At 74.3% G+C, this 86,524-nt stretch carries 76 protein-coding genes; 28 read left to right on the forward strand and 48 right to left on the reverse strand.

The window, feature by feature from the left end; genetic code table 11:
• Window positions 1-216 precede the first annotated feature (216 nt).
• A complete protein-coding gene (locus ACIRD3_RS14110) occupies window positions 217-381 on the forward strand; it encodes a hypothetical protein (protein ID WP_402215342.1) in 165 nt (54 codons plus the stop codon).
• 105 nt (window positions 382-486) lie between these two features.
• Window positions 487-825, forward strand: coding sequence for a hypothetical protein (locus tag ACIRD3_RS14115; RefSeq protein WP_402215345.1), 339 nt, complete (start codon window positions 487-489; stop codon window positions 823-825).
• A 5-nt stretch (window positions 826-830) separates the two neighbouring features.
• Here the strand turns inward: ACIRD3_RS14115 and ACIRD3_RS14120 are convergent, their stop codons facing one another.
• The 4 genes from ACIRD3_RS14120 to ACIRD3_RS14135 all read right to left on the reverse strand — a co-directional run bounded on the left by ACIRD3_RS14120 (window position 831) and on the right by ACIRD3_RS14135 (window position 2,698).
• A complete protein-coding gene (locus ACIRD3_RS14120; RefSeq protein ID WP_402215348.1) occupies window positions 831-1,730 on the reverse strand; it encodes a hypothetical protein in 900 nt (299 codons plus the stop codon).
• Between the two features lie 29 nt (window positions 1,731-1,759).
• Window positions 1,760-2,098, reverse strand: a complete 339-nt coding sequence (locus tag ACIRD3_RS14125) for a DUF427 domain-containing protein (RefSeq protein WP_402215351.1) — start codon at window positions 2,096-2,098, stop codon at window positions 1,760-1,762.
• Window positions 2,099-2,135: 37 nt separating this feature from the next.
• Window positions 2,136-2,372 (reverse strand): DUF6296 family protein, encoded by a 237-nt coding sequence (locus tag ACIRD3_RS14130; RefSeq protein ID WP_402215354.1) that lies wholly within the window; start codon window positions 2,370-2,372, stop codon window positions 2,136-2,138.
• 89 nt (window positions 2,373-2,461) lie between these two features.
• Window positions 2,462-2,698, reverse strand: a complete 237-nt coding sequence (locus ACIRD3_RS14135) for a DUF2277 domain-containing protein (protein ID WP_402215357.1) — start codon at window positions 2,696-2,698, stop codon at window positions 2,462-2,464.
• Between the two features lie 155 nt (window positions 2,699-2,853).
• Here ACIRD3_RS14135 and ACIRD3_RS14140 point away from each other — a divergent pair, with 155 nt between their 5' ends.
• Window positions 2,854-4,059: an MFS transporter gene (locus ACIRD3_RS14140; protein ID WP_402215360.1), complete on the forward strand. Its 1,206-nt coding sequence runs from the start codon at window positions 2,854-2,856 to the stop codon at window positions 4,057-4,059.
• 43 nt (window positions 4,060-4,102) lie between these two features.
• Here ACIRD3_RS14140 and ACIRD3_RS14145 read toward each other — a convergent pair whose 3' ends face one another.
• Window positions 4,103-4,639, reverse strand: a complete 537-nt coding sequence (locus ACIRD3_RS14145; RefSeq protein WP_402215363.1) for a gamma carbonic anhydrase family protein — start codon at window positions 4,637-4,639, stop codon at window positions 4,103-4,105.
• A 352-nt stretch (window positions 4,640-4,991) separates the two neighbouring features.
• Complete coding sequence (locus ACIRD3_RS14150; RefSeq protein WP_402215366.1) at window positions 4,992-5,558, reverse strand: DJ-1/PfpI family protein; 567 nt, start codon at window positions 5,556-5,558, stop codon at window positions 4,992-4,994.
• 258 nt (window positions 5,559-5,816) lie between these two features.
• Here ACIRD3_RS14150 and ACIRD3_RS14155 point away from each other — a divergent pair, with 258 nt between their 5' ends.
• Window positions 5,817-6,365, forward strand: coding sequence for an RBBP9/YdeN family alpha/beta hydrolase (locus tag ACIRD3_RS14155; protein ID WP_402215369.1), 549 nt, complete (start codon window positions 5,817-5,819; stop codon window positions 6,363-6,365).
• 18 nt (window positions 6,366-6,383) lie between these two features.
• Window positions 6,384-6,983: a hypothetical protein gene (locus tag ACIRD3_RS14160; protein WP_402215372.1), complete on the forward strand. Its 600-nt coding sequence runs from the start codon at window positions 6,384-6,386 to the stop codon at window positions 6,981-6,983.
• Window positions 6,984-7,081: 98 nt separating this feature from the next.
• Here ACIRD3_RS14160 and ACIRD3_RS14165 read toward each other — a convergent pair whose 3' ends face one another.
• From ACIRD3_RS14165 to map, 5 genes are all read right to left on the reverse strand, one after another.
• Entirely contained in the window at window positions 7,082-9,397 is a 2,316-nt protein-coding gene (locus ACIRD3_RS14165) for a transglycosylase domain-containing protein (protein WP_402215375.1), read from the reverse strand.
• Between the two features lie 178 nt (window positions 9,398-9,575).
• Complete coding sequence (locus tag ACIRD3_RS14170) at window positions 9,576-11,090, reverse strand: alpha/beta hydrolase (RefSeq protein ID WP_402215378.1); 1,515 nt, start codon at window positions 11,088-11,090, stop codon at window positions 9,576-9,578.
• Between the two features lie 202 nt (window positions 11,091-11,292).
• Complete coding sequence (locus tag ACIRD3_RS14175) at window positions 11,293-11,718, reverse strand: acyl-CoA thioesterase (RefSeq protein ID WP_402215381.1); 426 nt, start codon at window positions 11,716-11,718, stop codon at window positions 11,293-11,295.
• A 60-nt stretch (window positions 11,719-11,778) separates the two neighbouring features.
• On the reverse strand, window positions 11,779-12,474 hold the full coding sequence (locus tag ACIRD3_RS14180; RefSeq protein ID WP_402215384.1) for an HAD-IA family hydrolase: 696 nt from the start codon (window positions 12,472-12,474) through the stop codon (window positions 11,779-11,781).
• Between the two features lie 117 nt (window positions 12,475-12,591).
• A complete protein-coding gene (gene map, locus ACIRD3_RS14185; protein ID WP_402215387.1) occupies window positions 12,592-13,359 on the reverse strand; it encodes a type I methionyl aminopeptidase in 768 nt (255 codons plus the stop codon).
• 228 nt (window positions 13,360-13,587) lie between these two features.
• Between map and ACIRD3_RS14190 the strand changes: the two genes are divergently transcribed.
• Entirely contained in the window at window positions 13,588-14,091 is a 504-nt protein-coding gene (locus ACIRD3_RS14190; RefSeq protein ID WP_402215390.1) for a hypothetical protein, read from the forward strand.
• Between the two features lie 39 nt (window positions 14,092-14,130).
• Entirely contained in the window at window positions 14,131-14,409 is a 279-nt protein-coding gene (locus tag ACIRD3_RS14195; RefSeq protein ID WP_402215393.1) for a helix-turn-helix domain-containing protein, read from the forward strand.
• A gap of 83 nt (window positions 14,410-14,492) precedes the next feature.
• Here the strand turns inward: ACIRD3_RS14195 and ACIRD3_RS14200 are convergent, their stop codons facing one another.
• From ACIRD3_RS14200 to ACIRD3_RS14210, 3 genes are read right to left on the reverse strand one after another with little or no spacing between them, the layout of a single operon-like run.
• A complete protein-coding gene (locus ACIRD3_RS14200; protein ID WP_402215395.1) occupies window positions 14,493-15,884 on the reverse strand; it encodes an ABC transporter substrate-binding protein in 1,392 nt (463 codons plus the stop codon).
• 49 nt (window positions 15,885-15,933) lie between these two features.
• Entirely contained in the window at window positions 15,934-16,836 is a 903-nt protein-coding gene (locus tag ACIRD3_RS14205) for a carbohydrate ABC transporter permease (protein ID WP_402215398.1), read from the reverse strand.
• Complete coding sequence (locus ACIRD3_RS14210; RefSeq protein WP_402215400.1) at window positions 16,833-17,753, reverse strand: carbohydrate ABC transporter permease; 921 nt, start codon at window positions 17,751-17,753, stop codon at window positions 16,833-16,835. Before ACIRD3_RS14210 ends, ACIRD3_RS14205 begins: the two co-directional genes overlap by 4 nt.
• Before the next feature lie 205 nt (window positions 17,754-17,958).
• Here ACIRD3_RS14210 and ACIRD3_RS14215 point away from each other — a divergent pair, with 205 nt between their 5' ends.
• Window positions 17,959-18,645, forward strand: a complete 687-nt coding sequence (locus tag ACIRD3_RS14215) for an SMI1/KNR4 family protein (RefSeq protein ID WP_402215403.1) — start codon at window positions 17,959-17,961, stop codon at window positions 18,643-18,645.
• 82 nt (window positions 18,646-18,727) lie between these two features.
• Here the strand turns inward: ACIRD3_RS14215 and ACIRD3_RS14220 are convergent, their stop codons facing one another.
• The 3 genes from ACIRD3_RS14220 to ACIRD3_RS14230 all read right to left on the reverse strand — a co-directional run bounded on the left by ACIRD3_RS14220 (window position 18,728) and on the right by ACIRD3_RS14230 (window position 21,688).
• Complete coding sequence (locus tag ACIRD3_RS14220) at window positions 18,728-19,489, reverse strand: SDR family NAD(P)-dependent oxidoreductase (protein ID WP_402215406.1); 762 nt, start codon at window positions 19,487-19,489, stop codon at window positions 18,728-18,730.
• Window positions 19,486-21,006: an MFS transporter gene (locus ACIRD3_RS14225; RefSeq protein ID WP_402215410.1), complete on the reverse strand. Its 1,521-nt coding sequence runs from the start codon at window positions 21,004-21,006 to the stop codon at window positions 19,486-19,488. Before ACIRD3_RS14225 ends, ACIRD3_RS14220 begins: the two co-directional genes overlap by 4 nt.
• 100 nt (window positions 21,007-21,106) lie before the next feature.
• A complete protein-coding gene (locus ACIRD3_RS14230) occupies window positions 21,107-21,688 on the reverse strand; it encodes a TetR/AcrR family transcriptional regulator (protein WP_402215413.1) in 582 nt (193 codons plus the stop codon).
• 167 nt (window positions 21,689-21,855) lie between these two features.
• On the opposite strand from ACIRD3_RS14230, the gene ACIRD3_RS14235 reads away from it, so the two are divergent.
• Complete coding sequence (locus ACIRD3_RS14235; protein ID WP_402215416.1) at window positions 21,856-22,341, forward strand: DoxX family protein; 486 nt, start codon at window positions 21,856-21,858, stop codon at window positions 22,339-22,341.
• A 31-nt stretch (window positions 22,342-22,372) separates the two neighbouring features.
• Here the strand turns inward: ACIRD3_RS14235 and ACIRD3_RS14240 are convergent, their stop codons facing one another.
• Both ACIRD3_RS14240 and ACIRD3_RS14245 read right to left on the reverse strand, forming a co-directional pair.
• Window positions 22,373-22,687: an MTH1187 family thiamine-binding protein gene (locus ACIRD3_RS14240; RefSeq protein WP_402215419.1), complete on the reverse strand. Its 315-nt coding sequence runs from the start codon at window positions 22,685-22,687 to the stop codon at window positions 22,373-22,375.
• 68 nt (window positions 22,688-22,755) lie between these two features.
• Complete coding sequence (locus tag ACIRD3_RS14245) at window positions 22,756-24,246, reverse strand: SulP family inorganic anion transporter (protein WP_402215573.1); 1,491 nt, start codon at window positions 24,244-24,246, stop codon at window positions 22,756-22,758.
• A gap of 892 nt (window positions 24,247-25,138) precedes the next feature.
• On the opposite strand from ACIRD3_RS14245, the gene gcl reads away from it, so the two are divergent.
• A complete protein-coding gene (gene gcl / locus ACIRD3_RS14250; protein WP_402215421.1) occupies window positions 25,139-26,920 on the forward strand; it encodes a glyoxylate carboligase in 1,782 nt (593 codons plus the stop codon).
• A 173-nt stretch (window positions 26,921-27,093) separates the two neighbouring features.
• Window positions 27,094-27,582, forward strand: coding sequence for a glutathione peroxidase (locus ACIRD3_RS14255; protein ID WP_402215424.1), 489 nt, complete (start codon window positions 27,094-27,096; stop codon window positions 27,580-27,582).
• A 140-nt stretch (window positions 27,583-27,722) separates the two neighbouring features.
• On the opposite strand, the gene ACIRD3_RS14260 is transcribed toward ACIRD3_RS14255, so the two are convergent.
• Window positions 27,723-28,397: a LuxR C-terminal-related transcriptional regulator gene (locus ACIRD3_RS14260; protein WP_402215426.1), complete on the reverse strand. Its 675-nt coding sequence runs from the start codon at window positions 28,395-28,397 to the stop codon at window positions 27,723-27,725.
• Between the two features lie 126 nt (window positions 28,398-28,523).
• Between ACIRD3_RS14260 and ACIRD3_RS14265 the strand changes: the two genes are divergently transcribed.
• On the forward strand, window positions 28,524-31,877 hold the full coding sequence (locus tag ACIRD3_RS14265) for an AfsR/SARP family transcriptional regulator (protein WP_402215429.1): 3,354 nt from the start codon (window positions 28,524-28,526) through the stop codon (window positions 31,875-31,877).
• A 56-nt stretch (window positions 31,878-31,933) separates the two neighbouring features.
• Here the strand turns inward: ACIRD3_RS14265 and ACIRD3_RS14270 are convergent, their stop codons facing one another.
• The 7 genes from ACIRD3_RS14270 to ACIRD3_RS14300 form a co-directional block, all read right to left on the reverse strand.
• A complete protein-coding gene (locus ACIRD3_RS14270) occupies window positions 31,934-33,472 on the reverse strand; it encodes an aKG-HExxH-type peptide beta-hydroxylase (RefSeq protein WP_402215431.1) in 1,539 nt (512 codons plus the stop codon).
• Window positions 33,473-33,653: 181 nt separating this feature from the next.
• A complete protein-coding gene (locus ACIRD3_RS14275) occupies window positions 33,654-33,809 on the reverse strand; it encodes a hypothetical protein (protein WP_402215434.1) in 156 nt (51 codons plus the stop codon).
• Between the two features lie 145 nt (window positions 33,810-33,954).
• Window positions 33,955-37,062 carry a lantibiotic dehydratase gene (locus tag ACIRD3_RS14280; RefSeq protein WP_402215437.1) on the reverse strand — a complete coding sequence of 1,036 codons (3,108 nt, stop codon included), beginning with the start codon at window positions 37,060-37,062 and terminating at the stop codon, window positions 33,955-33,957.
• On the reverse strand, window positions 37,062-38,945 hold the full coding sequence (locus tag ACIRD3_RS14285; protein WP_402215440.1) for an ABC transporter ATP-binding protein: 1,884 nt from the start codon (window positions 38,943-38,945) through the stop codon (window positions 37,062-37,064). The genes ACIRD3_RS14280 and ACIRD3_RS14285 overlap by 1 nt, the downstream gene beginning before the upstream one ends.
• 121 nt (window positions 38,946-39,066) lie before the next feature.
• Entirely contained in the window at window positions 39,067-40,368 is a 1,302-nt protein-coding gene (locus ACIRD3_RS14290) for a lanthionine synthetase C family protein (protein ID WP_402215442.1), read from the reverse strand.
• A 135-nt stretch (window positions 40,369-40,503) separates the two neighbouring features.
• Entirely contained in the window at window positions 40,504-40,701 is a 198-nt protein-coding gene (locus tag ACIRD3_RS14295) for a hypothetical protein (RefSeq protein WP_402215445.1), read from the reverse strand.
• Between the two features lie 185 nt (window positions 40,702-40,886).
• Window positions 40,887-41,810, reverse strand: a complete 924-nt coding sequence (locus tag ACIRD3_RS14300; protein WP_402215448.1) for a LysR family transcriptional regulator — start codon at window positions 41,808-41,810, stop codon at window positions 40,887-40,889.
• Window positions 41,811-41,906: 96 nt separating this feature from the next.
• Between ACIRD3_RS14300 and ACIRD3_RS14305 the strand changes: the two genes are divergently transcribed.
• From ACIRD3_RS14305 to ACIRD3_RS14320, 4 genes are all read left to right on the forward strand, one after another.
• Window positions 41,907-42,611: a succinate dehydrogenase cytochrome b subunit gene (locus tag ACIRD3_RS14305; protein ID WP_402215451.1), complete on the forward strand. Its 705-nt coding sequence runs from the start codon at window positions 41,907-41,909 to the stop codon at window positions 42,609-42,611.
• 41 nt (window positions 42,612-42,652) lie between these two features.
• A complete protein-coding gene (locus ACIRD3_RS14310) occupies window positions 42,653-44,596 on the forward strand; it encodes a fumarate reductase/succinate dehydrogenase flavoprotein subunit (RefSeq protein WP_402215576.1) in 1,944 nt (647 codons plus the stop codon).
• Window positions 44,593-45,330: a succinate dehydrogenase/fumarate reductase iron-sulfur subunit gene (locus tag ACIRD3_RS14315; RefSeq protein WP_402215454.1), complete on the forward strand. Its 738-nt coding sequence runs from the start codon at window positions 44,593-44,595 to the stop codon at window positions 45,328-45,330. The genes ACIRD3_RS14310 and ACIRD3_RS14315 overlap by 4 nt, the downstream gene beginning before the upstream one ends.
• 352 nt (window positions 45,331-45,682) lie before the next feature.
• On the forward strand, window positions 45,683-45,997 hold the full coding sequence (locus tag ACIRD3_RS14320; protein WP_402215456.1) for a hypothetical protein: 315 nt from the start codon (window positions 45,683-45,685) through the stop codon (window positions 45,995-45,997).
• A gap of 26 nt (window positions 45,998-46,023) precedes the next feature.
• Here the strand turns inward: ACIRD3_RS14320 and ACIRD3_RS14325 are convergent, their stop codons facing one another.
• Window positions 46,024-46,962 carry a DUF2797 domain-containing protein gene (locus ACIRD3_RS14325; protein WP_402215459.1) on the reverse strand — a complete coding sequence of 313 codons (939 nt, stop codon included), beginning with the start codon at window positions 46,960-46,962 and terminating at the stop codon, window positions 46,024-46,026.
• A gap of 123 nt (window positions 46,963-47,085) precedes the next feature.
• Here ACIRD3_RS14325 and ACIRD3_RS14330 point away from each other — a divergent pair, with 123 nt between their 5' ends.
• The 4 genes from ACIRD3_RS14330 (at window position 47,086) to ACIRD3_RS14345 (ending at window position 53,789) form a co-directional block, all read left to right on the forward strand.
• A complete protein-coding gene (locus tag ACIRD3_RS14330; RefSeq protein WP_402215462.1) occupies window positions 47,086-47,742 on the forward strand; it encodes a maleylpyruvate isomerase N-terminal domain-containing protein in 657 nt (218 codons plus the stop codon).
• Between the two features lie 292 nt (window positions 47,743-48,034).
• Window positions 48,035-50,191 carry a restriction endonuclease gene (locus tag ACIRD3_RS14335; RefSeq protein WP_402215465.1) on the forward strand — a complete coding sequence of 719 codons (2,157 nt, stop codon included), beginning with the start codon at window positions 48,035-48,037 and terminating at the stop codon, window positions 50,189-50,191.
• Between the two features lie 175 nt (window positions 50,192-50,366).
• Window positions 50,367-51,137 carry an ABC transporter ATP-binding protein gene (locus ACIRD3_RS14340; protein WP_402215468.1) on the forward strand — a complete coding sequence of 257 codons (771 nt, stop codon included), beginning with the start codon at window positions 50,367-50,369 and terminating at the stop codon, window positions 51,135-51,137.
• An 87-nt stretch (window positions 51,138-51,224) separates the two neighbouring features.
• Entirely contained in the window at window positions 51,225-53,789 is a 2,565-nt protein-coding gene (locus tag ACIRD3_RS14345; RefSeq protein WP_402215471.1) for an ABC transporter permease, read from the forward strand.
• Between the two features lie 90 nt (window positions 53,790-53,879).
• Here the strand turns inward: ACIRD3_RS14345 and ACIRD3_RS14350 are convergent, their stop codons facing one another.
• The 5 genes from ACIRD3_RS14350 to ACIRD3_RS14370 all read right to left on the reverse strand — a co-directional run bounded on the left by ACIRD3_RS14350 (window position 53,880) and on the right by ACIRD3_RS14370 (window position 59,209).
• Window positions 53,880-54,539 carry a DUF4232 domain-containing protein gene (locus tag ACIRD3_RS14350; RefSeq protein WP_402215474.1) on the reverse strand — a complete coding sequence of 220 codons (660 nt, stop codon included), beginning with the start codon at window positions 54,537-54,539 and terminating at the stop codon, window positions 53,880-53,882.
• A gap of 192 nt (window positions 54,540-54,731) precedes the next feature.
• On the reverse strand, window positions 54,732-55,580 hold the full coding sequence (gene efeU, locus ACIRD3_RS14355) for an iron uptake transporter permease EfeU (RefSeq protein ID WP_402215477.1): 849 nt from the start codon (window positions 55,578-55,580) through the stop codon (window positions 54,732-54,734).
• Between the two features lie 52 nt (window positions 55,581-55,632).
• Entirely contained in the window at window positions 55,633-56,958 is a 1,326-nt protein-coding gene (efeB, locus tag ACIRD3_RS14360; RefSeq protein ID WP_402215480.1) for an iron uptake transporter deferrochelatase/peroxidase subunit, read from the reverse strand.
• Between the two features lie 156 nt (window positions 56,959-57,114).
• Window positions 57,115-58,263: an iron uptake system protein EfeO gene (efeO, locus tag ACIRD3_RS14365; protein WP_402215482.1), complete on the reverse strand. Its 1,149-nt coding sequence runs from the start codon at window positions 58,261-58,263 to the stop codon at window positions 57,115-57,117.
• 130 nt (window positions 58,264-58,393) lie between these two features.
• Window positions 58,394-59,209: an ABC transporter ATP-binding protein gene (locus ACIRD3_RS14370; protein ID WP_402215485.1), complete on the reverse strand. Its 816-nt coding sequence runs from the start codon at window positions 59,207-59,209 to the stop codon at window positions 58,394-58,396.
• 192 nt (window positions 59,210-59,401) lie between these two features.
• Between ACIRD3_RS14370 and ACIRD3_RS14375 the strand changes: the two genes are divergently transcribed.
• Window positions 59,402-61,501, forward strand: a complete 2,100-nt coding sequence (locus tag ACIRD3_RS14375; RefSeq protein ID WP_402215488.1) for an amino acid adenylation domain-containing protein — start codon at window positions 59,402-59,404, stop codon at window positions 61,499-61,501.
• 7 nt (window positions 61,502-61,508) lie between these two features.
• Here the strand turns inward: ACIRD3_RS14375 and ACIRD3_RS14380 are convergent, their stop codons facing one another.
• The gene (locus ACIRD3_RS14380; RefSeq protein ID WP_402215491.1) at window positions 61,509-62,837 is read right to left on the reverse strand and encodes a hypothetical protein; all 1,329 of its coding nucleotides are present in this window, start codon (window positions 62,835-62,837) and stop codon (window positions 61,509-61,511) included.
• Window positions 62,838-63,060: 223 nt separating this feature from the next.
• Here ACIRD3_RS14380 and ACIRD3_RS14385 point away from each other — a divergent pair, with 223 nt between their 5' ends.
• On the forward strand, window positions 63,061-64,653 hold the full coding sequence (locus ACIRD3_RS14385) for a M4 family metallopeptidase (protein WP_402215494.1): 1,593 nt from the start codon (window positions 63,061-63,063) through the stop codon (window positions 64,651-64,653).
• Window positions 64,654-64,667: 14 nt separating this feature from the next.
• On the opposite strand, the gene ACIRD3_RS14390 is transcribed toward ACIRD3_RS14385, so the two are convergent.
• The 5 genes from ACIRD3_RS14390 to ACIRD3_RS14410 form a co-directional block, all read right to left on the reverse strand.
• Window positions 64,668-65,531: a hypothetical protein gene (locus ACIRD3_RS14390; RefSeq protein ID WP_402215497.1), complete on the reverse strand. Its 864-nt coding sequence runs from the start codon at window positions 65,529-65,531 to the stop codon at window positions 64,668-64,670.
• 278 nt (window positions 65,532-65,809) lie between these two features.
• Window positions 65,810-66,778 (reverse strand): D-2-hydroxyacid dehydrogenase family protein, encoded by a 969-nt coding sequence (locus tag ACIRD3_RS14395; protein ID WP_402215500.1) that lies wholly within the window; start codon window positions 66,776-66,778, stop codon window positions 65,810-65,812.
• Between the two features lie 71 nt (window positions 66,779-66,849).
• Window positions 66,850-67,260: a hypothetical protein gene (locus tag ACIRD3_RS14400; protein ID WP_402215503.1), complete on the reverse strand. Its 411-nt coding sequence runs from the start codon at window positions 67,258-67,260 to the stop codon at window positions 66,850-66,852.
• 10 nt (window positions 67,261-67,270) lie between these two features.
• The gene (locus ACIRD3_RS14405; protein ID WP_402215506.1) at window positions 67,271-68,236 is read right to left on the reverse strand and encodes a glycerophosphodiester phosphodiesterase; all 966 of its coding nucleotides are present in this window, start codon (window positions 68,234-68,236) and stop codon (window positions 67,271-67,273) included.
• Window positions 68,237-68,322: 86 nt separating this feature from the next.
• The gene (locus tag ACIRD3_RS14410; RefSeq protein WP_402215509.1) at window positions 68,323-69,342 is read right to left on the reverse strand and encodes an ArsR family transcriptional regulator; all 1,020 of its coding nucleotides are present in this window, start codon (window positions 69,340-69,342) and stop codon (window positions 68,323-68,325) included.
• A gap of 48 nt (window positions 69,343-69,390) precedes the next feature.
• On the opposite strand from ACIRD3_RS14410, the gene ACIRD3_RS14415 reads away from it, so the two are divergent.
• The 4 genes from ACIRD3_RS14415 (at window position 69,391) to ACIRD3_RS14430 (ending at window position 72,900) form a co-directional block, all read left to right on the forward strand.
• Window positions 69,391-70,356 carry an aldo/keto reductase gene (locus tag ACIRD3_RS14415; RefSeq protein WP_402215513.1) on the forward strand — a complete coding sequence of 322 codons (966 nt, stop codon included), beginning with the start codon at window positions 69,391-69,393 and terminating at the stop codon, window positions 70,354-70,356.
• Window positions 70,357-70,447: 91 nt separating this feature from the next.
• A complete protein-coding gene (locus tag ACIRD3_RS14420) occupies window positions 70,448-71,071 on the forward strand; it encodes a histidine phosphatase family protein (RefSeq protein ID WP_402215516.1) in 624 nt (207 codons plus the stop codon).
• A gap of 76 nt (window positions 71,072-71,147) precedes the next feature.
• Entirely contained in the window at window positions 71,148-71,735 is a 588-nt protein-coding gene (locus ACIRD3_RS14425; RefSeq protein ID WP_402215519.1) for a TetR/AcrR family transcriptional regulator, read from the forward strand.
• Between the two features lie 109 nt (window positions 71,736-71,844).
• A complete protein-coding gene (locus ACIRD3_RS14430) occupies window positions 71,845-72,900 on the forward strand; it encodes an SDR family oxidoreductase (RefSeq protein WP_402215521.1) in 1,056 nt (351 codons plus the stop codon).
• Window positions 72,901-72,952: 52 nt separating this feature from the next.
• Here ACIRD3_RS14430 and ACIRD3_RS14435 read toward each other — a convergent pair whose 3' ends face one another.
• From ACIRD3_RS14435 to ACIRD3_RS14445, 3 genes are all read right to left on the reverse strand, one after another.
• On the reverse strand, window positions 72,953-73,108 hold the full coding sequence (locus ACIRD3_RS14435) for a hypothetical protein (protein ID WP_402215523.1): 156 nt from the start codon (window positions 73,106-73,108) through the stop codon (window positions 72,953-72,955).
• Between the two features lie 227 nt (window positions 73,109-73,335).
• Window positions 73,336-73,830, reverse strand: a complete 495-nt coding sequence (locus tag ACIRD3_RS14440; protein ID WP_402215525.1) for a hypothetical protein — start codon at window positions 73,828-73,830, stop codon at window positions 73,336-73,338.
• Window positions 73,831-73,872: 42 nt separating this feature from the next.
• Window positions 73,873-74,103, reverse strand: a complete 231-nt coding sequence (locus ACIRD3_RS14445) for a hypothetical protein (protein WP_355262023.1) — start codon at window positions 74,101-74,103, stop codon at window positions 73,873-73,875.
• A 127-nt stretch (window positions 74,104-74,230) separates the two neighbouring features.
• On the opposite strand from ACIRD3_RS14445, the gene ACIRD3_RS14450 reads away from it, so the two are divergent.
• Window positions 74,231-74,842, forward strand: coding sequence for a hypothetical protein (locus ACIRD3_RS14450; protein ID WP_402215528.1), 612 nt, complete (start codon window positions 74,231-74,233; stop codon window positions 74,840-74,842).
• Here ACIRD3_RS14450 and ACIRD3_RS14455 read toward each other — a convergent pair.
• From ACIRD3_RS14455 to ACIRD3_RS14480, 6 genes are all read right to left on the reverse strand, one after another.
• Complete coding sequence (locus tag ACIRD3_RS14455; protein ID WP_402215530.1) at window positions 74,833-77,073, reverse strand: acyltransferase family protein; 2,241 nt, start codon at window positions 77,071-77,073, stop codon at window positions 74,833-74,835. The genes ACIRD3_RS14450 and ACIRD3_RS14455 overlap by 10 nt on opposite strands.
• Window positions 77,074-77,204: 131 nt before the next feature.
• Window positions 77,205-78,941, reverse strand: coding sequence for a glycosyltransferase family 2 protein (locus ACIRD3_RS14460; RefSeq protein WP_402215532.1), 1,737 nt, complete (start codon window positions 78,939-78,941; stop codon window positions 77,205-77,207).
• A gap of 186 nt (window positions 78,942-79,127) precedes the next feature.
• Window positions 79,128-79,694 (reverse strand): GNAT family N-acetyltransferase, encoded by a 567-nt coding sequence (locus ACIRD3_RS14465; RefSeq protein ID WP_402215534.1) that lies wholly within the window; start codon window positions 79,692-79,694, stop codon window positions 79,128-79,130.
• Between the two features lie 221 nt (window positions 79,695-79,915).
• Window positions 79,916-80,935 (reverse strand): helix-turn-helix domain-containing protein, encoded by a 1,020-nt coding sequence (locus ACIRD3_RS14470; RefSeq protein WP_402215536.1) that lies wholly within the window; start codon window positions 80,933-80,935, stop codon window positions 79,916-79,918.
• An 86-nt stretch (window positions 80,936-81,021) separates the two neighbouring features.
• Complete coding sequence (locus ACIRD3_RS14475; RefSeq protein WP_402215538.1) at window positions 81,022-83,748, reverse strand: AAA family ATPase; 2,727 nt, start codon at window positions 83,746-83,748, stop codon at window positions 81,022-81,024.
• Window positions 83,749-84,104: 356 nt separating this feature from the next.
• Window positions 84,105-84,464, reverse strand: coding sequence for a hypothetical protein (locus ACIRD3_RS14480; protein WP_402215540.1), 360 nt, complete (start codon window positions 84,462-84,464; stop codon window positions 84,105-84,107).
• 372 nt (window positions 84,465-84,836) lie between these two features.
• On the opposite strand from ACIRD3_RS14480, the gene ACIRD3_RS14485 reads away from it, so the two are divergent.
• Complete coding sequence (locus tag ACIRD3_RS14485; protein ID WP_402215543.1) at window positions 84,837-86,432, forward strand: PP2C family protein-serine/threonine phosphatase; 1,596 nt, start codon at window positions 84,837-84,839, stop codon at window positions 86,430-86,432.
• Window positions 86,433-86,524: the final 92 nt, after the last annotated feature.

Below are 86,524 nucleotides of genomic sequence, written 5' to 3' on the forward strand. Positions count from 1 at the left end.
TCGGCCGGTCAGGATCCGGGCGCGACCCGGGCAGCACCCGGCCGAGAACGGTCCGGCCCCGGGCGCGAACGGTCCGGATCCGGCGCGGGACCGCGGTTCACCGACCATCCGGCTGGCCTCGGCGCCGGGGCGGAGGCAGGCTTGAAGGGCGAAGGAGCCACCCGGCCCAGCCGCGCGCCCGGCGCCCCCGGGCCGGCCGAGGAGACGGAGCCAGCCATGACCGACATGAGCGAGCGGTTCGAGGTGAGCACCGACCGCGACGAGGACGTCCGCGCCGCCGATCCCGAGGAGGGCATCACCTCGATGCAGAACCTGCACGCGCAGGACACCTCCCAGGCGGAGGGCGACCCGATGCTGGACGAACCGGGCCGACTCGACTGACCGTCCGCCGTACCGAACTCGACCGCCCGGTGCCGACCGGGCGGTCGCCGCGACCGCAGGTGTCGCTGCCCGGACGGCGGCCCACCGGCAGGGGAGGATAGGCGCATGACCGAACACGACCAAGGCAATCGGCAGGCCCGGCCGCCCGCGGACCCGCGCGCGTCGTGGGCGACCTGGACCACCCAATCGATCATCAGCGGCCCCGGCGGGGTGACCACCACGGAGGTCGGACCGATCTCCGGCGACCTCACCGTCCACACCACCTGGGTGGACGGCGAGGCCCGGCTGACCGTCCAGTACACCGGTGCGCTGGACTGGTACACGGTCTCCGGCAGTCCGGTGCCGGCGGCCGACGAGATCACCGCACGGGCGATCCACCAGGCGATGGTGAACGCCGTCAAGGCGGGCCGGGGCGCGGGCGCCCCACCGGCGCCGTCGGTGTAGCCGGGCTACGCCCCGCCGTCCTCCGGCGGTGTCCCGCCCTTCGCCACCACCTCTCCCTCGACCGCCGGCGCGGCCGCGCCCCAGTAGGCGCGGTCCGCCGGCCGGCGGGAGCGCAGGTCCGTGCGGACCTCGTCGGCGAGCCGGCGGGTGTCGCGGCGGTTCATGGTGGCGCCGATGCCCGCGCCGACCAGCAACGGGATCACCGTGGGCAGGTGGCGCAGCGTGCTGCGGGTGAGCCGTCGGCGCACCTGCTGGCGCACCTCGGCGCCGATCGCCAGCGCGGCGAAACCGGCCGGCCGGACCAGCAGCGTCGCGTCGACCCCGCGGCGGTTGGCCCATGCCCCGAGGTAGGCGCCCGCCCGCTGGGTGACGGTGCCCTCGGCCGGGACGCCGTAGACCTCGTGCAGCTCGGCGATCAGCTTGATCTCCACGGCCGCGACCGCGAGCGTCTCGGCCGCGATCTCCGCCGGCATCGCGGGCGGCACCGGCATCATCGCCGCCGCGCCGACGCCCGCGCCGAGCGCGCCGGAGGCCCGGACGGCGCCCGTCACCAGCCGGTCGGCCAGCTCCTCGGGGAACGCCGCGTCCGGGTGCTGGGCCCGCAGGGCGGCGAGGTCGCGGACCGGGATCCGCGGCGCGGCCCGCACCAGCTGCTCGGCGAGGGCCTTGCCGCCGAACGCGGCGCCGCGGGCCGCTCCCCGGGCGGCGGCCAGTCCGCCGTTGCCCAGGACGCGGGCGGTCCGCAGCACGATGGCCCGGCCGCGGCCGCGCTGCTCGGCCTCGTACGCGGCGGCCGGCCCCGTGCCGACGGGCTGCTCGGCCTCCTCGACCAGTTCGGCGAGCTGCTCGCCCAGGTTCGGCTCGTCGGGCGGCGCGGGGCGTTTGGGTCTGCGGAAGACTGCCATGGGGAGCAGGTACCCCCCTGGCCCGAAGGCTACGCGGTGCCCGCCGCCGATTCGGTGACCTCGGCCTCGTCGGCGGCCTCCGCCGACTCGGTGACCTCCACGCCGCGCCAGAACGCCACCCGGCCGCGCACGTGCTCGGCGGCGGGCTCCGGGTCGGCGTAGAACCAGGCGGCGTCGGGGTTGGTCCGGCCGTCCACCTCCAGGCTGTAGTAGCCGGCGGTGCCCTTCCAGCCGCACACCGTGGTGGTTCCGGACGGCCGCAGGTACTCGGTGCGGACCGACTCGACCGGGAAGTAGTGGTTGCCCTCGACGACGACGGTGTCGGTGCTCTCGGCGATCACGACACCCTGCCAACTCGCTGTGGTCATGCGGTGATTGTGCCGCACCGGCCGGGAGGGCCGGGCGTCAGGGCAGCGGGTGGGCGTGGACCGGGAGGTTCGGGGTCTGGTGGCCGCCGCTGGCGAGCATCCGGACCTCGCCGGTGTCGCTGATCTCGGCCCGGACGATGCCGCTCTCGTCCTCGTACACCGGGTGGCCGCCCGGGCCGGTCGCGCTGGTACGGGTGACCACGACGACGTCCTGCGGGGCCTGGGTGCCCGGGGTACCGGGAAAGGTGAGGGCATAACGCGTGGCGGGGTTCATCACCGGTTCTGCTCCTACTCCGTGTCGTCGCTGTCGTGTCCTCGCTGTCGGCGGACACCGTCGGAGGGCACCGTCGGCGGACAGCGGAGCTACCCGGCGGCCTCGGCGGCCCGGGGGTGCGATCCGCGGACCTCCAGCTCGCCGAGCAGCCGGGCGGTGGCCTCGGCGACCGCCTCCACGGCCCGGTCGAAGGCCTCCCGGTTGTGCGCCGCCGGGGCACGGAAGCCGGAGACCTTGCGGACGTACTGCAGCGCGGCGGCGCGGAAGTCGTCCTCGTCGGCGTCGGGCGTCACCGGGGGTCGCAGCGTCTTGATGTTGCGGCACATGCCCCCAGTCTCGCGCGCGCAGGCCGGACTGGCGACCCCCGTTCGTCACACGCGCCTCATGAGGGCGTCATACGGCCGGATTAGGATGCCGGACGAACGAATTCGTCCGCCGCGCGCTCCCCCGGGTTCGTCGGCATCACCCCGGAGTCACCCCCTTGCCTCTCGCGCTGCTCGCGCTGGCCGTCACCGCGTTCGCCATCGGCACCACCGAGTTCGCCGCCATGGGGCTGCTCCCCCAGGTCGCCGACAGCCTCCACGTGTCCATCCCGCAGGCCGGCTGGCTGATCTCCGCGTACGCGCTGGGGGTGGTGATCGGCGCGCCGCTGCTCACCGCGCTGGCCGCCGGACGGCCGCGCAAGCCGGTGCTGGTGGCGCTGGCCGCGCTGTTCGCCACCGGCAACCTGCTGTGCGCGCTGGCGCCGGACTTCTGGACCCTGGCCGTCGCGCGGCTGGTCACCGGACTGCCGCACGGGGCCTTCTTCGGGGCGGGCGCGGTGGCCGCGGCCGAACTGGTGGCGCCGGACCGGCGGGCCCGGGCGGTGGCCGTGATGTTCTCCGGGCTGACCGTCGCCAACATCGTCGGCGTCCCGGCCGCCACCCTGCTCGGCCAGCACCTGGGCTGGCGGGCGACCATGCTGGTGGTCGTGCTGATCGCGGCCGCCGGCACGCTCGCCATCGGCAGGCTGGTGCCCGCGCTGCCCTCCCCCGCGCAGTCCGGGCTCCGACACGAGCTGAGGGCCTTCCGCAGCGGACAGCTGTGGCTGGCGCTGGCCACCGTGGTGTTCGGCTGCGGCGGCTTCTTCGCCTGCTACAGCTACATCGCGCCGCTGCTCACCGAGGTCTCCGGGTACGCCACCGGCTCGGTGACGCTGGTGCTGGCGCTGTTCGGGGTGGGGATGACGATCGGCAACGTGCTCGGCGGTTACGCCGCCGACCGGGCGCTGCGGCCGACCGTCTGCGCGGCCTTCCTCCTGCTCGCCGCCGTCCTGGCACTGTTCGCGCTGACCGCGCACGCCCGCTGGTCGGCGGCCGTGACGGTGGTGCTGATCGGGCTGTTCGGGTTCGCGATCGTTCCGGCGGTGCAGACGCTGGTGATGCGGAAGGCGCGCAGTGCGCCGACGCTGGCCTCGGCGACGGTGCAGGGCGCCTTCAACCTGGCCAACGCCCAGGGCGCCTACCTCGGCGGGCTGGCGCTGGACGCGGGGTTCGGGTGGACCTCGCCGACACTGGTGGGCGCGGGCCTGGCGGCCTGCGGTGCGCTGATCGCGGTGCTCGCCTGGGCGGGCGACCGGCGGCGGCCCGCGGTCGCGGTCGCGGTCGCGGAGCCGGCCGCCGCCGATGTGGTGATGACCGGCGCCTGAGCGACCGGCGCCCAGCTGACCGGCGCCCCCGGGTGACCGGCGCCTAGGCTCCCGGGAGGGGCTCGATGTCGCGGTGGGCGCCGGCGAGGAGCTGGTAGCCCTCGCCGTTGGCCTTGATGCCCGTCCGCTCCTCCTCACCGAGCTCCCGGCGGACCTTGGCCGGGACGCCCGCGACCAGGGAGCCGGGCGGGACGACCATGCCCTGCGGGACCACCGCGCCGGCCGCGACCAGCGAGCCGGCGCCGATCCGGGCGCCGTTCAGCACCGTGGCGTTCATCCCCACCAGGACGTCGTCCTCGACCGTGCAGCCGTGCAGCACCGCGTTGTGGCCGACCGAGATCCGCTCGCCGACCACCAGCGGGAAGCCGGGGTCGGCGTGCAGGGTGCAGTTGTCCTGGATGTTGCTGCCCGCACCGACGCTGATGGACTCGGCGTCGCCGCGCAGCACCGCCCCGTACCAGACGCTCGCGCCCGCGCCGACGGTGACGTCCCCGATCACGACGGCGTTCGGCGCGACGAAGGCGCTCGGGTCGACGGCGGGCACCTTGCCCCCGACTGCGGCGATCAGCGGCTCTGCCATGTCTCGTCCTCCTGGTGACGGTCGGCCGTACGGTCGTACGACCCGCCGGTCAGCGTAGGGGGTCGGTCGGGAGGGCCGGCGGCCCGGTTCCGGTGGGGGCGCCGGTGGGCTGGGGACCCGCGCGCCACGCCGACTGGGCGGCTGCCGACGCGGCCCAACCGGGTGGCGAAGGCGGGCGCCTGGCACCCTGCCGGGTGCCGGGCCGGCCGTCGTCGCGTCGTGGGCCGGAGTCCGACCCGGAACGAACCCGGAGATCGTCCCGGGGCCCTACCCCGGGACGGCCCCCGGGCGGTACCCCGAGACCACGCGGAGTACCGCCCGGGCCCACCGACGGCGGTGCGGTGGCGGTGCGTCAGGTGACCGGGGCGTGCTTGCGCAGGACCTCGAGGAAGGCGCGCAGCCAGGCCGGGTGGTCGGGCCAGGCACGGGCGGAGACGACCAGGCCGTCCACCACGGCCTCGCCCTCGACGAACTCGGCGCCCGCGGCCTTGATGTCCGGGGCCAGCGCCGGGTAGGCGGAGGTGCGGCGGCCGTCCAGGACGCCGGCGGCGGCGGTGATCAGCGGGCCGTGGCAGATCTGGGCGACGGGCTTGTCGCCGGTGAAGAAGTGCTGCGCGATCCGCTGCACGTCCGGGTCGTTGCGCAGGTACTCGGGGGCGCGGCCGCCGGGGATGACCAGGGCCACGTAGTCGGCCGGGTCGACGTCGGCGAGGGCGAGGTCGGCGGGCCAGGTGTAGCCGGGCTTCTCGGTGTAGGTGTCGTAGCCCTCGACGAAGTCGTGCACCACGAACTGCAGGCGCTTCTTGGTCGGGGCCGCGATGTCGACCTGGTAGCCCTCCTCGCGCAGCCGCTGGTACGGGTAGAACACCTCCAGTGACTCGGCGGCGTCCCCGGTGACGAGCAGGATCTTCGGTGCCATCGTCGACATCCCTCCACATGATCGAACGTCAGGTCCCTGACGGACGAAGCGCGGTGGCGTCCGCCCCGGGCCCGGTCCAACCTCCCGCACCCGTCGCGCCCTTGGCAACAGGGCGCACCGGGCGCGCGGCGGCGCATCCGGAGGTGCGCGCGCTGGTTGCGAGGGGTGCGCGCCGGGTGGACCGCCCGGCTGCGGTGCCGGGCGGCCCGCGGCCTAGACTCCTGCTGCCCACGACCGACCGCCCTCCCGGAGGAGCCCATGCCGGACCGCACCACCTACCTCGTCCTGCCCGGTTACCAGAACTCGGGCCCCGAGCACTGGCAGAGCCGTTGGGAGGCCGCCGAGCCGGAGTCCTTCCGCCGGGTCCGGCAGGCGGACTGGGACCACCCGGACCGGGCGGACTGGGTGGCCCGGGTGGACGCGGCGGTGGCCGAGGCCGCGGCCGACGGCCCGGTGGTGCTGGTCGCCCACAGCCTGGGGTGCGTCACCGCGGCCCGCTGGGTGGCCGGCGCGTCCGCCGCGCGGACCGCCGCCGTCCGCGGCGCGCTGCTGGTCGCCCCGGCCGACGTCGACACCGCCGAGGTGCCGGAGTTGACGGGCTTCCGCCCGGTGGCGCTGGAGCCGTTCCCGTTCCCGACCGTGGTGGTCTCCTCCACCGACGACCCGTGGGTCTCCCCCGAGCGGGCCCGCGCCTTCGCCGCGGCCTGGGGCGCCCGGTACGTCGAGCCGGGCGCGTACGGGCACCTCAACTCCGAGTCCGGGCTCGGGGACTGGCCGGAGGGCCGGAAACTGCTCGCCGAGCTCTGACACCGTCAAGGGGGGACGATGGACAAGCGCACGTCCCGGACCAGGCGCGCCCTGGTCCGGTTGCTGGCGGTCTGCGGAGTGGCCGCCGTACTGCTGTACACCGAGGGGCAGTGGGAGAGCCGCTCGGGCGGCCGGATGCTGGTCGCCGACCTGCTCAACCGGCCCGAGCTGCTGCTCGGCGCGGCGCTGGCCGCGCTGATCGCGGCCGCCTGGCTGGGCGACCTGCGCGCCGCCGCCCTGCGGACGGCGACCCGGACGGTCACGGTGACCGCCGGGGTGGTGTTCCTGCTCGGCGTGCTGGCCGCGCACAAGGTCTCGGCGGCCGAGACCCGCAGCCGGGAGACCGCGCCGGCCGGGGCGGAGCGCTCGCTGGTGGTGGTGCACCGCTCGTACGCCGACGGGCCGGCCCCGGACGAGCGCTGGCAGGTGTTCCTGGAAGCCGGCGAGGGCTGGGAGGCGCGCCGCTGGTCGCTGGCCGACATCGGCGGGGGCCCGGACGACACCCGGCTGGTGGAGGCGAGCTGGACCGGCCGGTCCCAGATCACCGTGGTGACCGACTCCTACCGGCGGGTGTTCAACCTCGACCAGGACAGCGGCGAGCCGGTCGAGGCGCGGTAGGGGTCGCACGGTCGGTCACAGCATGCCGCCGCCGTCCGCCGACGCGCCGCGGCCCCGCCCGAGGCCGGGGACTCGGACGGGGCCTCGCGCAGGACCGGCTAACGGTCCTCGGGGTCGGACGGGGTGAACGGGCTGGACGGGGCCGACGGGGCGGAGCGGCCCTGGTCGGTGCCGCGCGGCTTCCCGGTGGTGCCCGGGCCGCCGGTGGCGGGGGCGCCGGTGCAGGTGACGGAGCTCGGCGAGCCGTTGGAGGTGGTGCAGTTGCCGTCGCGCTTGGGCGGGTCGGGGATGTAGACGGTGGTGAAGTCCTGCTCCGGCATGTCCCGGACCGCGTCGCTCATCGCCTTCTGCCAGATCGGCCCCGGACCGGTCGCGCCGAACACCTCGGCCTGGTACTTGCCGCCGATCCGGATGTTGCGCATCGGCACCTTGGTGCCCGGGCTGCCCAGCCAGACCGAGCCGGCCAGGTTGCCGGTGTAGCCGGTGAACCAGGCCGACTTCTTCTCGTCCGTGGTACCGGTCTTGCCCGCGATCCGGCGGCCGTCGTCCAGGCCGAGGTCCCGCGCGGTGCCGCCCTTCTCGGTCACCCCGAGCAGCACGCTGTTGATCACGTCGGCGGTGTCCTCGGACATCACCCGGCCGCACTGGGCCTGCGGCACCGGCACGTCCTTGCCGTCCACCGTGGTGATCCGGTTGATCGCCAGCGGCGCGCAGTAGCTGCCCCGGGCGGCGAAGGTCGCGTACACGTTGGCCATGGTCAGCGGGCTGACCTCCTGGGTTCCGAGGCCGAGCGCCGGCACCTCCTGCAGCGGCGAGCCGTCCGCCTTGCCGGCCACGCCGAGCTTGTTGGCCATCTGCTTGACGGCGCAGAGCCCGATCTCCTGCTCCATCTGCACGAAGTAGGTGTTGACCGAGAGCGCCATGGCCTGCTTGAGCTCGTACGGCCCCTTCTCGGACTCGGACTCGTTGGGGATCGTCCCCTCCTTCTTGCCCTTGCTGAGGTTCTTCCAGGTGCCGTCGCAGGTCTTCATCGTCGGCCAGTCCATCCGGTTCGGCGAGTCGTACCGCTGGGTCGACGACAGGCCGGCCTCCAGGGCGGCGGCGGCCACGATCGGCTTGAAGTTGGAGCCGGGCTGGAAGCCGATGCCCCCGCCCATCGCCGCGTCCACGTTGTAGTTGACGACGGTCTCGTTCTTCTCCTTCTCCAGGCCGTACGGGCGGGTCTGCGCCATCGCCAGGATCTTGCCGGTGCCCGGCTCGACCATCGTCATCGCGGCCGAGACCGGGTCGGTGACGAACACCTTGGTGGAGACGGCGTTCTGGGCGGCGGCCTGCTTGTCCGGGTCCAGCGTGGTGGAGATGTTCAGACCGCCGGTGTCCCACAGCTTCTTGCGCTCGGCCGCGCTCTTGCCGAACGCCGGGTCCTGCTTGACGACGTGGCGCACGTAGTCGCAGAAGAAGCCCATGCCGGCCTTGGCGGTGATGCAGCCGTTCTGCGGGTCCTTGTAGGCGAGGCCCAGCGGGGCGGCCTTCGCCTCCCTGGCCTGGTCGGCGGTGATGTGCTTGTTCTCCACCATCTTGTCGATGACGGTGTCCCGGCGCTTCTGGGCGGCCACCGGGTGCAGCTTCGGGTCGTACTGGGACGGGTTCTGCACCAGGCCGGCCAGCATCGCCGACTCGGGCAGGGTCAGGTCCTTGGCGTCCTTGCTGAAGTAGCGCTGAGCAGCGGCCTGGATGCCGTACGCCTGGTGGCCGTAGAAGGTGATGTTCAGGTAGTTGGTGAGGATCTGTTCCTTGGTCAGGTCCTCCTCCAGCTTGATGGCGTACCGGAGTTCCTGGATCTTGCGGCCGAGCGTCTTGCGCTGCGCCTCGCGGACCGCCTCCGGGTCGTCCCCGGCCTTCTCCACGTTGACGTTCTTCACGTACTGCTGGGTCAGGGTGGAGGCGCCCTGGACGGTGGCGCCGCTCTCGGCGTTCTTGGTGACGGCCCGCAGGACGCCCTTGAGGTCCACCGCGCCGTGCTCGTAGAACCGGGCGTCCTCGATGTCCACCTGCGCCTGGCGCATCAGCGGGGACATCTGGTCGGCGGTCAGCACGGTGCGGTCGCGCTCGTAGACCTTGGCGATCAACCCGCCCTTGGCGTCGAAGATCTGGGTGGCCTGGGTCAGCGGCGGGGTCTTGAAGTCGTCGGGGATGCTCTCGAAGCCCTCGGCGCCGCTCTTGGCCCCCAGCCCCACCGCGCCGGCCGCCGGGAGGATCAGGCCCGCCAGCAGCACGCCGCCGAGGGCGCTGGCGCCGAGGAACGTGGCCGCGTGGCCCAGGATTCCGAGCGGGGTCTCACGGCGCCTCGGGCGCGGCACCCACGTGTCGCCCGGGTTCGGGGCGGGTATGCGGCGGCGACTCTTCGGTGACATAGTTCGAACATTAAGGCCGTGCACGGCCCTTGTGGGACGGGTGTCGGCGAAGGATTGTCACAAAACCGCGACAGATTCGACTCATTCGCGAGGGCCGAACGGACGTGCACGCAGGGACAAGGGCCGTTCGTCCACGGCCCGTTGGCCCCACGTGCCACCCCACCGCACTGACCTGCGGTCACTGGGCGGGGCAGGACACGTCCTCGGCGGGGCGCCGGCCCGTCAGCAGGAAGTCCGTCACCGCCGCGTCGCCGCAGGCGTTCCCGTGGGCGACGTACACGTCGTGACCGCCGGAGTCCACCGTCACCATCCGGGCCCGGTCCCCGAACGCCGCCCGCAGCTTGAGCGCGCCCGCGTACGGGGTGGCGGGGTCGCGCAGGTTCTGGGCCAGCAGGACGTTCGCCGGGCCCCGGCCGGTCACCCGCACCGGCGGCTCGGCAGGCGCGAACGGCCAGAAGGCGCACGGCATCACGTTCACCGGCATGCCCGCGGTGAGCGGGTGGGTGGCGCGCTCGGCGGCCACGTCCTTGGCGTACGCGGCCGGGTCGGTGGGCCAACCGACGTCGTTGCACAGGGTGCCGACCGAGACGGCGATGGTGTTCTGCACGGACTGCACCGCCTGCTCGGGCAGCACCGCCGGGGCGGGCAGCGGACGGCGGCCGAGGCCGGCCAGCATCAGCCGGGCCAGGTCGGGGAACCGGGCGTCCGCGTACAGGCTCTGCAGCATGGTCTCGCGCAGCACGTTCCCGTTCAGCTCCGCCGGGTCGGCGCCGGGCCAGGGCAGCGGCGCCCGGTCCAGCCGGGCGGCGAGGTCGAGGAAGAGCGGCCGGACCTCCTCGGGAGTGTCCGCGACCCGGTCCGGGTTGCCGGGCGACGCGGCCCACTTCGCGAAGTCCGGGAAGCGGTCCTCGGCGCCCCGGCCGAAGGCGGCCAGCCAGCCGCGCCCCACCCGGGTCGGGTCCGGGTCGTCGTTGCTGTCCAGCACGATCCGGTCGGTCCGCTGCGGGAACAGGGTGGCGTAGACGGCGCCCGCGTAGGTGCCGTACGAGGTGCCCCAGGCGGAGAGCCGGCGCTCGCCGAGGGCCCGGCGGATGCTGTCGATGTCGCGCGCCTCGTTCGCGGTGGAGATGCTGCGCAGCACCGGACCGCCGTTGCGGGCGCAGGTCTCGGCGACCCGGCGCTCGTAGGCGACGTTCGCATCGATCGAGCCGTCCGCGGCGGGCCAGGGGCGCAGCTTGACCATCGCCAGGTCGGAGCGGTCGAGCTCGCAGCTGACCGGGGTGGAGCGGCCGACGCCGCGCGGGTCGAAGCCGACCAGGTCGAAGCGGTCCAGGACGGACTGCGGGAGGCGCTTGGCCGCGCTGCTGGGGACGTTCAGACCGGAACCGCCCGGGCCGCCCGGGATGGTCAGCAGGACGCCGTGGCGCCGGCCCGGCTGGGCGGCGGGGATGCGGGAGATCGCGAGGGTGATCCGCTCGCCCTGAGGGACCCGGTAGTCCAGCGGGACGGTGACGGTGGCGCACTGCTGGCGCGGGTCCGCCTGCCCCTGGCAGGCCGACCAGGTGAGACGGTCCTTGCCCGGGTTCGGGGCGCCGGCGGCGTCGGTATCGGCGACGGCGGGCAGGGCGGTCAGTGCGGTGACGGCGAGGGCGGCGGCCGCGGCGGCGGCGAGGGCGGTCGTGTTCTTCGGCATGCCCAAGAGTCTGCTGCGCCGGGGAACTTGATCCCATCCGGACAGCGGGCGGGTCCGGGGTGGGGAAATCCCCCGCCCGCCGGGTGGAGGCCGCAGCCGGGTGCGGCCTCCGGCGGTCGGGGTGTCAACGGTGGTGTCGGGTACGGCGCAAGGGCCGTGCCGGGCACGGCGGACGTGGCGTGCCCGGTACGGCGGCGGGGTGTCAGAGTCCGAGCAGGCCCGGATCGGCGGCGAGGGCGCGCAGCGGCTCGCGCGGATCGGCGACCAGCCGGCGCTCGGCCAGGTCGAGGATGCCGCCGACGCCGGTGACCTCGGCGGCCAGCACGCCGTCCTCGCGGATCAGCCGCTGCACCACCTGGAAGGTCTTGCCGTCCCGCCAGGTGAACGAGCAGCTGACGTCCACCGAGTCCCCCGCCCGCAGCTCCCGCAGGTACTTGACGGTGGTCTCCAGGACGACCGGGCCCACGCCCTTGGCCACCAGATCGGCCTGGCGGATCCCGGCCGCGTGCAGGTACTCCCAGCGGGCGTGCTCGGCGTACTGGAGGTACACCGACTGGTTGAGGTGGCCCTGGCTGTCGGTCTCGTACCCGCGGACGGTGATGCGGGTGGTGAAGTCCTGATCGGTCATGCCCGCACGCTACTCCTAGCGGCGGGGCGCCACCTCGTGTCCTGCGTCACCCCGGACACGTCAACCCGGCAGCACCGCCAGCAGCGGCGTCAGGGCGTCCGGGCGCTCGTCGACGGGCAGGTGCTCGACGGGGTGGAAGCGGCAGCCGAGCGCGGTCGCACCGCCGTCGCAGGTCCGGTCGTCACCGACCATCAGGACGTCGGCCGGGGCCAGGCCGAGCCGGGCGCAGGCGGTCTCGAAGATCGCCGGGTCCGGCTTCTGGGCGCCGACCTCGTAGGAGAGGACGTAGCTGTCGACCAGCTCGTCCAGGCCGTGGGCGCGGAAGACCGGCCGCGGGTCCCAGCCGATGTTGCTCACCACGGCCACCGGGACGCCCCGGCGGCGCAGCTCGCGCAGCACGGGGGCGGCGTCCGGGTAGGGGCGCCAACTCGTGGGCGCCGTGTGGGCGTCGTAGAGGGCGTCCACGTCGAGGGCGGCGGGCGGAGCGGCGGCGCGGGTCAGCGCGGTGTACGCGGAGCGGTGCAGCTCGGGGGTCAAGTCCCGGGTGCCCCAGGCCTGCTGGGCACCGGCCGGGATCCGGCGCGGCGGCACACCACCGGGCAGTGCGCCGAACTCCTCCAGCCGGCCGACCAGTTCGGCCTGCTCCCGGGGGGACAGGCCGAGGTCGGCGCCGGCGGCGAAGGCGGCCAGCCACTCGGCGGTGGAGACCACCCGGAAGAGGGTGCCGGAGAAATCGAACATCACGCCCTTGGTCATGGCCCCGAGCCTAGCCGTGAGTTCGTCCCGGCGCAGGGGCACTCAGCGGAGGGGCACTCGGCGCAACGGCGCTCACCGCAGAGGTACTCATCGCAGAGGTGTTCGGCGCAGCGGCGCTCAGCGCAGGGTGAGGATGCGCGGGCCGTCCTCGGTGATGGCGACGGTGTGCTCGATGTGGGCGGCGCGGGTGCCGTCGACGGTGCGCAGGGTCCAGCCGTCCGGGTCGGTGCTGTAGTCGTCCCGGCCGCCGGCGGTGAGCATCGGCTCGATGGCCAGGACCAGGCCCGGGCGCAGCGGGTAACCCCGGCCCGGGCGGCCGGTGTTGGAGACGTGCGGGTCCTCGTGCATCCGGCGGCCGATGCCGTGTCCGCCGAAGCCCTCCGGCGTGCCGTACCGCCCGGCGCGGACGACCCGGCCGATGGCGTGGGAGATGTCGCCGGTCCGGTTGCCGGCCAGGGCGGCGGCGATGCCGGCGTCCAGGGCGCGCTGGGTGGCGTCGATCAGGGCGGTGTCCTCGGGCCGGGCGGTGCCGACGGTGAAGCTCACGGCGGCGTCCCCGGCCCACCCGTCCAGCACGGCGCCGCAGTCGATGCTCACCAGGTCGCCGTCGCGCAGCCGGTAGCCGTCCGGGATGCCGTGCACGACGGCGTCGTTGACCGAGGCGCAGATGACGGCCGGGAAGGGGACGGGCGCGAAGGACGGCCGGTAGCCGAGGAACGGCGAGCTCGCCCCGGCGGCGTCCAGGACGCCCCGCGCCACCTCGTCCAGCTCGGCCAGGCGGACGCCGACCGCCGCCGTCTCCCGTACGGCGGCGAGTGCGTCCGCCACCACCCGCCCGGCCTCACGCATCGCGTCGAGGGCGGCGTCCGACTTGAGTTCGACCACGGTGCACCACTCCCCCGGGGACCACTCCCCATGGATCCAATTCTTATACCGGTATTTGTATCACGGTCGATGGGGGACGGACGCCACCAGGTCGCACGCGAAGGGGGGCGATGGCGGCGGCGGTCCACCGGCTGCGGACCGCTCACCAGGGAAGATGTGGCGCTCGGCGGTCCCGCGATCCGCTAGTGTTCGCGGCGCACTCAGATGATCTGACCATGAGGAATACACGTGACAACCCCGCCGACCGCTCCCGTCGACGCGACCCCGAACCCCGCCGAGAACCCGGCCGAGCACCCCGCAGCACCGCTCGCCCAGGAGGCCTGGGGTGCCGGGCAGCCCGTCCCGGCCGAGCCCTCGCGGTTCCGCAAGATCGCCCGCCGCGTCGGAGGACCGCTCCTCCTGGTCGCGCTGATCACCGGCGGTCTGGTCATCGCCGGGCAGGCCGGCAAGTCCGAGCCGGCGGCCGCCGAGGCCGGTAGCTGCGTGCACGACCTCGGCCACGGCTCCAAGCCGAAGATGGAGCTCGTGGACTGCACCAAGCCCAACGCCGACTTCAAGGTCACCAAGGTCGTCCACAGCGGCGACGCCAAGCACGCCTGCGACACGGAGCCGGAGGAGGTCTTCGGCTCGTACAGCGAGGAGCGCCGGAGCAGCATCGTCATCCTCTGCCTGGCCCTGAACCAGCAGCGGCCCGGCGGCCCGGCCAGCCTCCCCAGCTGGCCCGAGCAGTAGGCCGCGGCACGGCTGTAGCGGGGCCGTAGACTCTGCGGCATGGTGAGGACTCCGCTGACCCCGTGGGAGCGCGAGCGCGGCGAGCGCTTCGGGGCGCTGCTGCGGGAGGCGCGTGGCGAGCGCAGCATGGTCGAGGTGGCGGCGGTGGCCGGTGTGTCGGCGGAGACGCTGCGCAAGATCGAGACCGGACGGGCGCCCACGCCGTCCTTCTTCACCATCGCCGCGCTCGCCTTCGCGCTGGACCTGTCGCTGGACGAGCTGGCCGCCGCCTGCGCGCCGTCGGAGGACGGCGAGCAGGGCGAGGCGCTCTCGGCCTGACGCGGCCCGGCGCGACGCGCGACGGCCCGCCCGGTGCCTGCTGCACCGGGCGGGCCGTCCGCGCTCCTTCGGGGCCGGCCGGCTCAGCCGACCGAGCTGTTGTAGCTCTCGATCGCCGGCTGGAGCTCCTTGGCCGCGTCGGCGAGCGCCTGCTGGGCCGGCTTGCTGCCGGAGACGGTCTGCTCGATCGCCGTCTCCACGCCCTTGCGGGCCTGCGGCATCACGCCGAGCAGGCAGCCGGCGGTGGCCGGGGTGGGCTTGGTCGCCTTCAGCTGGTCGATCGCGGTCTGGAACTGCGGGTACTTGGCCACCCACTCCTTGTCCTTGGGGTCGTCCAGGGACTTCCTGTTGACCGGGAAGTAGCCGGTGCCGGTGTGCCAGGTGGCCTGCTGCTCGGGGGCCGTCACGAACTTCTCGAACTCCCAGGCGGCGCGCTTCTCGGCGTCCGAGTGGCCGGGGCCGCTGATCCACAGCGAGGCGCCGCCGATCACCGGACCGCCCTGGTCGCCGGCGGTGACCTTGGGGAAGGCCGCCGTACCGACGCCGAACTTCGCCGCCTCGGTGTAGCCGCGCAGCACACCGGTGGACTCCAGGTGCATCGCGACCGTACCGGCCTTGAAGGCGGCCTGGGCGTCGTCGGTGGTGCGGCCGGTGTTGGCCGCGTAGCCGCCCTTGACCAGGTCGGCCCACCACTGGACGATCCGGGCGCCCTGGGCGGAGTCGAACACGACCTTGCCGGCCTTGTTGCTGCGGCCGTTGTCGTTGTCGCAGTACATGGCACCGGACTCGGCCAGCAGCTGCTCGACGAACCAGCCGTAGATGGCGGCGCCGAAGCCGTAGCGGACGGTCTTGCCGTCGGCGTCCTTCTTGGTCAGCTTCTTCGCCAGCTCGCCCAGCTCGTCGAGGTCCTTGGGCGCCTGCGCGGGGTCGAGGCCGGCCTCCTTGAACGCGTCGGTGTTCAGGTAGAGCAGCGGCATCGAGGAGTTGAACGGCATCGACTGGAGCTTGCCGCCGACCGAGTAGTAGTTGCGGATGTTGGCGTCCAGGTCGTCCAGCGCGTAGCCGTCCTTGTCGGCGAAGGCCTGGGCGGGGATGGTCTGCTTGGAGTCGATCATGAACCGGGTGCCGATGTCGTAGACCTGCACCAGGGCGGGGGTCCCCTTCTGCTGCACCGCGGCCTTGTACTTGGTGACCAGCTCGTCGTACTTGCCCTGGAACTGCGCCTTGACCTCGATCTTGCCCTGGTGCGCGGCGTTGAACCGGTCGACCAGCCCGGTGAGCACCTCGGCGTTCTTGCCGGTCATCGAGTGCCAGAACTCGACGCCGGTGACGCCGGAGGCCTGGTCGAGCGCCTGGGCGCCCGGCGCGGCGGCGTCACCGGAGCCGCCGGAGCCGGAGTCACCGGAGGAGCTGCAGGCGGTCAGGGACAGGCCGGCCACCAGCAGGGCCGCGAGCGCGCGTGCACTCTTCTTCACGGGGGTTCTCTCTCTGGTCGGAGGGGACGGACGTGGACGGTACGGGCGGTCAGCGCACCGCGCCCGCGGTGAGGCCGCGGACGATGAAGCGCTGGCCGAAGACCACCAGGGCGAGGGTGGGCAGCAGGGAGAGCACGACGCCGGCCAGGATCAGCCCGGGGTCGGCCATTTCGGAGTCGCGCAGCGAGGTGAGACCGATCTGCAGGGTCTGCATGTTCGCCGTGCGGGTGATGATCAGCGGCCAGAAGTACTGGTTCCAGGCGGACAGGAAGACGTAGATCGACAGTGCCGCCAACGCCGGCTTGTTGAGCGGGACGACGATCCGCCACAGGAAGCGCCAGTGGCCGGCGCCGTCGATCCGGGCGGCGTCGCGCAGTTCGCCGGGCAGCTGGCGGAAGGCCTGGCGCAGCATGAAGGTGCCGAACCCGGAGGCGAGGAAGGGCAGCACCAGGCCGAAGTAGGTGTTGCCGAGTCCCCAGCCGGACAGCGTCAGGTAGTTGGGGATGATGATGGCCTCCCAGGGGACCATCAGCGTCGCCAGGAACACCCCGAACACCGCCGCCCGCGCCTTCAGCGGCAGGAAGACGAAGGCGTACGCGGCGAGGACCGAGGTGAACAGCTGGGCGAGGGTGATGGCGGTCGCCACGATCGCCGAGTTGGCGTACTGGCGGGCCAGCGGGATCGCGTCCACCGCGCCGGAGAAGTTCCGCCCGGTGACCGAGTGCGGCACCAGCGCGGGCGGGTAGGAGGACAGTTCGGACGGGCCCATGAAGGCACCGGCGACGGCGTAGTACACCGGGAAGGCCACGGTGACGACGGCGACGGCGAGCAGCAGGTGGACGGCGGCGCGGCCGAGCAGGTCGCGCGGGGCGCGCCCGGCGAGGGCGCCGGTGCGCGGGCGGGGCGCCTTCGACGCCTCGGGCGCCTCGGCTTCGGTGGCGATGCCGGTCATGCGTAGTGCACCTTCCGCTCCAGGACGCCGAACTGGACGGCCGTGCAGGCGAGGACGACCACGAGCAGCACCACGGCCTGGGCGCTCGCGGTGCCGAAGTCGCTGGAGCCGTAGGCGAAGGCCTTCTCGTAGACGGAGTAGACGAGGGTCCGGGTGGAGCCGTCCGGCCCGCCCTTGGTGAGGATGTGGATCTGGCCGAAGCTCTGCAGCGCGTGGACGGTGGAGACGACGGTCAGGAAGAACAGGTGGGGGCCGAGCATCGGGACGGTGATGGACCGGGCCAGCCGCAGGCCGGAGGCGCCGTCGATCCGGGCCGCCTCGACGACCTCGCCCGGGATCGAGCCGATGCCGGCCGAGAGCACCAGGACGTTGTAGCCGAGGTTCATCCAGACCGTGGTGACGGCCACCGAGACCAGGGCGTAGCGGGAGTCGGTCAGCCAGCCGATCGGGCCGAGGCCGACGTGCGAGAGCAGGCCGTTGAGCACGCCGCTGGCGGGGTTGAAGAACACCGCGAAGACCACCGAGGCACTGGCCACCGAGAAGGCGAAGGGCAGCGCGAAGGCGGAGCGCAGCAGCCGCACGCCCCGGATCCGGTTCTCCAGGAGCAGCACCAGCCCCAGCGCGCCGAGCACCCCGGGCACCACGGTGAGCAGCGTGAACAGCGCGGTGGTGACGAGGGTGCGGCGGAAGTCCGCCGAGGCCAGCAGGTCGGTGTAGTGCTTCGTCCCGACGTAGCGGGAGGGCGCGCCGAAGAGGTCGTTGGCGTGGCCGCTCAGGTAGACGGTCCGGCCCAGCGGGTAGCCGATGAAGAGGACGAAGACCACCAGGGAGGGCAGCAGGAAGGCCCAGGCGAGCCCGTGTTCGCCCCAGCGGCTTCGGCGGCCCGCCCGGGGCGCGGTGTGCGGTGCGGTCGGCATGCGGTGCGCGTCCGCCTTTCGTGATGTCGGTTCCGGCCGAAACCGTGTCCTGCCCACACGACGCGGCGGGAACCCCGCAGTGATCAACCGGTGTCCCCGGGATTACGCGTTCGCGTCAGATTCGGCCGGTCGTGCCGGGACGGGCTCCCGGCCCGGCCGTTGAGCGCTCCGGGGCGTTGTCGGAGGGGTGCCGTACGGTGCGCGGGTGGACGAAACGGAATTCGACATACGGGCCGCAATGGCCGAAAGTGAGCGTGACCGCGCGGGGTCCTGGGCACTCGTCGGAGGCTTCGCCGCGTACTGGGGCGAGCCGCTGGGGCCGGACGACGGCTTCCCCGCGGCCGAACTCGACGCCGCCGAGCGGCGACTGGGCCTGCGGCTGCCGGCGGCGCTGCGCGAGGCGTACCGGCTGTTCGGCCGGCGGGCGGACCTGACGAGCAACCACGACGTGCTGCTGACGCCGGACGAGCTGTTCGTGCTGGACGGCGCGCTGGTGTACCGCACGGAGAACCAGGGCTGCGCGCACTGGGGCGTGCTGCTCGGCGGGCTGGAGCAGGAGGACCCGCCGACGGTGATGCGGCTGGACCTCGCGGACAAGGCGCAGGAGTGCTGGGAGCCCTGGGAGGAGCGCTTCTCGACCGCGGCCGCGGTGATGGCGATGACGGAGAAGCTGCTGGAGGACCACGAGCTGACCGACTTCGTCGAGTCGGAGGACCGGCTGCCGGACGGCTTCGAGGAGTTGCCCGCGCTGGGCCGCGGCTGCCGCTGGTACCGGGGGCCGGAGGTGCTGGTCTCGGTGGTCGAGGACGCGTGGATGACGGCCCGGGCACGCACCCCGCAGGCGCTCGCGGCGCTCTACGAGGCGGTGCCCGGGGACTGGCTGGGCGAGTAGCGGCCCGAGCCGGGCCGGCCGGTGGGGCGGGATCGGGCGGTGGCGGGGTCAGGGGGGTGCGGCGGGCCGGCCGGTGGAGGGGTCAGGCGGTGGAGCCGCCGTCCAGCACGAGGTCGCTGCCGACGGTGTAGCCCGCCTCCTCCGAGGCCAGGTACAGCACCGCGGCGGCGATCTCCGTCACCGCGCCGGCCCGGCCGACCGGGACGTCGGACCGCATCCGCTCCGCCTTGGCCTCGGCGCTCTCGCCGGGCCGTCCCGACATCGGGGTGTCCACCGCGCCCGGGCTGACGGTGTTGATCCGCACCCCGTCGGCGATGTGGTCGAGGGCGGCGGCCCGGGTGATCGCGGTCACGGCGGCCTTGCTGGCGGCGTAGGCACCGAGGTTCGGGATCCGCTTGTGGACGCCGACGTTGGAGGAGACGTTGACGATCGCTCCGCCCCCGTGGGCCCGCATGTGGCCGATCTGGTGCTTCATGGCGAGCAGGGTGCCGGTGACGTTGATGTCGAACAGCCGCCGCCACTCGGCCTCGTCGATGTCGGCGACCGGACCGAGCGCGCCGAGCACCCCGGCGTTGTTGACGGCGACGTCCAGCCCGCCGAACCGCTCGACGGTCTCGCGGACCAACCGGGCGGCGTCCTCACCGCTCGCCACGTCGCCGGTCAGCGCGATCGCCTTCCCGCCGGCCTGCTCGATCAGCTCGACGGTCTCGGCGAGCGGGGCGGCGGTCCGGCCCGCGACGGCGACCCGGGCGCCCTCCCGGGCGAAGGCGAGCGCGATGGCCCGCCCGATGCCGCTGCCACCGCCGGTGACCAGGACGGACTTGTCGGCGAAACGCGTGGTCATGATGTGAACTCCTCGATCCGGTGGGTGCGTTCTGGTGCGGTGGTACTCGGGATCGGCGCGGTGCCGGTCATAGCAGCCGGCGCGGTGGTGGTCATGGGTGCCGGCGGGCCGCCGGCCCGCGGCAGGGTGGCGACCGCGACGGCGGTGAGCACCAGCCCGGTGGCGGCCGCCGCGAAGGCCGCGGCGTAGCCGCCGACGACGGTCGGGCGGGTGGCGGCGAGCGCCATCAGGGCGGCCAGTCCGGTGGTGGGGCCGAGTTCCATGGCGGTGTTGAACACTCCGGCGGCCAGACCGGTGCGCTCGGGCGCCACCCCGCCGGTGGCGAGGACGGCCGCACCGGCGAAGGCGGCGGCGGCTCCGGCGGGCAGCAGGAGCAGTCCGGGCAGCAGCCCGGTCGCGTACCCGCTGTCGGGCGCGAGCCCGGCGAGCAGGCCGAGTCCGGCGCCCGCCACGGCGAGGCCGCCCGCGGTGACCGGCACCGGCCCGTACCGGGAGGTCAGCGTTCCGGCCGCCCGACCGGCCAGGAGCAGGACGGCCGCGTACGGGAGGAAGGCGGCGGAGGTGGCGGCGGCGCTCCAGCCGCGCAGCTGCTGGAGGTAGAGCGAGAGCAGGACGAAGGTCAGCGCGGTGCCGGCGGCGGTGGCCATGACGGCGGCGAGGGCGGTGCCACGGCGCCGGTCGGCCAGGAAGCCGGGCGGCAGCAGCGGGTCGGCGGTGCGGCGTTCGGCGGCCGCGAAGGCGACCAGCAGAGCGGTCCCGGCGAGCAGCGGGCCGTACACCTCGGGGCTGGACCAGCCGCGTTCGGCGGAGCCGACCAGGGCGTAACTCAGGGCGCAGACACCGGCGGTGGCGAGGACCGCGCCGCGCAGGTCGAGCGCCGGTCGGCGCCCGGCGGATGCGGTGGACGCGGTGGACGCGGTGGGTCCGGTGGGTGGGGCGGGTGCGGCGGGGCCGTCGGCGGTGGGCAGCGCGCCGGAGCGGGCGAGGCCGGCCAGCGCGACCAGGACGGGCACCGCGAACAGCCAGCGCCAGGAGACCGCGGCGGCGACCGCGCCCGACACCACGCTGCCGACGGTCGCACCGAGCACCGAGAGACCGCCCCAGGTGGCCATCGCCCGCCGGTAGTCGGCCGGTCGGGGGTGCAGCACCCGGACCACCGCGACCGCCGCCGGGGCGGTGAGGGCCGCACCGGCGCCCTGGACGAAGCGGCTCGCCAGCAGCACCGCGTAGTCCGGCGCGAGGGCACACAGGACCGAGGCCGCGCCGAGCAGCGCCAGGCCCCAGCGGAGGACCGGGCGCCCGCCGTGACGGTCGGTCAGCCGTCCGCCGAGGAGCAACAGCGAGCTGAACGTGAGCCCGTAGGAGGCGCTCAGCAGCAGCACGCCGGACGGGCCGAGCCCGAATTCCCGGGCCACCAGCGGCAGCGGCACGGTGAGGATCGTGATCGTGGAGATGAGCACCGCCTGCACCACGCCGAGCAGTGCGAAGCCGGACCGCGACGACCGGGCCGTACGCATGGAACCCCCCCTTCTATAATGACCGTTCGATCCATAATGGCGACGGCACAGGGCACCCACCCACCCCACTGAGGAGCACCGGGCCACCCCGAACCGGGCGTCAGTCCAGCAGCACCAGCGCCTGCTCGGCCGCGTCCCGCACCCGGGCCGCGCCGTCGGCGGTCCTGCCCATCACCCGCATGCCCTGCATCAGCACCATCAGCATCCGCGCGAGGGCCCGGGGCTCCCGTCCGGCGGGCAGTTCGCCCTGCGCCTCGGCGCGGACCAGGGCGGCGGTCAGCACCGTCTCCAGGTGGCCGAGGCTGGCCCCCGCCCGGCGGGCCGCCGCCGGGTCGTGCGGGACCAGCTCGACCACGGTGTTGACGACGAAGCAGCCGCGCTTGAGCGGATCCTCGGCCGACTCCCCCGCGTACCGGCGCACCAGCGCGCGGACGGCCGGCAGCACCGGTCCGGGCTGGGAGAGTTCGGCGAGCAGCACCGGGTCGGTCTGCTCGGCGTAGCGCTCCAGCGCGCGGAGGTAGAGCTCGTGCTTGCTGCCGAAGGTCGCGTAGATGCTGGCCCGGGCGATGCCGAGCCCCTCGACCAGGTCGGCCATCGAGGTGGCCTCGTAGCCGCGCCGCCAGAACAGCTCCAGGGCCGCCTGCAGCACCGCGTCCGGGTCGAAGTCCTTCGTTCGCGCCATGACGGGAAGGCTAGCCTTTTCGAGATCGATCGGTCAAGAAAGGGACCTGATCGAGGAACTTGACACCTTGGGCCAACATTATGACAGAGCATTGACAATTCAACAAAAGCAAGCCTAGCCTTACCGCCCCGTATCTCCTTCCCCCCGTGCACAGGAGGCGTTCCGGCATGTCCGCACCCTTCCCCCAGGCCTCCCGCCAGGCCGCCAAGGCCGCCGAAGCCGCCCGCCCGCTGGTCCTGACGGCCTTTCGGATCGTCGTCGGCCTGCTCTTCGCCTGCCACGGCGCCGCCTCCCTGTTCGGCGTCCTCGGCGGCGCCAAGGGCGGCGGCACCGTCCCGCTCGGCCAGTGGCCCGGCTGGTACGCCGCGCTGATCCAGCTGGTCGGCGGCGCCCTGGTCCTGGTCGGCGCCGGCACCAGGACGGCCGCCCTGCTCTGCTCCGGCTCGATGGCCTACGCCTACTTCACCGTCCACCAGGAGCACGCGCTGCTGCCGTTGCAGAACGGGGGTGAGGCCTCGGTGATGTTCTGCTGGGCGTTCCTGGCCATCGCGGTGCTCGGCTCGGGGCCGTACGCACTGGACCGGCTGCTCGCCCACGGGCCGGCGACGGGGGCGACGGCCGAGCCCGCGGGCCGGCCGTCGTCCACGGTCTGAGGACCGCCCGCGGTTCCTCCCCCGGCCCCCGTCAGCCCCGCACCTGGCCCCCGTCCTCAGCCAGGTGCCGCTCGACCGAGGCGACCTTGGCGGTGAGGCCGTCGGTGACCCCGGCCCGGTCGTCGATCTTGATGACCGTGCTCACCCGGTTGCTGTGGGCCTTCACCGCCTCGATCGCCTCCTTGATCACCGGCATCACCTCGTCCCACTCCCCCTCGATACTGGTGAACATGGCGTCCGTCCGGTTCGGCAGCCCGCTCCTGCGGACCACCCGGACGGCGGCGGCCACCGCCTCCCCCACGTCCTCGCCGATCCCCAACGGGGTCACCGAAAATGCTGCGATCACGTTCCCACCTCTCCTGGTCGCGGCCCGGGCCGGGCCGCGACCAGGCTAGGGCGTGACCGGAGGGACCGTCAGGCCACCGACGGCAGCGGCGGGTCGACGGCCAGCGGGGCGGTGGAGCGGGCCCGGTGCTGGGCGGCCCAGGAGGCGAGGGCGACGGTGCAGGCGTGGTCCAGGTGGCGCAGCCCGGACCAGTCCAGCTCGACCGGGCGGTCGTCCGGCAGCCGTTCCAGGGCGTCCAGCAGCCGGGGCAACCGCAGGAAGGTGGCGTTGCCGCTCAGCCGGACCCGGTGCAGCGCCTGGCCGGTGGGCAGCACCAGCTCCTCCACCGCGATCTGCAGGTGCGAGGTCTGCCAGGCGGACTTGACCACCGCCAGGCCGACGCCGATCAGCACCCCCTCGAACAGGTCGGTGGCGATGATCGCGACCGCCGTCACCACCAGCACCACCGCCTCGCCCCGGTGGCCGCGGCAGAGTGCGGCGATCCGGCGCAGCGGCACCAGCTTGGCGCCGGCGTGCACCAGCACGGCGGCCAGCGCGGTGAGCGGGACGAGCCCGAGCGCGCCGGGCAGCAGCACGGTGAACAGCAGCAGCCAGCCGCCGTGCAGGACGCGGGAGGCCTTGGTGCGGGCACCGGCCTGCACGTTGGTGGCGCTGCGGACGATCACCGCGGTCATCGGCAGTGCGCCGAGCAGCCCGCAGACGGTGTTGCCGACGCCCTGGGCGGTGAGCTCGCGGTCGTAGTCGGTGCGCGGGCCGTGGTGCATCCGGTCGACGGCGGCGGCGCTGAACAGCGTCTCGGCGGAGGCGATCAGGGTGAAGGCGACGACCGTGCCGATCCCGGCGACGCCGGCCAGATCGCCCAGCGCGTCGCGGTCGGGCAGCCGGACGACGTCCAGCAGGCCCTCGACCCGGATCCGGGCCACCGGCAGGTCGGCGGCGGCGGTGACGGCGGCGGCCAGTCCGACGGCGGCCAGCGGCGCGGGCACGGCGCGGGCGGCCCGCTCCGGCAGGTACGTCCAGCCGACCAGCACCAGCAGCGTGCCGAGGCCGAGCGCGACCGCGCTCGGGTTGGCCGCGGCGCTCAGGGCGTCCCCCAGCAGGGCGGGCAGTCCGGCGATCTTCTCCGGTCCGGTGGCGGGGGCGCGGCGGTCGGCGAGGGCGTACAGCTGGCCGAAGACCAGGGTCAGCCCGATGCCGGCCAGCATGCCGTGCACCACCGAGGCGGACATGGCGCGGAACCAGCGGCCGAGCTTCAGCGCGCCCATCGCCAGCTGGAGCAGACCGGTGGCGAGCACCAGCAGACCGAGCGCGCCGACGCCGAACTCCCGGACGGCGTCGGCCACCAGGACGGTCAGCCCGGCGGCCGGACCGCTGACCTGGAGGCTGCTGCCGGGCAGGGCGCCGACCACCAGGCCGCCGACGATGCCGGTGACCAGTCCGAGTTCGGCCGGGACGCCGGAGGCGACGGCCACCCCGACGCAGAGCGGCAGGGCGACCAGGAACACCACCAGCGAGGCGGGCAGGTCCCGCCGCCAGGGCACGGCGCGCAGCGCGGCGATCGGGGGCCTGAGGCGGCCCGGCGGGGCGTTCTTCCGGGGGCGGCCCGGCGGGCTCTCGCTCCGGTGCGGCGGCCGGCTCACCCGGTCACCGCCGGGGGTCGGGCAGGGGTGCAGCAGCGCATGGGGACGTTCCTTCCGCGCGCCCGCCGCTGCGGGCACGCCGTTGCAGTACGGGAGGGGCCGTGAGCGGTGGGCGCCGTACGGGGCGACGGCCGGACCGGGGAGGGAGGCCGGGGAGGGGAGCTGGGCAGCGGAGCCGAGGAGGGTAGCTGGGCAGCGGAGCCGGAGAGGGGAGCGAGCAGGGCCGAGGGGCGGGAGAAGGGGGACGGGACGAGCGGAACGGGACCACGGGACAGCGGCGGCGACGGCGGTGCGGCCGCGGATCCGGGCGGACCGGCGGACGGCGGCGGGTGTCGGGTCGGTGCGGTCAGGGGTGCGTCCCCGGCTCGGGTGCGACTCACCGGGCGCGCTGGTCCTGGACGGGCCCGCCGGCGGAGTTCCCCCGCTCCCCACGGCGCTCCCGAACCCCCCTGCCGCGGCCTCAGTCGAACGTCACGGGCCCGGCGTGCCACCGACGGTACCCAGGGCGGCGGGGCGGGCCCACCTCGGACACCGTCCCTTCACCCGGGCTGCACACCGGCCGCGCTTTCCGGCGCGGAACGATCGCCTCCTCCCGTACACCCGCACGAGCTTCGCTCGTTCGTACGGGATCTCCCTGGCTGACCTGCCAATTCCACTCGGGCGCGGACTGACACATTCTGTTGAAGCCCCCCTTGACGCCCTGACGAGGCCCGCCCTACCTTGTTTCCACATACAGAAACCGTTCTTCCGTATGGTGGAATTCAGGAGATGAGCCCTCCGAGCCACTGCGGGCCGACGCAGGAGAGACCCGATGCCTCGTATGACAGCCGCCCGCGCGGCCGTGGAGATCCTCAAGCTCGAAGGCGCTGAGGTCGCGTTCGGCGTGCCGGGCGCAGCCATCAACCCGTTCTACGCCGCCCTCAAGGCCTCCGGCGGGATCAAGCACACGCTGGCCCGGCACGTCGAGGGCGCCTCGCACATGGCCGAGGGCTACACCCGCGCCAAGGCCGGCAACATCGGGGTCTGCATCGGCACCTCCGGTCCGGCCGGCACCGACATGATCACCGGCCTCTACTCGGCGATCGCCGACTCCATCCCGATCCTGTGCATCACCGGCCAGGCGCCCGTCGCCCGGCTGCACAAGGAGGACTTCCAGGCCGTCGACATCGCCTCGATCGCCAAGCCGGTCACCAAGGCCGCGACCACCGTCCTGGAGGCCGCACAGGTCCCCGGCGTGTTCCAGCAGGCCTTCCACCTGATGCGCTCCGGCCGTCCGGGGCCGGTCCTGATCGACCTGCCGATCGACGTCCAGCTGACCGAGATCGACTTCGACCCGGAGGCCTACCAGCCGCTCCCGGTCTACAAGCCGGCCGCCAACCGGATCCAGGTCGAGAAGGCCATCGCGCTGCTCCAGGAGTCGGAGCGCCCGCTGATCGTGGCCGGCGGCGGCGTCATCAACGCCGACGCGTCCGCGCTGCTGCTGGAGTTCGCCGAGCTCACCGGCGTCCCGGTGATCCCGACCCTGATGGGCTGGGGCATCGTCCCGGACGACCACGAGCTGAACGCCGGCATGGTCGGCCTGCAGACCTCGCACCGCTACGGCAACGAGAACTTCCTCGCCTCCGACTTCGTCCTCGGCATCGGCAACCGCTGGGCCAACCGCCACACCGGCGGCCTGGACGTCTACACGGCGGGCCGGAAGTTCGTCCACGTCGACGTCGAGCCCACCCAGATCGGCAAGATCTTCGCCCCGGACCTCGGCATCGCCTCCGACGCCAAGGCCGCGCTGGAGCTCTTCGTCCAGGTCGCCCAGGAGCTCAAGGCCGCCGGGCAGCTCAAGGACCGCAGCGCGTGGGCCGCCTCCACCCAGGAGCGCAAGGCCACCCTGCAGCGCCGCACCCACTTCGACAACGTGCCGCTCAAGCCGCAGCGCGTCTACGAGGAGATGAACCGGGCGTTCGGGCCGGAGACCCGCTACGTCACCACCATCGGCCTCTCCCAGATCGCCGGCGCGCAGATGCTGCACGTCTACAAGCCGCGGCACTGGATCAACTGCGGCCAGGCCGGCCCGCTCGGCTGGACCATCCCGGCCGCGCTGGGCGTCGCCACCGCCGACCCCGAGGGCCAGGTCGTCGCGCTCTCCGGCGACTACGACTTCCAGTTCATGATCGAGGAGCTGGCGGTCGGCGCCCAGCACCGGATCCCGTACGTCCACGTGCTGGTCAACAACTCCTACCTGGGCCTGATCCGTCAGGCGCAGCGCAACTTCGACATCGACTTCCAGGTCAAGCTGGAGTTCGAGAACCTCAACTCGCCGGAGCTGGGCGTCTACGGCGTGGACCACGTCAAGGTCGCCGAGGGCCTGGGCTGCAAGGCCATCCGGGTCACCCGGCCCGAGGACCTGCTGCCCGCCTTCGAGGAGGCCAAGAAGCTGGCCGCCGAGTTCCGCGTCCCGGTCGTGGTCGAGGCGATCCTGGAGCGGGTCACCAACATCTCGATGAGCGGCAACGACATCGACAAGGTCAACGAGTTCGAGGAACTCGCCACCCTGCCCGAGCACGCGCCGACGGCCGTCAAGCCGCTCGCGCTCTGACGACGGCGCGCCGCCGGTAGCACCCCGACCCGGCGCGAGGAGGCGTACGAGCCGCTCCGTACGCCCCCTCGCGCCCGGAACACCGGCGGCGTCCGCGCGGTTGACCCGTCCGGGGCCGCTACCGTGTGCCCGGGCAGAAACCCGCTGCCGACCTGCCGAAAGGACCACCACCCGTGAGCCTGTACGACATCCCGCTGCGCACCCTCGCCGGCGAGCCCACCTCGCTGGCCGACCACAAGGGCAAGGCGCTGCTGATCGTCAACGTCGCCTCCAAGTGCGGCCTGACCCCGCAGTACGCCGGCCTGGAGCGCCTGCAGGAGCGCTACGCCGGGCGCGGCTTCACAGTGCTGGGCTTCCCCTGCAACCAGTTCGCCGGGCAGGAGCCGGGCAGCGCCGAGGAGATCCAGACCTTCTGCTCCACCACCTACGGCGTCTCCTTCCCCCTGTTCGAGAAGATCGACGTCAACGGCGACGACCGGCACCCGCTCTACCAGCAGCTGACCCAGGTCGCCGACTCCGAGGGCCAGGCCGGGGACGTCTCCTGGAACTTCGAGAAGTTCCTGATCTCCCCGGACGGCACCGTCGCCGCCCGCATCCGCCCGCGCGTGGAGCCGGAGTCGGAGGAGCTGGTCGCCGCCCTGGAGGCGATCCTCCCGGCCTGACGCCGACGCCGCACGCCGTCCCGGCGACCGGGAGGAGACCGGGAAAGCCCGGCGACCACGAAGGCCCGGAGCGCACCCCGCGCTCCGGGCCTTCGCGCCTCTTCTCCGGGGAGGGCGCCGCCGTTTCCGACCCGCTGTCGTCACTGCAGGAGGCCACGGGCGGGCGCGAACCCCGCGGTGCGGGCCGCCACGATGGCCTCGCCCCGGCTGCCCGCCCCCAGTTTGGTCAGCACCGCCGAGACGTAGTTGCGCACCGTCTTGTCCGAGAGGACCAGCTCCCTGGCGATCCGCCGGTTGTCCAGGCCCCGGGCGACGAGCCGGAGCACCTCGTGCTCACGGGCCGTCAGGGCGGCGAAGGCGGCCCCGCCCGGCACCTCGGACACCGGGGCCAGCAGCGCGGGGAGCTGCCCGCCGACGCCGGGGCCGAGCACCACCCCGCCGGCGCCGACCAGCCGCACGGCGTCCAGGACCACGGCCGGCTCCAGGTCCTTCGGCAGGAACCCCCGGGCGCCGGCCGACAGCGCCGCCAGCGCCAGCCCGCCGTCCGCCCGCCGGGCCGACCGGGTCGCCACCACACCGACCGCGGGGAAGCCGCGCGCCAGGGAGCGGACGGCGGCGAGCCCGGCCTCCGCCGGTCCGTCGAGGTCCAGCAGCACGACGTCCGCTCCGCTCTCCCCGATCCGTTCCAGGCAGGTCGCCTCGTCCGGGGCCTCGCCCACCAGACACACCGCGCCGTCCGTCAGCACCGCGCCGATGCCGATCCGGATGAGCGGGTTCGCCTCGACGAGGAACACCCGGACCGGCTCAGTCGGCATCGGCGTCACTGGTTGCCCCCTGGGTTCGAACGGCGTGGTGACCTAGCATGATCGCCACGCGCTATCGCGCGGCTAGCGCCGACGGCGGAGGAGGGGGCCCGGCGGGGCACCGTGGGGGGAGAACCGTTGGAGTTCCGGCTGCTCGGACCGGAGGAAGTGCTGTGCGGGGACCAGGCCGTCGCGATCTCGGCGGCCAAGCACCGGGCCGTACTGAGCCTGCTCCTCCTGCGCTCCGGCCGGGTTGTCTCGACCGAGGACCTGATCGACGGGCTGTGGGGGGCCGAGCCCCCGAAGACCGCCCGGACCACGCTGCACAACTACATCCGGCGGTTGCGGGGGATCCTGGGCGACCGCGGGGCCGATCTCCTGCGCACAAGGCCCGGCGGCTACTCGCTGGGGCTGGAGTCCCACCGGCTCGACGTCCACGAGTTCGAGGAGCTGGTCCGGCGGGCCGACGGCGCGCAGACCGCCGGGGACCTCCCGGCCGCCTCCGAGCTGCTGCGCCGGGCCCTGCGGCTCTGGCGCGGCCGTGCCCTGGAGGGGACGGCCTCCCGGTACCTCGCCGAGGTGGAGGCGCCCCGGCTCGACGAGGCCCGGCGTTCGGCCTTCGAGGCACTGATGGACGTCGACCTCCGGCTGGGCCGTCACGCCGCCCTGCTGGGCGAGATGCGCCGGGAACTCGAACGGGAGCCGCTCCGGGAGCGGCTGCGGGCCCAGTACATGCTCGCGCTCTACCGGGCCGACCGGCGCGCCGACGCCCTCGACGCCTACCGGGAGGGGCGGCGCCTGCTCGTCCGGGAGCTCGGGCTGGAACCGGGGCCGGAGCTCGCGGAGACCGAACGCGCGATCCTCGCGGACAGCCCCGGCCTCCGGTCCCCCGCGGCAGCCGGGGCGACCGCGGTGACCACTGCGGCCCCGCCCGGGAACGGTGCGCCTGCGGAGTCCGTCGTACGGACCCCCGTCCCCTGGCAACTCCCGGCGGACAACCAGCACTTCACCGGCCGCCTGGACCAGCTGCGGGTGCTGGAGGAGTGGGCCGACGAGCAGGGCGCCGCCGCGCCGATGGTCATCACCGCCGACGGGCGCGGCGGCGTCGGCAAGACCGCGCTGGCGGTGCGCTGGGGGCACGCGGCCCGGGTGCGGTTCCCGGACGGCCAGCTGTACATCGACCTCCGGGGGTACTCAACCTGCCGACCTGTCGCTCCCCTGGAAGCCCTCACCGCCTTCCTCTACGCCCTGGGTGTCCCCTGCGACCGCATCCCCGGCCGCCTCGACCGCGCGGTGGGCCTCTACCGCACGCTGGTCGCCGGAAAGCGCATCCTCATCGTGCTCGACAACGCCCGGAACGTCGCCCAGGTGCGGGACCTGCTCCCCGGCACCCCCGGCTCGAACGTCGTGGTGACCAGCCGGGACGTCCTGGCCGGTCTGGTGATCCGGGACAACGCCCGTCACCTCCGGGTGGACGCGCTCTCCCCGGCGGAGGCCGCGACGTTGCTGGAACGGCTGGTCGGGGCCTCCCTGGTCGCGGCCGAACCCGAGGCCGCCGCGGAGCTCGCCCGGCTGTGCGGCCATCTGCCCCTCGCACTGGGGGTCGCCGCCGTCAACGTGCTCGCGGCCGGCGGGGAGCAGCCGGTGGCCGACTACGTGGCCCGGCTGCGGTCTGCGGACCGGCGGCTGTGCGCGCTCAGCGTGCCCGAGGACGAAGCCAGCGACCTCCAGGCGGTCTTCGCGGTGTCGTACCTGTCGCTGTCGCGCGAGGAACGGACGCTCTTCCGCCGGCTCAGCCTGGTGCCCGGGCCGACGGCCACCACGGGCGCGGCCGCCGCCCTGCTCGGCCTGCCGCCCGCCCGGACCGCGCAGGTCCTCAAGCGCCTGGTCGCCGCACACCTGGTCGGCCGGCCGGACTACGACGCGTTCCAACTCCACGACCTGCTCCGGCTGCACGCCGAGGAGCGCGCCGCAGCGGAGGACAGCGCCGGGGAACGGGCGGCCGCGCTCCGCCGGCTGTACGACTACTACCTGACGGGCGTGCACGCCGGCGCCCGGCTGCTCTACCCGGAGAAGCTCCGCGTGTTCGCTCCCGGCGGTGCCATGGGCGAGGCTACGGGCGGAGCGGTGAGCGAGGCCGCGGGCGGTGCGGGCGAGACTGCGGCGGTGGGCGGCGCGGTGGGGATGTCCGACCGCCAGGCCGCCCTGGACTGGTTCCGGCGGGAGCGCACCAACCTGGCCCTCGCCGTCCAGCGCGCCGCCGGGCTCGGTCTGCACGCCGCTGCCTGGAAGCTCTGCGACGGCCTGCGGGGCTACTTTGCGCTCGTCCGCACCGCCCCGGACTGGATCGCGGTCTCGGAGGCGGCGATCCAGGCGGCCCAGTCCTCCGGCGAGGTGGTCGGCGCCGCGGCCGCCCGGCTGAGCCTCGGCGACGCCCACCGCAGCCTCGGCCAGTACGGGAGCGCGGTGCGGCACTACGGCACGGTGCTGGAGTTCGCCGAGTTCGCCGGGTGGCGGGCGGGGAAGGCCGAAGCGCTCGTCGGCCTGGGCCTGGTCGACGTCCTGACCGGCCGTCCGCGCGACGCCGCCCGGCGCTACGAGGAAGCGCTGGCACTCGTGCCGGGCGATCCGCAGTGGGTCGCGCTCCGGCTGAACGCCGAAGGCGCCATGGCCCTGCTCCGCCAGGAGCTCGGCGACCTGCGGGCGGCGGAGCGGCACGGGCGCGCGGCCCTCGGGCTGAGCCGACGGCTCGACTCGCGCGGCGCCGAGGGGGTCGCCCAGGCGACCCTGGGACAGCTCCTCGCCCTCCTGGGCCGCTCCGAGGAAGCGCTCGACCGACTCACGGACGCCCTGGCGATCCACCGGGAGGTCGGCGACCGGGGCAGCGAGGCGCAGACCCTGCGCGGCCTGGCCGACTGGCACCGCGACCGGGACGACCCCGGGACGGCCCTGGACCTGGCCACGGCCGCCGTCGCCCTGGCCGACGAGATCGGCGAAACCCGTCCGGCCGCGGCGGCCCTGGTGACCGCGGGTTCCGCGCACGCCCGCCGAGGGGACCCGACCGCCGCCGAACGAGCCTACGACCGGGCGCACGACCTCGCCGAACTGGCCGGGGACCGGCACGCGGAGACCGAGGTCCTGGTCGGCCGGGCCGAGCTGTGCCTCCTGAGCGGACACCTGGCCGATGCCGACGAGCACGGCCGGTCCGCCCTCGCCCGGGCGCGCGCCGAGGGCTACCGGATCCTCGAGGGGCAGGCGCTGACCCTCCTCGGCCGGGCCGCCCTCACCGACGGCCGTCCCGACGACGCGGCCGGGCTCGCCGCCGAGGCCGCTGCGGTCCTGGCGGAGACCGGACACCGGAGCGGCCTGGACGACGCGCGGGGGCTGCTCTCCCGCGCCCGCCGACAGACCTCGGCCGGTCGGGGCCGCGACCAGGACCAGGAGCGGGACCGGGGCCGAGGGGACGGCACCGCTGGACCGGCGCCCGGGTGAGCCCTGCGGCCCGTCGGCCTCCGCTCCCGGCCCCGACCCACGGCGGCCGGGGACGCTCAGACGCGGGCCGAGCCGCAACCCGTGTCCGGGGTCTCCGGGGCCGTCACCCCGGAGACCAGTCCCGCCGACACCAGCAGGTCGAGCGACCTGCTGGTGGTCCGGCGGGCGGCCTCCGCCCCCGGCGCCCCCCGGAGCGCACGGCGGTACCCCTCGGCGAGCTCGGTCTGCGTCAGCCCCTCACACAGGGCGTAGACGGTCCAGGTGTGCGCGTCGAGCCAGTGGAAGCGGGCCCGGTCCGGCACCAGCACCAGGAGCTGCTGCTGGTCGGGCAGTTCCCGGGCCAGCACGGGTTCGGTGCGGACGAACACGCCCGTGGGCAGCGGTGGTTCGCCGGACGGCTGCGCGGAGCCAACCGCCTCGCCGGACGGCTGCGCGGCGGCCGGCCCGGTCACCCGGACCAGGGAGCGCACACCGGGCTCGCAGTGCGCGACGGCCTCGAGCAGCCAGTGGACGAACCGGCGGCCCTCCGGGGTCACCTGGCCGTGAGCGGCGCCGAGGGCCTGCTCCGCGAGGTAGGCCAGCCGCTCCAGTACGGTTCGGTGCGTGCCGGCGGCGGCGGCCGGGCTCCCCGGCGTCACCTCGTCGACGACCTCGCCGGCCGGCGGGGGACCGTACCGGGCGACCAGGTCAGGAGCCACCGTGCGGGCCGCGGCCTGGAAGACGGCCATGTGTGCGTAGAAGTGCAGCGCGACCAGCACCCTGATGAAGGTCCAGGAGGACTGCCGCCACGGGATCGGCACCTTCGCCGTGCCGTCCTCGACCAGCGAGCAGGATCGCAGCACGTCGAACAGCTTGAGGTGGGCACCCTCGTGCAGCAGCGTCTCGGCTGTCGTCCAGGGGTCGCGGAGGCGGCCGGGGGACATCAGGATCGCGGACGGCAGCGGGTCGCCGCCCGACAACGACTGCAGCGGACCGTCGGCCGACTCCCCCTCGCTGAACCCGACCAGCGACACGTGCCGCAGCACGCTCGTGCCGATCCGCGGGAGCAGTGCGGTGAGCAGCGCGCCGCCCTGCCGCAGCGCCTCGACCATCTCCGTGGTCGCGTCGAGGACGTCGCTGCCGGTGTCGGGCTCGAAGCTGTTGTGGCACAGCTCCCGCAGCCGGTCGGCGAGGGCCGGCAGGGGGGCCGGCTCCCGGAGCCGGGTCCACACCCAGCCCATGCCGGCCCCGGGCCAGGGCCTGGCCCAGGGCGACATCAGGCTCTCGCAGGGCCCGGTGCCGTCGGGCAGCGGCCAAGCCCCCTGGGCCAGGTGGAAGCCGAGCGCGCTCGTGGCGAACACTCCGCTCTCCAGACAGGCCACGTCGTCCTCGAAGGCGTTGCGCAGCACCGGGTCGGCCAAGGCGGGGAGGAGCCGGTCGTCCGGTTGCCGCGCGAGCTCGTCCAGGACGCCGACGTGCCGGGCGTCGCGGGCGCCCAGCAGCACCAGCCCGAGCCGGTACCGGGCGATGTTCCTGGCTTCGATGGCGGTGGAGTCCCCGAAGAGACCGTCCCGCGTCAGTACGTCCTCCGCCGCGCGGGGGGAGACCTTGGCCACGGTGCTGCCTTTCTGTTCCGTTCCTGGGTTGCGCGCCGGGCGTCCGGCCCGGGGCACGACGGTGGGGCCCCTCCACACACCCCCGTTTCGGGACGCCCCACCGCCGTACGACTGCTCAGCCGGCTGCGGTCGGACGGTCAGGATCGGACCGTCCGGGTACGGCCGCCGGGGTGAGCGGCCGCTACGCGGCCTGGTCGGCCTTCGCGTACGTCGGCACCGCCTGGTACGCCGGGATCCAGGCGCGCTCGGCGGCGGAGTCGGTCATGACGCGCGGCGTCTCGTCCTCGGCGAGGGTCAGGACGGCGAACTGCGGCAGTCGGATTTCCTGCACGGGCATGGTGTGTGCTCCTTCTTTCGTGGTGATTCGTGCGTCCGGAGCGGTGCTCCGGAGTCCCTGGGGGCGGGCGCCACCGATGGGCGTGAGGGCGGTCCGCGCGGGGGAGGGCCGGGCGAAGGTCGGGGAGGCCGTCAGCTCGTCGCGCTCACGCGCCGCCTCGACGCCGCCCGGCCGAATGAACGGCCGAGCGAAGCAGGAAGTAGGACCTGTCCTCCGCACGCCGGTCGACTCCGAGCAGCCTGTTGGCGTGCATGTGCAGCGTGCTGGGGAGTTCCCGGCCGGTGAGGGGGCAGGAGCTCCGGGAGCGCTCGAGGTGACGGCCGTACGCCGCCGCGGCGGCTTCCCTGGCGTGCCAGCTCGTCAGCAGTTCGCGCCCGTGGGGCGTTCCCTCGTCGGGGAGCAGCCGCTCCGGGGCGCAGATCGCCGGAAGCAGGGCCTTCTCCTCCCGCGAGAGCCGACTGACCGACCTGGCCGGCAGGGACTGGAGGGCCCACTCCTCCCAGTCCTGCTCCGCTCCGCCGCTGCCCCAGGCGCGCAGGATGCTCGCCATGTTCATCGCGGCGAGCACCTCCCGGGGAAGGGCTGTCAGGCTACCCAGCCGCAACTGGGCCATCGTGCACCGGCTGTCCGCGGCGAACAGTTCCTCGGCGAGACGCAGTGCCTTGGCACCGCCGTATCGGGCCTCCTCGGGCACGTAGGTGTCGAGCGTCATGCCTCTGATCGATCGCGACCGGAGCGCCGCCTCGGACCAGCGCCCGAGCGCGGGCAGCACGACGGTGTTCAGCTCACGGGCGGCTCCGTGCAGGCGCAGGCGGATGTGGGGTTCGGGGTCGCGGTAACGGATGAAGAACCACTGGTCGAGTCGGTCCCCCACCTCGTCGAGGAGGCTCCGGAGGTCACCGGTCAGCAGCGAGTCGTGCACCTCTTCGAGGGCGTAGAGCTTCGCGTACAGCCAGTTCCCGCCGGGAAGGTGCAGGGCCGGCTCGGGCTCGCGCACCGCGGGGTCACCGACCGGCAGTGACACCGTTGCCTGCCTGGCGCTCCCCCGCAGCGGGAGAGTCACTTCACAGGCGTGGCCGCCGAGCCAACCGGTGCCGTCGCGGAGGTCGGCCAGGGATTCGAAGACGACGGCCTGGGGGCTGCGGTCCAGCTCCCGCCGGAGGATCCGGCGGTGCAGGTCGGCGGTCAGGTCGAGGGCGAGACGACGGTCGCCCACCGCGATGTGGATGCTGTCGGGCACCCGGCACTCCTCCCGCCACCTCGCGAGCCGCGCGCACCATTCGGGCCACGGCACCGGGGCTTCCAAGAGGTCCGCCGGCGGACGCCAGCGAGCCGGCGCGAGGATCGTCCTGCCGCGTCGGATCCGCGGCAGGTAGGGAAGCGTCTTCAGCCGTCGTCCCCAGTCCCAGGAACGGAACTGCTGCTGCCCGCTCGCGCCGATCTCCGCGAGGAACCTCACCACGTTCGGTGCCCTCCCCGAGAGGTGCAGCACGTGGGGGACGACCGGGACCACCTCCCTGCCGTCGCTCGCACGCACCAGGACCAGGCGGTCCGACGTCGCTCCGACGGCCAGGCCCCGTGGATCGATCACGCCGGTGTCCTCGCCCTCCGCGATCACTCCCACCGGAATGACGTGCTCGAGGAGGCGCGGTACCGAACTCACGTTGAGGGAGCGTGGCTCGCTCGGCTGGAAGAAGACCTGGGCGTGCAGCGCGCCCTCCGCCCCGGACTGCGTGACGAGAGCCCGGAGGTCGGCTTCCGCGTGCAACTGGTGCGCGAACCTCCCCGTCATCGCGCCGGCCCGGTTCGACCCGGAGAAGGGGGACAGCGCGAGGAGGTAGTCACCGGAATCGAGCGCGGCCTCGTTCCTGGCGATCACCTCGAAGCAGAGGTCCAGGGAGTCCGTGGGGTCCGGAGTGTCCGGATGGGCGAGCCGTTCGACGTCGTCATCGGTGAGCACCACCTCTCCCGCGCCCTTGCGCAGCGCGGCCTGCATCAGCGCGCCGAGGTACAGCTCGCGGGAGCTCTCGAGGTCCGCCGCACCGGTGGGCGTCGATTCGAGGAGCGGATCGCTCAGGTGCCGGGACGAGGGAGGGGACCGGTAGCCGGCGGGCGCGTCGAGACCGGCGTGGGGGTCGAGGAGCGTCAGGAGGGGGATGGTCCGGTCGGTGCCGTACCGGTCGATGAATGCCCGGTGGTACTCCCGCAGGTGTTCGGGCCCGGCGGAGGGCGTGGCCAGTGCGCGGAGGAGTCCGGCCGCCGCCTCGGCCTCCTCCCGCACCGAGCCGGGCAGCGTGATGCGGGCGTCGACGGTCAGGTGCACCGCGATCGCGGGCTCCTGGGACGGGCTGGCGGCCCGCATGGCCTCCCGCGCCGACCGCCACTGCGCCGCGCCATCCCCGATCGGCTTCGCCTCGTAGTCGGACAGGGCGCGGTCCAGTTCGCGGAGCCGGTCGGACACCGGTGACCGTTCCGCAACGAGCGTGTTCTGCACGGGCCTGACGTCGCAGACGAGGAAGTCCTGCCGGACCAGGGTGAGCAGGAAGCTCTCGGTCCGGGCCGCCGTCAGCTGCGGAAAGCGGCGGACGACCTCCGCAGTCAGCTCGGCGAAGCCCAGCGGGGCGTTCGCCAGGGCGGCCACCTGGTCGATCAACGGGGTCGCGCGGAGGGTGACCTCGCGGCGACGCCCGTGGTTCTTCTCGAACTCCGTCCGCGAACCGCTCGCCACCCACGGGAGGACGATGCGCTCCCCGCGCCGGAAGCAGAGGTTGTTGAACTGCACCCGCATGTTCCGGTACACCTCGGGAACGCCGATGTTCTCGTCCGTGTACGCCCACAGCCACGCCCGGTCCGCCGACACCGCCTTCGCGTGGGCCTGCCCGAGCGTCACCTGCGCCCGGTCCCCGAAGCCGCTGCGGAGGACCCCCGCCAGCAGGCCGAACGGCGTGGGCCGCGTCGCGGATCGCAGCACGTATCCCGTCGCCGCGTGGACGGCCCGCTCAAGGCGCTTCGGAGGCAGCGGAGTCCCGGCCCGCACCCGGTCGAGCAGCTCGGCGAGGGGCGGACTCGACACTTCGATCGCTTCCCGTAGCCACGGATCGTCGGCGATCCCCCGGAGGTAGTCGCTCAGTTGACGCTCCCGGACCACGGGATCGTCGGCGAGCGGGATGCGGGTCGCCTCGGCCCGAGCGGTGGGCAGCAGCGCCACCCGGACCGTGGCCCAGTCGGCCGCCACGTACTTCTTGCCCTGCATCAGGCGTGCTCCTCTGCGGTTTCGGTGATGGGTCCTCCCGAGGCGAAGGCCGTGGCCTGGAGCTCGTAGAGGTCGTGGTATCGGCCGCCTGCGGCGATCAGTTCCTCGTGTGTGCCGGCTTCCACGACCCGGCCCCGGTGGAGGAGGAAGATCCGGTCCGCCCGGCGCACCCCGGAGAGGCGGTGCGTGATCAGGACGGTCGTGCGGTCGGCGGTCAGTCCGTGGAGCGTCTCGAAGACGTGTCGCTCCGCCCGGGCGTCCATGGCCGCGCTGGGCTCGTCGCAGATCAGCAGGGGGGCGTCACGGTAGAAGCCACGCGCCACCGAGAAGCGCTGCCACTCGCCTCCCGACAGGTCCACGCCCTTGCGGAACTCCTTGCTGAGGAGGGTCTCGTAGCCCTCCGGCAACCGGGAGACGACCTCGGCGGCGGCGGACCGGACGGCCGCCGCGTTCCGTGCCGCGTGGGACGGATCCTCACGGTCGGTCCTGCCGATCGTGATGTTCTCCCCCGCTGTGAAGGGCCAGCGCGTCGGGGTCTGCATGACGAAGGAGACCTGCCGGTAGATGCTCAGTTCGTCCAGCGTCGACAGGTCGACACCGTCCCAGCGCACGGACCCGTGCTGGGGCAGGTAGAGGCCCGCGATGAGCTTGGCCAACGTCGTCTTTCCCGAACCGTTCTCCCCCACGAGCGCGATCACCTGTCCGCGTTCGATGGTGAGCGAGACGTCGGACACCGCCGGCACCGACTGCCCGGGGTAGGTGAACGTCACGCCGTCGAGGGAGATCGTCGAGAAGTCCGCCGGGGCCTGTGGGACGTGCTCCGGTCGGCGACGCCCGACCGCGTCACGGATGAAGTCGGCGTAGTCCCGGACGTAGAGTCCCTGTTCGCACAGACGACCGGCCGCCTGTGCGATCCGCCCCATCGCGCCCTGGCCGTTGCGGATGGCGACGGCCGCTCCGCCGGCGGCGGCCACGGGCGTCACCCCCGTGCAGAACAGGACGCCCAGAGCCGCGTAGCTCAGCCCCATCGCCGCGGCGGTCAGGCTCCGGCCCAGAGCGGTGGCCCTGACCTCGGCCCTGTTCACCCGGACCTCCTCCGTGCGCAGGAGGTCCGACAGTCGTCGCCGTTCCCCGAGCAGCAGGTCGTGCGCCGTACAGGCGCGTACCTCGGCGGCCGCGTCCCGGTCGGCCAGCAGACGAGCGAGGGAGAACATCCGGCGGTGGAGGGCGCTGAACCGGTTCAGGCTCTGGTGCATCACCCGCCCGGTCCGCAGGGTCGCCCAAGCGGTGGGCAGGGCCGACAGGACGAGCAGGGGCAGCAGGACCGGGTGCAGGACGGACAGCACCCCCGCCACCGCCAGCAGCGTCAGGACCGCTCGGAGGATCTCGAGGAGCCGGTCCAGTGCGATGCCGACGTGGTTCACGCCGTGATTGCGAGCCCGGGACATGGCGTCGTGGAACGAAGGATCGTCGAAGGCACTGAGATCCGTGTGGACCGTCACCTGGTACAAGCGGTCCTCGGCGACCCGCTTCACCGATGGCTTGAGCACCGCCTGGAACCAGTCGGCTCCGATCTGGGCGGCACGCCCGGCGGCCAACAACCCGAGGTAGCGGAGGACCACCGGCCATGCCTCCGTCGGTGCGACGTCGTTCCGGACCAGGGCGAGGAGGCCGGCCAGCATCCCGGTCAGCGAGAGCAGGGCGCCGGCGGCGAGGACCGCCGCCGCGACCTCGAGGACGAGCACGAGGACGAGCAGGGCCCCGCCGGCCTCCCGGCTCAGGGAGAGGAGGAAGCGCACCGCCGCCGGAACCGTACGGACCAGGCCCTTGAGGTCCGGCGTCCCCCGGCCGGAACCGCTCAGGTCCCAGTAGACGTCAACCATCGCGTCGTCCGCCGGTGCGGTTGCCGTCGGGACCGGCCTCACCGCCGTCCTCCTGAAGGCGTTCCAGGACATGGGCCTCTTTCTTTCCGGGATCTCGAAGGGGCGGGCCGCGGGGGCCCGGTCATGCGAGGAGGAGAGCCCGGTCCCATCCGCTCCTCGGGAGCGCGTCGGACGTGCGGGCGTGCAACGCCAGTGCAACACCGGCGGCGCCCTGGAGGAACCCGGGGAAGTCCAGATCGCGCTCGTGGCCGAGCTGCCTGACCCGGTAGCCGAACGCCGACCGGTCGTCCGCGGCCGCCAGCACCTCCTGGGTCAGCGCGTCGACCTCGGCCCCGATCCGGTCGTCCCCGAGGGAGCGGTTCATGACCGCGGCCGTGTGCAGCAGCCCCGCGGATCCGTGACACAACCCCACCTCCGGCAGGTTGCGGTGCAGCCGAAGCCGCTCGAACGAGGCACGCAGGGTGCGGGCTGCCGCCTCGACCCAGCGCGGCTCGCCCATCACCTCCCCGGCGGTCTGGAGCGCCCGGGCGATCCCGGGCGACCCGTAGCACCACGAAGGCCGGGGAGGCGGCGGCTCCACATCCCCCGAGAGGTACTCGGCGCGCGTTCGGGTGGCGGGCCAGAGCGGCCCCGCCCGGTCGTCACGGCTCTGCGCGAGGAGCCATTCGGCCATGCCCTCGATGGCCTCGTCCTGCCCCGCCACCGCGGCCCCTTGTCGCCGGGCCAGGGACAGGACGGACAGCAGGCCCGATACCCCGTGGGCCATCCCGAAGTTGAGGTGTCCCCCACCGTCGGGACGGAAGTCCGGCGCGTGCCGCATCCACCAGCCCGGAAGCTCCGTGCCCCCGTCGAGGACAGGTGCGCCGAGACCCACCAGGTGGTCCAGGCACCGCTCGAGCGTGGCCCTGCGGTCGACCCCGGGAATCAGCAGGTACCGGGCGATGCCCGCGACCCCGGAAATCACGTCGCTCGCCCGGAAGGTCGTCCCGGCACGCTGCCCCGGTGCCCGCGCGGCCTCGGCGGCGATGACCTCTCGCACGTACGTCTCGATGAGGTCGTCCAAGCGCCTGAGGACGTCGGTGTACCCGGAGGAACGGACGTCGGGAGCGCAGCGGATCGAGAAGGCCACCGCAGTGAGACCGTCGTGCAGGCCCTGCGGACGGCCCGGGGTCAGATCCTCCAGCGCACGCCGGAGATACCGGTGCATCGGCCCGCGCCAGACGCCGTCCAGGTGGCCCAGCTCCGCGAAGAGCAGGGCGATGCCCGGGCTTCCGTTGCCGAGGGAGAGCGGCATCCACTTGTCGCGGACGAGTCCGTGCTCCATGGCCACGGAGGCCCCGCCGCGGACCGTCGTCCGGATCACCTTCTCGGGGTCCGCCAGGGCCCGGGCCACGGCGCCGACCCTGGACTCGATCCGTTCCACTGCGATCCACCACCTTCACGTCGCCGGCCCCGCGCCCCTCGCGCGACCTCACCTCGGCTGCCCGCTCGCGGGGAAGCGCGGCGGCGCCGACGCGGACGCGCCGACGGTCGCCGCGATCCCGCGGTTCGGCGGAGGTCAGCAACCGGTGTGCGTGCGGGCGCTGATACAGCACATGTCCGACGTCTCGGTCGTCGCGCCGCAGTGGTACTCCTCGGAGTTCATCATCGGCGCGAGGTTCCCGTGGTCGTGCCCAACGGCCGAGACCATCAGGGTCTCGAAGTCCAGGCTGAGAAGCTCGGCGATCCTGTCGTCCTGAAGCGTTGCGCTCGTCATGTTCGACTCCTCCTGACTGCTGCCGGGCGACCGCACGGGCCGACCGGTACCCGGGTCTTCCGGGCTCGCCACATCGTCGGCCGCGGCGGGTCCCGGCCACCAGGGACGGCTGTCCCGACGGTGTCCCGGGACAACGACGGCGGAGCGGGCGCGGGGCGCCGGGCGGCGTGGCCGGCAGCCTCGGCTCAGGAGAGCAACAGCCGGGTGCCGGGCGGGAGTTCACCGTCCCTGGCGGCCTCCTCCAGGTGGGCCAGCAGGGTGCCGCGCAGGGCCTCGGCGGCGCGGGTGAGGGGCACCTCGTGGCCGTGGGCGACGGCGATGGTGCGGCCCAGGCCGGGGCCGGCGAAGGGGGTGACGGCGAGGCCGGAGCGGGCCGCGACCATGCCGGGGACGACGGCCGGGCCGATGCCCGCCCGGACGAAGCCCAGCACCGCGTCCATCTCGCCGCCCTCCACCGCGAACTCCGGCTCGAAGCCGGCCGCCCGGCAGGCCGCCAGGGTCGCCTCGCGCACGTCGTAGCCCTCCCGGAACATGACCAGCGGGCGTCCCCTGAGCTCCGTCACCCGGGCCTTGCGCCGGGCCCGCCGCTCGGCGGAGACCAGCACCAGCTCCTCGTGCAGCAGCTCGGTGACGGCGAGGGCGGGCGCCTGCTCCCCGCTCGGCGGGGTGATGATCAGCGCGAGGTCCAGCTCCCCGGCGGCCAGTGAGCGGACGAGGTCCCGCGAGCCGCCCTCGCGGACCACCAGCGCCACCCCCGGGTAGCGGTCCCGGAACACCCGCAGGACGTCCGGCACCAGGCTGGTGCACAGGCTCGGCGGCGCCCCCAGCCGGACCCGGCCGCGGCGCAGCTGCACCGTCTCCTGGACGGCCAGCCGGGCGCTCTCGGTGTCCGCCAGGATGCGCCGGGCCAGCGGCAGCAGGGCGTCCCCGGCGTCGGTCAGGGCGATGTTGCCCCGGGTGCGGTGGAACAGCTCGGCCCCCAACTCCCGCTCCAGCGAACGGATCTGTTGCGAGAGGGACGGCTGGGCCACGTGCGCGGCCTCGGCCGCCCGGGTGAAGTGGCGGGTCTCGGCGACGGCCAGGAAGTAGCGGAGTTGCTGGAGCTGCACCCGCCCAGGATAGGCCGCGTCGATAGCTGGTGCCTATCGCCACGAGGCGCATCATGTCTTGGACGCACCCTGGGGGCCGTCCCTACCGTTGCAGTCATGACAACCGCGACTCGGACGGGCCGGCATCCGTCCACCCTGGCGACGCTGTGGCGGTCGACCGTCGGCAAGAAGGCGGTCATGGCCGTCACCGGACTGGTCATGCTGCTGTACCTGGTCGCGCACATGCTCGGCAACCTCAAGGTGTTCTTCGGCCCGGACGACATCAACGGCTACGCGGCCTGGCTGCGCACCATCGGGCAGCCGTTCCTCGGCCACGAGTGGTTCCTGTGGATCGCCCGGGTCGGCCTGGTGGCGGCCGTCGTGCTGCACGGCGTCTCGGCGTACCAGCTCAGCCGCCGCGACCTCGCCGCCCGCCCCAGCAAGTACGCGCACAAGCGCCGTCGGGCGAGCTACGCGACGCGGACCATGCGCTGGGGCGGGGTGATCCTCGGGCTGTTCATCGTCTGGCACATCCTCGACCTGACCACGCTGACCGTGAACCCGGTCGCCGAGCACGGCCACGTCTACCAGAACGTCGTGGGCACCTTCGGCCGCTGGTACAGCGACGTGTTCTACATCCTCGCGGTGGTGGCCCTCGGCTTCCACATCCGGCACGGCTTCTGGAGCGCCGCCCAGACCCTCGGCGCCAACAACGCCCGCCGCGACAAGGCGCTCAAGCTGACGGCCAACACCTTGGCTTTGGTGCTGACCGTCGGCTTCCTGTCCGTCCCCGTGGCCGTGATGACCGGAGTCGTGAAATGAGCAGTGGTGACATGAGCCGTGGTGACATGAGCCGTGGTGACATGAGCTACCTGGACTACTCCCTCGGCGCGCCGATCGCCGACACCAAGGCCCCCGCCGGGCCGATCGAACAGCGCTGGGACCAGCGGCGCTTCGACGCCAAGCTGGTCAACCCGGCGAACCGGCGCAAGCACACCGTGATCGTGGTCGGCACCGGCCTGGCCGGCGGCGCGGCCGGCGCCACCCTGGCCGAACAGGGCTACCACGTGGTCCAGTTCTGCTTCCAGGACTCCCCCCGGCGCGCCCACTCGATCGCCGCCCAGGGCGGCATCAACGCGGCCAAGAACTACCGCAACGACGGCGACTCGGTACGCCGGCTGTTCTACGACACCGTCAAGGGCGGCGACTTCCGCGCCCGCGAGTCCAACGTCCACCGGCTCGCCCAGGTGTCGGTGGAGATCATCGACCAGTGCGTGGCCCAGGGCGTCCCGTTCGCCCGGGAGTACGGCGGCCTGCTGGACACCCGCTCCTTCGGCGGCGTGCAGGTCTCCCGCACCTTCTACGCCCGCGGCCAGACCGGCCAGCAGCTGCTGCTCGGCGCCTACCAGGCGCTCTCCCGGCAGATCGCCGCCGGGAACGTGGAGCTGCACCCGCGCACCGAGATGCTGGACCTGCTGGTGGTCGACGGCCGGGCCCGCGGCATCGTCGCCCGCGACCTGGTCACCGGCGAGATCCGCTCGTACACCGCGGACGCCGTCGTCCTCGCCAGCGGCGGCTACGGCAACGTCTTCTACCTCTCCACCAACGCCAAGAACTCCAACGCCACCGCCGTCTGGCGGGCCCACCGCCGCGGTGCCTACTTCGCCAACCCGTGCTTCACCCAGATCCACCCGACCTGCATCCCGCGCTCGGGCGACCACCAGTCCAAGCTCACCCTGATGAGCGAGTCGCTGCGCAACGACGGCCGGATCTGGGTGCCCAAGGCCCAGGGCGACACCCGGCCGCCGGCCGAGATCCCCGAGGAGGAGCGGGACTACTACCTGGAGCGGATCTACCCGTCGTTCGGGAACCTGGTGCCCCGCGACATCGCCTCCCGGGCCGCCAAGAACGTCTGCGACGAGGGCCGCGGCGTCGGCCCCGGCGGCCAGGGCGTGTACCTGGACTTCGCCGACGCGATCCGCCGCCTCGGCCGGGACGCCGTCGAGGCCAAGTACGGCAACCTCTTCGAGATGTACGAGCGGATCACCGCCGAGGACCCGTACCGGGTGCCGATGCGGATCTACCCGGCGATCCACTACACCATGGGCGGACTGTGGGTCGACTACGACCTGCAGACCACCGTGCCCGGCCTGTTCGCGATCGGGGAGGCCAACTTCTCCGACCACGGCGCCAACCGGCTCGGCGCCAGCGCGCTGATGCAGGGCCTCGCCGACGGCTACTTCGTGCTGCCGCCCACCCTCAACGACTACCTGGCCCGCAACCCGCTGCCCGCCGTGCCCGCCGACCACCCGGTGCTCGCCGAGACCGAGGCCGAGGTCGAGGACCGGCTCAACCTGATCCTCGCCGTGGACGGCGACCGGACCCCGGACTCCTTCCACCGCGAACTCGGCGAACTCCTCTGGGACGAGTGCGGCATGGCCCGCGACGAGGCCGGCCTGAAGCGGGCGCTGCGGCGGATCCCCGAGCTGCGCGCGGAGTTCTGGCGCCGGATCAAGGTGCCCGGCACCGGGCAGGAGCTCAACCAGTCGCTGGAGAAGGCCAACCGGCTCGTCGACTACTTCGAGCTGGCCGAGCTGATGTGCCTGGACGCCCTGCACCGCGCCGAGTCCTGCGGCGGCCACTTCCGCACCGAGAGCCAGACCCCCGACGGCGAGGCCGCCCGGCGCGACGAGGAGTACACCTACGCCGCCGCCTGGGAGTTCACCGGCACCGGCGCGGCGCCCGTCCTCCACCGCGAGGTGCTCGACTTCGAGTACGTCCACCCCACCCAGCGGAGCTACGCATGAACCTCACCCTGCGCATCTGGCGCCAGGCGGGCCCGGACGCACCCGGGTCGATGACCACCTACCAGGTCAGCGGCATCAGCCCGGACATGTCCTTCCTGGAGATGCTGGACACCCTCAACGAGGAGCTGATCACCCGCGGCGACCAGCCGGTCGCCTTCGACCACGACTGCCGCGAGGGGATCTGCGGCGCCTGCGGCATGGTCATCAACGGCCAGGCGCACGGCCCCGAGCGGACCACCACCTGCCAGCTGCACATGCGGCACTTCCGGGACGGCGACACCATCGACGTCGAGCCCTGGCGGGCGGCCGCCTTCCCGGTGGTCAAGGACCTGGTGGTGGACCGCTCGGCCTTCGACCGGATCATCGGTTCCGGCGGCTACATCACCGCCCCCACCGGCAGCGCCCCCGACGCGCACGCCACGCCCGTCCCCAAGGACGCCGCCGACACCGCCTTCGAGCACGCCGAGTGCATCGGCTGCGGCGCCTGCGTGGCGGCCTGCCCCAACGGCTCGGCGATGCTCTTCACCTCCGCCAAGGTCGTCCACCTCAACGTGCTCCCGCAGGGCGCGCCGGAACGGGCCTCCCGGGTACGGAACATGGTCGCGGCGATGGACGCCGAGGGCTTCGGCGGCTGCACCAACACCGGTGAGTGCGCCACCGCCTGCCCCAAGGGCATCCCGCTGCCCAGCATCGCGGCGATGAACCGGGAGTTCCTGCGGGCCGCCCGCGGCTGACGCTCCCCCTCGTTCGGTCGGGTCCGCCGGCCGTCGGCCCCTCGCCGTGGTGCTCACGCGAGGGGCCGCCGTCGTCCCCCGGGGCGTGCGGGGGCGATTCGCGCTCCCCGTAAGGGTGGTGGATCGTCATGACCGGTGCTCCCCGGCGGGAAATCGCGCTACGGTGGTGCTCCGCTACGGAGGGACGGCATATGCCCGAGGTTCAGTCCTGTTCCGGCTGCGGCGGGTCCGGGGGGACCCAGAAGACCGAGGCAACGGTCGAACTGGACGAGGAAGGAAGCATGGTGCCCAGGATCCACACGTTCTGGTCGCCCTGCGGTCGGTGCCACGGATCCGGGACGGTGATCGTCGGATGAGGTTGGTCTTCGAGTGCGTCGAGTGCGGTGGGCACTACCTGCCGCCGGAGAGCATGCGGTACCCGGACGGGCCGGCCTCGCCGGTCTGGTGCACCGGCTGCCAGCGCGCCCAGCACGCGGCCGGGGTCCGGGAGGACCCGCTGCTCGCCCGCGTCGCCCTGGCCGCCGCCCGGGCCGCGCTCGCCCGGCGGTCCGCCGACGCCGCCGCCGACGCCGAGCGGGGCGCCCGCTCCGACGTCCGCCCGTCCCGGCCCCCGCTGTCCCGCCGCGCCCGCTCGGGCCCGGGCGGGGTGCGCAGCAAGCTGAGCTGACCGGCGGGGCCCGCCCCGCCCGGACGTCAGAACAGCGCCTCCTGGGTGTCCGGCTCGGCCGGGCGGACGCGCTCCTGCAGGGCCAGCCCCTCCGAGGGGCGGCCGGCCACGGGGGTCAGCGTCCAGCCGGTGAGCCGCCGGGTGTCCAGCAGCAGCGGGCCGGAGCCGTCCGCCTGGTCGAGGAACAGGTGCTTGCCGATCGGCGGCCGCAGCCGGCCCGCGATCACGGCGCCGTCGGCCAGCCCGGCGACCTCCCGGTAGGACTCCGGGGCGCCGGCGGCCAGGCCGTAGCGTTCGACGTGGTCCACCACCGGGCGGTCGGCGAGCAGCTCCACGGCGTGGCCGTCCAGCAGCCGGTGCGCCCGGGCCCGCGCCTCGTCGAGCACCGCACGGCGGTACGGGGCGTCGCCGTGCGACCACCAGTGCTCGGCCTTCAGCCGGGACTTGTACCGCTCGCGGGCCAGGCCGGAGGCGGCGACGGTGAGTTCGGCGCGGCGCACGGCGGGCAGTCCGCCGCGGGCGGTGAACGCGTAGGCCAGCGCGCCCTGTTCGAGGAGCCGGCTGTCACCGCGCTGCTCGGCGGTCAGGCCGACCTTCAGCAGGCCCTCGCCGAACCAGGCGAGGTAGAGCAGGTAGGTGCGGCCGTCGTCGAGGATCTGGTCCCGCGCGAGGGCGAGGCCCCGGTCCACGCTCTGGCAGGCCGGGCACTGCGTCGCGCCGCCGTCCGGATCGATCACCGCGTGGTGCGGGCAGGGCGTGCGTTCCGTCGCCCCGACCAGCCAGGCCCCGGTGCAGCGCCGGGGCCCGCCGAGCAGCCAGCCGACCTCCGCGCCGGGCTCCACGACGCGCTCGTGCACCCGGGCGCCACGGACGGCGCCGAGCACGGCGCGGCCGTCCTGCCAGCTCAGACCGGTGGAGACCCAGCCGCCGGGCCGGTCCGGCTGCTGCGGTGCGGGGATCGTCACGGGCATCCCTCCCTGTGGCTACGCGACCAGTCGAGGCTACCCGGCACCACCGACAACGGTCGTCCGAGGCGGACCGGACCGTTCCCCGGCGGACCGGACCCGGGCGTTGCTAGCGTCCCAGGAATGATCGATTCGCCCGACTCACCCACCGCGGACGACCTCGCCGTCGCCCTCCGGCTCGCCCTCGACACCCTGCGCGGCGCCCCGGCGGATGCCGACCGGTCACGCCCGGCCGGCACACTCGACTGGAGCTGCCGGGAGACCGCCGAGCACCTCGCCGACGACCTCCTCGCGTACGCCGCCCAGCTCGGCCCCGCCCTGCTGGGCCCCGCGCGGCCGCCGCGTGACCGGTACGTCCCCTTCGTGGCGACCCGCCGCGCGCCCGGTGCCCCGAACAACTTCGTCCGCGCCGACCCGGACAGCGGGGTCGACGGGCTGCTCGAGGTCCTGGAGGCCTCCGGCGGGCTGATGGTCGCCGTGGCCCGGGTCACCCCGCCGGAGGCCCGCGCCTACCACCCGTGGGGGCTCGCCGACCCGAGTGGTTTCGTGGCCATGAGCCTGGTCGAGACCCTGATCCACCTCCACGACCTCACCGTCGGCCTCGGCCTCCCGTGGACCCCGCCCGCCGACCTCTGCGAGCGCACCCTCGCCCGGCTCTTCCCCGACGTGCCGGTCACCGACGCCCCTTGGCCGACCCTCCTCTGGGCCACCGGCCGGACCGCGCTGCCCGACCGCCCCCGGCGCACCGACTGGCGCTGGAACGCCGACCCGAGGCGGTGAGGCCCCGGACGGTCGTTCGTGGGCGTCCGCGGCCCCCAGGCCGCCGACCGGGCTGCCGGGCCCACGGACGGGGCCGGCGGGCGCCACCGAGAGCTCGCGGCCCGCGCGCGCCCGGCCGCACCGTCGGGGCCCGCCCGACGGAGCATCAGCGGGCCGCCGTGGGCCCGCAGGTCACGGGCGCGTGGCCCGGTCGGGTGCCCACGTTCTATTGTGGCGGGCGCGGTCGGCGGTGCGGCCGGGAGGCGATGTCGCGCGGCCGGGGTCGGCGCGAGGTGAATGGGGTGGACGGACGGTGTCGGGGCGGCGGAACAGCGGGGTGCTGGCGGTCTGGGCGGAGGCGCAGCGGCAGCAGCAGCGCCGGGAGGAGGCCCGGTGGCGCGCCGAGGCGGCGGAGGAGCGCCGACGGGAGCGGGAGCAGCGCGAGGCGCAGCGGGCGGCCGCCCGGAACGAGCGGGACGCGCAGCGCGCGTACCAGCAGTCGCGGGAGGCGGAGGCGGCCCGGCGGACGGCCGAACTGGACGCCCGGGTCGAGGAGTTGACGTCGTTGCTGACCGCCGGGCTGGCCGCTCCGGCGTTCGGTCCGCAGGCGCTGCTGGCGCCGAGCGTGGTGCCGCCGTTCGATCCGGGGCCGCTGGGCGTGCCGGTGGAGATGCCGGACCAGGCCTCCAGCGCCTACTTCGTGCCGCCGCCGGATCCGGTGCAGGCCCGCAACCCGGGTGTGCGGCGCCAGTACGAGCAGTACCTGGCGCAGGCCCGGGCCCGGTTCGAGCAGGACTGGTACGCCGCGCAGGCCCGGGAGGCGGACCGGCAGCAGCGGCTGGCCGGGTACCACCGGGAGTACCTGGCCTGGGCGGAGGGGTTCCGCCGGCAGGACGAGGAGCGCGGCGCCCGGACGGAGGAGTTGCTGCGGCGGCTGCGGGCGGGTGAGCCGGAGGCGGTGCAGGAGTACTTCACGGCGGGCCTGTACGCCTCGGCGGCCTGGCCGGAGGGCTTCCCGCACCGGCTGGTGGCGGCCTTCGACGCGGCCGGCCGTCAGCTGGTGGTGAACTGGGAGCTGCCGGGGCCGGACGTGGTGCCGGCCGCCGCCCGGGTGCGGTACGTGAAGTCGGACGACCGGGAGGCCGAGGTGGCCCGCCCGGCGACGGAGCGCAAGGCGCTGTACCGGCGGATCCTGGCGCAGTCGGCGCTGCGGGTGGTGGCGGAGCTGTACCGGGCGGACCGGGACGGGCTGCTGGACTCGGTGGTGCTGAACGGCTTCGTGCTGGGCATCGACCCGGCGACCGGCCGGGAGGCCGAGCGCTTCGTGTCCACGCTGACCGCGACCCGGGCCGGGTTCGCCGGGCTGGCGCTGGACCGGGTGGACCCGCTGGAGTGCTTCCAGGGCCTGGGCGGCCGGCTGTCGGCGCGCCCGGAGCGGCTGGACGAGGTGCGGCCGGACCGGCGGCCGGAGACGGTCGGCGGGAGCCTGGCCGGGCACGGCGGCGAGGACGAGCCGGACCTCTTCGCGATGGATCCGCTGGACTTCGAGGACCTGATCGCCGAGCTGTTCCGGCTGCGCGGTTTCCGGGTGATGACCACGGCCCGCAGCGGCGACGTCGGAGTCGACGTGGTCGCCGAGGACCTGGACCCGGTGACCGGCGGCAAGATCGTGATCCAGGCCAAGCGCTACAAGAAGACCGTCCCGCCGACGGCCGTGCGCGACCTGGAGTCCACCGTCCGCCACCACGGCGCGATCAAGGGCATCCTGGTGACCACCGCGGGCTTCGGCCGCGGCTCGTACAGCTACATCGAGGGCAAGCCGCTGACCCTGGTGAGCGGCCCGGAGCTGGTCGAGCTGCTGGCCGAGCAGGGCCTGCGCGGCCGGCTCGGCGGCGGCGGTCCGGCTGCCGCGGGCGGCGCCGCCCCCGCCGGAGGGGAGGCCGGGCCCGCCGAACGTGAGACCGCCCTCACGGTGAGCTGGCAGAGCCGGACGGCCGGCGGGGACGCGGTGGAGCTGGACGTCACCGCCTTCCTGTGCGCCGGCGGCCGGGTGCTGAGCGACGAGCACTTCGTGTTCTTCAACAGCCCGCAGGACCCGGACGGCGCGGTGCGGCTGCACCCCACCCGTTCGGTGCCGGGCGAGCCGGTCCGGGCGGCCCGGCTGACCCTGGACCTGCACCGGCTGCCGGCCGCGGTCGAGGAGGTGGTGGTCGCGGTCTCGACCGAGGAGGAGGAGCACCCGGCCCTGCCGCTCGGCTACGTGCACGGGCTGGCGGTCGCCGCCGCGTACGGGCCGGGCGCGGCCGGTCCGGCCGACTGGGCGGGCAGCACGGGCGGGGTGCCGGACAGCGCGATGCTGCTGGGCGCCTTCCGACGGGCGGGCGGGGCCTGGGAGTTCAGCCCCTCCGGCCGGGGGGTGAGGAACGGTCTGGCCGGTTTGGCGGCGGCCTTCGGCGTGGCGGTGGAGTAGCCCGCGGACCGTGATCCCTCAGGGGTCGGGGTCATACCTGAGGAGGAGAGGCTCCCCGCCGCACCACCGGGTCGGCGGGGGCCGACCGTCCGCTCGGCATACACCTCGCGGAAGAACGCCTTGGGAGGATGGACTGGAGTCAGATTTTCCGTTTATTCCGTCCCCAGGAGTCCACGTGACGTTCCCCGCAACCGCCGTCCGCACCGGCCGGACGGCCGCCCGCGCCACCGGCCTGAACAAGGTCTACGGGGAGGGCGAGACCCGCGTGGTCGCCCTCGACGACGTCAGCGTGGCCTTCCCGCAGGGCGAGTTCACCGCGATCATGGGCCCCTCCGGCTCCGGCAAGTCCACCCTCATGCACTGCATGGCCGGCCTCGACACCGTCACCTCCGGCTCCTCCACCATCGGCGACACCGAACTCGTCGGCCTCAAGGACAAGCAGCTCACCCAACTGCGCCGCGACCACATCGGCTTCGTCTTCCAGGCCTTCAACCTGCTGCCGACCCTGACCGCCCTGGAGAACATCACCCTCCCGATGGACATCGCCGGCCGCAAGGTCGACCAGGCCTGGCTCGACCGCGTCGTCGACACCGTCGGCCTCTCCGGCCGCCTCAACCACCGCCCCTCCCAGCTCTCCGGCGGCCAGCAGCAGCGCGTCGCCTGCGCCCGCGCCCTCGCCGGCAAGCCCGACATCATCTTCGCCGACGAGCCCACCGGCAACCTCGACTCCCGCTCCGGCGCCGAGATCCTCTCCTTCCTGCGCAACTCCGTGCGCGAACTCGGCCAGACCGTCGTCATGGTCACCCACGACCCCGTCGCCGCCGCCTACGCCGACCGCGTCGTCTTCCTCGCCGACGGCCGCATCGTCGACGAACTCCACCACCCCACCGCCGACACCGTCCTGGACCGCATGCGCCGCTTCGACGCCAAGGGCCGCACCAGCTGACACCACGCCAGCCCGGGCCCGCCGGCCCGCCCGCGCCCGACCCACGAAGCCACCCGTCCCCGAGTACCCCAGGACTGACAACCCCTCATGTTCCGCACCGCTTTGCGCAACGTGCTGGCGCACAAGGGCCGACTGCTGATGACGACGCTCGCCGTCATGCTCGGCACCGCCTTCGTCGCCGGCACCCTGGTCTTCTCCGACACCCTCGGCAACGCGCTCAGGACCCAGAACTCCAAGAGCTACACCGACATCGCCGTCACCGTCAGCGACCGCGAGGCCGGCCTGCGCGGTTACGACCACGGCGGCCGGGCCACCACCGGCCCCACCCTCACCGAGGACTCCCGCGCCAAGGTCGCCGCGCTGCCCGGCGTCGCCGACGCCCGCGGCGTGGTGAGCGGCTTCGCCGGCATCGCCGACAAGAAGGGCGCGCTGATCGGCAACGGCTTCTCCACCACCGGCACCAACTACGTGCCGGGCGCCGACGGCACCGACCCGCGCTACCCGCTGGTCGCGGGCCGCGGCCCGAAGAACGCCACCGAGATCGCCCTCGACGCCAAGACCGCCGACAAGGGCGGCTACAAGGTCGGCGACACCGTCCGGGTCGCCGTCAACGGCCCGGTCATGGAGCTCAAGCTCACCGGCACCCTGCACACCAACGACCCGCGGGTCACGGCCGGCGGCTCGCTCGCCGCCTTCGACACCGCCACCGCCCAGCAGCTCTACCTGAGCCCGGGCCGCTTCGCCGAACTCGACGTCAAGGCCAAGCCGGGCACCGACGACACCGCGCTGCTCGCCGCCGTCAAGCAGGCCGTCCCGCAGGGCGACAACATCGAGGCCCGGACCGGCCGCGAGCTCGCCGCCCAGCAGGACCGGATGATCAAGCAGGGCACCAAGTTCCTGAGCACCTTCCTGATGGCCTTCGCCGGCATCGCCCTGTTCGTCGGCATCTTCATCATCGCCAACACCTTCACCATGCTGGTCGCCCAGCGCACCAAGGAACTGGCCCTGCTGCGCGCCGTCGGCGCGACCCGCCGCCAGATCACCCGCTCGGTGCTGATCGAGGCGTTCCTGGTCGGCCTCACCGCGTCGGTGGCCGGTCTGCTGGCCGGCATCGGGATCGCCGTCGGACTCAAGTCCTTCCTCAACGGCCCGATGGAGGCCAACCTGCCGGACGGCCCGCTGATCATCGCCCCGAGCACGGTGATCGCCGCGATCGCGGTCGGCGTGCTGGTGACGGTCCTGGCCGCCTGGCTGCCCGCCCGCCGCGCCTCCCGGATCGCCCCGGTGGCGGCGATGAGCTCGGCCGAGCAGCCCGCCACCCAGAAGAGCCTGGTGATCCGCAACACCATCGGCCTGCTGTTCTCCCTGGCCGGTGCGGCCGCGCTGGCCGCGGGCGTGAGCGGCAAGGAGGTCAAGCTGGTCGGCCTCGGCGCGGGCGCGCTGCTGATCGGCGTGTTCGTCCTCACCCCGCTGCTGTCCCGGCCGCTGATCGCGCTGTTCGCCCCGCTGCTGCGCGCGCTGTACGGCACCGCGGGCAAGCTGGCCAAGGAGAACGCGATCCGCAACCCGCGCCGCACCGCCGCCACGGCCTCGGCGCTCACCATCGGCGTCACCCTGATCACCTCGCTGACCGTGATCGGCGCCTCGGTGAACAAGGCCGTGGACGACGCGGCCGCGAACGACCTCAAGGCCGACTACGCGGTCACCATGGAGAACTACTCCATGCTCTCCCCCGAGGTCTCCACGCAGATCGCCAAGGCTCCCGGCGTCGCCGCGACGAGCGTGGTGCGCAGCGTCCCGGTGGAGACTGGCGCGGACGGCTCGGACAACGAGTGGCTGACGGCCGTCGACGCCACCACCATCGACCGGCTGGTCACCGTCAAGGTCAAGGAGGGCAGCGCGGACGCCCTCAAGCAGGGCAAGCTGATGGTGAACGCGGGCACCTCCGGGCAGAGCCGCTACCGGGTCGGCGAGACCCTCGCCGTCACCTACCCGGACGGCAGCAAGGGCGCGCTGACCGTCGGCGCCGTCATCGAGCCCAACTCGGTGCTGGCCGGGATCGTCGCCCCCGACGCCGTCGTCGGCGCGCACGCCCTCCCCGGCGCCGGGCTGGACAAGGTCCTGGTCAAGGGCGCGAACGGCCCGACCGGGGAGCTGAAGCAGGCGGTGCGCGACGCGACCGGCGGCAACCCGCTGATCGCCGTCAAGGGCGAGAAGGACATCAAGGCGGAGAACCGCCAGCTGCTGACCGGGATCCTGAACATGATGTACGGGCTGCTCGGCATGTCCGTGGTCATCGCGGTGCTCGGCGTCGTCAACACCATGGCGATGTCGGTGTTCGAGCGCCGCCGGGAGATCGGCATGCTGCGGGCGATCGGCCTGGACCGGCTCGGCATCCGGCGAATGGTCCGCCTGGAGTCCCTGCTGATCGCGCTGTTCGGCGGGCTGGTCGGGATCGGCCTCGGCATCCTGGTCGCGTGGGCCGGGGTCCGTACGCTGGCGGACGACGTCAAGGGCATCACCACCGTGGTGCCGCCGGTCCAGGTCGGCACCTTCCTGCTCGCGGCCGCGGTGATCGGCCTGCTGGCCGCCCTGTGGCCCGCCTTCAAGGCGGCGAGGCTGGACATCCTGGGCGCCATCAAGAGCGAGTAGCCCGGAGCGCGACGCCAGGAGCCCCCGGGGGCGGTCCGTTCGGACCGGCCCCGGGGGCTCCTTCGCGTCACGGCCCCGGGGGCTTTCGCGTCACGGCCCGGCGAACACCACGCCCTGGTTGGAGGGTTGCAGGCTGCCCGTGGTCAGGCCCTGGGCGGAGACGGGCAGTTGCAGGACCGGCTTGCCGTCGAGGCCGAGCACCTCGGCGGTCAGCTGCTTGGTCTCGTCCGGCGGGGTGAGCCGCAGGCCGCCGATCACGTGGCAGCTCGGGTCGGCCTTGTCGCAGGAGCTCCACTTGAGGCCGGAGAAGGCGGTCGTCCCCGGCTTGAGGGTGATCACCGTCGGCGCCCCGGGGTGCGGCTCCCGCTTGACGGGCAGGGGGTCCGCGCCGTTGTCGGGCCGCAGTCCGCCGTAGCCCGGGTAGCCGAACAGGGTGCAGGTCCGGCTGCCCTTGTTGGTGAGCGTCACCATGGCCGAACCGGCCTCCTGGAGCTGCACGGTGGCCTTGAGTTCGTCGGCCGCGCACCGCGCGCCGGCCGACTGCGACACCAGCGGCCCGGTCGGTGTCGCCCCGGGCACGGCGGCCTTGCCGCTGCTCGTCGGCTGCGCGGACACCGCCCCGGTGACGGTCACCGTCGGCGCCGGCTGCGCGCCCGTCCCGGCGCCGTCGTCGCACGCGGTCAGCAGCACGGCAGCGGCGAGCACCGCCACGGTTGCGGCGGCGAGCCCGGCAGGCCTGCGAACGGTCATGTTCCCCCCACGGGTGGTCGATCGGGATGTTCACCCCCCACCACGACACCCACGGCCGGACCGGTTGCGGCTGTGACGCACTCATGACGAAACGACGGAACGACGAAACGACGGAATGACGGAATGACGGAATGACGACACCGCCCCGTCCGGCGGGGCCGGGCGGGGCGGTGTCGGGGGAGTGTCCGCCGGTCAGGCGGCCGGGGTGGCGGTGGCGGGCTGGGCGGGCGTGGTCTTGCCGCCGCCGCCGAGGAGGTTGAAGAAGAACGCCAGGGTGGGGACCAGGTAGAGCAGCCAGACCACCAGCTGCAGCACCGTCGGGTCGGGCTGGAAGTTGAAGACGCCCTTCAGCAGGGTGCCGTACCAGCTGTCCTTGGGGATGGTGCTGGAGATGTCGAAGGCCGTGCTGTGCAGGCCCGGCAGCCAGCCGGCCTCCTGCAGGTCGTGCACGCCGTAGGCGAGCACACCGGCCGCGACCACGACCAGCATCGCGCCGGTCCAGGTGAAGAACCTGGCCAGGTTGATCTTCAGCGCGCCGCGGTAGAACAGCCAGCCGAGCACCACCGAGGTGAGCAGGCCGAGCGCCGCGCCGATCAGCGGGTTCCAGCCGTCGCCGGTGGCCTGCACGGCCGACCAGATGAACAGCGCCGTCTCCAGGCCCTCGCGGCCGACGGCCAGGAAGGAGGTGACCACCAGGGCCGCGGTGCCCATCGCGAGCGCCGCGTCCAGCTTGCCGTGCAGCTCGGTCTTCAGGTGCCGCGCGGTGCGCCGCATCCAGAAGACCATCCAGGTCACCAGGCCGACCGAGATGATCGACAGCGAGCCGCCGAGCGCCTCCTGGGCCTCGAAGGTGAGCTGCGAGGAGCCGAACTGCAGGACCGCGCCGAAGGCCATCGACAGCACCACGGCCGCGCCGACGCCGAGCCAGACCGGCGGCAGCTTGTCCTTGCGGTCGGTCTTGACCAGGTAGGCGATCAGGATGCAGACGACCAGGCTGGCTTCGAGGCCTTCGCGCAGGCCGATCAGGTAGTTGCCGAACACGCGGCCTCCTGGGGGTGAAGAGGGTGGTACGGACGGGGGTGGGTCAGGGGCCTCAGCCGAACAGGGCCTGGCCCCACCACTCCCCCGGCTTGCGCACGCCCGCCGGGCAGGCGAAGTGGGCGGAGCCGACGTGCTGGATGTACTCGTTGAGCTTGTCGCTCGCCGCCAGGCGGGTCTGCAGCGGCACGAAGGCCTTGCGGGTGTCGCGCTGGTAGGCGAGGAAGAACAGGCCGGCGTCCAGGCGGCCGAGGCCGTCGGTGCCGTCGGTGAAGGAGAAGCCGCGGCGCAGGATCATCAGGCCGCTGTTGGCGTCCGGGTGGGCGAGCGCGACGTGCGAGTCCGCGGGCATCGCCTTGAGGTCGGGCGCGTCGTGCTCCTTGGCCTTGCCGTACGGGGCGCCCTCGCCCTTGGTGCGGCCGAAGACGTCCTCCTGCTCCTTGAGCGAGGTGCGGTCCCAGGTCTCGATGTGCATCCGGATCCGCCGGGCGACCAGGTAGGAGCCCCCGGTCATCCACTCGGGGCCGTCACCGGGGGCGGCCCAGACGTGGTCGGCGAGCTTCGCGGTGTCGGTGCCCGCGATGTTGTGGGTGCCGTCCTTGAAGCCCATCAGGTTGCGCGGGGTCTGCGCGTCCGGCGTGGTGGAGGAGGTCTTGCCGAAGCCGAGCTGGGACCAGCGGATGTTGACGGTGCCCATGCCGATGCGGGCCAGGTTGCGGATCGCGTGCACGGCGACCTGCGGGTCGTCGGCGCAGGCCTGGACGCAGATGTCGCCGCCGCTGCGGGTGGGGTCGAGCTTGTCGCCCTTGAAGCCCGGCAGGTCGATCAGGGCGTCGGGGCGCTTGGCCTTCAGGCCGAAGCGGTCCACACCGTCCTTCTCGAACAGGGTCGGGCCGAAGCCGATGGTGAGGGTCAGCCGGGAGGCGGGCAGGCCGAGGGCCTCGCCGGTGTCGTCCGGCGGGGCCTCGGGCAGGCCGGTGGCGGCGCCGGTGCCGACCTCGCGGCCGCCGGTCATCGCGGCGGCGGCCTTGGTCCACTCCTTGAGCAGCTTGACCAGGGACTCGCGGGTGGCCTTCTCGGAGACGTCGAAGGCGGCGAAGTGCAGCCGGTCCTGGACGGGGGTGGCGATGCCGGCCTGGTGGTCGCCGTAGAACGGCACCTCGGCACCGGCCGGGACGGCGGCGGCCGCGGGGGCCGGGTCGTCCTGCCGGGTGGCGGCGGCCACCGAGCCGACGGCGGCGGCGCCGAGCGCGACACCCGCACCGGCCCAGCCGATGACGGCGCGGCGGCTGACCGCGCCCTTGCTGCTCGCGGCGGCGTCGGTGGCGGTGGCGTCGGCGGTGGCCGGCGTCCCGTTCTGCTGCTCGTTCTCGGCGTCCATCGGCGGGCGGGCCCTTCTCGGTACTGAAATGCTCTGCTGGCTGAACTGCTCGGGTGCTCAACTGCGGTGGTGCTGAGCGGCTGTGCGCCGACCCACGGATGCCGCGGCGGCCGGTCGGGCCGCCGCGGCGTCGGTGGAGCGGGTGGTGCGGGTCGGTTACTTGGCGACCACGGCGGCGGCCAGCTTCGACAGCGGCTCGCCCAGCGAGTTGACCGCGTCGGAGAAGGTCTTGCGCTCGGCCTCGGTGACCTTGTCGTAGGAGGTGAAGGTGCCGTCGGCCTGCTTGTACTTGGCGAGCAGGGCGTTGATGGCGGCGAACTCGGAGTCCAGCGTCTTGGCCAGGTCCGCGTCCTTCTCGGAGGCGACCGGCTTCAGCAGCTCGTAGGCCTTCTGCGCACCCTCGACGTTGGCCTGGAAGTCGGCCAGGTCGGTGTGGCTGTAGCGGTCCTCCTCACCGGTGATCTTGTTGGTGGCGACCTCGTCCAGCAGCTCCTTGGCGCCGTTGGCCATGCTGGTCGCGGTGATCTCGGCGGACGGGATCTTCGCCTGCCAGTCCTTGAGGTCGGCCACCAGCTGGTCGGCGAGCTTCTTCTCGTCGTCGCCGATCCTGGCGTCGGCCCAGAGCGACTTCTCCAGCTTGTGCCAGCCGGTCCACTGCTGGCCAGCCTCGACCTTGTCCTCGCGGGTGTCGGTCTTGGGGTCGACGTCGCCGAAGCTCTCGGCGACCGGCTCGGTGCGCTCCCAGCCGGTGCGCGAGGGCGCGTACAGCGACTTGGCCTTCTCCAGGTCGCCGGCCTTGATCGCGTCGGCGAACGCCTGGACGGCCGGGATGGTGGCGTCGGCCTGCTGCTGGGCGTACGTGCGGTAGGCGTCGACGGCGCCGGCCAGGCGCGGGTCGGCGGGCGCGGCGCTGCCGCCCTCGCCGGTCACGGTGATCTTCTGGCGGATGCCGTCGCCGACCATGCCGGGCTTGCAGGCGATCTCGTACGAGCCCGCCTTGATCTCGGCGTTGATGCTGGCCTTGGTGCCGGGGCCGATGTTCTCGCGCTCGGTGACGATCTTGTCGCCGGCGCCGTAGACGTAGACCTCGGTGGTCTTGGAGCCCTTGTTGCTGATGTCCAGCACGACGTGACCGGCCGGGAAGGTGGTCTTCGAGACCTCGCACGCGGTGTCGGTCGCGTTCACCTTCACGGCGTCGGAGGACGCCGCCTTGTCGTCCTTCTTGGAGGAGCAGCCGGCCAGGGTTGCGGTCGTCACGGCGAGGGTGAGCAGCGCGACTGCGGTGGAACGGCGACGGGCGGACATGCGGGCTCCAACGGAAAAGGGCATGAGGGTGCCGTGGTTCTGCGGGGGTCGGCGGGGGCGGACCCCCGTCGTTAGCTAAGGCATACCTTACGTATGGATGTCCCAGCGTCTACACCCACCCCCTGAACCGTTACCTTCCCGGTGCCCGTCGGGCGGCGGCCCGGGCCGTCCACCGGCCCTCGTGGCGGCTGATCCGGATCGGGTGGCCGAAGGTCTCGCTGATCAGTTCGGTGGTCATCACCTCCGCCACCGGCCCGGCCGCCACGCACGCGCCCCCGCGCAGCAGCAGGGCGTGGGTGGTGCTCTCCGGCAGCTCCTCCAGGTGGTGGGTGACCAGCACGCTGGCCAGGTCCGGGTGCTGGTGGCGCAGCAGGTCCAGGCTGTCCAGCAGCAGTTCGCGGGCGGTCAGGTCCAGCCCGGTGGCGGGCTCGTCGAGCAGCAGCAGGCGGGGGCTGGGCATCAGGGCGCGGGCGATCAGGGCCCGGCCGCGCTCGCCCTGGGAGAGGGTGGTCCACGGGGCCTCGGCCATCGCGCCCATGCCGAGCGTCTCGATCAGCAGCTCGGCCCGCTCCAGCACCTCCGGGGCGGGCTTGCGGTGCAGCTCGGGCTCGATGGTGTTGGCGTAGCCGGTGAGCACCACCTCGCGCACGGTCAGCGGCGAGCGCAGCGGATGGCGCGGGTTGACGTGGCCGAGGTGGGCGCGCAGCTCGCGGATGTCGACCCGGCCGAGCCGGCGGCCGAGCACGTCCACCTCGCCGCGGGTGGGGTGGGAGACCGCGCCGAGCAGGGCGAGCAGGGTGGACTTGCCCGCCCCGTTGGGGCCGAGCAGCGCCCAGTGCTCGCCGGGCTGGATCTCCAGGCTGATCCCGCGCAGCAGGTACCGGCCGTCACGCACCACGTCCACGTCCTGGGTGCGCAGCAGCGGGCCGTCGAAGGGCTTGCTCATGGGGTGGGTCTCCGATCGCGGCACCGGACGGGCCCGGTGCCGTCCGTCCGCGTGCAGACTACAACCGTTCGCCGCGGCGGGGCCGGGCCGTCCGAAGGGTGGACCCGCCACAACCCTGTTGCCCGAAGGGAGTTGGGAGGAGGATCGTGCCTCCGAGGGGACGAGGGGACGAGAGGACGAGGGGGAGGCGGGATGGGCGTGGACACCGAGCGGGCCCGGACCCTGCACGGGCTGGTCGAGCAGCAGGCGCGCCGGGCGCCGGCGGCGGTGGCCGTGCGCTGCGGCGGGCGCGAGCTGACGTACGGGGAGCTGGACGGGCGCGCCCGGCGCCTGGCCGCCGTACTGGCGGAGCGCGGCCTGGCACCGGGCGGCCGGGCGGCGGTGGCGCTGGGCCGGGGCACCGAGGTGTACGTGGCGCTGCTGGCGGTGCTGAAGGCGGGCGCGGCGTACGTGCCGCTGGAGCCGAGCGCGCCGGACGCGCTGCTGCGGCACGTCCTGGCCGACGCGGCGCCGGACGTGGTGGTGACCGAGGAGGTGCACCGGGTGCGCCTGGTGGACGCGAGCGGGGCGCCGCTGGTCTGCGTCGACGGCGTCGAACCGGACGGCGGAGGCGATCCGTTCGAGCCGCCCGAGGTCGCGCCCGAGGACCTCGCCTGCGTCTTCTACACCTCCGGCTCCACCGGCCCGCCCAACGGCGCGCTGGTCGAGCACCGCAACCTGCTCGCCGCGTACGAGGGCTGGCGGGAGGTGTACGGGCTGACCGCCGAGGACCGGATCCTGCAGACGGCGAGCCTGGAGTTCGACGTCTTCACCGCCGACTGGGTCCGCGCGCTGTGCTCCGGCGCCACCCTGGTGGTCACCCCGTTCAACCTCACCCTGGACCGCACCGCCGACCTGGGCGCGCTGCCCGCCCTGGTGGCCGCCGAGCGGATCACCGTGCTGGAGCTGAACGTGCGCACCGCGCGCCGGCTCACCGCCCTCCTGGAGCGGACCGGCGGCGGCCTGCCCGGGGTGCGGCTGCTCACCGTGGGCGCCGAGAAGTGGTACCTGGACGAGCAGTTGGGCCTGCAGCGGCTGCTCGGCGAGCACGCCCGGGTGCTGAACGTGTACGGCCTGGCCGAGGCCACCGTGGACAGCACCTACTTCGACGTGCGGGGCGCGGCCGCCGCCGACGGCGCCGAGCGGGTCTCGCTGGTCGGCCGCCCCTTCCCCGGCACCCGGGTGTACGTGCTCGGCCCGGACGGCACCCCCACCGGGGCCGGCTCGGCCGGGGAGATCGCGATCGCCGGCCCCGGTCTGGTCCGCGGCTACCTCGACCGGCCCGAGGAGACCGGGCGCCGCTTCGTCCGGGCGGACTTCGACCCGGACGGGCGGGTGCTGCTGACCGGGGACATCGGGCGGCTGCGGCCGGACGGCGTGCTGGAGTTCGTCGGCCGGGCCGCGAACGCGCTCGGGCCGGTCCCGCAGGCCCGCAAGGGGTCGGTGGTCTCCCGGGTGGCGGCGGCGGCCCGCGTCGAGGGCGTGCTGCGCGCGCACCCGGCGGTGCGGGAGGCCGCCGTGGTGGAGGTGGACGTGCGGCCGGGGCAGCGCCGGCTGGTCGGCTACGCGGTGACGGTGCCGCAGGGCGAGGGCGCGGACGGCTGGTCGCTCTCGCAGTACCTGACCGCGGAGCTGCCGGCCGGGCAGGTGCCCGCGGCGGTCGTCCCGGTGCCGGAGCTGCCGCGCACCCGGGCGGGCAAGCTGGACCGCGCGGCCCTGCCGCTGCCCGCTCCGCCGGAGCACACCGCCCCGCGCTCGGCCAAGGCGGGCGGCCGCGCCCGGGGCAAGGGCGGCGGCAAGGCCGGGGGCGGAGCCGGGGCGGAAAACCCCACGGGCTGCTTCGCCGTGCTGTGCGTCGTGATCGGGGCCTTCTTCGCCTGGGTGACCACCGACGACTTCTTCCCGGGCTCCACGGACGTCTCCGCCGTGCCGTCCGGCTACGCCACCGTCTTCGAATTCCTCTACCTCTGCGAGAACCTGGCCTTCGGCGCCGGGATGGCCTTCCTCTTCTCCGGCCTTCCGGTGGTGCTGCGCCAGGGCCGTTCGTTCCGGCTCTCGCTGCTCACCTACCTGGCGGTGTTCTGGCTGCTCGCCTCCTGGTGGCCGCAGGACAACCTGTACCGGCTCACCGGCGCGACCGACTGGCCGCGGGAGACGGCGCTGGTGCTGGTCTTCAACGTCCCGCTGATGCTCGCGGCCGTCGTGGTGGTCACGTTCCTGCTGCGCAAGCCGCGGCCGGGGAGCAAGGGCTGACCGGCGCTCACCTGAGTGCCTCGAACATCCGGGCCAGTCCGTGGTTGGCCGCGGTGACCAGGGCCTCGGCCGCGTCCAGCGCCTCGGCGTCCGGGCCGGCCAGGGCGAGGCCGACGGTGGGCTCCGGCTCGTGGCCCGCCGTCGGGATCAGCGGCAGCAGGGTGACGCCGAGTCGGGCGCAGCGCGGCCGCAGCCGTTCCAGGTGGTCGTGCAGGGCCGCCGGGGCGAGCCGGGCGCCGAGCGGCATCCCGTCCAGGGTGCGCACCAGGTGGCCGGGGCCGCGCACCTCGTCGAGCCGGGCGGCCAGCGCGAAGGCGACGGCCGGGCCGGTGAGCCGCAGGTTGATCTCGGTGGGGGCGAGCCGGCGCTCCCGGTCGGTGACGAAGTCGACGTCGTACCAGCCGCGGTAGCCGTCGGCGGCGAGCCGCTCCCCCACCGCCAGGGTGAACCGGCGGGCGGTGGCGGCGGCGCCCTGCGGCACCGCGCCGGGGCCGACGGTGACGCCCTGGTAGCGGGTGCCGGCCACCTCCATGGCGCCCGCGCCGACCGGGTGGACGGTGCCGTCCGGGCCGACCACCGCGTCGAACGTGAGGTCGCGCAGCCGGGCGCCCGGGCCCGGGTCGACGTACTCCTCCAGCAGCAACGCGCCCTCGGCCGGCAGGACTTCGGTCGCCACCAGGCGCCGCAGCAGGGCCCGGCCGCCGCCCGCGGCGAACAGCTCGGCGGGCTCGACCACGACGGTGCCGTAGCCGCCGACGCCGTACGGGCTCTTCAGCACGGTGGTCATGCCCCGGGCGGCGCGGGCGGTCAGCTGACGAGCGGCCCGTCGCCGGTTCTCCGGGCGCTCCTGGCGCGGCGGGCGGATGCCGGGGTGCGCGGGGGCGAGGGCGGTGAACAGGTCGTGCGCGGCGGCCTTGGACTCGTAGTGGCGGACGGCGGCCAGCTCGGGCCCTTCGCCCTGGGCGGCCGTCCGGCCCCAACCGATCACCGGGCGGCCGGAGTCGGCGATCCGCGCCGCCAGCGCGGGGCGGGCGGCGAGCGCCTCGGCCACCGTCCGGTCCGGTGCGACGCCGCTGTGCACCTCGACCGGCCCCCAGGCCAACTCCCGGGCCAGCCAGTCGGTCCACTCCGGGGCGACCTCGGCGGGCAGCACCAGCACCGCCGGTTCGGGGCTGTAGCCGACGGCCAGGCAGGCGTAGTGGTGCGCGTGCCGCAGGCGCCGCAGCCGCTGCGCGCCGTCCGTGGAGGCGGCGAGGAACTGCGCGTTGAAGTCCGCGACGTCGCCCACGTGGACCGCCGCCCGCCCGCCGGTCCAGGCCCCCACCCATCCGTCCATGGGGCGGAAGCCTAGGGCGCGCCCGTCCCAGTGCCAACACTCCGTACGCGTAGTCGATCGTCACGACCGCACTGTGGAGCGCTTGTTAACTTTCGATCATTTTTGATCGACAAAGGACACAACTTGGCAAAGTTATGACCTTCCCTCTAGCTGCACCTGACTGACCGCCGTCAATCTCTGACGCAGCTCCTTTCCCTGCAGCTCACCCCCACTGGAGTTCCGAGTGACCCCCACGTCCTCCTTCCGCCGTGCCCGCGTGGCCGGAGCCATCGCGGTCGTCGCCGCCCTCGCCGGCGCGACCGTCCCCGCCGCCACGGCCGCCGCCGCGGCCGACCCGCGCGCGGCCGCGATATCCCAGGCCCGCGCCAACGTGGCCCACAACGCCGCGGTGTTCGGCTTCGGCTCCGGCCAGGACCTGGTGCTCAAGGACGTCGTGCTCGACGCCGACGGCACCTCGCACGTCCGCTTCGACCGCACCTTCCAGGGCCTGCCGGTGGTCGGCGGTGACCTGGTCGTCCACCAGGACGCCAAGGGCCGGCTGAAGGACACCACCCGCGCGGCCGCCCACGAAGCCGCCGTGAAGTCGACCGTCCCCAAGGTGCCCGCGCAGTCCGGCGCCGCCGACGCGCTCTCCGCCGCCCCGGGCGTCCGGGACGCCGTCAGCACCCCCGAGCTGGTCGTCTGGGCCGCCGACGGCACCCCCCGCCTCGCCTGGCGCACCACCGTCGAGGGCTCCGGCCCGCACGGCGAGCCGGCCGGCAAGGTCGTGGTCACCGACGCCACCACCGGGGAGCAGATCGAGTCCTACGACGCCGAGCACCAGGCCTCCGGCACCGGCAACTCCGAGTACACCGGCACGATCACCATCGACACCACCCCGGTCAGCGGCGGCTACACCCTGACCGACCCGGTCCGCGGCCACGTCACCAAGGACGCCCACAACCTCTCGTCGAGCTCGGTCAAGGCCACCTCCGGCACCGCCTTCACCAGCCCCACCAACGTCTGGGGCGACGGGAAGAAGTTCTCCGCCGACCGCTCCACCGCGGCCGTCGACGCCCACGCCAACACCGCCTGGACGTACGACTACTACAAGAACACCTTCGGCCGGAACGGCATCAAGAACGACGGCAAGGGCGCCACCGTCTTCGTCCACGTCGGCACCAACTGGGACAACGCCCAGTGGTCCGACAGCTGCTTCTGCATGATGACCGGCGACGGCGACGGCTCGCACGACCCGGAGCAGGTCGACCTCGACACCATGGGCCACGAGATGACCCACGGCGTCACCAGCGCCACCGCCAACCTGCGCTACAGCGGCGAGTCCGGCGGCCTCAACGAGTCCACCAGCGACATCTTCGGCACCATGGTCGAGTGGTACGCCAACAACAAGGTGGACACCCCCGACTACCTGTTCAGCGACCAGTCCACCCCGCCGTGGCTGCGCCGCTTCGACAAGCCCTCGCTGGACGGCTCCTCGGCGGACTGCTGGAGCAGCTCGGTCGGCAAGCTGAACGTGCACTACTCCTCGGGCGTCGGCAACCACTTCTTCTACCTGGCCAGCGAGGGCAGCGGCAGCAAGACCATCAACGGCTTCACCTACAACAGCCCCACCTGCAACGGCTCCACGGTGACCGGCATCGGCAACCAGAAGGTCGCCAAGATCTGGTACCGCGCGCTGACCGTCTACATGACCTCCACCACCAACTACAAGGGCGCCCGCGCCGCCTCGCTGAACGCGGCCAAGGACCTCTACGGCCTGAACAGCACCGAGTACAACGCCGTCGCCGCGGCCTGGAGCGGCGTCAACGTCAGCTGACCTACGGCGTACCGCTAGTGGTCGAACCCGACGTGGCAGTGGTCGTGGTGGGTGTCGTCGGTGAAGAACTGCCTGCCGGCGCCCGGGATCGCCACCGGACCGCCCACGTTGTACGACCCGGCGGCGGCCGCGTCCCGCATGAAGGACGCGATCAGCTGCCGGGGCGTCGCCGGATCCACCACGGCCATGCCGTCGATCCGCCACACGTCGAAGGCCCGGCCCGGCGGATGGTCGCTGGGCCGGGTCGTCCCGAAGACGTCCAGCGGGTGGCCGGTCCGCACCACGCTCACCGACAGCGTGTACGGGCCGGCCAGCCGCAGCATCGCCTCCAGCGCGCTGTCGTGGACGGTGCCGCTGCGCAGGTCGGCCGCCGCCTCGGGCGGCAGCTCGATCCTCGGCTCGGCCAGCACCCGGGCCACCGCCGGGGGCGGTGCGGCGGCGGCCGGACCCGCGACCCCGGGGTGCAGCGCGGTGACGGTCCAGCGCGGCTCGGCCCGGCTCAGCCGGACGTCCACGGTGGTGCCGCCCTCCGCCACCGAGCCGTCCGCGCCCCTGGTCCACTGCCGGCAGACCACCAGCACGCTCGCCGAGTCGTCGAGGATCCCGCCGTACTGGGCGACGATCACCTCCAGGCTCGCCTCCGGCGCCGCCGGGGCCAGCGGGCCGGCCTGGTCGGCCAGCGCGGGCGGCAGCCCGAGCGCCGCCACCCGCGCCCGGGCCGCCTCCACGCCCTGCCCGCCGGGCGGCCAGGCACCCAGCGCCGCGACCAGCTCGACGGCGCGGCGCTTGACGTCGGGCTGGACCTCCGACGGGCCGGGCTGCCACAGCGGCGGCCGGGGCAGCGGGGCGGGGGACACGGTGGGCGTCGCGGTGGGCATCGCGGTCGGTGTGGGTAGCGGCGTCGGCGCCCCGCTCGGCGCTCCGGTCGGTGCGGCGGCCGAACCCGACCCCGCCGCCCGCGGTCCGTCCCCGCTGCCGCACCCCGCCGCGCCCAGCAGCAGCGCCGCCGCGCCCGCCCGCAGCACCCCTCGCCGGTCCGGTCCCGGCCGCACGTCTCCGCTCGTCCGGCGGTCAGTCCGGCGGTCAGTCCTGTGGTCAGCCATACGGTCAGCCATGCGGTCAGTATGCGACCCGGGCGCGGCCGGTGGCGCCGGTGTCAGCCCAGTCGGCGGATCGGTTCGCCGGCCAGGAAGGCCGCGATGTCCTCCACCGCCTCGCCGTAGTAGCGCCGGTAGTTGTCCTGGGTGACGTAGCCGAGGTGCGGGGTGGCGAGCAGCCGGGGCGCGGTGCGCATCGGGTGGTCGGCGGGCAGCGGCTCGAGGTCGAAGACGTCCACGGCGGCCCCCGCGATCCGGCCGCCGGTGAGCGCGGCGAGCAGCGCGCCCTGGTCGACGACCGCCGCCCGGGAGGTGTTGACCAGGTAGGCCTCGGGCTTCATCAGGGCGAGTTCGGTGGCGCCGATGAGCCCCCGGGTGCCCGGGTTGGACGCGAGGTGGATCGAGACGTAGTCGCTCTCGCCGAGCAGTTCCTCCATGGTCGCGGCCCGGCGCACGCCCGCCGCGGCGGCCCGTTCGTCGGTCAGGTTCCGGCTCCAGGCGACCACGTCCATGCCGAAGGCCGTCCCGACCCCGGCGACCAGGCTGCCGATCCTGCCGAGCCCGAGCAGCCCGAGCACCCGGCCGTGCAGGTCGGCGCCGACGGTGCTCTGCCAGGGCCCGCCCTGGCGCAGCGCGGTGTTCTCCTGAACGAGGCCGCGGGCGAGCCCGAGCAGCAGCGCCCAGGTCAGTTCGACCGGTGGGGTGGAGGAGCTGGCCGTCCCGCAGACCGTCACCCCGTGCGCCTCGGCGGCGGCGTGGTCGATCACCGAGTTGCGCATGCCGGAGGCGACCAGCAGCCGGAGCTTCGGGAGTCGGGCGAACAGCGAGGCGGGGAAGGGCACCCGCTCGCGCAGGGTGACCACGATGTCGAAGTCGGCGAGCGCGGCGGCGAGTTCCTCCTCCGAGCCGAAGTGCTCGCGGAAGGCCGTCACGGCGACCCGGTCGGTCACCGGGGACCAGTCGGCGAGGCTGGTGGCGACGCCCTGGTAGTCGTCCAGGACGGCGCAGCGAAGGAGCGGGATCGTCATACCCGCACTCTCCCAGAAGCGCCCGCCCGCCCGGCGCGCCGGGTCCGGCCGCACGCCTCTCGGCCGTGGTCCTACGCCGGGCCCGCGGGGAGCGGCGGCTCCGGGGGCCGCAGGCCGTAGCCCTGGTCGGTCCGCACGATCCAGGAGGGCTCGCCGAGCTTCCACCTCAGGACGGTCATCGGGTACGTCAGCTCGTGGGGGTGGAGCGACGCGCCGTAGGCCCGCCCCATGATCGAGTGCGGCTCGTGCACGCCCTCGCCCAGATCGATCAGGGCGCGCAGCAGTCTGACGTCGGAGCGGGTCAGCCGGGCCCCGCGGCCGTCCAGGGTGACGACCCGGGTGTCCAGGTCGATGACGAGGCGCCCGTCGAAGGCGGTCAGCGTGCCCTGTGGCTCCGGCAGCCGGCCGAAGTGCCGCAGGACCCACTCCTGCGCGGCGCGGTCGTCGAGCGGCCGGGTGTGCGTCGCGTTCTCCTGCTCCACACCGGGCAGCCTAACGGGCGACGCCGGAGGCGGACCATGCCGTGTACCAACCGGCCAGCTCCGCCGGGCGGTTGGTGATGATCCCGTCCACACCCGCCGCCGCGAGGGCCTGCCAGCGGGCGGGCTGGTCGACGGTCCAGACGTTGACGGCCACCCCGGCGGCGTGCAGGTCCTGGAGCACCCCGGGGCGGGTGGCGAGCGCGTCGTCCGAGGGGTTGTAGGCGGCCAGGCCGAGGTCGCGGGCGGTGGCGACCGGGTCGGGGTCCAGGGTGGCGCGGAGCAGTCCGAGCGGGAGTTCGGGGGCGAGTTCGCGGGTCAGGCGCAAGGCGTCCACCTCGAAGCTCTGGACGAAGACCCGGTCGGTCATGCCGTGTTCCCGCACCTCCCGGACGATCCGGGCGACCTGGTCGCGGGTGTGCGGCCCCTTGACCTCCAGCAGCAGCCTGCCGCCGCGGGTGCGCAGGTCCTCCAGCTGGGCGGCGAGGGTCGGCAGCCGGGTGCCGGCGTACGCGGGGGCGAACCAGGAGCCGGCGTCCAGCGCGTCCAGCTGGGCGGCGGTCAGGTCGCGGATCCGGCCGGTGCCGTTGGTGGTGCGGTCCACGGTGTCGTCGTGCAGCACGTACGGGACGCCGTCCCGGCTGGGCTGGACGTCGTCCTCGATCCACTCGGCACCGGCCCGACGGGCCACCTCGTCGGAGACCAGGGTGTTCTCGGGGGCGGCGGAGGAGGCGCCGCGGTGGGCGTAGACGGTCGGCGGCGCACCGGCCGCGCGCAACCGGGGGGCGCCGGCGGGGACGCCCGTGGCCGGGCCGTCGGGGGCGGGGGCGTCGGCGGCCGGGGTGACCGGCCGTACGGGGCCCCCGGTGAGCGCGACGGTGCCGACGGCGGCCCCGAGCAGGGCGGCGACGAGGGCGGTCCGGGGGCGTCGGGGCTGCCGGGGGTGTCCGGGGTCCTTGGGGTGCCGATGGGGTGCCATGTCCAGCACGCTACGGGCGTCCGGCCCGGTCGGCCGGACGACACCGACATCCGGGCTGACATTGCGACGGTCGGATGAGCGCACGATCACCCGTCGCCCAGTGGTGCGAGCAGCGCCTCCGCCGAGGCCGTCCGCGCGTACAGCACCGACCGCCCCGCCCGGTGGGCGCTGACCAGCCGGGCGTCCCGCAGGGCCGTCAGGTACTGCGACACCGCCGACGGGGACAGGCCGGTGCGCCGGGCGAGCTCGGTCGTGGAGGCGGGGGACGCCAGCTCCGTCAGCAGCCGGGCGCGGGAGCGGCCGAGGACGGCGGCCAGGGCCTCGGTGCCGGCGGGCGGGGCGCTCGACCACAGGGTGCCGATGCCGCGCGCCGGGTAGGCGAGCTGCAGCGGGTCCGGCGGGGCGAGGCGGGTGTAGAGCGCCGGTCCGGTGAAGGCGGAGGGCACCAGCAGCAGGCCCGCCCCGGCCGGCCGGCCCGGCAGCGGGCGGGTGCGGTGGCGCAGCCGCAGGGTGTCCTCCGTCCAGCGGAGTTCGGCGTGCAGGTCGTTGAGCACCCGCGCCGCGCCGTGCTCGGCGGCCTGCCGGGCCCGGTGCAGCACGTCCGCGTCCAGGACGGCGCGGATCCGCGCCCAGTACGGGGCGAGCGCGAGCTCCCAGTACGCCTCGACCGCCTCGGTGAGCCGCCCCAGCCCGGCCGCCGGGTCGCCGTGCAGGGCGCGCAGCCGGGGGCCGAGCCCGTCGCCCTCGCGGCCGAGCCGGTCGAGGTCGCGGCGGACCCGCTCCTGCGGGGTGGCCCGGATCGCGGCCAGCTCCTCCGCCAGGCTCGGGGCGGGCCCGGTGGGGGCCGGGTTGAGGAAGTCCGGCACGTACCCGGCGGGCCGGACCAGCTCGGCGAGCAGCGCGTACGCCGGTCCGAGCGGGGCCAGCCGGGACCGTACCTGCTCCGCCCACGGCCGGTGGACGGGGTGGGCGAGCCCCGAGCGCAGCAGCCGCAGGCTCGGCCCGACCTCCCACATCGGGCAGACCGCGAAGCGCATCCGCGCCAGGTCGCCGGCCGTGAAGGACAGTTCGGCCGACAGGACCCCCACCCCCGTGGATTCACACATGGTCGAATCGTTGGCGGTCAGGCTAGTGCATTGGCGATCATGACCGGTATGACTGCGAACACCGGTGCGAACACCGCTTCCGCCGCCCCTGCCCCCGCCACCGTGACCGCCGCGGCCGCCGGCACCTGGACCCTCGGCGACCGCCCCGTCCACCGCATCGGCTTCGGCACCATGCGGCTGCCCCAGACCGGCCCGGCCCTCGTCCCGCACGCCGTGCCGCGCGACCGCGAGCAGGCCCTGCGGGTGCTGCGCCGCGCGCTCGAACTCGGCGTCAACCACTTCGACACCGCCGCCTTCTACTTCTCCGCGCTGCGCTCCGCCAACGAGCTGCTCAACCGGGCGCTCGCGCCCTACGGCGACGACCTGGTGATCGCCACCAAGGTCGGCCCGGCCCGCGGCATCGACGGACACTGGGCGGAGCACGCCCGCACTCCCGAGCGGCTGCGCGCCCAGGTCGAGCAGAACCTGCGCCAGCTCGGCCGCGACCACCTCGACCTGGTCAACCTGCGCGTGGTCGGCACCGACTCCGTCGCCGAACGCTTCGGCGCCCTGGCCGAGTTGAGGCAGGCCGGGCTGATCCGCCGGCTCGGCCTGTCCAACGTCCACCCGGAGCAGCTCGCCGAGGCGCGCGCCATCGCCCCCGTCGTCTGCGTGCAGAACCCGTACGGCATCGGCGCCTCGGCCGCGCAGGACGAGCTGCTGCGGCTCTGCGGCGAGCAGGGCATCGCCTTCGTCCCCTTCTACGCGATCGCCGGCGCCGGGCGCGAGGGCGGCACGGGCGAGACGGGCGGCACCGAGCCCGCCCAGGTCCGGGCGGTGGCCGAGGCGCGCGGGGTGAGCACCGCCCAGGTGCGCCTGGCCTGGACGCTGCACCGCGGCCCGCACGTCCTGGCCATCCCGGGCACCGGTGACGTCGCGCACCTGGAGGACAACATCGCCGCCGGGGCGCTGCGGCTGTCGGCCGAGGAGCTGGCCCTGCTCGACGAGGCCCACCTGGCGGCCCGGGCCGGCTGAGCCGGAACCGCGGGGAGGCGGCCGGGCGTCGCTCCCGGAAGGCCGGTCGCCGACCGGTCACGCCAGTCGACCACCGAGGAGACCCCGGAGCATGACCGACCTCGCCACCCGCTACCTCTACCTGGCCCGGCACGGGGAGGCCGCGCCCGACGGCACCGGACTCAGCGAGGCCGGCCGCCGGCAGGCCGTCCTGCTGGGCCGGCGGCTGGCCGACCGGCCGATCGCGGCGCTGCACCACGGCCCGCTCCCCCGGGCCGCGCAGACCGCGCGGCTGGTCGCGGAGCGGCTCGACGGCGTGGCGCCGGTGGAGTGCGAGGAGGCCGGGGACTACGTCCCGTACGTCCCGGCGCGGGACGAACTCCCGCCGGACAGCGCGGAGTTCCTGCTGGACTTCCTCGCCCAGGCCACCCCGGAGGAGTGCGCGGCCGGCGCGGTGCTGGCACCGCGGGCGGTCGAGCGGTTCACCGGGCCGGTGCCGGGCGGCGAGGACCGGCACGAGCTGGTCGTCACCCACGCCTTCCTGATCGGCTGGCTGCTGCGGCACGCGTTGGACGCCCCGGCCTGGCGCTGGCTGGGCCTCAACGCCGCCAACGCGGGCCTGACGGTGCTGCGGTACGCGCCGGGCCGGCCGCCGGCCGTCCTGCTGGTCAACGACCAGGGCCACCTGCCCGCGGAGCTGCGCTGGACCGGCTACCCGCCCGACCGGCACTGCTGATCCCGCGGTCCCGCGATCTGACCACCCGTCGACCGGCCGTCGACAGGAATATGCAGACCGGTCTACTATCGGCCGCATGGGAGTCAAGGGCGAGGAGACCCGGGCCCGGCTGATCGCCGGCACCAGGGAACTGATCGAGGCACAGGGCTACTTCGGCACCGGCCTCAACCGGATCGTGGCCGCCACCGGCGCCCCGCGCGGCTCGCTCTACTTCCACTTCCCCGGCGGCAAGGACCAGTTGGTGACGGCCGCGCTCACCGAGGCCGGCCAGGAGGTCGAGGCGCTGCTCACCGCACCGCCCGGCGAGGGCGGGGACGCCGACACCGCCGCTCTCGCCGAGCGGCTCGTCGAGGCCTTCGCCGAACGCCTGGAGCGGTCCGATTACACCAGCGGCTGCCCGATCGCGACCGTCGCCCTGGAGACCGCGGGCACCAACGAGGCACTGAGGACCGTCTGCGCCGAGGTGTACGCGAGCTGGCAGCGGGTCCTGAGCACCCGCCTGGAGGCCGAGGGCTTCGGACCGGCCGAGGCCGACACCGCCGCCGGCCAGACCCTCGCCCTGCTGGAGGGCGCGGTCCTGCTCGCCTCCGTCCGCCGCAGCCGCGAACCGCTGGACCACGCCCGGTACGCCGTCCGGCGGTTGCTCGGCAAGCCCGGCGAGTAGCCGAGCACGCGCGCGCCGCCCATCGCGCGGCGCGCGCTCTCTCGTCCCCGAAAAATATGCAGACCGGTCTACTGATTCCCGAGTCCTTCCCATCCTCCTGGAGCGCAGCATGACGACCGCCCCGCCGCCCCGCACGCTCGTCCTCGGCGCCACCGGCTTCCTCGGCCGCTGGCTGGTCCTCGAACTCCTCACCCGCGGCGAGCCGGTGGCCGCCACCGTCCGCGACACCGGCCGCGCCGACGCCCTCCGCCGCTGGCTGCGCGAGCACGACGCCGACGACACCGTCCTCACCACCGTCACCGGCGACCTCACCCGGCCCGGCCTCGGCCTCTCCCCCGAGGACGACGCCCGACTCGCCGAGGTGCGCGACGTCCACAACCTCGCCGCCCGCTACGACTTCGGCCTCACCCGGGCCCAGGCCGAACCCCCCAACGTCCACGGCGCCCTGCACGCGCTGCACTGGTCCGCCACCCGCCCCCGGCTGCGCCGCCTGGTGCACCTCTCCGGCTACCGCGTCGGCCGCGACCCCGACCCGCGGTACCCGCTCGACGAAGCCGCCACCGCCGCGCTCTACACCCGCCTCGGCGCGTACGAGGCCTCCAAGCAGCTCGGCGACGCCGCCGTCCGGGTCACCGCACCGCGACTGGGGGTACCGCTCACCGCCGTCAACCCGAGCAGCGTCATCGGCCACTCCCGGACCGGCGAGGCCGGCCAGTACCTCGGCCTGGCCCAGCTGGTCCGCCGACTCCACCGCGGCCGGCTCCCCCTGCTGCCCGGCAGTCGGCGCACCTTCCTGCCCGTGGTCACCGTGGACCACCTGGCCCGCTTCCTGGCCGCCGTCCCCGAGCACGACCGCGGCCCGCTGCTGGCCCACACCGTCCTCGACCCGGCGACGCCCCACCTCCCGGACCTGATCGCCCTGCTCGCCGCCCACCTCGGCGTCCGACCACCCCGGGGCCTGGTCCCCGTCCGCCTGGTCCGCCGCCTCCCCCGCGCCCTCACCGGCGCCGACCCGGAGACCCTCACCTTCCTCTCCGAGGACCGCTACGACACCACCTCCGCCGACCGCCTCGCCACCGCGGCCGGCCTCACCCACCCACCGCTCACCCCCGCGCTGACCCGCTGGGCCACCCGCCTGGCCGAAGAGGACTTCGGCACCCGGTGACCCCCGGCACGGGAAGTCGGCCACGCCGACTTCCCGAGCACGGCACCGCCGCTCAGCGGCCCGACACACCCGCCCGGGAGGCGCGGACCGCGGCGATGACGAGCGCGGTCACGATCGCCCCCAGGAACAGCGTCCCCGCGGGCCACAGCGGATCGCCCTCGACCAGCGCGGTCACGAAGACGCGGAAACCGGAAAGGATGATCTTCATGCGCGCACCGTAGCGCCCACCGCCTCGAAGCGGAACACCGAGTTCCGATAGCGGGAGTCCCACCGTCCTCGCGATGGGGGCTCAGCGGTCAGACGTCGTCGTCGAACCGGGCCGCAGGCTGCTCGAGACCTTCGGCCCACGGCGCCCCGCCGTCCGGAGCCCGCCCAGGACGGTGAGGTGCTCGGCCGACTCCCCGCAGCCCGCGGTGCCGGCGGGGCGGCCGTCGCTCATTCCGCCTCCCGGACGATCACGGCGTCACCGGCGGCGGCCGCGCCGGCGAAGAAGTCCCGCAGCTCGCGCAGGTCGTTGACGACCAGGGCGGCCACCGCTTCGGACCAGGGCGCGGGGTAGCCGAGGTGCGCCACGGTACGAGCGAGGACGCCGTCCTGCTGGCGGACGAGTTCGCCGAGCGCCGAGTCGCGCAGGAAGGCTGAGGCCGCCGCGACCTGCTCGGGGCTCAGCACCGGCATCTCGGTGCCCGGTTCGCGCCGCCCGCCGCCGTAGACGGGGAGCCGGGCGGCCGGGTCGGGGTGCAGGCCGTTCTCGGTGAGGGCGAGTTCCATCAGCGCGGCGGTGCGCCGGACTCCCAGGGCGAGCCCGGCGGCGGCCAGCCGGTCGTAGCGGACGTCGCGGTCGCGGGGAACGAGTTCGCCGAGCTCCTCCGGCGAGCAGGTGTCCACGGCCCGACCCGGTAGGCGGCGCCAGAAGTGATCCACACTCACCCGCTCAGCCTAACGAAGTCAGGCCTGGCGCGGAGCGCCGGATCAGGCCTCGCCGGGGTGCCAGGCGGGCCATTCCCAGGGGCGGTCGGCCCAGTGGACGCGCTGCGGGTCGCGCGGGTCGAGGTCGGGGAAGAGCTGGTGGACGCGCGGTTCGAACTCCTCCGGCGCGAGCGGCTCCCAGCCGTGGCCCTCGAAGTGGACGAGGCGGTAGCGGCTGTCGGTCCGGAACTCGGCCACCTCGACCAGGGGCGCGGACGTGCTGTTGGTCTCCATGACCCCCAGCATGTGGCGCGGCGGCAATCAACGCCCGTCCAGACCCCTCTTCCGGGTCATGTCCCCGCGTCGGCGCGCTCGTTGAGCACGGGAAGGTACGAAGGGGGGCCGCTGGAAGGACGAGCAGATGACTGGGCAGCCCACCGGAGGGCAGTGGCAGTGGCCGCAGGACGCGTGGCAGCCCCCTCCGGTCCCCGTGGCGGCGCCTCCTCCGGCGCCCGTTCCCGTCCCGCGGCGGCGCCGCTCGCGCGGGGTGTGGGTGGCCGCGGTGGTGGGGACGGGCGCCCTGCTGGCCTCCGCCCTGGTGACGTGCGGGCCCGGGTCGGGCGACGACCTGCGGGTGACGGCCCTGCCGGGGGCCTCGCCGTCCGGCTCGGACCCGGCCTCGCGGCCGCTGCCGGTCTCCCCGCCGCCCGCGACGCCGGCGCCCTCGCCGCTCCCGGCGCCCGTCCCGGCCCCCGCCCCGGGCCAGGTGAGCACGGCGGCGACGGCGACGGCCGACCCCGGCGCCGCGGCCGCCCAGCACGCCTCGGCGAGCCCGCACCCGAAGCCCGGCCACAGCCCGCGCGCCACGGCCCCGGCCCGCGGGGGCGCGGGCGCGCCCGCCCCGGCGGGTCCGGGGGCGGGCGCGCCGGTGCCGAACTCCGGCCCGGGCACCCTCTGCGACCAGGCCGAACGCGTCGGCCGCTGGCCGGCCGGCTCGGAGCAGGCCCGGCTCTGCCGCAGCGTCTACGGCTGAACGCTCGGGACCGCCGGCCCCGGCAGGCCTGCCGGGGCCGGCGGGACGGCCGGGGCCGGCGGGACGGCCGGGCCTGCGGGAGCCCCCAGCAGCCCCTTGTCCAGCCGCGGTGCCAGCACCCGGGCCAGCGTGTCCGTGATGTGCCCGGTGTCCCGGTACAGCACCACGCCCTCCAGCACCGCCGGGCAGGAGGGCCCGCTGCCGGGGCAGAGCAGCGCGCCGAGGTCGAGGGTCCGGACGCCGTACCGGGCGGCGAGCCCGCCGTCCAGCAGTGGGTCGGGCTCGAAGGCGGTGTCCCGCGGGAAGAAGCAGGCGTCCGAACGCCCGTCGGAGGCGGCCAGGCAGGTCGGGATGTCCTTGCCGGGCATCGGGGTGTCGCCGAGGTAGGCGAGCGGGGCGCCGAGCGCGGTGAGGCGGTCGAGGGTGCGGGTCCAGCCCTCGGTGCGTTGCTCCGGGCTGCCGTAGCGGTTGAGGCCGGCCATCAGGACGAGGCGCGGCTTGGGGCCGGAGGTGAGCCGGGTGAGGGTGTTCTCGCGCCAGCGGTCGCACTCCTCGAAGGTGCGGCCCAGCACGGTGTTGCGCACGGTCAGGGTGGCCAGCGGGCAGCCGGGCTTGACCAGCACCTCCAGCGCCCAGTGCCGCTGCTCGGCCATGGTGAGGGCGGCGGAGATCCACTGTCCGGCGTGCGAGTCGCCGAGCAGCACGATCCGGTCGGGGCTGTTCTCGTCGCCGAAGAGGCAGCGCGGGCTGCTGTCGGCGTTGAGCGGGATCTCGCAGCCCTTGCCGGGCGGGAAGTCCTCCCGGGCGCGGGCCGGTGAGGGGGTGAGGGCCGGCACCCGGGTGCCGGGGGCGAGCAGACCGGGTCCGTCGGCGGCCCCGGCGGGTGCGGCGGTGGGTCCGGTGGAGGTGTCGCCGAGGGCCCGTACGGTGCCGCCGCCGAGGGTGAGCGCGGCGATCAGCGGGATGACCAGGGCGCTCGCGCCCACGGCGAGCCCGCGCCGGGGGGCGGGGCTGCTGCCGTACCGCAGCGGCTGCTCGACCAGGCGCAGGGTGAGCCAGGCGGGCAGCGCGGCGGCCAGGGTCAGCGCGGCCAGGGTGGGCCAGGGCAGCGCGCCGTAGCGGGCCTGGGCGATGGTCAGCACCGGCCAGTGCCAGAGGTACCAGGCGTACGAGAGGCGCCCGGCGGCGCGCAGCGGGCGGATGGCGAGCAGGCGTCCGGCGTCGACGGCGCGCAGCGGGCCGGGGCCGTGTCCGGCGAGCAGGACGGCGGCGGTGCCGAGGACGGGCAGCAGCGCGGCGGAGCCGGGGAAGGGCGTGGTGCGGTCGTACAGCACGGTCGGTACGGCGACGGCCGCCAGGCCGAGCCAGCCGAGCAGCCGCAGCGACCACCGCACCGGGCGCCGTTCGGTGCGCGTGGCGAGCGTGCCCCCGAGCAGGGCCGCGCAGGCGCCGGCCGCGAACTCCCAGAGCCGGCTGCCGGTGGAGAAATAGGCGAGCGGCGCCGAGGTCTGCGTCCAGCGCAGGCACAGCGCCAGCGAGGCGCCGCCGATGCCGACCGTGGCGAGGGTGATCGCGAGGGTGCGGCGCCGGCCGTGCAGGTAGCGGGCGAGGCCGAGCAGCAGGACGCCCCAGAGCAGGTAGAACTGGTTCTCCACGCCCAGCGACCAGAAGTGCTGCAGGGGGCTGGGGTCGCGTTCGGCCGCCAGGTAGTCCGTCTGTCGACCGACGAAGCGCCAGTTGGCGAACTGGCCGGCGGCGGCGATCAGATCACGGGCGAGGTCGGTGCCGCGCAGCGGGTCGAGCAGCGCGCCGCCGGCCGCGGCGGTGGCGACCAGGACGGTGGCGGCGGCGGGCAGGATCCGCCGTGCCCGGCGGGCGGCGAAGTCCCACAGGCCGAGCGGCCGGCCGGTCAGCAGGCCGGTGATCAGGAAGCCGGAGACCACGAAGAAGACGTCGACGCCGACGTAGCCGCCGGTCAGTCCGGGGACGGCGGCGTGGAAGGCGAGCACGGACAGCACGGCGACGCCGCGCAGGCCCTCGATGTCGGGCCGGAAGGCGGCACGGGGGCGGGCCGGCCCGCGCTCGGCGAGGACGGCGCCCTTCGCAGCGGGCTCCCGCCCGACCCGGACGGCCTCGGGCAGCAACTCGGCGGGGCCGGAGGCGGTCGAGGACGGGGTGGACGGAGTGGACAGTGTGGACGGTGCGGACGACGGTGGGACGGCCGTTGGCACGGCGGCGCTCCTTGGCAGGGCTGGCAGCGGTGGTCGGGCCCGCCGGGCCGATGGGGCGGCCGGGCGGAGTCCGCGCCGGTGGGGCGACGCGCGAAAGAACTCAGTTGTTCAGTGGGGCAGTTGACGTAACGTCAGAAGATCAGCGGATCGGCCCAGCCGGACGCCAGCAGCCCGCAGAGCAGCAGCACGGCGGTGACGGCGACGGCCTCGGCACGCCCGAACCCGAGGTCGGAGCGGCTCCGTACGGGCGCGGCGACCTCGCCGAGGGTGGCGCCCTTGCCACCGTCGGCGCCGTTCAGCAGCGGCCACAGGGCCCTGATCAGCGGGATCATGGTGTACGCGGTGAGGCCGAGCAGCGCGGCGAGCGCCCAGTACGGCCGCCAGCCGTGCAGCAGCGCGGCCCGGACCAGCCCGGCGGCGCCCGCCAGGACGACGAACCCGAGCCAGCCGACCCCGATCCGGGCGACCGCGCGGGCGAGCGAACTGCCGCCCGACACGGCGCCGGTGGGCACCCAGTCGGCGGAGCGGCGGCGCAGCGCGTGCGCGATGGCGACCACGTGGCAGAGCCCGCCGAGGAGTTGGACCCGGGTGACCTCGAAGCGCCAGCGGGTGCGGGACATCGCGGGCAGCAGCACCAGGGCGACCCAGATCGGCGGCAGGAAGGGGAGCACCTGCCAGGGCTGGATCTCCTCGGGCCGGAAGAACAGCATGATCAGGGCGGGCAACGGCACGGCGAAGACGTTCACCGCGCTGGTGAGGTAGCCGAGGATGCCGTTCCAGAAGCAGAGCCGGGCGGACGTGGAGAGGGGCCCGCGGCGGAAGTCCGGGTCGCGGACGAGGGCCAGGGAGCCGAGGCACCAGCGGTACTGCTGGCTGATGAAGGCGGGCAGGCCGGTGGGCGACATGCCCTTGGCGACCAGCGCGGGCACGTAGCGGGTGGCCCAGCCGGCTCGGGCGAGGGCGAGGCCGGTGTAGAGGTCCTCGCTGTGGTCGATCTCGGCGAAGCCGCCGATCCGCTGCAGTGCGGCACGGCGGTAGAGGGCGTTGGTGCCGCAGCAGACGGTGCCGTCCTGCGCGTCCCTGGAGGGCTGGATCCAGCGGTAGAAGATCTCCTGGGTGGCCCCCGCGGCGCGTTCGAGCCAGGACATGTCCGCGTCCGTGTCGAAGCACTGCGGGCTCTGCACGATGCCGACGCCGGGGTTGTCGAGGTAGGGCACCAGGTGGTGCAGGAAGTCGGGGCGGGGGCAGAAGTCGGCGTCCAGGACGGCGATGATCTCCCCGGCGCCCTCGGCCAGGCCGTGGTTGAGGTTGCCGGCCTTCTTGAAGCGGCCCCGGTCGGGGCGGGCGCGGTACTGGAAGCCGTAGGACTCGGCGAGTTCGCGCACCTCGGGGCGGTCGGCGTCGTCGAGGACCAGGACGGTCAGCTCGCCGGGCCAGCGGACGGCCGCGGTGTGGCGGTAGGCGTTGTCGAGGACGGCCAGCGGTTCGCCGGCGGTGGGCAGCAGCAGGTCCACGCTCGGGGGGCGGGCGGGCTGCCAGGCGCGCAGCAGCAGGTCGTGCGAGTCTCGGGTGAAGCGGCGGGCTCGCTGGCCGTCGGTGAGCGAGAGCAGCCAGGTGGCCGCGTTGAGCACGGTGAGCACCAGGAACGGCCAGAGCAGCGGCTTGCTGAGGGCGAACAGGCCGAGCGTGGCGGTGGCTCCCGCGTAGGAGAGGGTGGCGCAGAGCAGCACCCAGCGGCGCTGCGGGCCGAAGTACCAGTAGAGCTCCTCGTCGTCGGGCGGGCCGGGCAGGCGCGGGTCGGGGTCCGCGGGTGTCCGGCGCGGACCGGCGTCGGGTGCGGGCATGGCGGTGCCATGGAGTACGGGCATGCGGAAGTGGCCCCCCTGGGCATCGGACGGTACGTGGCCGTTCGCGCCCAGCCTCTCACATTGGCCTAGACCAATCATGAACGAGGTATGACATCTCCGCATCGCCCCAGCTCACCGACTTGACGCCGCATCACCTGCCGGATCAGGTCGAGCGGCCCTGCACCGCACCCCGAGCCGCGCCCGCGATCAGACGGCCTTCAGCTCCTTGACCAGGTGCTCGAACCGCAGGTCCGGCCGCAGCGGAATGCCGAAGCGCTCGTCGCCGTACGGGAAGGGACTGAACTCGCCGGTGCGGCGGAAGCCGCGCCGCTCGTACCAGGCGATCAGCTCGGCGCGCTGCTCGATCACCGTCATCTCCATCGCCCCGACGCCCCACTCCTCGCCGGCCAGCCGCTCGGCCTCGGCCAGCACGGCCCGGCCGACCCCGCCGCCCTGCAGACCGGGGCGCACCGAGAACATGCCGAAGTACGCCCGCTCGCCGCGCCGCTCCAGCTGGCAGCAGGCCAGCAGCTCGCCGTCCCGCTCGGCCAGCAGCACCAGGCCCTCCGGGTGGCCGACGGCCTCCGCGACGGCCTCGGGGTTGGTCCGCCGCCCGGCCAGCAGGTCGGCCTCGGTGGTCCACCCGGCCCGGCTGGAGTCACCGCGGTAGGCGGACTCGACCAGCTCGACCAGGGCCGGGACGTCGGCGGGCGTGGCGGGGCGGAAGACGGGCTCCCCACCGGGCCGGGCGGTGTCGGGTGCGGTCTCGATCATGGCTGGTCCTTTCCTCCGTGCCGGGGCCGCCCGTGCCGGCCGGCCCGCGGGCATCGTGTCACAGCCCCCGGCCGCCCCCGGGCCGGGGACCGACGGGACCGGCCCGCACTGCTCGGCACCCGGTCCGACCCGGGCACGCGGCCTGGCATGGTGTCGGTCGGGCTGCACGCGGTGGCGTTGGTCACCGATACGTAGACCGTCCTGCCGCCGTCCTGCCGCCGTCATGCCGCCGGGGGACGGCGTCCGTCCGCTGCGGGCTCCCGCGTCGTGGGGACGGGCCGTCGTGAGGTCATGGCCTGCCATTCGCGGGGGGACATGCCGTACGCGGTGCGGAAGGAGCGGCTGAAGTGGGAGGGGCTCACGAAGCCCCAGCGGTGGGCCACTCCCGAGATGGTCGGTGCCGTCCTGGCCGGGCGGGACAGTTCGCGCCGGCAGCGTTCCAGTCGCTGGCGCTGGACCCAGCGGTTGACGGTCGTCCCCTGGGTGTGGAACAGCTTGTGCAGGTAGCGCAGCGAGATGTGGTGCGCGTGGGCGATCCGGGCGGGCGAGAGGTCGGGGTCGCCCAGGTGGCGCAGGACGTAGTCCTCGATCCGGGCGAGCATGCTCCGCGTGCCCTCCTCCGGCTGCCGGGCCGGCAGCCCCCGGCGCTCGTGGACCAGTGCCGCCAGGAGGTCGGCGGCGGTCAGGGCGAGCCGGTGTGCGGTGCCGGGGTCGAGGTCGGCCGGCTGTGCCGCGAGCTGCTTCAGGTAGCCGGCGACGAGCCCGGCCGTTCCCGAACCGCCGTCGAACGCCGTGCCCGTGACGGTGCGCAGCTCGTCGTCCGTCACCCCGAGCGCCGCCTTGGGCAGCCGGAACGCGGTGAAGCGGAAGTGGTCACGGTGTTCCCGCAGGTAGGGACGGCCCGCGTCCGCGCAGGTGAAGCCGCCCGGGCCGACCAGTGCCTGCCGGCCGTCCTGCGTGAGCCGGGCGGTGCCGTGGTGCTGGAGGGTGACCGTCAGGAACTCCGCGCCGCCCTGGGAGATGCGCCGCCGGCTGCGGGACACGGTCTGCGGGCCGGCCTCGACCTCGGCGATCCGGAGCCGGCCGAGCTGGCGGCTGGTGATCGTCCCGACCGGGGAGACGTCCTGGTGCGCGATCAGGTCGAGCGGGACGAAGGTGCCGGACACCAGCGCGCGCCAGTGGCCGGCACGGTCGCGGGGTGACATCGTGGCGGAGGTGTGCTCGGGCAGGGCGACGGACATCGAGGGCTCCGGGTGCTGTGCGGGTGGTTCTTCCCCCACTCTCGGCCCCGTCCGCGCCTGGGCCATCCGTCACATGACTTGCGTCGTCACCGGCCCGGACCGGCGCCGTCCTCCCGCTCCACCACGTCGCGCAGCTGGCCGCGCGAAGTCACGCCGAGGGCCGGGAAGGCCTGGTAGAGGTGGGTCCCGACGGTCCTGGGCGACAGGAACAGGCGCTGGCCGATCTGCCGGTTCGTCAGGCCCTCCGCTGCGAGTCGTACGATGCGCTGCCGCTGCGGGGTCAGCGAGCGCAGCGCGCTGTGCCGGGCGGCGTCGACGCTGACGCCGGCCGCCCGCAGTTCGGCCTCGGCACGCTGCGTCCAGTGGACGGCGCCCAGACCGCCGAAGACCTCACGGGCCTTCGTCAGGGCTGCGCGGGCGTCCGCGATCTGCCGCTGCCGCCGCAGCCACTCGCCGTACTCCAGCCAGACCTGGCCCCGTTCGAACGGCCAGCGCTGTCCGGCCGGGTCCTCCAGCGCTTCGCGGAAGTGCGCACCGGCCGCGTCCGGTTCGGCCAGCAGCGCGGTGGCCCGGAGCAGGATCTGCCGCAGCCGCGCCGACGCTCCCGTACCGACGGCGGCGGTCACCTCCTTCAGGGCGGCCCGCGCCCGTTCGGCGTGACCGGTGAGGACGGCGGCCGCCGCGTGGTCGGCGACCGCGTAGCACGACAGGTGGTAGTGCACGGGTACCCCCGAGCCGCTGAAGAGGGAGCTCGCGTGCCGGTGGGCGGCGTGGTGGTCGCCGAGGGCGGTGGCGGCGAGGGCGGCCGCGCGGCCGGCCCGGACCACGGTGGCGAGCGCTCGGGCCGGCTCGGTGACGGCCAGCGCCGCCGAGGCGTGGCGCAGCGCCGTCCCGGGCTCGCCGGTCACCGCGCACACGGTGGCGAGTGCGGTGACCGCCCGTACCGAGCCGAGGTTGCGGTGGCCGGCCAGGAAGCGTTCGGCGAGCCGCTCGACGCCGAGGCGTGCGTCGGCCCAGCGGCCGCAGTCGAGGTTCGCCCAGGCCAGGTCCACGGCGGTCATCCCCGCGTGGAAGTCGGCCGCGTCCTCCCATTGCGGGTTGACCACCTCCCCGAGCAGGCTCACCGCCGTCTCGGTCTCGTCCAGGAGCATGCTGAGGACTCCGAGGGTGTGCGTCTCGGTCGGGACGAGGCCGGGCCTGGCGGTGAGGGAGGGCAGCTGGGCTCGCACGGTGTTCCCGTGGACGAAGGGGTCGGTGACGCCGATGTCCCACAGGTGGAAGGGCCGGGCGACGGCATCGTCGTCCTGCGCCGCGCGGGCGGCGAGCATCGGCCGGATCCGTTCCCGCTGCGCGGTCAGGCCGGAGTGGTACACGATCCCGGTCGCGATCGTGGACACGTCCTCGGGGAGCTGCGGCACGGGCAGCGGTTCCTCGCCGACGACGAGGGCGAACGCCCGCTCCAGGCGCAGCACCAGCATGGCGATCAGGCCGTTCAGGGCGCTGATCCAGTTCGTCGCGGCCGGGTCGGGATCGAGGTGGGACGCCTCTGCGCCCAGGGTCTCGGCCCGGTCCAGGTCCCCGACCAGGACGGCGGCGTAGGCCGCGGTCGACAGGAGCCTGGCCCGTTCGCCCGCGTCCGGGTGGAGCTGGGCGGCCCGTTCCAGCCCGGCCAGGGCTTCGGCGACGGCGCCGCGCCCGAAAGTGCGCATGGCGGTGGCTTCCAGGGCGGTGGCGACCGCGGTGTCGGGGGTTGTGGTCGCCGCCGACAACTGCCACGCCTGTCGGTCGGGGTCGCCGCCGAGGGCGGCCGCCAGGGCCAGGTGCGCGCGCCGCCGCTCGGCGAAGGGCGCGGCGCCGTAGACGGCGGATCGGACCAAGGGGTGGCGGAACTCGACCCGGTCGGCCCGCACGTGCACCAGGCCGGCCTGCTCGGCCGGCTGCCACACCTCCGGGTCCGAGCCCGTCGGCAGTGCCGCCTGGACGACCGACAGGGCCGCGCCCTCCGCCGCGGCCGCGATCAGCAGTGCCTCACGGGTGGCCTGCGGCAATCCGCCCGCCTGGGCGGCGAAGGTTTCCTCCAGCAGGTCGGTGAGCGGCACGGGCCCCACGGGCGGGAGCCGGCCGTCCCGGGCGGCCTGCCGGGCCAGCTCGATGAGGGCGAGGGGGTTGCCGGCGGAGGCGGCCAGGACCTGGCGCCGGGTCAGACCCACGGGCGGATCGGGTTGGACACCGAGCAGTTCCTCCGCTTCGGCCGAGGACAGCGGAGCCACCACCACCTGCGACACCGTCGAGTCGAGCCAGTCGGGCCGACGGGTGCCGCGCACCGCGACGACCAGCCCGATCGACTCGCCCGCGAGCCGCCGGGCGAGGAAGCCCAGGACCTGGCAGGTGCCGTGGTCGAGCCACTGGGCGTCGTCGACGGCGAGCAGCACCCGGCGCGTGGAGGCGGTCTGCGAGGCCAGGGTCAGCACGGCCAGGCTCACCATCATCGGGTCCGGCGGGGCGGGGTCGTCACCGAGTCCGAAGGCGCCGAGCAGGGCCGCCCTTTGGCGGGCGGGCAGGCCGTCCGCCGCGCCGTCGAGGACCGGCAGCAGAAGCTGGTGGAGGCCGGCGTACGCGAGTTCGCTCTCGGCGACGCTGCCCCGCACCCTCAGGACGAGGGAGCCTTCGCGTTCCGCCTCCTCCACCGCGGTGTCCAGCAGCAGGGTCTTGCCCACCCCCGCCTCCCCGAGCAGGAGAGCTGCGGGCGACACCGATCGGGGGGAGAGCGCTTCGGCGATGACCGCCCGCTCCCGTTGACGGCCGATCACCATGGAATCCTGAGGCTCCGTTCCGAACCGAGACCGTCGGCCGTTCGGAAGAACGGACGAGGTACGTGACCGCCGGAGCATATCCGCTGCTCGGCCGGGGTCCGGCACGGGCGGCGGCCCGCGGGCAGGCGGGCGGCGACACCGGGACCGCCGCCGCACCGCTCGCGTCGGACCCCGCGCCGCACACCCGCGGATCGAGGACCTCGGCGCACGGGCATGCGCCGCGGCGGCGCCCGCCGTGCTGCATCGGCGTGCCCGCGCCGCTGGTGCGGGCGGGGCGGCGCGCCAGGAGGGGAGCTCGCGCACCACTATCCGGTGGGACTCCCGGCCCGTCACCCGGGCGCTGCGGCGGCTGAACGTCAGGTGGTCTCGCGGCGCTGCTTCATCTCCGCCTCGGCGATGTGGTCCCGGTCGCCCGCCAGGGCCTCGCGGACCTGACGGGCGACCTCGGTGAACCGGGCGTGGTAGCCGTCGTCGTAGGCCTCCACGATCTGGAACGTCCACATCCCCGGCAGGACGTCGGCCCCCTGGACCTCCCGCTCGACCAGATCGGCCTGTTCGTGGTGGCCGGCCTCCCGGAGCAGCCGCACCGCCTCCCCGACCGTCTTGTCCGCGCCGCCGGTCAGCTGGTGGAAGTCGTACAGCCGTCCCCGCGCGCGCTGCGTCGTCTCCCACGCCTGGGACAGCATCCCGAGCGCCTCGACCGTCGCGTCGTCCATCCCCGCAGGACGGGCGTGTCGTGTTCTCCCCGCATCGGCCATCGTCGTCCGCCTTCCCTCCGGACCCCTGCCCCGGCTCCGGGAGGGGGACGGAGGTCGGTCAAGGGTGTGGGTCCGCGGGCGCGCTCCGTCGACGCGCCCGGCACGTTCAACGAGCGGGCGCGGCGGTGGTACGCCCGGATCGACGGGAAACACCCGGGAGGCCGTGGCGGGCTCCAGCACGTCGCACGCGGGCCCGATGCCCGGGCGCGCGCCTCACCGCGCAAGCTCGCTGAGGAGGCCGGACACGCGACGGCCCCGACCGGCGTGAGCCGGTCGGTGGTGCCATGTGCGGGTTTCCGGGTCGGGCCGGGGCATGACATGCTCGGGTGCATGACCGACCACAGGCGGCCCTTGGCGCCGTCGCCCGACGGCGGCACGGCGTACGACGGCTGCGAGGCGGCAGTCGTCGCCGAGGTCCTGGCTGCGATGCCCGGCTCGGTGGTCCACCTGCGGCCCCTCCGGGGGCCCGGCGGGCAGGTGGAGGACTTCGTCCTGGCGGCCGTCTCCCCGGAAACCGTCGACATCGGCGGGCGCCGGGGCCCCGAGCTGATCGGCCGCAGCATCCTCCGCACCTACCCGGGCTTCGCCGGCACCGACCTGTGGCGCGCCTACCTCGACGTGCTGTCCGGCGCCGACCCCTACACGGGCGAGATCGACTACGAGGAACGGACGGCCGGGATTCCGCACCGATCCCGTTACCGCGTGCGGGTGGCCGCCTGCCGGGGCGGGCTGATCGTCTCGTTCACCCGGCTGGACAGCGGCGAGCGCGAGCGCCACCGCCTGGCCCTGATGCAGAGCCTGGGCCGGATGGGCTGGGTGGACCGCGACCTCGTGCGCGGACGGATCACCTGGTCCGACGAGGTCTACTCGATCTTCGGCCGCGACCCGGCACAGGGGCCCGTCCCCCTGGAGGAACTGGCCACCCACGCCCAAGACGACGACCGCCCGCTCATGGAGCAGGCCGTGCGCGGCCTGCTGAAGGCCGGCGAACCCCTCGACCACACCTTCCGCATCCGCCTGCCCGGCCAGCAGCTGCGCCACGTGCGGATCGTCGCCGAGACGGAGAACGACGCCGACGGCCACCCCGTCCAGGTCCACGGCCTCTTCCACGACCTCAGCGCGGTCAGGGACGCCGAACAGCAGCTCCTCGAACACAAGCGCAGCGTCCTCGCCCAGCAGAGCCAGCTCGCCGCCGAACGCGACCTCGCCGCCCGCCTCCAGGAGACCCTGCTCCCCGTCCCGCAGCAGCAGCTGACCCTCGCCGGGCTGACCGTCGACGTCGCCTACCTGCCGGTCCAAGAAGGCCTCAAACTGGGCGGCGACTGGTACAGCGCCGTGGAACTGCCCGACGGCAACGCCCTGCTGGTCGTCGGCGACGTCGCCGGCCACGGCCTCGACGCGGTCGCCACCATGGCCCTGCTGCGCTTCACCGCCAAGGGCATGGCCATCACCGGCACCCCCCTGCCCGAGATCCTCGCCAGCCTCAACACGCTGATCCTGCACAGCTCGGAACGCCAGTTCCACACCGCCACCATGATCATGGCCGTGTACGAGCCGACCACCTCCCGCCTGACCTGGGTCCGCGCCGGCCACCCACCACCGCTGCTGCTGCGCGACGGCCGACCCCGTTTCCTGCCCGCTCCCGAAGGCATGCTCCTGGGCGCAGTGCCCGGACCCAGCTTCGAGCTGTCCACCCTCGAACTCCTACCCGGCGACCACCTCCTCCTCTATACCGACGGCCTGATCGAACACCCCGGCGAGTCCCTCGACCAGGGCATGGATCGCCTCGCCACCGCCACCCGAGCCGCCGACCCCGGCAGGCCACGGTTCCTCGACCGCCTGATCCCCGCCCTCGTCACACCCGACGACCGGCGCGACGACATCTGCGCTCTGCACCTCAGCAGCCCAGCGGGCACGCCGGGCTAAAGCTTGTTGCAGAAGTCTGGGTGTGGGCAGGCCGTCGTGTGTTCTGGCCTGCTGGTTCATGCGGTTCGGGCGAGGTTGTGCATGTGGGCGAC

It is taken from the genome of Kitasatospora sp. NPDC093550 (assembly GCF_044764985.1).
In the GTDB taxonomy this organism is placed as follows: domain Bacteria; phylum Actinomycetota; class Actinomycetes; order Streptomycetales; family Streptomycetaceae; genus Kitasatospora.

Coding starts and splice junctions, on each gene's coding strand:
- ACIRD3_RS14110 (WP_402215342.1), top strand. CDS start 217: ATGACCGACATGAGCGAGCGGTTCGAGGTGAGCACCGACCGCGACGAG.
- ACIRD3_RS14115 (WP_402215345.1), top strand. CDS start 487: ATGACCGAACACGACCAAGGCAATCGGCAGGCCCGGCCGCCCGCGGAC.
- ACIRD3_RS14120 (WP_402215348.1), bottom strand. CDS start 1,730: ATGGCAGTCTTCCGCAGACCCAAACGCCCCGCGCCGCCCGACGAGCCG.
- ACIRD3_RS14125 (WP_402215351.1), bottom strand. CDS start 2,098: ATGACCACAGCGAGTTGGCAGGGTGTCGTGATCGCCGAGAGCACCGAC.
- ACIRD3_RS14130 (WP_402215354.1), bottom strand. CDS start 2,372: ATGAACCCCGCCACGCGTTATGCCCTCACCTTTCCCGGTACCCCGGGC.
- ACIRD3_RS14135 (WP_402215357.1), bottom strand. CDS start 2,698: ATGTGCCGCAACATCAAGACGCTGCGACCCCCGGTGACGCCCGACGCC.
- ACIRD3_RS14145 (WP_402215363.1), bottom strand. CDS start 4,639: ATGGCAGAGCCGCTGATCGCCGCAGTCGGGGGCAAGGTGCCCGCCGTC.
- ACIRD3_RS14150 (WP_402215366.1), bottom strand. CDS start 5,558: ATGGCACCGAAGATCCTGCTCGTCACCGGGGACGCCGCCGAGTCACTG.
- ACIRD3_RS14155 (WP_402215369.1), top strand. CDS start 5,817: ATGCCGGACCGCACCACCTACCTCGTCCTGCCCGGTTACCAGAACTCG.
- ACIRD3_RS14160 (WP_402215372.1), top strand. CDS start 6,384: ATGGACAAGCGCACGTCCCGGACCAGGCGCGCCCTGGTCCGGTTGCTG.
- ACIRD3_RS14165 (WP_402215375.1), bottom strand. CDS start 9,397: ATGTCACCGAAGAGTCGCCGCCGCATACCCGCCCCGAACCCGGGCGAC.
- ACIRD3_RS14170 (WP_402215378.1), bottom strand. CDS start 11,090: ATGCCGAAGAACACGACCGCCCTCGCCGCCGCCGCGGCCGCCGCCCTC.
- ACIRD3_RS14175 (WP_402215381.1), bottom strand. CDS start 11,718: ATGACCGATCAGGACTTCACCACCCGCATCACCGTCCGCGGGTACGAG.
- ACIRD3_RS14180 (WP_402215384.1), bottom strand. CDS start 12,474: ATGACCAAGGGCGTGATGTTCGATTTCTCCGGCACCCTCTTCCGGGTG.
- ACIRD3_RS14195 (WP_402215393.1), top strand. CDS start 14,131: ATGGTGAGGACTCCGCTGACCCCGTGGGAGCGCGAGCGCGGCGAGCGC.
- ACIRD3_RS14205 (WP_402215398.1), bottom strand. CDS start 16,836: ATGACCGGCATCGCCACCGAAGCCGAGGCGCCCGAGGCGTCGAAGGCG.
- ACIRD3_RS14210 (WP_402215400.1), bottom strand. CDS start 17,753: ATGCCGACCGCACCGCACACCGCGCCCCGGGCGGGCCGCCGAAGCCGC.
- ACIRD3_RS14220 (WP_402215406.1), bottom strand. CDS start 19,489: ATGACCACGCGTTTCGCCGACAAGTCCGTCCTGGTCACCGGCGGTGGC.
- ACIRD3_RS14225 (WP_402215410.1), bottom strand. CDS start 21,006: ATGCGTACGGCCCGGTCGTCGCGGTCCGGCTTCGCACTGCTCGGCGTG.
- ACIRD3_RS14230 (WP_402215413.1), bottom strand. CDS start 21,688: ATGGCGCGAACGAAGGACTTCGACCCGGACGCGGTGCTGCAGGCGGCC.
- ACIRD3_RS14235 (WP_402215416.1), top strand. CDS start 21,856: ATGTCCGCACCCTTCCCCCAGGCCTCCCGCCAGGCCGCCAAGGCCGCC.
- gcl (WP_402215421.1), top strand. CDS start 25,139: ATGCCTCGTATGACAGCCGCCCGCGCGGCCGTGGAGATCCTCAAGCTC.
- ACIRD3_RS14260 (WP_402215426.1), bottom strand. CDS start 28,397: ATGCCGACTGAGCCGGTCCGGGTGTTCCTCGTCGAGGCGAACCCGCTC.
- ACIRD3_RS14275 (WP_402215434.1), bottom strand. CDS start 33,809: ATGCCCGTGCAGGAAATCCGACTGCCGCAGTTCGCCGTCCTGACCCTC.
- ACIRD3_RS14280 (WP_402215437.1), bottom strand. CDS start 37,062: ATGCAGGGCAAGAAGTACGTGGCGGCCGACTGGGCCACGGTCCGGGTG.
- ACIRD3_RS14285 (WP_402215440.1), bottom strand. CDS start 38,945: ATGGTTGACGTCTACTGGGACCTGAGCGGTTCCGGCCGGGGGACGCCG.
- ACIRD3_RS14295 (WP_402215445.1), bottom strand. CDS start 40,701: ATGACGAGCGCAACGCTTCAGGACGACAGGATCGCCGAGCTTCTCAGC.
- ACIRD3_RS14305 (WP_402215451.1), top strand. CDS start 41,907: ATGACAACCGCGACTCGGACGGGCCGGCATCCGTCCACCCTGGCGACG.
- ACIRD3_RS14310 (WP_402215576.1), top strand. CDS start 42,653: ATGAGCTACCTGGACTACTCCCTCGGCGCGCCGATCGCCGACACCAAG.
- ACIRD3_RS14315 (WP_402215454.1), top strand. CDS start 44,593: ATGAACCTCACCCTGCGCATCTGGCGCCAGGCGGGCCCGGACGCACCC.
- ACIRD3_RS14320 (WP_402215456.1), top strand. CDS start 45,683: ATGAGGTTGGTCTTCGAGTGCGTCGAGTGCGGTGGGCACTACCTGCCG.
- ACIRD3_RS14330 (WP_402215462.1), top strand. CDS start 47,086: ATGATCGATTCGCCCGACTCACCCACCGCGGACGACCTCGCCGTCGCC.
- ACIRD3_RS14345 (WP_402215471.1), top strand. CDS start 51,225: ATGTTCCGCACCGCTTTGCGCAACGTGCTGGCGCACAAGGGCCGACTG.
- ACIRD3_RS14350 (WP_402215474.1), bottom strand. CDS start 54,539: ATGACCGTTCGCAGGCCTGCCGGGCTCGCCGCCGCAACCGTGGCGGTG.
- efeB (WP_402215480.1), bottom strand. CDS start 56,958: ATGGACGCCGAGAACGAGCAGCAGAACGGGACGCCGGCCACCGCCGAC.
- efeO (WP_402215482.1), bottom strand. CDS start 58,263: ATGTCCGCCCGTCGCCGTTCCACCGCAGTCGCGCTGCTCACCCTCGCC.
- ACIRD3_RS14370 (WP_402215485.1), bottom strand. CDS start 59,209: ATGAGCAAGCCCTTCGACGGCCCGCTGCTGCGCACCCAGGACGTGGAC.
- ACIRD3_RS14375 (WP_402215488.1), top strand. CDS start 59,402: ATGGGCGTGGACACCGAGCGGGCCCGGACCCTGCACGGGCTGGTCGAG.
- ACIRD3_RS14380 (WP_402215491.1), bottom strand. CDS start 62,837: ATGGACGGATGGGTGGGGGCCTGGACCGGCGGGCGGGCGGCGGTCCAC.
- ACIRD3_RS14390 (WP_402215497.1), bottom strand. CDS start 65,531: ATGCCCACCGCGACGCCCACCGTGTCCCCCGCCCCGCTGCCCCGGCCG.
- ACIRD3_RS14395 (WP_402215500.1), bottom strand. CDS start 66,778: ATGACGATCCCGCTCCTTCGCTGCGCCGTCCTGGACGACTACCAGGGC.
- ACIRD3_RS14405 (WP_402215506.1), bottom strand. CDS start 68,236: ATGGCACCCCATCGGCACCCCAAGGACCCCGGACACCCCCGGCAGCCC.
- ACIRD3_RS14410 (WP_402215509.1), bottom strand. CDS start 69,342: ATGTGTGAATCCACGGGGGTGGGGGTCCTGTCGGCCGAACTGTCCTTC.
- ACIRD3_RS14415 (WP_402215513.1), top strand. CDS start 69,391: ATGACTGCGAACACCGGTGCGAACACCGCTTCCGCCGCCCCTGCCCCC.
- ACIRD3_RS14420 (WP_402215516.1), top strand. CDS start 70,448: ATGACCGACCTCGCCACCCGCTACCTCTACCTGGCCCGGCACGGGGAG.
- ACIRD3_RS14425 (WP_402215519.1), top strand. CDS start 71,148: ATGGGAGTCAAGGGCGAGGAGACCCGGGCCCGGCTGATCGCCGGCACC.
- ACIRD3_RS14430 (WP_402215521.1), top strand. CDS start 71,845: ATGACGACCGCCCCGCCGCCCCGCACGCTCGTCCTCGGCGCCACCGGC.
- ACIRD3_RS14435 (WP_402215523.1), bottom strand. CDS start 73,108: ATGAAGATCATCCTTTCCGGTTTCCGCGTCTTCGTGACCGCGCTGGTC.
- ACIRD3_RS14445 (WP_355262023.1), bottom strand. CDS start 74,103: ATGGAGACCAACAGCACGTCCGCGCCCCTGGTCGAGGTGGCCGAGTTC.
- ACIRD3_RS14450 (WP_402215528.1), top strand. CDS start 74,231: ATGACTGGGCAGCCCACCGGAGGGCAGTGGCAGTGGCCGCAGGACGCG.
- ACIRD3_RS14460 (WP_402215532.1), bottom strand. CDS start 78,941: ATGCCCGTACTCCATGGCACCGCCATGCCCGCACCCGACGCCGGTCCG.
- ACIRD3_RS14465 (WP_402215534.1), bottom strand. CDS start 79,694: ATGATCGAGACCGCACCCGACACCGCCCGGCCCGGTGGGGAGCCCGTC.
- ACIRD3_RS14470 (WP_402215536.1), bottom strand. CDS start 80,935: ATGTCCGTCGCCCTGCCCGAGCACACCTCCGCCACGATGTCACCCCGC.
- ACIRD3_RS14475 (WP_402215538.1), bottom strand. CDS start 83,748: ATGGTGATCGGCCGTCAACGGGAGCGGGCGGTCATCGCCGAAGCGCTC.
- ACIRD3_RS14480 (WP_402215540.1), bottom strand. CDS start 84,464: ATGGACGACGCGACGGTCGAGGCGCTCGGGATGCTGTCCCAGGCGTGG.
- ACIRD3_RS14485 (WP_402215543.1), top strand. CDS start 84,837: ATGACCGACCACAGGCGGCCCTTGGCGCCGTCGCCCGACGGCGGCACG.